Raw genomic sequence first — 109,645 nt, 5'->3', positions numbered from 1 at the left:
TCGTTGTTGGGCAGGATGGGGCCCACGTACGGCAGATGGTCGACGGGCGTGTAGTCCTGCGCCGACCAGAAATGGGTCTGCACCGCACCGGGGTAATGCTTGCGCGCCCACGACGACAGTTCCGCCAGCGACTCCGACGGGCTCTTTTCGCGGCCGACGGTGTGGCCGGCGCCGCCCACGATCAACCGAGTCCCGTCGGAGACCGGCGCGTAGCGCACCGAGCGCGTCGGCGAGTCGCTGGAGATCATCATCGGCCGGGTGATGTTTCCCGGCACCTTGAAGGCCAGGCAGTAGGAGCGGCTCGGCTTCACCCGCGCGAAATAGCCGCCCCGGTCCAGGATCGGGATCCCGGTCGCAAGCACCAGCTGCCCCGCCTCGAGTTCGACGTCCGGCTGCGCGGCGTCGTCGACGTGCACGCGCACCCGGTTGCCGCGGCTGGACACCCGCCGCACGCGGGCGTGCTCGACCAGTCGTCCCCCCCGGTTGAGCAGCTCCGTGGCCAACGAGTCCAGGAACGGCATCGGGTCGAACTGCGCCTGGTCGGGCAGCCGCACCCCGCCGTGGTAGGGAAACGGCACGTCGGCCTCGTCGTCCCACACCGCGGGCAGGCCGACGGCCCGGCAGGCCTTCAGCTCCAGGCGCGCCGACGGCACGCCCCTGGCGGATTGGGCATAGGTGTACGCGTCTTCGCGTTGCACGGCCACACCGTGTGACTCGCAGTATTCGAGCACCCAGTCCCGGCCTTCCCGGTTGCCCTCGACATAGGCACGCGCAACACCCTTGCCGTGCCTGGGCAGCACCTTCGACAGGTGGGTGCCCTGCAGCAGGCTGATTTTCGCGGTGGTGTTTCCGGTGGCGCAGGAGCCGACGGTGTGCGCCTCCACGACCAGCACGTCCTTGCCCGCGCGGGCCAGCAGGACCGCGGTCATCAGCCCGGTGATCCCGGCGCCCACCACGATGACGTCGGCAGATCGCGGACCGTCGGCAAGCCGGCTTGCTGCCCAAGGTTGTTCGGTTCGTTCGGCGAACCACAAAGAAGTCATGGCTGGGCTGGTACCCCGCGGCGGCGTCGGGAAACGGCGGATCGGTTTCAGGGCGCACGCCCCCGGGGTACTTGATGAGCAAACATTTCGACGTAACGCGAGGGCCCACCAACTTTCATGCCGTCCACGAACACCGCTTCGCTCGCCCGCCGATTCCTGCTGGCCGTGTTCGTCGTCGTCGGCGTGGCCGGCGCGGTGCAGCTCGCGTCGTTGCCGCGGTGCGCGGACGGCGGCTGTCCGGGTGTCTCGTCGGAGGCGGCCCGGGTGACCATCACGCCCGGTCCCAGCGCGCGCGACGTCGACCCGCTGGCGCCCGTCATGGTCAAGGCCGACGTCGGGAAGCTGACCGACGTGCGCATGGTCAACGACGCCGGCAAACCGGTCGAGGGGATCATGACGCCGGACAACACCGTCTGGAAGCCCAGCGTTCCGCTCGGCTACGGGCGCACCTACACGCTGACGCTTTCCAGCCGCGGGCCGAATGGCGTTGCGGCGACCCGGGAGTCGACATTCTCGACGCTGCAGCCGTCCAACCAGACCAAGGTGTCGCTGACCACCACGTCGGAGGCCCCGCTGCGCGAGGGCGGCACCTACGGCGTCGGGACGGTGGTGGTCGCCCACTTCGACGAGCAGATCGCCGACCGGGCAGCCGTCGAGCGACAGCTCAGGGTGACCACCAACCCACCGGTGCAGGGCTCGTGGCTGTGGGTCGACAACCAAAACGCGCACTGGCGACCCGAGCATTACTACGCGCCGGGCACCACCGTCACCGCGGAAGCCAAGATCTACGGAATCCCACTGGGCAACGGGCTGTTCGGGCAAGAGGACAGCCGGGTGTCATTCCGCATCGGCGACGCGCACGTGTCTATTGCCGACGACGCCACCAAGATGGTCAGCGTCTTCGACAACGGGGCCCTGGTCCGCACGATGCCGACGTCGATGGGAATGGGCGGCACGGAAACCATTGGCTCGCAGACAATTTCGTTATGGACTCCCCCGGGCATCTACACCGTGCTCGACAAGGGCAATCCCGTCGTGATGGACTCCGCCACCTTTGGGTTGCCCCAGAATTCCCGCCTCGGATACCGCGAGACCATCAACTACGCCACCAAGATCAGCACCGACGGCATTTATCTGCACCAGCTCGACGCGACGGTGTGGGCCCAGGGTCACACCGACACCTCGCACGGATGCTTGAACCTCAACGGCGACAACGCAAAATGGTTCTACGACTTCTCGGTGCCCGGCGACGTGGTCGAGGTCCGCAACAGCGGCGGACCGCCATTGAAGCTGACGCAAAACGGCGACTGGACGCTCAGCTGGGACCAATGGCGCCACGGCAGCGTCCTCGCGCCGCCGTCCTGAGCCACCCGTTTCGCCGGGCCGCCGGGAAAGTCTTGACTGATTCCAGATAAGGGGCCATATTGGCAGGGTGTCCTCATCGGCGGACTACGCGGAACAGCTGCGGATGGCCGATCTGCGTGTGACACGGCCCCGGGTCGCCGTGCTCGAGGCGGTGCACGCCCACCCGCATGCCGACACCGAGACGATCTTCTCGGCGGTGCGGCTGGGGCTGCCGGAAGTTTCCCGACAAGCCGTTTACGACGTTCTCAACGCCTTGACCTCCGCGGGTCTGGTTCGGCGCATCCAGCCGTTGGGGTTGGTCGCCCGTTACGAATCCCGCGTCGGCGACAACCACCACCACGTCGTGTGCCGATCCTGCGGCGTCATCGCCGACATCGACTGCGCGGTCGGCGAGGCGCCGTGCCTGACCCCGTCGGATGCCGACAACATCCTTGATGGCTTCGTTCTCGACGAGGCGGAAGTCATCTATTGGGGCTTGTGCCCCGACTGCTCGAGTGCAAGTCCATAGATCACAGCCGTGATCGCAGCCCGATTCACCCACCCCCGAAAGGAATGCTGTGTCATCCACATCCGATAGCCGTCCACCCCAGCCACAGGTCAAGACGGCCAGCACCAGCGAGAGCGAAAGCCCGGCAATCCCCTCACCAAAGCCGAAAGCGCATGCCCCGCTGACCAACCGGGACTGGTGGCCCGACCAGATCGACGTGTCGTTGCTGCACCCGCACCCGCCGGCGGAAAATCCGCTCGGCGAGGACTTCGACTACGCCGCGGAGTTCGCCAAGCTCGACGTCGACGCGCTCAAGGCGGACGTGATCTCGGTGATGACCACCTCGCAAGACTGGTGGCCCGCCGACTACGGCAACTACGGCGGCCTGTTCATCCGGATGAGCTGGCATGCCGCGGGCACCTACCGCATCCACGACGGCCGCGGCGGCGGCGGCCAGGGCATGCAGCGCTTCGCCCCGATCAACAGCTGGCCGGACAACGTGAGCCTGGACAAGGCCCGCCGGCTGCTGTGGCCGGTCAAGAAGAAGTACGGCAACAAGATCTCCTGGGCCGACCTGATCATCTTCGCCGGCAACTGCGCGCTGGAGTCGATGGGGTTCAAGACGTTTGGCTTCGGCTTCGGCCGCGAAGACGTCTGGGGGCCCGAAGAGATGCTGTGGGGCGAAGAGGACGAATGGCTGGGCACCGACAAGCGCTACTCCGGCGGCGGTGAACGGAACCTCGCCCAGCCCTACGGCGCGACCACCATGGGCCTGATCTATGTGAACCCGGAGGGGCCCGAGGGCAAGCCGGACCCCATCGCCGCGGCGATCGACATCCGCGAGACGTTCGGCCGGATGGCGATGAACGACGAGGAGACCGCCGCCCTGATCGTCGGCGGTCACACCTTCGGCAAGACGCACGGCGCCGGCAGCGGCGACCTGGTCGGCCCCGAGCCGGAGGCCGCCCCGATCGAACAGCAGGGGCTGGGCTGGAAGAGCTCCTACGGCACCGGAGTGGGCAAGGACGCCATCACCAGCGGCCTCGAGGTGGTCTGGACGCCCACGCCGACCAAGTGGGACAACTCCTTCCTGGAGACCCTGTACGGCTACGAGTGGGAGCTGACCAAGAGCCCGGGCGATGCCTGGCAGTTCACGGCCAAGGACGGTGCCGGCGCGGGCACCATCCCCGACCCGTTCGGCGGGCCGGGCCGCGCCCCGACGATGCTGGTGACCGACATCTCGATGCGCGAGTCGCCGATCTACCGCGACATCACCCGGCGCTGGCTGGACCATCCCGAGGAGCTGGCCGAGGCGTTCGCCAAGGCCTGGTACAAGCTGCTGCATCGCGACATGGGGCCCATCACCCGCTACCTCGGGCCGTGGGTCGCCGAGCCCCAGCTGTGGCAGGACCCCGTTCCGGACGTCGACCACGAGCTCGTCGACGACAAGGACGTCGCGGCGCTGAAGAAGAAGGTGCTGGAGTCCGGCCTGACGGTTCAGCAGCTGGTCAAGACGGCATGGTCGGCGGCGTCCAGCTTCCGCCGCACCGACAAGCGCGGCGGTGCCAATGGCGGGCGGCTGCGCCTCGAGCCGCAGCGCAGCTGGGAGTGCAACGAGCCCTCCGAGCTGGACAAGGTGCTGCCGGTGCTGGAGGGCATCCAGCGGGACTTCAACGCGTCGGCGTCCGGCGGCAAGAAGATCTCGCTGGCCGACCTGATCGTGCTGGCCGGTTCCGCGGCGGTCGAGAAGGCGGCCAAGGACGCCGGCTACGAGATCTCGGTGCACTTCGCGCCGGGACGCACCGATGCGTCGCAGGAGAACACGGATGTGGAGTCGTTCGCGGTGCTCGAGCCGCGGGCCGACGGGTTCCGCAACTACATCCGTCCGGGCGAGAAGGCGCCGCTGGAGCAGCTGCTGGTCGAGCGGGCGTACCTGCTGGGCGTGACGGCCCCGGAGCTGACGGTGCTCGTCGGCGGCCTGCGCGCGCTGGGCGCCAATCACGGCGGCAGCAAGCACGGGGTGTTCACCGACCGGCCCGGCGCGTTGACCAACGACTTCTTCGTCAACCTGGTCGACATGGGTAACGAGTGGAAGGCGTCGGAGACGGCCGAGAACGTCTACGAGGTGCGCGACCGCTCCACGGGGCAGCTCAAGTGGACGGCCACCGCCAACGATCTGGTGTTCGGCTCCAATTCGGTGCTGCGCGCGCTGTCCGAGGTCTACGCGCAGGACGACGCCCAGGGGAAGTTCGTGGAGGACTTCGTCGCGGCGTGGGTCAAGGTCATGAACAACGACCGGTTCGACCTCAAGTAATTTCCGGGAACGGCACCTCGCGGGTCCATCGGCCCGCGGGGTGTTGTCGTCTAGGGGTTACAGCGCGCGTCGAGCGTGGGGCCTATGCACCGAGTCGGGTTGGATTTCCTCCATAAGCCCCACGCTCGACGCGAGGCGGAATCAGCGGTCCAGGTCCCACTGCCCGTAGTCGGTCGCGAGGACGTCGTCGACGTCGACGTTGATGCCGCCCAGCAGCGGGCCCGGGCTCGACGGGCTGTTGACCACGGCCTGATAGAGCACCGCCGCGGGCTCTCGCGCGCCGTTCGACCATGACCTCGTCTGCCATGCCCACTTGAACCCCGGCGTGCTCGAGTTCCCTATCACGCCGTCGCGGATCGCCCAGCCACACGCCCGGGCGTGCCCGTAGATGCCGGTGCGGCCCACGCCCAGAACCGAGTTGATTCCCCGAAACCATTGGACGGCAACGCTATTCCAGGTGTTGGGATCGATGTCTTCGTCGACGCTGAAGAAAATCGGCGCCGAATTCGGGCCCCCGGCCGCACCGTGCAGCCGCAAGGCCGTCTGGGCGTCCGCCACCCCGCCGTCGTACCCGCGGGTGTAGTCCGACGGCGTCGGCCAGCCGGGCTTGCCGTACTGGTAGTTGCTGACGATGTGCAGGCCCGCGGCCCGCAGCGCGTCCGCGTATTCGCGGGTGATTGGTTTCGCCTCGAAGTGCGCCCCCGGCCGCTCCTCGGAGACATAGTTGACCACCCCGTCATAGCCCGCCGCTTTGATCTCGGCGGGCGCGATCCGGCGCTCCGCGAAATCGATCAGGGTGAGGTTGGCGGCGGCCGCCTGCTGTGCGCCGGGACTTCCGGCCACTGCGCCGAGCCCGAGCAGCGCCGACGCGAATCTGAGGGCTTCGCGTCGTGAAACGGATCGGGGCGCGCCACGTCCGCCGGGCGCAGCCGAATCGTGCACCGCGCGATGGTAACAAAGCCAGGTCGGGGCGGTCCCGCGTTGCATCAATTAGCTGATCGAACTATAGTCTGGACACATGTCCAGTTTGCCGTCGCGGTGTTTGCGAGCGCGTTGATGGCGGTGGATCGGGGGGTGCCCGTCGGCGATCTTCGGCCAGCGGATAAGAGTTGAGTATGCGAATTGCCCTGCTGTCCTACCGCAGTAAGACCCATTGCGGCGGACAGGGCGTCTACGTGCGCCACCTCAGCCACGGTCTGGTCGAGCTCGGTCACGACGTCGAGGTGTTTTCCGGCCAGCCGTATCCGGAGCTGCTCGACCCGCGCGTGCGATTGACCAAGGTGCCAAGCCTCGACCTGTACCGCGAGCCCGACCCGTTCCGGGTGCCGCGCCCGAGCGAGATTCGCGACTCGATCGACCTGTTGGAGCTCCTCACCGTGTGGACCGCGGGCTTTCCCGAACCGCGCACGTTCTCGCTTCGCGTCGCGCGGCTGCTGGCTCAGCGCGCGGCCGACTTCGACGTCGTCCACGACAACCAGAGCCTGGGAACCGGGCTGCTCACCATCGCGGACGCCGGGTTGCCGGTGGTGGCAACGGTGCACCACCCCATCACCCGGGATCGGGTGCTCGATCTCGCCGCCGCGCGGTGGTGGCGAAAACCGTTGGTGCACAGATGGTATGGGTTTTCCACGATGCAGGAACAGGTGGCGCGCCGGATCCCGGACCTGTTGACGGTGTCGTCGTCGTCGGCGGCCGACATCGTCGCCGACTTCGGTGTCTCGCCCGACCAACTGCACGTGGTGCCCCTGGGCGTGAACACCGACCTCTTCAGGCCGGGGCCGCTGCCGCGGACACCCGGCCGGGTCATCGCCATCGCCAGCGCCGACACCCCGCTCAAGGGCGTGCGGACCCTGCTGCACGCGGTCGCCCGGCTGCGCACCCGCCGGGACCTGGAGCTGCGGCTGGTCGCCAGGGTGGAACCCAACGGCCCCACCCACAAACTCATCGCCGAACTGGGCATCTCCGACATCGTCCACATCACCAGCGGCCTGTCCGACGGCGAGCTGGCCGCATTGTTCGCGTCGGCCGAGGTCGCCTGCATTCCCTCGCTCTACGAAGGCTTTTCGCTGCCGGCGGTGGAGGCCATGGCGAGCGGCACCCCGATCGTCGCGAGCCGGGTGGGCGCGCTGCCCGAGGTCGTGGGCACTGACGGCGCCTGCGCCGAGTTGGTGCCGCCGGCCGATGTCGATGCGCTGACGCGCGCGCTCGGCGAGCTGCTCGACTCCCCGGACAAGCGGCGCAGCCTGGGGAAGGCGGGCAGGGCGCGCGCCGTCAACGTGTTCAGTTGGGAGGCCGTGGCCGCCCAGACGGTGCGGGTCTATGAGCAGGCGATCGCGCGATGCTGACGGTCGATTTCGACCGGCTGGGCATCGGGCCGTCGACCAAGGTCATCGACGTGGGCTGCGGCGCGGGCCGGCATGCGTTCGAGGCGTATCGGCGCGGTGCCGACGTCGTCGCCTTCGACCGCGACGAGTCCGAGCTGCGTTCGGTGGACACGATCCTGCGTGCGATGGCCGAGGCCGGCGAGGCTCCCGCCACCGCGTCGGCGAGCGTGGTCGCCGGTGACGCGCTGAGCCTGCCGTACGCGGACGAGACGTTCGACTGCGTGATCGCGTCCGAAATCCTGGAACACATACCGGAAGACGACGCGGCCATCGCCGAATTGATCAGGGTGCTCAAGGTCGGCGGCACCTTGGTGGTCAGCGTCCCGAGATGGCTGCCCGAGCGGGTCTGCTGGCTCCTTTCCGAGGAATACCACAGCAACGACGGCGGTCACGTGCGCATCTACCGGGCCAGCCGACTGCGGGACAAGATCGCCGGTGGCGGAATGCGATTGACGCACGCGCATCATGCCCACGCGCTGCACTCGCCATTCTGGTGGCTGAAATGCGCTGTGGGCGTGTCGAATACCGACCATGCCGCGGTCGCCGCCTACCACAAACTGCTGGTGTGGGACCTGATGCACCGGCCGAAGATCACGCAGCTGGCGGAGTCGCTGCTCAATCCGCTCGTCGGCAAGAGCGTCGCGATGTATTTCACCAAGGAGCAGGCGGCCGAAAGCCGCGATACCCCGAGGTATTCAGTTGCATCGGTTTGAGCCGCCGGCGATTCCGGGCGTCCTGTCCGCCGGGCAATGCAGGCAGACCGCGCTTTCCATCGCCGCGGCGCAGGAGTCGTCGGGCGCTATCCCGTGGTTCGACGGTGGCCACACGGACCCGTGGGATCACATGGAATGCGCGATGGCGCTCACCGCGGCCGGTCAGCTGGAGCCGGCGCGGGCCGCGTTCGAATGGAGCCGTCGCACCCAGCGTCCGGACGGCTCGTGGCCCATCCAATTCCGCTCGGGGGCCGTCGAGGACGCCAACAGCGACAGCAACTTCTGCGCCTACATCGCCACCGGGGTCTGGCATCACGTGCTGGTGACCGGCGACGAGTCATTCGGTGCGGCGATGTGGCCCACGGTGCGAAAGGCGATCGATTTCGTCATCGACCTGCAGGTCGGCTACGGCGAGATCTGCTGGGCGCGAAGCGAATCCGGACCCCTCCCCGAAGCGCTGATGACCGGCTGCGCCAGCGTGTTCCATAGCATCCGATGCGCCCTGGCGCTCGCCGCGCTGGTCGGGGACCCGCAGCCCGAATGGGAGCTGGCGCTCGGCCGGCTGGGCCATGCGCTCGTCGCGCATCCCGAGGCGTTCACCGAAAAGGACCGCTATTCGATGGACTGGTACTACCCCATCCTCGGCGGCGCGCTGCGGGGCCCGGCGGCGGCCGCGCGAATCAGGCAGCGGTGGGACGACTTTGTGGTCCGCGGCCTCGGCATTCGCTGCGTGGACGACCGGCCCTGGGTCACCGGCGCGGAGACGTGCGAACTGGTGATGGTCCTCGACGCCATCGGCCACCGGTCGTCCGCGCACCAGCAATTCGCCGCGATGCATCACCTGCGCGAGGAGGACGGATCGTACTGGACCGGTTTGGTGTTCGCGGACGGCAAACGCTGGCCCGAGGAGCGCACCACCTGGACCGGTGCGGCGATGATCCTGGCGGCCGACGCGCTGTCCAACACCACGCCGGGCGCGGGCATCTTCCGCGGCGACGAGCTGCCGATGGGCCTGCAGACCGACTTCGACTGCGAATGCGTGGCTACGGGCCGCTGACGCGTTCGAGCACCCGCAGCGATCCGGTGACCGACACCTCGCGGAACTGCCCGGAATCGATTGCGCGGCAATAGATGTAGTATGGCGGCCGCCCGCCGTCCTTTGGATCGGGGAACACGTCATGGATGACCAGCGCGCCGCCCACGGTCACCCACCTCGCCCACCCTTCGAAGTCCTGCGTGGCGGCGGCCTCGGAGTGGCCGCCGTCGATGAAAAGGAACTGCAGCGGCGTGCTCCACGCCCGCGCCACGACCGGTGACCTGCCGACGATGGCCACCACGTGGTCGTCCAGCCCCGCGGCGTCGAGGGTGCGACGAAACGTCGGCAACGTGTCGAACAGTCCGGTGACGTCGTCGACCATCGAGGCGTCGTGGAATTCCCAGCCGGGCTGGTGCTCCTCGGAGCCGTGGTGATGATCGATCGTGCAGAGCACACTGGCGGTTTGTTGCGCCGCCGCGCCGAGCATCAGGGTGGATTTGCCGCAGTAGGTACCGATCTCGACGCCGACGCCGCCGTCGAGGTAGCGCAGCGCGGCCTGGTACAGCGCGCGCCCCTCGTCGGCGGGCATGAAACCCGGCACCTGCTCGGCCAGCGCGAACAGACGCTCGGGCGCGTCGGCGGCCACGTCACTCATGCACCGAACCTATCGTTGTTCGTTTCGGCCGTTTTCGACTACCCAGCGGCCGGGCCGAGATCGCTTTAATATCATGCTGTGCTCGCCTCGCTTGTCCGTAAATTCGTTGGTGCCGGCCTGGTCACGGCCACGATCGCCAGCGCGTTGCCGTTGGCCGCCGGGCCGGCCGCCGCGGCGAACTGTCCCCAGGTGCAAATCGTCTTCGCCCGCGGCCGAAACGAGTCGCCGGGACCCGGCGCGCTCGGCAGCGCGTTCATCAACGCGGTCCAATCCAAGGCCGGCAACAAAACCATCGGCACCTACGCCGTGCGGTACCCCGCCGACACCGAGGTCGACGTCGGCGCCAACGACATGAGCCGCCACATCCAGGACATGGTCAACAGCTGCCCGAACACCCGGCTGGTGCTGGGCGGCTACTCGCTGGGCGCGGCGGTCACCGATGTGGTCCTCGCCGCGCCGATCTCCGCGTTCGGTTTCAACAGCCCCCTGCCGCCGGGGGCCGACCAGCACATCGCGGCGATCGCCTTGTTCGGCAACGGAAGCCAGTGGGTGGGCCCGATCACCAACTTCAATCCGATCTACAACGACCGGACCATCGAGCTGTGCCACGGCGCCGATCCCGTGTGCAACCCCGCGGACCCGAATACCTGGAAGCAGAACTGGCCGGCACATCTCGCGAGTGCCTACATCGACGCGGGCATGGCCAACCAGGCCGCCGACTTCGTCGTGGGCAAGCTCTAGACGGACACGACCTTCCCGGAGCCGAGCGTGACGGGCAGCCGGGCGAATCCGCGGAGGTTGACCAGCCCGCGCCGTTGCGGTGGGCCGCTCAGCTGCAGGTTGGGATACGTCTGGAACAGCGCGCGCAGCGCGGTGGTCGCCTCGACGCGAGCCAGGGCGGCGCCCAGGCAGGCGTGGATCCCCGACGCGAAGGCCAGATGGTCGCGGGTATTCGGCCGAGCGACGTCGAAACGGTCCGGATCGGGGAAGACGGCCGGGTCGCGATTGGCGCCACCGAGCAGCAGGCTGACCATGTCGCCGGCGGCGATGCGCCGGCCCGCCAGGTCGAGGTCGCATAGCGCGGTGCGCGCGGTCATCTGGACCGGGCTGTCGAGCCGGAGGATCTCCTCCACGGCGCTCGGCCACAGCTCGGGGTCGTCGCGCAGCCGGGCCAATTGGTCGGGGTGTTGCAACAGCAGCACGACGCCGTTGCCGATCAGGTTGACGGTCGTCTCGAAGCCCGCGCCGATGAGAAGGGCGGCGTTGGCGGTGAATTCGTGGTCGCTCAGCGCGCCATGGGCAGCCAGCCGACTGAACGGGTTGTCCCCCGGCTCGCCGGAGCGCAGTTCGTGGAAGCGCTCACGCAGCTCGTGATCGGCGCCGCGCAGGCTGTCGATGGCCTGCCGGTAGGTGCGCCAGCCGATCCCGATGTCCAGCAGCGGCGCTCCGCTGTGTCCCCACTGCAGCATCCACGGGTGGGTGTCGGGGGCCAGGTCGAGGATCTCGGCGATGATGGCCACCGGCAGTTGGGACGCGAAGTCGGCGATCAGGTCCGGATGGGGTGTGTCCGCAAGGCGACCGATCAGCCGGTCGGTCAGCTCCACGACGCGGGCGCTGAGCCGGTCGATCGCCCGCGGTGTGAAGCTCTGCGCCACCAGCTGCCGATAGCGGGTGTGCTCGGGAGGGTCGACGACGACCATGGCGGGCGGTTCGACCGGATTGGCCACCCCCTTGTCGTCGGTGCGGGCGATGAGAGTCCGCAGCGGGCGCGGCAGGTCCATGGTGGACGGCGCCGTCACGCCGAAACGCTTGTCGCGCAACACGTCCCGGCAGACGCCGTGGTCCACGCTGATCCAGGTGAACGGAGTCCGCGTCAGCGGTCCGCGCGCCCGGATCTGCTCCATCAGCGGATAGGGATCGACGGCGCGACCGTGGCCGGCGATCAAGCGGGCCAACGGGTCGCCGCGCAGCGCCTGAACCTTCATGAACGCCCGGGCCACGCCGTGCATGGCCGCCCACCGAACCCACATACGAACGCCCATTGCGGCCCCCTACCAGCAGCAACCTCGCTACGCTAGCGGTTGCGAGACAAGCAGACGTAAAATGTCTCGCACGTATCAATCGCTACGATACGGCGACCCGGATGAGCGAGCAAGGAGCAATCACGTGACCGCGAGTCGAACGGCGGAGTTTGTGCGGCGCCTCGCCGCGCCCGAGCCCGCCGTGCTCGCCCAGCTGCGCGACCCCGACGACATCACCACCCGCATCCTGGCCGCCACGCTCGAGCAGGCCGAACTCGTCGGAATGCGGCGCATCACGATGGAGGACGTCGCTCGCCGCAGCGGGGTCGGCCGCGCGACCCTCTACCGCCGGTTCCCCACCAAGGGCGCCCTCATCGACGCCGTCGTCCTCGCCGAGGCCCGCCGCTACTTCGACGGTCACGCGCGGGCCTGCTCGCATGCCACCACGCTGGAAGACCGACTGGTCTACGGGACCGTTTTCACCGTGACGTTCCTGCGGGAGCACGGCCTGCTCAAGAAGTTGCTGCGCACCGAGCCGGAGACCATCCTGCCGAGCCTGACCACCGACGCCGGGCCCATCCTCGACTTCGCCACCGAGCAGTCGGCGGCCGAACTGAGGGCCGAGATCTACGGCGACGCCGCCACCACGCCCGAGCAGGAGCGACACCTGCGCTCGGTCGCCGAGCTGCACACCCGCTTGACGCTGTCCTTCATCGTCACCCAGCACACCGGCATCAACCTGGCCACGATCGACGACACGCGCGCGTTCGTGCGCCAATACCTGCTGCCGATGATCACCGGACCCCGCTGATCCTCACGCTTCGTACTCGACGTGGTACCAGTGGCGAACCGGCCTCTGCCTCCTGTCGGGCTGGCCGGTGTCCGTCGCGCCGACCACGCTGACGCCCGTCACGCCGGGATTGTGGGCCTCGATGTAGCGCTCCAGCTCACGCAGGAGCGCGCCATGGGGCTGCGCCGGGTTCGCAAGCGCCCTCGTTCGGTGCGTTTGCGGCGCGGAGACGATGATGCCGACGTATTCGCTGATGTGCAGCATGCGCTATGGCCCTGTCGTGCAAGGTGATTCGTTGCGTCGCCGCGCCCGCAAGCCCGCGTAGCCCAGCACCAGCCCCGTCCCGATCTCGGCGACGGCCGTGAGCCACGAGAACCATGTGACGTTGATGCGTGGCCCGGAGGTGAAGCTGTCCTGCAAGCCCGGGAGAAACGTGGGCAGCAGATGCGCATACGCAAACAGCGCCGCGCTGCCGAAACCGACGGCGATCGCCGCCTCGGAAGCCCATCGGTGGTGCCGCAGGATCAGCACGACAGCGACAACCACGAAAACTCCCTGGATCATCCCGCCGGCCATGATCGCCGGCGGAGATGCCGCCATTCCCCGCCGAAGGTGGTCCAGTCCGTGGAGCGCGAAAGCCGCGGTGAACACCAGCACCGCCACGGCCAGCGGACTACGGGCTGTCGGTGAATCCGAGTCGTTGGACATCTTTGTCCTCCCAACCATCGACTACTACAGACAGTAGTAGGTCATCGGGCGGATGTAAACGGCCGGTCCGGCCGGGCGAATAGCGCGACGCGGAATTTCACCAATAACGGTGGTAATAATTCGGCTCAGCTATTGCGCATATTACGCTGCGGCACAGCCCAATTCGCGGGGCCCGATTCGCCGGCCGCGGTGCGCGCGCAAGCGTTTTCAGGCCGGTGTGTCGGTGCCGGAGTAGACCTTGAAGTTGCGGACGACAGGGGCGACGTGCTCCCCCGCGGCGGCGCGGCGCCGGGCCAGGGATGACGGGTGGCGGCGCATCGATTCGCTGCGCTGTCGGGCGCGCTGCTGGGCCGCGACCCAAGCCGGATGTGAGTGCAGGAAAATAACCGTCGCGCCTGATGCATTCGCCACGATCGTCAACTCCTCCCAGAGCAACTCGCTGCAAAAGCCGGTGGTTATCGGGTCGTGATCCAAGAATGCCCAGCCAATCCTGAGACCAAACCAACAGCGATCATGAGAATTGGCCGTGAATTCGTGGTAAATCCCGGGCCACCACTGTGCCGTCGTCCCTTTTGGGTCGACGGCGATCCAAAGGGTAGCGACGGCCACCGACAAATTCCTGTTTCGACCCCCGTACCGGCGGGCTGCTATCGTCGCTTGCTTATGCCCGAGATGGATCGCCGCCGCATGATGCTGACGGCAGGGATCGGTGTGCTGGCGGCCGCGCTCCCGATCCCTGAGGCCCGGGCCTTCCCGTCGCGACCGGATGCGCCCAGCGGCCAGACCGGAACCTACGTTTTCCAGGATGAATTCGACGGGCCGGCCGGGTCGGCGCCCGATGCCTCGAAGTGGACGGTCGCGCGGGCCCGCGAGCAGATCAAGGATCCGACGTATTGGGAGCGGCCCGAGAACATCGGACAGTACCGCGACGATCGCCGCAATGTTTTCGTCGACGGCAAGTCCAACCTGGTCCTGCGGGCCGCGAAAGACGGCCCCACCTATTTCAGCGGCAAGGTCCAGAGCAACTGGCGCGGCGGGGTCGGCCATACCTGGGAGGCCCGCATCAAGCTCGACTGCCTGACGCCCGGTGCCTGGCCCGCGTACTGGCTGGGCAATGAGGATCAGGGCGAAATCGACGTCGTCGAGTGGTACGGCAACGGCAACTGGCCCTCGGCCACCACCGTCCATGCGAAGGCGAACGGCGGCGAATGGAAAACCCACAACATCGCCGTCGACAGCGGGTGGCACACCTGGCGATGCCAGTGGGACGCGGCGGGCATCCGCTTCTGGAAGGACTACACCGACGGCGCGCAACCGTACTTCGACGTCCCGGCGAGCTCGCTGCCCGACTGGCCGTTCAACAACCCGGGCTACACCGCTTTTCCGGTGTTCAACCTCGCGGTTGCCGGTTCGGGCGGCGGCGACCCCGGATCCGGTACCTACCCCGCGGACATGCTGATCGACTGGATCCGCGTCTGGTAGACGCTCAGTTTCCGGCGAACCACGCACTGGTCACCGCGCGGGTCCGCGGCGGCGGGAAGTGGGCGGTCGGGGTGCCCAGCTGACCGACTTTGACCGTCCAGGCCGGTCCCGAGCGGTCGACTCCGCTCCCCCCATCCGGAGGCTCCAGGACATACAGGTTCGACCCGGGCTCCCCACACCAGTACGCGCCGACGTATCCGTCGTCGCGCCCGCCCCACGCGCCGCCGTTGCGAAGCAGGCAATGCGTGCCGTCGTCGAGGGCCAGCGCGAAGGGATCAGGTGTGTCGGTGGCCTGAACCGGCGGGAGCGAACCGCGATAGGCCACCCGATGCAGGCTCCTGTCCCACGGGTTGTCGACGCACAGCAGCGATCCGGCCGTCGAGGGCCAGCAGGTGCCCGCGCCGGCCGCGCTGGGCGAGCAGTAGTAGATGTTGTTTGCGACGGCCGACGGTGACGGTGTCGTGCAGTCGTCGACCTCGAAGACGTTGCCCCGCGTGGGCGCCTCCCGGTAACCGTTGACGGCTTGACCACCGGACCCGACGGCCACGGTGGTGATCACCTGGGTGGGCGGGGGGTCGGCGCCCGCCGCTCCGGCCGTCCACAGGACGGCCGCGGCCGTCAAGGTGATCGACACCATGGCGATTCGTAATGCGTCCACTGGGTAATCGTCCAGCACCGCGACACCTGCGTCAGCGCAAATCCGGATGGCGGTGAAAGAATTTTATTGCCTGCGGCACAAGAGGATGGAGCTGAAATGTGTGAATCCCGGTTGATCGGCGGTGTGCGCCGGTCCCTCGTCGTAGCCGGCACAGCGCTCGGCGTGGCGCTGCTGGGAGCGGGTGTGGCGAGCGCCGCCGGCCCGGTCCAGCTGAAGAGCCGGATGGGCAATTGGTGTCTCGACAGCCCGAATGGGAACAACGCCGCGACGGTGATCAACGCCTGCAACGGGTCGAAGTCCCAGCTCTGGAACCTCAACTCCGCCAGTCAGATCGAGAGCGCGGCCTTCCCCGGGAACTGCCTGAGCATCGCCAGCGCGGCGGACACCACCCCGGTGATCCTCTCGACCTGTCAGGCCGATTCAAACAGCCAGCGGTGGAACACCCAACCCAACGGCCAGGTCACGAGCGCCCTCGGCCCCTGCCTCAACATCAACGGCGGCGTGGCCAACCCCGGGACCGCGGTGATCGCCTACCACTGCATCCCCGACGTGACCGACGAGCAGTGGGACAGCGTTTCGTAGATGGCGTTCGTCGGCCGCTCAATGGGTGAGCAGGGCGACCGCGGCCGAGGTCCTGCGTCCCGGACGGCGCAGATCCGTCGGGGGCAGCAAGCGGGCGAGCGGCCGCATCGACATCGGTAAGCGATGCAGCCGGTGGGCGGCCTCGAACAGTGACTGCGCCTCGACGGTGCGCCAGCCCTGCTCTTCGAAGTAGGCGAGCCCATTCTCGGGTGCGAACCTGAAGGGCGCGTTCTGCGACAGGTCGGCCATCTTCTTGTTCATCATCTTCTTCAGGCCCGGAAACGCGAATTCGAGCATCCACCAGGCGACCTCGGGCCGCTTGATCGCATTCGAAAGCGCGGTGACGTCACGGTCTTCGAGATACATCAACAGGCCCTCGGTCAGCACCAGCGCCTTGGTGGCGCCGTCCAGCGCGGCGTCGAAGAAGGCGTCGCGGGCTGGTGGGTCGGCCAGGTCGACGGCGGAGCGGGTCAACCGGCATCGCGGCGTCTGGTCGGCGAGTAGCTGTGTCTTTTCGGCGAGCAGCGCCGGCAGGTCCGCTTCCACCCAGGTCAGATCGGCGGGAAGGTCCAACCGGTAGGGCCGCGTGTCGAGACCGGCGGCCAGATTCAATACCCGGTCACAGCCGTCTTCTATCGCACGGGCAATGGCGTCGTCGATGACCTTGGTGCGCGCGACCAGCCACCACCCGCTGCGGCTCCTCCGCGGGGTCCCGGCGACGATGGCGCGGCCGTGTTCACCGGCGAGCTGTTCGGCGAGCGGGTCGCTGAACAGCGCATCGGGGCGCGCAGATTCGGTGGCCCGGTGCAACGCCGTCCACCGGGCCGTATCGGAAACGTGGGTGATCGTGTGCCCGGTGCCTGACATACGTGCGTTATAGCACTCGCGACTTCGCTCGGACGTGTCGCTACCCGTGCCGAGTCCGGTACCGTGCGCTCATGCCCGATCGCAACCGTCGCTTCCTGCTCCGCGAACGCCCCTCCGGCCGCATCGGCCCGAACACCTTCGAGCTCACCGAGGAGGCGATCCCCGAGATCGGGGACGGCGAGGCGCTGGTGCGCGTCGACTGGATCTCCCTGGACCCGACGAACCGCATGTGGATCAACGACACGCCCACGTATCTGCCGCCGGTCGGCATCGGCGAGGTGATGCGCGGTGCCGGGCTGGGCGAGGTGGTCGCGTCGAAGAACCCGAACTACCAGGTCGGCCAGACCGTGCAGGGCCTGGTGGGCTGGCAGGAGTACGCGGTCGCCTCGGATGCGATGCCACTGTTCCCGGTCGACGTCGCCGAGGGCATCTCGCCGAGCGCCTACATGGGCGCGCTCGGGATGACCGGGCTCACCGCGTGGGTCGGCATCCGCGACATCGGTAAGCCGCAACCGGGCCAGACGGTGGTCGTCTCGGCGGCGGCCGGCGCGGTCGGCTCGGTCGCCGGCCAGCTCGCCAAGGCCGACGGCGCCCGCGTCGTCGGCATCGCCGGCGGGCCGGAGAAGTGCGCGCTGCTGACCGAGCAGCTCGGCTTCGACGCGGCGGTGGACCACCGCGCCGACGATTGGGCCGCCCAGCTCGCCGCCGCCACGCCCGACGGCATCGACGTCGACTTCGAAAACGTCGGCGGCGACATCATGGACGCGATCTTCGCGCGCCTCAACATCGGCGCGCGGGTCGCGCTGTGCGGCCTGATCTCCGGCTACAACTCCACCGATCCGCCGCCCGGCCCGCGTGCGTTCGGCAACCTGCTGATCCAGCGGGCGACGGTGCAGGGCTTCATCGTGCTCGACCACTTCGGCCGCGCGCCCGAGGCGATTCAGGAGATCGCGGGCCTGATGACCCAGGGCAAGCTCACGCCGCTCGAGACCGTCATCGAGGGCTTCGAGCAGCTGCCGACGGCGATCAACATGCTGTTCGACGGGAAGAACGTCGGCAAGCTCGTCGTCAAGACGTCGGGCTAGGCACGCGACGTCGGCTGGCCCAATACCGCTGTGCCGCAACTGCATCGGGGCCTTTCCAACCGTCACATTCAGCTGATCGCGATCGGAGGGGCGATCGGCACCGGGCTGTTCATGGGGTCCGGCCGGACGATCTCGCTCGCCGGCCCGGCGGTGGTGGTGGTGTACGCGATCATCGGGCTCTTCGTGTTCTTCGTGCTTCGCGCGATGGGCGAACTGCTGTTGTCCAACCTCAATTACAAGTCTTTCGTTGACTTCTCGGCCGACCTGTTGGGGCCTGCGGCGGGCTTCTTCGTCGGGTGGTCGTACTGGTTCGCCTGGGTCGCCACCGGCGTCGCGGAAGTCGTCGCGATCGCCGGCTACACAAGGTTCTGGTGGCCCGGCCTGCCCGCGTGGCTGCCGGCGCTGGTAACGAGCGCGCTGATCCTCGCGCTGAACTTGTTCAGCGTCCGCAACTTCGGCGAGGCCGAGTTTTGGTTCGCCCTCATCAAGGTCGTCGCGATCGTGTGCTTCATCGGGGTGGGCGTGATACTGCTGGCGACGAATTTCATTTCGCCACAAGGCCATCACGCCACCATCGCCAATCTGTGGAACGACGGCGGATTCTTCGCCACCGGGTTCATGGGCGCGGTCAGTGGGTTCCAGATCGCGCTGTTCGCGTTCGTCGGGGTGGAACTCGTCGGCACCGCGGCCGCGGAGACGGTGAATCCCCGCCGCACTCTCCCCCGGGCGATCAACGCCGTTCCGCTGCGGGTGGCGATCTTCTACATCGGTGCGCTGCTGGCGATTCTCACCGTCGTCCCGTGGCGGCAGTTCGCCAGCGGCGAGTCGCCGTTCGTGATGATGTTCTCGTTGGCGGGGCTCGGCGCCGCGGCGACGGTCGTCAACTTCGTCGTGATCACCGCCGCGGCCTCCGCCGCGAACTCCGGGGTATTCTCCACCGGCCGTATGCTTTTCGGCCTCGCGGACGAGGGAAGCGCCCCGGCGGCCTTCGGGCGGCTGAACCGCGGCGGCGTGCCGGCGCGGGCGCTGGTTCTCACGGCCGCGTTACTGCTCACCTCCATCCCGCTGCTCTATGTGGGCGGTTCGGTGATGGGCGCCTTCACGATCGTGACGGCCATCGCGTCCCTGTTGTTCATGTTCGTGTGGGCGATGATCGTCGTCAGCTACCTGGTGTACCGGCGCCGACACCCGCAGCGACATGCCGACTCGCCCTACAAGATGCCCGCCGGCGAGCCGATGTGCTGGGCCGTCCTCGTTTTTTTCGCGTTCGTGGTCGTGACGCTGTGCACCGCGCGGGAAACTGCGATCGCCCTGGCCTGGTTCCCGCTCTGGTTCCTGGTGCTCGCGACCGGTTGGGCTGTGGTCCGGCGCCGGCCCGGGCGCGCCGCGAGGTATCGCCAGTTCAGGGCCGAGATGGAGCGAGCGGTCGGCTGACGAGGTTGTTGGGATCGGTAGCCGATTGCACCGGCTGTACTTGCCGCAACGACGCCGCCACCGAGGCGGCGCGTGACGAAAGGAAGTCAGCAAATGAAGATCGTGCCGGCCAGCATCGAAGAGCAGATCAACCGCGTCGATCGCCACCGGAGCCTGTACATCGGGATCAGCGCCGCCTTGATCGCGCTGTGGAGCATCTACCGAGTGGTCTGGACGCTCTACATCGGGATGACCTTCGGTTGGTTCCTGGGGTCGATGGTCTTCCCCTTGGTGCTGTGGGGTGTCATCGGTGCCGTCGCGGCGGTCGCGGCCACCGGATTCCTGACCCGCTACAGCAGGGGATCTTGAACCCGCTCGAGCCGATCGAAAAGTTCCGAACCTGAACAAGGTTCGGAACTTTTCGTTACAGCTGGGCCCACACCGACTTGGTCTTCATGTAGGCGTCGATGCCTTCGCGGCCGAACTCGTGGCCCCAGCCGGACTGCTTGTAACCGCCGAACGGCACATCGTGGTCGAAGACCAACTGGCAGTTCACCTGGACGCTGCCGGCTTGCAGCCGCTTGACGATCCGGTGGGCGCGGCCCAGGTTTTCCGTCCAGGCGGTGGCCGCCAGGCCGTACGTGGTGTCGTTGGCCATCGCGACGGCCTCGTCCTCGTCGTCGAACGGCAGGATGGTGACCACCGGCCCGAAGATCTCCTGCTGGTACAGCCGCATGCCGCGGTCGACGTTGGTGAGCACCGTCGGGTGGACGAAGTAGCCCTTGCGGTCCAGGCGGTAGCCGCCGGTGACCACGTCGACGCCGTCGCCCTTGCCCTCCTCGATGAAGCCCATGACGCGGGTCAGCTGCTTCTGGCTGATCAGCGGGCCGCTGACGCAGCCCTCCTCGCTGGGCGCGCCCAGCTTGAACGTATTCGCCATCCCCGCGACGCCTTCCACCACCCGGTCGTACACGCCGCGCTGCGCGAAAATCCGTGAGCCGCAAACACATCCCTGGCCGGAATGCACGAAGATACCCAGCGACGCCATCAGGATGGCCTTGTCCATGTCGGCGTCGTCGAAGATCAGCACCGGCGACTTCCCGCCGAGCTCGAGCATGACCTTCTTCAGATTGCCGGCCGAGGCCCGCACGATCTCCTTGCCGACCTCGGTCGACCCGGTGAAGGCGACCTTCTCGACGTCGGGATGCGCGGTGATCGCCGCACCCGCGGTGTGGCCGTAGCCGGTCAGCAGGTTGACGACGCCCTCGGGCACGCCGGCCTGGTGGATCAGCCGGTCGAGCAGCAGCGCCGACAGCGGGGTCTCCTCGGCGGGCTTGACGAGCATGCTGCACCCGGCCGCGAGCGCGGGCGCCAGCTTTGCGCTGGCATTGAAGATCGGGCCGTTCCACGGGAAGATCAGCCCCACCACGCCATACGGTTCTTTCAACGTGTAGGCGTGCATGTTGACGAACGCGTCCGTCGCGATGCCGTCGGTTTTCACGTCGTATGCGACGCCGTTGAGCTTCGAACACCAGCCGGCGTAGTAGCGAAAGAACTCCGAGCAGGTGGACATCTGTAACTGCGCCTGCAGCAACGGCATTCCGGTGTTGAGCGAGTCGAGCTGGGCGAACTCCTCGGCATGTTCGTCGATCAAATCGGCGATGCGCCACATGACCTTTGCCCGCTGTCGGCCCGGCAGCTGTGACCAGACGCCCGACTCGAACGACGCCCTTGCCCGCGCGACGGCGTCGTCGACCGCCTCGTTGCCGCAGTCGGTGAATTCGGTGATCTGTTCTTCGGTTGCCGGATTGATGATCGGGATGACGTCGCCCGAGCCGGGGCGGTTGCGGATGTCCTCCAAAACCGTCTGCACCGTCACCGTGAACCCTCCCTGCCGTCGAATGCTGAGCACTTGCTTAGCATTGTCGGCGCGGCGTGGTCAAGGGTGTGGGCATCCGGAGCCGCCGACGCTCGGCGCGACTATGCCACGAATTCCGGGTGGAACCTGGCCGCCATCCGGCGCATCCCGTCGCGCCAGTCGACCGTCGTGCCCCCGATGAGTTCGTGCATCCGCGTCGCGTCGGTGGGATTGCCGCGCAACGCCTGCGCGCTCTCGTCGAACACCGGCTCCTTGCCGACCAGCGAGCCGAGGTAACCGCACCACTCCTGGATGCTGACGACCTGGTCGCCGCACCAGTTGACTGTGGTCGCCGGCACCGACGCCACCGCGAGCAGCTTCGGGATGGTGGCGACGATGTCGTCCTCGTGGATGGGGTTGTAGCGGGCGGGACCGCCGGGCGGCACCGGGATCGGCACGCCGGCCAGGATCATCTCCATGTGGTAGTACGGCCACCCGCCGTTGTCACCGTACGGGACGTTGAGCCGGGCGACGGTGGTGGGCACGCCGAGGGCGCGTGCCATCGTCCGCGCGACGACCTCCCCGGCGATCTTGGAAATGGAATAGGTCGGGAACAGGGACTTGTGGTTGTCACCCAGGGCCGTGCGCTCGGTCCGGGGCTCGTCGTCGGGCGGGTCGTAGACGGCCGCCGACGAACAGTGCAGGAACGCTTTCGCGTTGCGGCAGTGGGCCATGAGGAGGCCGACGGACTCCGCGTTGGCGGCCAGATCCTTGTCCCAGTTGCCGCTCTTGGCCACGGCCAGATTGACGACGTAGTCGAAGTCGGACGGGACTGCGGCGAAGTCCCCGGCGGCCAGGTTGACGGTCTCGCACCGCACCCCCGCCCGCTCGAGCGCCGCGCGGGCCGCGGCGTCGGTGAACCGGGCGATGCCCCAGACCTCGTTGTCGATCGCCAGGGCCCGGGCGACGGGAGTGGCGACCTGCCCGGTGGGGCCGGTGATCAAGATCTTGTAGCCGCGCATGCGCTGATGGTAGGCGACGGCCGGCTGGCCAGCGGCAGGACCGAATGCCTATTATTTGCGTATGCATGCAGATACCTGTATTGCCGACGCGCAACCCCATGACCGTGACCACCGGCATGGTCTGCGCGGGGCGATCAAGGGGATCTTCGCCCCGCATTCACACGGCGACGGCATCGACGCCCTGGAATCCGGCGCCGCGGGAATCCGCGCGGTCAAGATCAGCCTCGTGGTGCTCGGGCTGACGGCCACCGCCCAGCTCGTCGTCGCGCTGGTTTCGGGATCCGTTGCGCTGGGCGCCGATACGGTCCACAACTTCTCCGACGCCCTGACCGCCGTGCCCTTGTGGATCGCGTTCGCGTTGGGCGCCAAGGCCGCGACGCGCCGCTACACCTACGGCTTCGGTCGCGCCGAGGACCTGGCCGGGCTGTTCGTGGTCGCGACGATAACGGCGTCGGCGATCGTCGCCGGCTACCAGGCCGTCGTGCGGCTCACCCATCCCGAACCGGTTGCGCACGTGGGCTGGGTCGCGCTGGCCGGGTTGATCGGATTCGTCGGGAACGAATGGGTGGCCCTGTATCGAATCAGGGCCGGACGGCGGGTCGGTTCGGCCGCGCTGGTCGCGGACGGCCTGCACGCGCGCACCGACGGGTTGACCTCGTTGGCGGTGCTGTTCTCGGCCGGCGGTGTCGCGCTGGGGTTCCCGCTGGCCGACCCGATCGTCGGCCTGGTCATCACCGTGGCGATCCTGGCCGTGCTGGGCACGGCGGCGCGCGACGTGTTCCGCCGCCTGCTCGACGGCGTGGACCCCGAGATGGTCGAGGCCGCCGAACAGGCATTGGCGTCCCGGCCCGGGGTGCGGGCGGTGCGCAGCGTGCGGATGCGCTGGATCGGGCACCGCCTGCACGCCGACGCCGAACTCGACGTCGACCCCGCCCTCAGCCTGGCGCAGGCGCACCGCATCGCCCACGACGCCGAACACGAACTGACGCATGCCGTCCCGAAACTCGCCACGGCGTTGATCCACGCCTACCCCGGCGAGCACTGACCGGCGTAGTGTCCGGAGGCCATGGCCGATGCGATCCATTTCGTCGAGGCGAACGGGCTGAAGTTCGCCTACCTGGAAGAGGGCTCCGGGCCGTTGGTGCTGATGCTGCACGGGTTTCCGGACACGGCGCACACCTGGGACCATCTTCGGCCGCGCGTCGCGGCCAACGGATACCGCGCGGTCAGCCCGTTCCTGCGCGGGTACCACCCCAGCGCGATTCCCGACCGCGACACCGACCAAGAGACGCTGGCGCGCGACCCGCTTGCGCTGATCGAAGCGCTCGGCGCGCCCGACGCCGTCGTCATCGGGCACGACTGGGGCGCCTCGGCCGCATACGGCGCGGCGGCCCTGGCGCCGAACCGGGTGAGAAAGCTTGTCGTCGTTGGTATTCCGCACCCGGCGACGCTCAAGCCGTCGCCGAGGAAGCTCTGGGGTGCTCGCCACTTTGCGGCCTACAAGCTGCCGGGTGCGCCGGGGCGCTTCGCGCGCAACGGCTTTGCCGCGCTGCCCGCCATCTACCGGCGTTGGTCCCCGACGTGGAACCCGGGCCCCGAGGAGTTCGACGCCGTGCGCGCGAGCTTCGCCAACCGGGCGAGCCTGAACGCGGCGTTCGGCTACTACCGGAAGCTCTCCCCCATCCCCAGCGCATCGCTGCGGACGCGGATCACGGTGCCCACGGTCGTCTTCGCGGGGCTAGACGATCCGGTCGTCGCGCCGTCCGACTACCGCGCCGCCGCCCGGATGTTCGAAAACGACTACGTCGTCGAGGAAGTCCCGGGCGGTCATTTCATGCACCGCGAACATCCCGAGGCGTTCGCCGAGCGACTGTTGCCTCACTTATAAATCCGCGTCGAGATCGACACTGGCGCGAACAAGTACGAGTGAGCCGCACGCTAGCGTCGATCTCGAGCTCAAGAAAGGACACTCACAGACCCGGCTGGTCGTCGATGATGCCCAGCCAAATCTGTGCGGCGTCGATGGCGACCTTCTCGCTGATGAAGGCGTGCTGGGTTCCCGTGTACATGTCGCGGAAGGCTCGCTCCAGGCGGCTGCCCTCGCGGATCGAGCTGGTGCCGGCGACCAGGTGGGCCCACTCGGCGCAACCGCGGGCCGTGTCGGTGGCGTAGACGGCGGCCACGCGCATGTCCGCGCGCAGGGCGGGCGTCAGCTCCTCGCCCGCCGCAACCGCGGCCTCGGCCGTCGTGAACGCGTCGAGCACCAAGAGACGCGCGGCGCGCCAGGCCGCCCGATGGTGCGCCAGCCCCTTCTGGAACGTCGGGCGGCTGGCCAACGAAGCCATGTCGCTCATCCGGAACTTCGTCGCGGCCAGTTCCTGGACGTCGTCGAGCATGCTCTTCGAGACGCCGAGCGCCCACGATGCGTGGCCGGCGGCGGTGACGGGCATCAGGCCCATGCGGGTGGCCGGTGAGGTGCCGCGGTAGGGCCGCCGCACGAAGAGTTCGAAGGTGCGGCCGGCGGGCACGAACACGCCCTCGGCGCTGTAGTCGTAGGAGCCGGTTCCCTTGAGCCCCTGCACGAACCAGCCGTCGTTGAAGCTGATCTGGTCCCGCGGAACGACTGCGACGCGCATCTCCGGGAAGCCCTCGCTGATCCAGCGCATCTCGCCGTCGTCCATCGGAAAGAATCCGGCCGCGATGTATTGGGAGTGCCCGATGCCCGAGCCGAAGTTCCACGACCCGTTCAGCAGGTAGCCGCCGTCGGTCGCGGCCCCCTGCCCATTCGGAAAGAATTGGCCCCCCAGGGTGACGCGGTTGTCGTGCGCGGTGAAGACCTCGGCGAAGCCGTCGTCGGGCAGATACGCCGCGGCGGCGAACGAGGACGGCAGGTTGGCGATGCCGATCCAGCCGAATGAGCCGTCCTGCCAAGCCATTTCGATCCACGTCTCGATCATCTCGCCAAACGACGGCTCGAGGCCGCCGGCCGCGACGGGGTTGAACGCGGACATCAGCCCGCTGGCCCACATCTCGTCGACGATCGCGGGGGTCAGCGTGCGCGCCCGCTCGGATTCGGCAGCTTCGGCCCGCACGAGATCGCGCATACCGCGGGCCAGTGAAACGACCCGGTCGCCCGTGTCGGCTATCGACGTCATACCGGTGACCGTACCAACCACGAGGATTGGCCTACGGTGTGTTGGTGCGATGGATCGTCGACGGCATGAACGTGATCGGGAGCCGCCCCGACGGCTGGTGGAAGGACCGCGGCCGTGCGATGGCCACGCTGGTGGAGCGGGTGGACCGCTGGGCGTCGGATCGGGGCGAGACGGTGACGGTGGTCTTCGAGCGGCCGCCGTCGACCGCCATCGCCTCAGCGGTGGTCGAAATAGCGCATGCCCCCAGAGCGGCCGCGAATTCCGCCGACGACGAGATCGTCCGGCTGGTTTCCGCCGACGACCGCCCGCGCGAGATTCGCGTCGTGACGTCGGACCGGGCGCTCAACGACCGGGTCCGAGCGTTGGGTGCGTCCGTCTATCCGGCGGAGCGGTTCCGCGAGCTCGTCGACCCGCGCGGGCCATGAGCGGCCCCGCACCCAACCGGGTCTGCGAACTCGCACGGATCGACATCCCGAGCATCCAGGCGCCGGTGACCTACATCGCCGGCGCGCAGCTCGCCGCGGCGGTATCCAACGTCGGTGCGCTGGGATCGTCGAGACCATGATGCCCGTGATCCGGACCGAAGCCGCCGAAAAGCTTGACCGGGCAGCGTCTTTCGAACAAGGCGGCGCCGCGTTGCAACGGGTTCAGCGGCTCTACTTCGACGGCGACATGAACGCCAGCGTCGCGAACACCGGTCAGGTCGCCGGCCGGATCGACGACCTCCCGCCCGCCACCGAGATCATTAAACAGATGTGGGCCGAGTGCCGCGAGGTGCTGGCCGCCACAGCGGATCGACTGGGGCGGTAACCAACCGGCTCGGTTCGAGGATGTGCAATTGCGCGCTCGCCGCTGAGCGGGTTCAGCTCACCGCGGCCAGCGCCGCGTCGTAGTTCGGCTCCTGGGCGATCTCGGGCACCAGTTCGGTGTACGTGACCTTGCCGTCGGCGCCGACCACGACCACCGCCCGCGCGAGCAGCCCGGCCATCGGGCCGTCGACGATGCCGACGCCGTAATCGTCGCCGAAGCTGCCGCGAAACGCCGATCCCGTCTTGACGTTCTCGATGCCCTCCGCGCCGCAGAATCGCGCCTGCGCGAACGGCAGATCTTTGGACACGCACAACACCGACGCACCGCCGGCGGCCGCCCGCTCGTTGAAGGCGCGCACGCTGTTCGCGCACACCGGTGTGTCGATGGACGGAAAGATGTTCAGCACCACGGGCTTACCGCTGAACTGGTCGTTGCTGACGACGCCCAGATCCGTTCCGGTCAAGGTGAAGCCTGGCGCTTGAGATCCGACGGCCGGTAGGTCGCCGACGGTGTGGATCGGGTTTCCGTGCAAGGTTATCTGTGCCATGGGCACAGTCTGCCAAGCCCGCAACCGGCACCCGGGGCCAGGTCCGCATGTCCTAATCAGTGGGCTACATGGCGTAGACGACATGCCCGTGCCTGGCGAACACTGATTGCATGGCTCGCAAGGTGGTAATCGCCGGCTTTCCCGGCGTTCAGGCACTCGACGTGGTGGGGCCGCACGACGTCTTCACCACCGCATCGCTGCTGACCGGTGGCGGATATGACGTCGTCGTGGCGTCGGTCGAGGGTCGACAGGTCAGCACCGCGACCGGCCTGGGCTTCGTGGCGGCGCCGCTGCCCGATCCCGGCGCCGCAGTGGACACCGTCGTGCTGCCCGGCGGCGGTGGCGTCGACGACGCGCGGGCCAACAGCGAGCTCGTGACCTGGATCAAGGCCGTCGCCGGAACGGCCCGGCGGATAGTGACGGTCTGCACCGGCGCGTTCCTCGCCGCCGAGGCGGGGTTGCTCGACGGCTGCCGGGTGACCACGCACTGGGCGTTCGCCGGGCGGCTGGCCCGCGAGTTTCCGGCCGTCGACGTCGACCCGGATCCCATCTTCGTCCGCAGCTCGGAGACGGTGTGGACGGCCGCGGGTGTGACCGCGGGGATCGACATGGCGCTCTCGCTGGTCGAGGACGACCACGGCACCGAGCTGGCGCAGACGGTCGCCCGCTACCTGGTGCTGTACCTGCGGCGCCCGGGCGGTCAGACGCAGTTCGCGGCGCCCGTGTGGATGCCGCGGGCCAAACGGCCGTCGATCCGCGAGGTCCAGGAGACCATCGAGGCCGAGCCCGGCGGTTCGCACAGCATCGGCGAACTGGCCCGCCGGGCGACGATGAGCCCCCGCCACTTCACCCGCGTGTTCACCGACGAGGTCGGCGAGGCGCCCGGCCAGTACGTCGAACGCATCCGCACCGAAGCCGCGCGCCGGCAGCTGGAAGAGACCGACGACACCGTTGTGGCGATCGCGGCGCGCTGCGGCTTCGGAACCGCGGAAACCATGCGGCGCAACTTCATTCGCCGCGTCGGTGTCTCGCCGGATCAGTACCGCAAGGCCTTCGCGTGATCGTCGGGGCCGCCATCGAGAGAGGACGACAGCCATGACCCAAATCGCATTCGTGGCCTACCCCGGGTTCACCGCGCTGGACATGATCGGGCCCTACGAGGTGCTGCGCAGCCTGCCGGGCGCCGAGGTGCGATTCGTCTGGCACGAGTCCGGACCGATCACCGCCGACTCCGGCGTCCTGGTCATCGGCGCCACGCATTCGCTGGCCGAAACGCCTTCACCCGACGTGATTCTCGTGCCCGGCGGCCCCTCGACACCGGTGCACGCGCGTGACGAGGCGCTGCTGGGGTGGCTGCGCCGCACCCACGAGACCGCGGGCTGGACGACGTCGGTGTGTTCGGGCTCGGTGATCCTGGCGGCCGCGGGCTTGCTCGAGGGCCGGCGCGCGACATCGCACTGGCTGACCGTTCCCACGCTGAAGGCATTCGGCGCCACCCCCGTCGTCGACGAGCGCATCGTGCGGGAGGGCAACATCGTCACCTGTGCCGGCGTGTCCGCCGGGCTGGACCTGGCGCTGTGGCTGGTCGGCCAGATCGGTGGCGAGGGCCGCGCCAAGGCCATCCAGCTCGCCATCGAATACGACCCGCAGCCGCCGTTCGAGTCCGGCCACATCTCCAAGGCGTCGGCCACCACGAAAGCCGCCGCCACCGCGCTGCTGTCCCGCGATGCCGTCAAGCCGGCCAACATGAGGGCCGCGACCCTGCTGGCGTGGGATCAGGCGCTGGCGGCGGTGCGGTCGCGACGGCGAGGCCGCCAGCCGCATCGCTCGTCCGTCGGTTAGGCGTTGGGCTGCAGGATCTCGTCGGATTCGAGCCGGCCGCCGGCCTGCATCCAGGCGGCGACGGCGCGGGGCGCGTCACGGTTCGGGTTGTAGATGTCTTCCTCGCTGGAGAACAGGCCGTCGCCGGCGTAGACCAGCCGGGTCCAGTTCGGGAACCAGAACGGCTCGGCGTCGGGGTCCGTGGGGTGGTCGAGCAGGTTCTTGATCAGGAGCACGACGGCGTCGTTGTCGTCGTCGTAGGCGACCCAGTCGCTGGGAAACCGCATGTGCGGGAACGGCGCCATGACCGCGACGATCCAGTCCCGGACCGCCTCGCGCCCGTGAAAGACGCCGTAGTGGTGCTCGGTGTAGACGACGTCCTCGGTGAATAGGTCGGCAAAGGGTCGCCAGTCACCCGAGGCGCTGCATCCCTCGACCACGGCCGTGTAGTTCGCGAGGGCCCGCTCGATTTCGGCCCTGGTGAATTTGCCCATGACGGACACACTAGAACCTGTTCCGGTTTTGGGTGGCTCGAATGGATGGGGATCGAATGAACGTGCTGGAGTTGTTCAACCTGGACGGCAAGCGGGCAATGGTGACCGGTGCGTCCAGCGGGATCGGCAGAAGGGTGGCCGAGGCCTACCTGCAGGCCGGGGCGGACGTCGCCGTCGCGGCGCGACACGTCGACGCGCTAGACAAGGTCGCGCGGGAGATCGCGGCCGCCGGTCGCGGCAGGGTGGTGCCCGTTCCTTGCGACGTGACCCAGCCCGACCAGGTGAGCGCAATGCTGGACCGGGTGACCGCTGAGTTGGGCGGCATCGATATCGCGGTCTGCAATGCCGGGATCATCAGCGTCACCCCGATGCTGGACATGCCGCTCGAGGAATTCCAGCGCATCCAGGACACCAACGTGACGGGCGTTTTTCTCACCGCCCAGGCCGCGGCCGCGGCGATGGTCCGCCAAGGGCACGGCGGAGTCATCATCAACACCGCGTCGATGTCCGGCCATATCATCAACGTCCCGCAGCAGGTCGGCCACTACTGCGCGTCCAAGGCGGCGGTCATCCACCTGACCAAGGCCATGGCGGTCGAATTCGCGCCGCACAACATCCGGGTCAACAGCGTCAGCCCGGGCTACATCCGTACCGAGCTCGTCGAGCCCATGGCCGACCTCCACGCGCTGTGGGAACCCAAGATACCGATGGGCCGCCTGGGCCGGCCGGAGGAACTCGCCGGCCTGTACCTGTACCTGGCCAGCGAGGCGTCGAGCTACATGACCGGTTCCGACATCGTGATCGACGGCGGATACTCCTGCCCCTGATGATTGCCCCTGATCACGCGACGGCGCAGCGTCGGCCGAAGCGGGCCCGCACGCCCGGCGAAAACAGCGCACGCAACCGACCGCTGGCGGGTCGTACCCCAGCGGCAGCCACCAACTCGTCGCTCAGCTCGACGACCTCCGCCGCGCGCAACGGCCACGGTCCGTGCTCGTTCGGCACCCACCACGTCCGCCCGGCCTTGCGGGTGTGCGCACCCCATCGGGCGGTGAGCCAGACCTCCAGCGCCGTCGGTTCGACCGCCTCACCGACGGCGATCGTCAGCAGGCTGCGCAGCCCGCGCCGCGGCCAGCGGCGCACGCTCTGATAGGTGATCTGGTCGCCGCGGCGCGACATCCGCATCCGCGCCCAGGTGTAAGGGACGCCGAGGCCGATCCGGGTGACGGGCACGACGGCCAGGCGAGCCGTTTCCAGCGACCGGAACACCACGCCGTGCCGTCCGCCGTCATCGATCGAGTAGAGCCGGACGTTGGTCTCCAGAAAGCTGCCGAAGTACGGAAGCGGCAGTGCGGAGCCAACTTTGGTGGTGCTCATGACAAACGGGACCAACCCGACGTAGGTCATGCCGTCGGCGAACACGTCGGGACGGGTGCCGGGCGGGTACATGTGCTCGACGCTCTCGGGTTCCACCGGCCAATGGACGAAGGTCAGCTCACTCCAGCGTTGGTCGAAGGTGACCGGGCCGGGCAGGGGCGGCGGTGTGACCGGGTAGCCGGCGAGCGCTGAACTCTCGCTGGGATCGGTGGCCATCCGCTCATCCTGACACGCCGATTCAGCCCTCTATCTCACCGGAGATCCCGCGCTCGATGCTGGCCTGCGTCGTGGCCGGCAGGACGACGAGGCCGTCGAGTTCTTTGACGGCGAGGTCGTAGGCGTTCTGGCGTTCCCTTGGTGCCGCGGCTGGGTCGGAGGCCACCCGCAACAGGCTCTGGGCGCGGGCGATCCGATGCTGGTCGTCCGGTGAGAAGTCGCTGCGACGTGTGCGTATCGCCTCGGCCTCGGCGACGTTGAACGCGGTCACGTACTCCTCGACGGCCGACAGATACTGCGCGGTGGCCTCCCGGTCGTCGAGGAGGTCCTCGGCCTTGACGGGCCGCAGGAAGTCCGCCCGGAGCTTGGCCTTGTGGAAGGCGATCGTGAGCGGGTTGCGCATGTCGGTCATCAGCGGGAAGTCGAGCAGCTTGGCGAAGTCGAGCTCATAGTCGAGCCAGCGCTTGTCGATGCGGCTGTGCTCTTCCAAAACCCGCTTGAGCGACTGCCACTGGGCCACTTGATTGCCGCCGGTGCGTGCGGCGGGTTCGGACACTTCCCGCCTCGGCGCTCCGTCGGCCGACTCCGCGGCACGCGCGTTGTTGGCGCGAAAGACTCTCAGCGCGCCGACGACGATGGTCACCAGCGGCAGGATCACTATCAAAAGCTCCGCCAACCGGATTAGCAGACCCACATGGCCAGGATGCCACCCGGGCCGGGCTATGCAGTCAGCGGCGGAACCGCCTAGTGCACGCGCAGGGTGCCGCCCAAGTATTGGGCGCGGCACGCCCGGCGGGCCAGCTTCCCGCTGGTGGTGCGTGGGATGGCACCGGCCGGCAGGAAACGCACGTCGGCCACCGCCACACCGTGTCGATGCGACACCGCCGCCCGGATCGCCTCGATCGCAGGCTGCGGATCGTCGCGGCTGGTGCCCGCCGCACGTTCGGCGACGATCACCAGGCGTTGGCTCGCCGCCCCCGGGTCCCCCTCGTCGTGCGGCACCGCAAACGCCGTCACGTAACCGCGCCGCACCATCGGCGAGGCCTCCGCCGCCGTGGCCTCGATGTCCTGTGGGTAATGGGCGCGGCCGTCGACGATCACCAGGTCCGCTATCCGGCCGGTGATGTAGAGCTCGCCGTCCAGGAAGACGCCCAGGTCCCCGGTCCGCAGCCACGACCGCCCGGCCGCTGAGCCCTCGGCGCGGCTGCCCCGCTCGAGCGGCGACCGCAACCGGGCGTGGAACGTCAGCTCGGTTTCGTCCGGACGTCTCCAGTAACCCCGGCCAACGTTGTTGCCCTGCAGCCAGACTTCGCCGACCGCGCCGTCGGGCAGCTCGGCTCCGGTGTCCGGGTCGACGATCACGGCCCACAGGCTGCGCGCGATCCGCCCGCACGACACGTGTGCCACCGCGTTGGGTGCGTCGGCGGCGACACGCACCGCCCGCCCGGCCCCCAGTTGCTCGCGGTCGAGGTAAACGGCGCTCGCCTCGGCGTCGTGGTCGATGGTTGCGACCATCAGCGTCGCCTCGGCGATGCCGTACGACGGCTTGAACGCGGTGCGCGGCAGCCCGTAGGGCGCGAACGCCTTGTTGAACGTGGTGATCGCGTCGATGCTGACCGGTTCGGATCCGATGATCAGCACGACGTTGCTCAGGTCGATGTCGTCGCCCGCTGCGGGCAGGCCGCGCTGTGCGGCCCACTCGTAGGCGAAGTTGGGTGCGGCGGTGACCACGTTGCCCTGCCGCGACCCGGCGGCCAGCGCCTGGATCCACCGCTGCGGCCGGCGCACGAATGCCGTCGGCGACATCAGCGTGGAGTGTCCGCCGTACACCGCGGGGAAGCCGATCATCGACAGCCCCATGTCGTGGTAGAGCGGTAACCAGCTGACGCCGTGGGTGTTTCGGTTCAGCAGGTCGATCGACAGGATCATCTGCACCAGGTTCGTGCCGACGGCCCGATGGGTGATCTCCACGCCGACCGGTGGTCGCGTCGCACCGGAGGTGTACTGCAGGTGGGAAACCCGGTCGATGTCCAGCTCGACAGGAGTGAACCGTTCCCCGGCGGAATCCGGTATCCGATCGATGACGAGCAGTTGCGGCCTTCGCAGCTGCGGGAGCTTGGCCAGGAAGCCCTCGACCGCCTCCTTGGCCGCCGCCGTCGTCAGCACGACGGCGGGTTCCGAATCACGAAGGGCGGTTTCCAGCCGTTCGGCGTGGCCCGGCAGTTCGGGGGCGAACAGCGGCACCGCAATGGTCCCCGCCTTGATCGCGGCGTAGAAGCCCGCGACGTAGTCGATGCCCTGCGGTGCGAGGATCGCGACCCGGTCACCCTGGCCCGCGAACCGTTGTACGTGCGCACCGATGGCTTGTAGCCGCACACCGAATTCGGCCCACGTCATTTCGACTGCGTGCCCGTCGGACCGGGCGTAGTCGAGGTAGCGGTACGCGACGTAGTCGCCGACATTCGCGACGTTGCGCTCGATGAGCGATATCAGGGTGGTGCCCGGTGGCAACGCGACGCCGCCGTCGGCGTCCAGGCAGTCCTCGATCCGCAGCAGGCCTTTTGGAGCCACGGTATGTCGGGAACCGTAATCCATAAGCGCAGTCTAGGTGGCGGCCGAAGAGTCGTTGTGCGCCAGCTTGAGTCGGCTACATCCAGGCTTTGCCGAGCGCGTCGGCGAGTGCCTCGGGGTCTTGCTTGTCGGTGTTGCAGCTGACGGCCAGCGACGTTGCCCGGTCCTTGCTGACGCGAAACGCCGTGACGAACCCGCCCCAGGCGCCGTCGTGATCGAGCGTGCCGTTGGCCAGGGCGTAAATTCCGGCGCCGTACCGGTCCCCGCCCCCCGGCTCGGTGGGTACCGCCCCCGCCAGTTGCGCCTCCCTGAGTTTGGGTCCGCCCAGCCGGCCGGTTCGGTAGTTGTCGGCCCAACGGACCAGCTGGCTGGGCGTGGTCTGGATGCCGCCGTCGCCGACCTGTTCCCAGCCCGACCGGGTGGCGCGGAACCCGTCGCTGCCCTTCTCGTACGCGACGGCCTTGCCGGGAACCTGCCCGGTCGGATCCACGACCATGGCCAGACCCAGCGGATCGAAGATCTTCTCGGTTAGGTACTGCGCCAACGGTTCCCGCGAGATCCGGTGGATGATCTCGCCCAGCAGCAGGTAATTGGAGTTCGAGTAGTCGAACCGGGACCCGGGCGCGAACTCCAGCTTCGGCACGCCGGCCAGGGCCTGCAGGGCCTGGTCCTCGGTGGTACGGTCGCCCAGCTGGAAGCCCTGCGCCTCGAGCAGCCCGACGTACTCGGGGACTCCGCTGGTCTGGTGCATCAGCTGCTCGACGGTGACCGCGCCGGACCACGGTAGTTCGGGAACGTATCGAGACAACGGGTCGTCGAGCGCCATCTCGCCCGCATCAACCAGCAGCAGCAGCGCGGTGGCGGTGAATTGCTTGGATACCGAGGCGATGTCGAACACGGTTTGCGGGGTGATCGCGTCGCCGGTTGAGATGTCCGCGACCCCGCGAACTCCCGTCCAGACGACCTTCCCCTCGACGCCGACCGCGGCCGAGCACCCCGGCGCACCGACGTCGATGGCGTCGTCGAGCGCATGCTGGCTGCGGGCCGCGGCCGCGTCGTGGTTTGTCGGGCCGGCAGGAGCGGCGGTTCGGCCACCGCCGCAACCGCTCAGCGACAGCACCGCCGCGAGAAGTAGCACCGCTGGTCGCGTTATCATGTTGGATTACAAGGTGTTTCGCTCATGCGGAGGGGGCGCCGCGACCGGGCCGGCCTTGGTGGGTGCGGGTGGGGCCGAAACGGCATCGGCTGGCTCACAGGGTGAGTATGCGCCTGGCCTCGTCGCTGCGCGGCTCGAACGGTAAGGTACGCCCAATCCATTCAAGGTCATTCAGCTTTATCACCGGGGAGTCGGGCATGGCGGGTCGGAAGTTTTCCTTCGAGGTCAACAAGACCAGTAGCGCGCCGCCGGCGACGCTGTTCCGGCTCGTGGCGGATGGGGCCAATTGGTCGAGCTGGGCCAAGCCGATCGTGCTGCATTCGAGCTGGGCGCGCCAAGGCGATCCCCCGCCCGGCGGTGTCGGAGCCATCCGCAAGGTCGGGATGTGGCCGATGCTGGTACAGGAAGAGACGGTCGAGTACGAGCAGGATCGCCGGCACGCGTACAAACTGGTCGGGCCTCCCTCCCCGGCCAAGGACTACTTCGGCGAGGTGGTGTTCACGCCGACGGCGTCCGGCAGCACCGAGATTCGGTGGACGGGCTCGTTTGTCGAGGGCGTTCGCGGGACGGGTCCGTTGATGCGCGCCGCGATGGGCGGGGCCGTCCGGTTTTTTGCGGGCCGCTTGGTGAAGGCGGCCGAGCGCGAGTCGAGCGGCGGGCGGTAGCGTTTGTCGTGGCCGCTCAGGGCGTTTCGCTCTGGTGGATGCAGCGCACCGGTGAGGCGGACCCATAGATCAATCGTGAGGTCCCAGCCAAATTTGCGACCCAACCCAATCTTTGTAGCTGCCCGGCGAGTTCGGCGGGTTCATAGAACACCTTGACGACTCGATGCTCGGATCCATCAATCCGCAACATTGAAGTAGCTGTGCGGCAGCAGAGACCGACGCCACGGAGTGAGCTTTATTCGCCGCCGCTACTTCGAATTGACCTCGTCTTGATACTTCTTCGCCATGTGCTCGACGGCCTGCAGCTGCGACTGCGCGAGGCCCTCGCGCACCTGGCCAGCGCGCGCCGCGGCATCCAGCGTCGGCTGCGCCTGACCCTGGAAGTGCGGCATGACTTCGGCGGCGAACAATTCGGCGGAGCGTTTGGTTGCCGCCGGGTTGGCCCACTCGTGGCCCATCTGCAGCATGCAGCCGAAGCCGCCGGACTGGTCCCACAGCCGCTGCACCTGCTCCCGCGCCCGCTCGGGCGTGCCGATGACGCCCGCGCCGTTGTCGTTGATGATGTCGATCATCTCGTCGAGCTGCTCCCCCGGCATCGTCATCTGCGGGAAGGCGGCAACCTTCTGGAAGTAGTTGAACCACGACTCGATGCCGAATTTCACGTCGGCGCGGGCCTGTTCGTCGGTCTCGGCGATGTGCATCGGCCCGACCAGGCTCCAGTTCCTCCGGTCGACCTGCGTGCCGAAGGCCGCGGCGCGCTCCTCGACGATGCCCCAGTGATACGAAAGCGCGTTGAAGCCCTCGATTGTCAGCGTCGCCCCGATGGAGAGCAGCCCGATGCCGTGCTTGCCGGCCAGCCTCGCCCCCGTCGGTGACGCGACCGCGGCCACCGCCAGCGGGATCCCGCCGTCGGAGTACGGCGCCAGCTGCAACTTGGCGTCGAAAAGCTGATGGGTGGCGGTTTTGGCGCTCACCGTCTCGCCCGCCAGCAACCGGACGACGATGTCGAGGTTGGTTTCGAGAAGCTCGCGGGTGTCGGTGGGGTTCAGCCCGATCATCGCGGAGTCGGTGGGCAGCGAGCCCGGTCCCATCCCGCCGATCACGCGGCCGTGGGTGAGGTGATCGAGCAGCATCAGGCGGTCGGCGACCCAAAGCGGGTTGTGGTACGCGAGCGAAATGACCCCGGTGCCAAACCGAATCCGCTTGGCGCGCTCGGCGGCGGCGGCGATGAAGATCTCCGGTGAGCTGATGATCTCGCTGCCGGCCGAATGGTGCTCGCCCAACCACACCTCGTCGAAGCCGAGGGCGTCGAGATGCTCGATGAACTCGAGGTCACGCTGCAACGCGAGCGTCGGGTTTGTGCCCGCACGATGGAATGGGGCGATGAAATAACCGAACCTGAGCTTGGCCATCGAAATCCCTTTGCATTCGAGTTGCTCGAACAATAACCCGAACGCCGCGATCGTCCCTAGGCCACCGCTGCCGGTGCGTTACCGCGCGCTCAAAAGCGGCAGCCGATCACGGATATCCGCCGCAGACGTTGCCGACGCAACCGCCGCCACCGCCGGGTCCGCCGCCGCCACCGCCGACGCCGGGAATGGTGCCGCCGCCGCCGCCGGGCCCGCCGCCACCCGTGGGGCCGCCCGGGATGTTGCCGCCTCCGCCACCCGGCCCACCGCCACCCGTGGGACCGCCCGGGATGTTGCCGCCTCCGCCGCCGGGGCCGCCACTACCGGTGGGGCCACCGGGAACGGTGCCGCCTCCGCCACCGGGACCGCCGGTGCCCGGTGTGGTGGATGGTGTGGGCGCCACGCTGGACGACGGGGTCGTCGTCGGCGTCGTGCTACTGCTCGGCCCCTTGTTGCCGCCGCCCCCGCAGCCGACCGCGAGGACGAGCGCGGCGGCACCGCCGAAAAGCGCGACAGCAGTCCTGGCCTCGGATCTCATCAGATTCCCCACTCTCCGCTCGCGCCACATGTATCCACCTCTCAGTACCCCGGATGCCGGAGTGCAAACAGGCGCAAACAGGATTGGAGGACCGAGGGGGCTGGGCGGGCACCGGTGAGTTTTCGTCGAGATCGACGCTGGCGCGGAAAAGTGCGAGTGACATGCACGCTAGCGTCGATCTCGACCCTCAGGGATAAGGTCGCGGCGCACATGCAGCCGGTGAACAGCCCGGAAGTCGATGGGCGCCGGCGCGCGAGGCCCGCCTAGCCTTCCTTGGTGATCAGCTTCCGCAGCGCGACGCGGTCGGGGGTGAGCAGCTCCTCGATGCGCGGGCGGTTGACCTCGGCGACGATGATCTCGCCGACCTCCTGGTTGACCTCGCTGAAGATGCCGTGGGACTTCATCTTCGAGGTCTGATACTGGTTGTCCTCGGTGGGCGTGACGTAGTACACCGCGTCGGCCTTGAAGCGGTGGACCAGCCACAGGTGGATCAAAGTCATCAGCCGCTTCTTGCGGAGCTTCTCGGCGAAGGTGTTCTGGTCGCGCACGGTCAGGATGCTGCGGCCGTGGCGGTCCTTGATGGGATCGAACACGACGTTGGCGAGCTGCTCGTCCCCCTCGCCGTAGATCCCGAGCACTAGTACATCCGAGCCGGCGCGCCGGGGTCGCAGCTGCACGCGCAGCTTCTCGCCGAGCTGGTAGTGGTCGCTCCACAGCGCCAGCCACTCCTCCAGCAGCTTCTTCGGCACCTCGGTCTGCACCAGGTGCTGGTGCTGGGTCGACCCCTTGCCCATGGCCTTGGTGGTCGCCGTGCGGCCCGAGGACGCGGCCAGCGCGGCGTCGCTGCGCGGACCACCGACCAGGGTCTGCGGCGTGCGGTAGGGAGACTCGACCAGACGCATCTTGCGCTGCAGACGAGCCAGCGCCAGCATGCCGTCCTGCCGCAGCGCGGTGGCGAACTCCTCGGCGGCGACGCCGTCGATCTGGTGCCCGCCGTAGGTGATGAAGTTGAAGACGAAGCCCATCTTGCCGAGCTCTTCGGGGAAGCGCTTCATCTCCTCGTCGGTCATGCCGGTGGTGTCCCAGTTGAACGACGGCGAGAGGTTGTAGGCCAGCATCTGGTCGGGGAATTCGGCGTGGATGGCGTCGGCGAATTGCTTGGCGTCGGCCAGATCCGCGGTCTTGGTCTCCATCCAGAGGATGTCGGCGAACGGCGCCGCGGCCAGCGACTTGGCGATCGCGTACGGTATGCCGCCGCGGATCTGGTAGTAACCCTCGGGTGTCTTGGCCAGCTCGCAGTCCCAGGGCGAGTCGACGCCGAGCTCCTTCGCCTTCTCCTTGGCCTCGTAGAGCGAGGCGCGCTGGGCGAACCGGCGCCACTCGTCGGGGCTCATGCCGGCCGGCTCGTCCTCGCTCTCGCCGAATTCGAGCACCTCGGCCACGGCCTCGCCGTAGGTCATCAGCCCGGCGTCGTCCTCCCAGGCGGCCACGAACCGCGACTCGACCTGGTCGAAGAGATCGTCGATCGAGTGTTGCCCGTCCTCCCGCCAGGCGTTGATGGCGTCGGAGATCAGCCCCTGGATGCCCTGGCGCTCGAGCCAGGCCGTGGCGCCCGCGTACTCGGAGTCGGACATCGCGTAGAGCAGGTGGCCGTTGAGTTCCTTGACGCCCAGCTCGTAGAAGCGCCGCATCAGCGCCAGGAAGCAGGACTTGTACGACGGGATGTTGAGGTTGGTGGCACCGAGCAGGAACGGTTGGTCGCGCTCGTCGGCGCGGCTGTCGATCAGGTTGGCCGCCTCCGCGTCGGTGCGGGCGACGATGATCCCCGGCACCCGCATGACGTCGAGCTGGAAACGGGCGGCGTTGAGGCGCTTGATCTGTTCGTCCGACGGAACCAGCACCTTGCCGCCCTGGTGGCCGCACTTCTTGGTGCCCGGCCGCTGGTCCTCGATGTGATACCCCGGCACACCGACCTCGACGAAGCGGCGGATCAGGTTGCGCACGTGCGGGTCGCCGCCGTGTCCGGTGTCGGCGTCCGCGATGATGAATGGCCGGAAGTCGTATTCCTTGGCCGCGGCGCGCTGCTGCTCGCTCATCTGCAGGCGTTGGTACTGCTGGTTGCGGTCGGCGGTCAGAAGCGCGCGCACCAGGACCGCGGCGTCGTCGGGAACCTGGCTCAGGGGGTAGCTGGCAAGATCCGGACCCGGGTCCTCGGTGGTCGAACCCTTGGCGGAGGTCGCCCAGCCACCGAGGTAGATCCCCTCGATGCCCATCCGCTTCATGCTCACCGCCTGCCCGGGCGAGTAGGGCCCGAACGTCGTGATGCTCTTCTTGGCGGCGAACAGCTCGCGAAGGCGCTTGTAGAAGGCCGCCGCCGCCTCGCGCGCCACGGTGTAGTCGGTGGGTATCGTGCCGCGCTGCTCCACCACCTGGCGTGCCGTGTAGAGGCGGATGATCCCGGCGAAGCGGGGGTCGTCGAAGTATCGCTGGGTCGCGGCGACCTCTTGTTCGAACGGTGCGGGAACCTCGGTGTCCGCGTCGATGATGGCCATGAAGTCACGCTCCTCTTCAGCACGATTCCGCTGCACGTGAGTCTATCCCCGGATGACGGGGTTCAATCACCGGTTGACATCGCGCTCTATGGGCGGGCCCACGGGTATTCGTGCAATGTCGATGTGACACCCGGCTCAGGCCTGAAACAGCGTGGCGCCGAACATGATCGACATCGCGGCGGCCATCGTCGCTTGAGCCGGCGCAGTGAGTGAACGCCACCGACCATCCGCCGTCGGCCGTTCCGCCCGGAAACGGGACGTCCAGAAGACGGCGGCGGCCACGAACCCGACGAACCAGAACCCGTTGACCGCCGCGACCCAGCCCGGTGACCCCGCGCCCGTCGGCACGACCGGCTCAGCCATGTCCATCTCCACGTGCGGGTGCGCCGACGAGTGGCTCGGCAACAGCAGCCCATGGACGAACGCATACATCCAGGCCATCGCCAGCATCATCAGGGCGTGATAGCCATACACCGTCCGTAGTGGGGCCGTTTCGGCCGACACCAGGGCCGACGCCACGAACCACAGCGCCGCCAGCGCGAAGAACACCGAGGGTCCCGTCGCCGGCAGCTGTGCGCCCCACGGCCAGACCATCACCGCCATCGCGACCGCCATGGCGAGATGCAACCCGCATCGGACCACCTCGTCGACCGATCGATGCCGGACGACGACCACGAACCCCCATGCTGCGGCGCTCAGCGCGGACAGGCCGGTGACGATCCAGCGAAGCACCAGGTCGTCGATCATGGGTCGTCGATCATGGGTGGTCCCGAGCCCGCTCTCCCTTATCTTTCAGCCAATCCCGCTGGCGACGAATGAACTCCGCGCCGACGGTCTTCCCGTGACCGGGGACGTAGATCGCATCGGGTCCGCCGAGCGCGAGCAGCCGGTCGAGGGTTGCCGGCCACGCCGCCACATCGGAATCGGCGTCGATCGCGGGATCGGCGGACTCCTCCACGAGGTCACCGGTGAACACTACGGCCCCGCCGCAGACACCTGCGGGCGCGATCACCACCAAGTCCGCCGTCGTGTGGCCGCGGCCCGGGTGGGCGATCGTCACGCGGCAGTCCCCGAGGTCGATGACGGCGTCGTGGACCCCGTGGCCTGGAGTTCGCAACGCCGCGATCGCGCGCTCGATTTCGGCCGCGTCGGCACCGTGGCGCAGGGCGTCGGCGCGAATCTCGTCGGTGGCCGACGACAGGTGTTCGACAACCTCTGGCGCGCAGAAGATCTCGGCCCCGGCGAACATCGAGGAACCCAAGACGTGATCGAAGTGCTTGTGGGTCAACACAATATGCGTGACCGGGCCTCCGGCGAGCCGCCGAACGTCGGCGTCGATGGCGGCGGCTTCGGTGAGCGTGCTGCCGGTGTCGACCAGCAGCGCCCCCGAACGGCCACACACCAGCCCGACCGTGACATCGCAGAACGGGAGCCGGCAGCGGTAGGCGTTGTCGGCCGGCTGTTCCCAGGCGAAATGCACGGACGCTCAGCCCGGCTGCAGCACGTCCGCGCCGTACCACCGGCAGGCAAGCAGCGCGAGTTCGACATCGACCCGGTCGTCCATCGGTCGCCCGCGCCTGGCGACCGCCCGCTCGACGGCGGGCGTCACGACCCCGGAACGCAGGAATCCCCGCAGCGTGTGCCGCAGGCGAGCGTCGTCGTCGGTGTCGGACGCCAACGGGCCCAGGGTGTCGGCCACCCACCCGCGGATCTCCTCGACACCCGCGGCCAGCAACGCCGCCGCGAGGATGCCGGGATCGGTCGCGGCGACCAGCACCCTCTCGCGGCCGCTGCGGGCAAGCCCGGCCGTCCGCGCGCGTAGCGCCTGGCGATGCGATCGCCGGAATCCGTTGACGCCGCGGCCTATAGCGCCGATCGCGATGTTGGGCGCGTCCGGTTGCGAGCCGACATAGTCGCGGATCTTGGTGACGACGTCGCCCGGCGGTGCGCGGTACGGCAACCACGCCCACGCGCCGGCTTCGGCAGCGGTCAACAGTGCGCTCGCCGAAGCCTCGACAGTCTTCGCCAGGTCGCCGACGAACCGCTGCAGGCGGGCGTCCTGATCGCCGGCCGACTGGCCGTCGGGATACCACACCACGAGCGCCAGGTGCTGCCAGCCCAGTGGATAGCCGATCGCCGTGGAGGCCGCGTCGACGTCGACCGAAGTGTCATCGTCCAGCAGGTCCCGGACGTGCATCTCACGGGCCGCGCTTCGGGTCTCCCGCACCAGCTTGCGCTCGCCCTGGTAGGCCGCAAGGGCCTGCAGCTCCACCGCGTCGACGTACCGCAGCAACGCCGTGGTGATCGCCTCGATGGCCGCGACCCTGGCCGTTCGCTCCAGCCCGAACGCCTGCAGCTCGGCGACCACCAGTTCCGTCATCCGGCGTTGTCCCAGCCGGTGAGCCCGCAGCAACTCGTTGATCGGAACGTTGTGCCGGGCGAGGCGTATTGCGTAGTCGATCGACGCGGCCGGCGCGGTGATCTGCTCCGCGGGTGTGTCGTGCAGCAGCGCACCCATGACCGTCCGGATGTGATCCTGGACCGCGCCGTGCAGCAACCGGACCATGGGGTCGTCGGAGGGAAGCTCGGCGATGTTGTCTTCGAGCGCGGCGCATATGGCGGCGGCGATGTCGGGGGCCCGCTCGCTGAGTCGGGTGGCGACTGCGGCGATTTGGCTATCCACGTCCAGCCTTGCCGTCGGGGTGCGCTTGGGTCACCCCATGACGGTAATGCCGGCGCGCCCGCCGAGTAGCGATACCGCCGGTTCGGCCCGGACGTCATCTGTAGGTTTCGGCAGGCGTGGCCGCGGCTATCTGCTTGGCATGGCTGTCTCCGACTCCCGCGAAGTCGTCATCGAGGCGACACCCGACGAGATCATGGACGTCTTGTTCGACCTCGAATCGTTGCCCGAGTGGTCCTCGACCCATCAAAAGGTCGAGGTCCTCGAGCGCGACGACCAGGGCCGGCCGACCAAATCGCGTCAGGTCGTCAAGGTGGTGGGGGTCAGCGACGAGCAGGTGCTGGCCTACACGGTTCACGACGACGGGGTGAGCTGGACGCTGGTCAGCGCGAAACAGCAACGCGCGCAGGAGGGCCGCTACACGTTGACGCCTGAGGGCGACTCCACCCGGCTCCGCTTCGACCTGACGGTCGACCCGACCGTGCCGCTTCCCGGGTTCTTGATCAAGAGGGGGGCGAAGGGCTTGATGGAAACCGCCACCGAGGGCCTGCGGAAGCGAGTGCTCGAGGTCAAGAAGCGCGGCGCGTAACCGGTGGCTATCTTCTCGGGCCGCGGTTAGCGACACTGTCTGGTATGGAATCGACGGCTCGCACCCTGCGCCGAATCGCATTGGCCATCCCGGGCCTGGCACTTCTGGTGATGCTGGTCGGCTGCGGCGGGCACGGTGACACTCCGACGACGACGCCGCAGGCGCCGCACCCGACGACGGTGGGCCGGTCCGTGCCCCAGGCGCTGCCCGCCGGCGCGCTGACGATCACGAGTCCCGCGTTCGCCGACGGCGCGCCGATCCCGGTGCAATACACCTGCAAGGGCGCCGACACGGCGCCGCCGTTGGCGTGGTCGGCGCCGTCGGGGGGCGCCCTGGTCGTCGACGATCCCGACGCGCCGCACGGACCCTACGTGCACTGGATCGTGACCGGCATCCCCTCCGGCTCGGGCAGCACCGCCGATGGTCAAACCCCCGCCGGCGCAAGCGCTGTGCCCAACTCGGGCGGTCAGCCCGCCTACATGGGACCGTGCCCGCCGGCGGGCACCGGGACACACCACTACCGGTTCACCCTCTACCAGCTTCCGGCCACGTTCCAGCTCGCGCCGGGGCTGGCCGGCGTGCAGGCGGCACAGGCGATAGCGCAGGCCGCGACCGCACGGACCGTGCTCACCGGGACGTTCAGGGCCTGACCATGCCGACGCCGCCGGCGTTAGATGTAACCAGGGCAATACAATTCGGCCAGCTGGTGAACGCGACCTACGCGACGCCGCCCGGCGACCTGACGAATGCCGCCGGTCAATCGCTGAGTGCCGGCGGGATCGACTACGTCGTGGTCACGACGATCTATGCCAACGATTTGGCAACCGACATGGACCCCGGCGCAGCAGACGTCGAGGTCTCCATCGGGCTGATCTGTCAGGTGAGCAAGGCGGGCGACGTGGTGATCGCGATTCGGGGCACCGAGGGAATCTTGGAGTGGATCCACGACGCCGCGTTCGACCTGGTGCCTTGCCCGTTCCTGGCCGGCGCCGGCCACACCGAAGACGGCTTCACCGCCATGTACGAATCCCTGCGGACCGGGACGCAGCCGGATTCGCCGACCGTGGTCGCCGCGCTCGCGAAACTCGCGTTCCCCCACCCGATCAGCTCAGTCACGATCTGCGGGCACAGCCTGGGCGGGGCCCTCGCCACGCTGCTTGCCCTCGACGTCGCGGCGAACACGGCTTTCAGCCAGCCGGCCGTCTACTCCTACGGCAGTCCGCGCACCGGGGATTCGCTGTTCGCCGAAACCTTCGACCAGGTGGTGACCAACTCGTATCGGATCGCCAATCGCCTGGACATCGTGACCGGCCTGCCCCCGCCGATCGACTACGAGCACGTGCTCAATCCCGTTGAGCTGATTCCGATCCGGCTGACGCCGCTGCCGCCGAAGGTCTTGGTCAAGTCCAACGTGGCGTGCGAGCATTCACTCGCGACGTACCTGTATCTGTTGTCCCTGCAATCCGGCGGCCCTGTCCTGCCCCTCGAGCCCGCCTGCAAGCCCTGATTCAAGACGCGTCGTCGAGCACCTGATAGCCGGCGTTGTAGCCCGGTGTGAAGGTAATGCCCGGGCCGCCATGGCATCCCGCGCCGCCGAGGTAGAGGCCGTCGATCGGGATCGGGAAGTCGAGGAACCCCCTGGGCCCGGGGCGATTGGGTCCCATCAGGTCGGGGTGCAGCAGGCCGTGGCAGAAGTCGCCGGCGGGCGCGCCGAACATGGTGTTCATGTGGTACGGCGCAAACGTGATGTGGCGGATGACGATGTCCTTGAAGTTCGGGGCCAGCCGGCTGATCTTGTCGATAACGCGTTGTGCCATCTCGTTTTTGAGGTGCCCGTGCCGCTCTCGGTCGACTTCGACGGGAAATGCGTAGGCGAACGCGCTGGCGGCGTGCTTGCCGGGCGGCGCCATGCCGGGATCGTGCACCGACGGGATCTGCATTCCCATCGACGGATTGTCGGGCACAATGCCCCGCCGGCAGTTCTCCCAGTGCAGCTGTTGCTCTTCCGGGGCGCCGAAGATGCCGACAGACTGCTGCATGCCCGCCTCGTTCAAGAAATCGTAGGGCGGGGCGAATTGGGGCAGCCCGTCCAGCGCGAAGTGGATCTGCACGAAGGAGGCGCGGTGATCGCGGCCGGACAGGCGCGAAACGAGCTCCGCCGGAACGTGTTCGGGCCCGACGAGCTCGGTGAGGGTGACATCCGGCGACAGGTTCGACACGACGATCGGAGCCGACAGCGTCGACCCGTCACGCAGCCGCACACCCGTCACCGCGCCGCGGTCGACGAAAATCTGTTCCACCTTGGTGCGGAACCGGATCTCGCCGCCGTGGGCGATGAAGAGCTCGCGCAGGTGCTCGGTGAGCGCGCCGATCCCGCCCTTGAGCTTGGTCATCATCGCGGCGCCCTCGTCGGGCACGGCCAGTGCGAACGCCAGGCAGGTGGCGCTGCCCGGCGTGTACGGGCCGCGGTAGGTCGAATTGACGGCCAGGAACGCGAGCATCCCGCGCATGACCGCGTGCCTCTCCCTGTCGGGCAGGTATCGGTCGATGACGTCCATCGCCGAGCCGAACAGCATCTCGTGGATCGCCCGGCGTTCGGCCTCGTTGGCCGCGCAGGCATACATCTCGTCGAGCGTCTTGGGGAGTGTGCGAACGTCGAAGCGGCCCAAGGCCTTTGCGGGACCCTGGCTCCAGCCGATCAGCTCGGCCATGCCGGTGACGGCCTCGAGCCCGTGCTTCTCGCTCAGGTGCGTCATCAGCTTCATCGGGTCGCGGTAGAAGATCATCGGCTCCTCGCCGTGGTCGCCGATGTTGGTCGACATCACCTCGGGCTCCACGGTGGGCAGGGTGTCCAGCCCGAGGTCCTTGCTGATTTGGCTGGCCGTCGGGAATTGCACCGAGCCCGCGATCTCATAGCGGAACCCATCGATCAACTCGACCGTCGCCGCCATGCCCCCGGCGTAGGTGTTGGCCTCCAGGCACACCGTCCGCAGGCCCGCCCGCTGCAGGATCGCCGCGGCCGTCAGCCCGTTGTGGCCCGCGCCCACCACGATCGCGTCATAGTCCGTCATCGCTTCCTCCCTGGGTCGTGACAAGAATATGTCAGTACTGACATAATTGGAAGATGTCAGTTCTGATTCGCGCGGGCTGGGCTACCATCGGTCCACCATGACCGCGCCGACCAACCGTCACGAGCTGCGCCGCCGGTCGACGCATGAGGCGCTTCGTCAGGCCGCCCTTAAGTGCTTCGCGCGCAAGGGATTTGCGAACGTCACGGTGACGGAGCTGGCGCGGGAGGCCGGCGTCACCGAGCGCACCTTCTTCCGGCATTTCCCGACCAAGGAAGCGGTGCTGTTCCAGGACTACGAGACACAGCTGGAATGGCTGGCCGAGGCCCTGGCCCAGCGCCCGCGATCCGAGTCGCTGTTCGACGCCGTCCTGGCGAGCGTGGCCGCCTTTCCGCACGACCTCGAGGTGGTGCGCCAGGCCGCGACCGCCCGCACGGAGCTGATCGGCGCGGAGCGCATCGAGGGCCACCTGCGGGTGGTGCAGTCGTCGTTCGCCCGCGTGCTGACCGAGTTCGTCAGGAACCGGAACCCGGGGGTGGCCGACATCGATCTCTACGCCGAGGTCGCGGGCTCGGTGTTGGCCGCGGCGCTTGTTGTGGCGGTTGAGAATTGGGGCCGCAACGGCTGTGTGGGCGATCTGGGTGAGCTGGTGGCCGCGAGCCTCGGCCTGGTCAGGTCCGGCCTGGCTCAGTACAGCGGCGACCAGGCCGACGTCCGCAGCAGCCGGCTCTCCCACTGATCCCGATACCTCAGGGCCTGGTGCATGTAGCTGCCGGGCGCCCGATGCTCGGGCGGCGTCTCGGTGGTCAGCAGGTGCACCAGCGCCGCGTAGTTGTTGGCGTCTTCGACCTTCTGCCACAGCATCGCCTCCCGGCGCCGATAGCAGCCGTGTGCGATCTGGAAGCACGCCTGGATGTCCAGGATCCGCATGCCGCGCGGGGCTTTGGAAAGCACCCGGTAGTAGATCTCGTCCCAGGAGCGGATGTAGTCGTCCAGGGGCGCATAGGGCCAGCCGGTGTCCTCCATGAACAGGCTCAACGGGTGGGTCGCGCCGTCGGTGGGCACGGTCGCCAGGTCCACCGTCTGCAGCGGCGACCAGGCGACCGGCAGCAGCAGCTTGCCCGTCACCTCGTGGCGCAGGTTGTCCAGCTCGCGCATCCAGGGCCGAAGGTCCCCGGCCTGGGCGCGCCGCGCAAGGCGCTCCCACGCGGCGCCGTCGGTGATGCCCGTGATCGTGATCACGTTGTAGGACAAGCCGGTTCCGTGTGCGTGGTTGGTGTACCAGAGCAGCCGGGCGTCGTCTTCTTCGGCCAGTGTCGGCATCCAGCCCTCGCGGTAGGCGGCCTCGAATTCCTGCTCTCGTGCGCCGACCACTTTGTGGGTTTCGTGCATGAACAACATCTGGGCCCCCTGGTTTCAGCCATCCGCGATGAGCGCGGCGAGCTGGCGGCGGTTGACCTTGCCGGTCGAGTTGTAGGGAATGTGGTCGACGATCGCCAGTCGCTCGGGCAGCTTGAAGTAGGCGATCCGCTCGCGGCAGTGCGATCGCAGTTCCTCGAGTGTCACTGCGGCACAAGCGACTACCGCGGCACCCACCCGCTGGCCGAGCTCGTCGTCGCTGATCCCGGCGACCGCGACGTCGCTGACCGCGGGATGGGATCGCAACGCCTCTTCGACTTCGACCGGCCCGAATTTCTCTCCCCCGCGGTTGATGGTGTCGCTGAGCCGCCCGCTTGGGAAGATGTAGCCGTCGGCGTCCAGGCGGGCGAGATCGCCGGTGCGCAACCAGCCTTCGGTGACGTTCTGGGTGGTGTTCACCCACAACTCGCCGACCGCTCCCGCCTCGACGTCGCTGCCCGTGTCCGGGTCCACCACTCGCACTTCGACCCCGGGCAGCGGGCGGCCGACCGATCCCGCGCGGGCCGGGTCGCGGTGGTCGTCGGGCAGCAGGGTCGTGTACGCGCCCAGGGTCTCGGTCTGGCCGAACACGTTGGCAAACGCCACATGGGGCAGCGCGGCCATTGCCCTGCGCACCAAGCTGATTGGCGCCGCGGCGGCCCCGTAGGCGATGGCGACCAGGGACGTCAGATCGGTGGTCGCGAAGTCCGGATGGTCGAGGATCCGCTGCAGCATGGCCGGCACCATGAACGTGGCGGCGACCCGGTGTCGCGACACCAGGCGAAGCCACTCGCCGGCGTCGAAGCGCCGTTGCACCACGGAGGTGTTGCCCGAATACAGGCTGCCGAGCGTGCCGAGCGCGCCGCCGACGTGAAAGAAGGGGACGCACATCATCCCCACCGCCGGTTCGGCGTCCGCGCGGAACGGTGCGGCGATCCCCGTGATGCGCCGGGTGAGCTGCCCGCTGGTGATGCCGACGGCCTTGGGCAGTCCCGTCGTCCCGCTGGTGAACAGGACCAACGCTTCCCGGTCGTCGAGGTCGTCGACGGCGACGGTGTGATCGGCCGACGGCGGCCGCCCGACGAGGTCGGCGTCCGTCAACACCGTGGGCGCGCCCGCCTCGCGGACCCGGCCGGCGTACTGCTCCCCCGCGACCGCCACATCGGCGCAGCCGGCGTTGTTCAGCAGCCCCCGCAGCTCCGGCGGCGTCAGCGCCGGGTTCATCAGCGCGGCCGCCGCGCCGAGGCGCGGCGCCGCCAGCAACGTCGCGATGGACAGCAGGCTTCCGCCGTCGACGACGGCCACCCGCTGCCCCGCCACTACGCCGCGGGCGGCCAGACCCGCCGCGCACCGCCGCACCGCCGCCGCCAGCACGCCGTAGCCGATGGTGCGGCCGTCGATGATGAGCGCTGCCCGGGCGGGATCGCCTTCGGCGGCGGCGTCGAGGATCGTGCCGATGTTCATGCCCGGCTCAATACAGGGGTGACCACTCGGAGGTGCGCAACAGCCGACTGGTCCACTGGTCGCGCAGGTCCAGCGCGTCGTACATCCAGGTGCCCGGGGCGCGGTACTCGGCGGGGATGTGGCTGCGGAGCAGGTCGAGGAGCGCGTCGGGCCGGCTGATGCGCTGCATCAGGATCACCTCGCGGCGCACGTGGCTGCCGAGGGCGGGCTGAAATGCGGCATGCATCTTCAGCATCGAGTCGGGCTGCTCGAGGCTTCGGGCGTACACCTCACCGCAGCGGACGATGTATTCCTCGAACTTGTCCTCGTAGGGCCACATGGTGTCTTCCATGTAGAGGCTCATCTCGTGTTCGCGGCCGTCGGCGGGCACCGCGTCGAAGTCGACCTCCCGCAGCGGCGACCACGGGACCGGCACCAGCAGCTTGGCGTCGACCTCGTGGCGGAGCTCGTCGAGGTTGCGCATCCACCCCTGCAGGTCGCCCTTCTGGACCCGCAGGGTCAGCCGCTCCCACGCCGCGCCGTCGCGGACGGCGGTCACCGTGACGACGGTGTAGGCGGGTCCGCTGCCGTGCGCCTGGTTGGCGTACCACAGCAACCGGGCATCGTCGCCGGCGGCGAGTATGCGCATCCAGCCGTCGCGGAATGCCGCCTCGAAGTCGTCCTCGGCGCGGCCGCGCACCTTGTGCAATTCGTGCATGAAAAGCATGCACAGACCTCCCGTTCGCGGCTGGCCCCCGGATTCGACATCTGCATAATTGCACGACGCGAGCGACCTGGACAGTTCAGCTGAGAATCTGGTTTGCTCAACTCGGTACCGTCCTTACCGGGCAGGAGTTTGCGCATGGCCCGACTCAACGTGCCGGATGGCCCCGGCGGCGAGGCCGCGATGATCTGGACGCTGCGGCCGCAGCTCGGTGACATGGTCGAGCGGATGATCCGCGGGGCATACCAGCAGAGCATCCTGCCGGCTGCCGAGCGCGAGCTGGCCCGGATGCGAATCGCGCAGATCAACGATTGCGTCGCCTGCTCGGATTTCCGCGCGCAGTCGGTGCTGGACGCCGGTGTCGCCCCGGAGCTCTACGACAACGTCGCCGCCTACGCCACATACCCCGGCTACACCCCGCGCCAGCGGCTCGCCATCGAATACGCCGAGCGCTTCGCCAACGAGCACGCGTCGATGGACGACGCCTTCTTCGGGCGGCTGCGGGAAGCGTTCTCCGACGAGGAGATCCTCGATCTCACGCTGTGCGTCGCGGTGTTTCTCGGGCTGGGACGTTCGTTGACGGTGCTCGGCGTGGATCAGTCGTGCGCGATCGACCTCTGAGTGCCTCTGAGTGAGCGACGGGAAGGAACCATGGACATCGCCACCGTCGACGAGTTGCTGAGCACCACGCGTTCGGTGCGCAAGCGACTCGACCTGACCCGCCCGGTCGGTCGCGAGGTGATCCTCGAGTGCATCCGGCTGGCGATGCAGGCGCCCACCGGCAGCAACGCGCAGGACTGGCGCTGGCTGGTGGTCACCGACGCCGCCAAACGCGCCGCCATCGCCGACATCTACCGCAGCGTCGGCGCGGAATACCTGGCGCACGCCGCGAATAACACGGCCGACCCGCAGACCCGGCGCGTGTACGCCAGCGCGATGAGCCTGACCGAGACGCTGGCGCGGGTGCCGGTGCACGTAATCCCCTGCCTGGACCGCCGCTTCGACGGCGCGCCCCTGCTGATCGCCGCGACGGCCTGGGCGTCGATCATCCCGGCGGGCTGGAGCTTCCTGCTCGCCCTGCGCTCGCGGGGCCTGGGCTCGGTGTGGACGACGATGCACCTGGCCAAGGAGCAGGAGGTGGCCGAGGTGCTCGGGATTCCGCCGACGGTGACGCAGGCCGCGCTGTTCCCGGTGGCGTACACGATCGGCACCGACTTCCGGCCGGCCGCGCGCCCGCCCGCGGAGAGCGTCACCTATTGGGACAGCTGGGGAGCAGGCTGATGCAGTCCTACACCGTGCGATTCCATGTCGACGCGCCGCCGCGGAAGGTCTGGCGGGTGCTGCACCCGCCCGCGCCGCCCGACGCGCCACGCCCGCGGGTCCTCACCTGGCCGACCGGCAGCATGGAGATACTGAACGAAGGCAACGAAGCCGGTGAGGGCCTGGTCCGCACCTGCGTTTTCCCGGTGCCCAAATACCTGTTGTCCGGCGGCAAGGGGCGGTCGTGGGAGACCGTGACCGAGGCCGAGATCAACAAGCTGTCGCGATACGTCGCGGTCGGTGCGCCGCTGTGGTCGCGCGCCGAGGGCTATCACCAACTCGAGGAGCAGCCCGACGGCACCACCGTGCTGACCTTCCACGAGACCTATCACGCCTACAACCCGGTGCTGCGCTTCTTCCTCGAACGCCCCGTGCACGCGAGGATCTCCCGCGACAACCTCGACACCTACGAGCACGCGCTCGGCCACGCCGGCAAGGTGCGCCGGCTGACGTAACCCCGGTAGGCTGCTGTGTCATGGGGTTCAACGCGTCAGCATCGGTAGTGGCACGGTGCGCCGCCGCGGCGCTGGTCATCGGGGGTTGGGCGGCGTCCGCGGGCGTCGCCTCCGGCGATCCCGAGCCGACGCCGCCGCCCGCGCCGTCCTCGGAAGCGCCGGCCGGACCGGCACCGGCGGCGTCGCCCGGACCGTCGCCCGCACCGGGTCCGAAGACGAGCATCGACCACGACGGCACGTTCGCGGTGGGGACCGACATCGCGCCGGGCACCTACAGCACGGCGGGACCCCTGCCGAACGGTACCTGCTACTGGAAGCGGATGGGCAACCCCGACGGGAACCTCATCGACAACTCGATGAGCAAAAAGCCGCAGGTAGTCCGCATCGAGCCGACGGACAAGGCGTTCAAGACCGACGGCTGCCAGCCCTGGCAGCAGACCGACGCCGCCCCGCCGCCCGACGCCTCCGGGCCGGCGGCGGGAGCCCAACTGCAGGGCACCCTCGGCATCCTCAACGGGCTGCTCGGCGGGAACGGCCAGCAAGCGCCTCATCCCTGATTCGTTCAATCGACTGACGGCCGCCCGGCCGCGGTCCCATGGCCGATCACTCTTGGCTACCGTGGCGCCGTGGCCAGTTCGCAGCAGATCGTCGTGATCGGTGCCGGTGTCAGCGGGCTGACTTCGGCGATATGCCTTGCCGAAGCGGGATTCCCGGTGCGGGTGTGGGCGGCGGAGCCGCCGCGGCGGACGACCTCGATCGTGGCCGGCGCGGTGTGGGCCCCGCCGCGCCCGGCCGAACGGGCCAGCAAGTCCCTGGCCTGGACCCAGCACTCCCTCGGGGTCTTCCGGGAATTGGCTGGCGACCCCGGCACCGGGGTGCGCATGGCGCCGGCGATCGCCGTCGGCGAATTGACCCGGGCCGAGGCGATGTCGTCGGCCGCCGAGCTGATCCCCGACCTGCGCCCGGCCGATCCGGCCGAGCTTCCCGACGGCTTCGGCACCGGGTTTCGCGCCACCCTGCCGATGATCGACATGCCGCAATACCTCGACTACCTGACCGGCCGGCTCGCCGCGGCCGGCAGCCAAATCGAGACGCGCGGGGTGCGGTCGCTGGCCGAGGCCGCCGACGCCGCACCGATCGTCGTCAACTGCGCCGGTCTCGGCGCCGCGGCGCTGACGGGCGACGACACGATGCGCCCGCTGTTCGGCCAGCATGTCGTGCTCGCGAATCCTGGTCTGCGGCAACTGTTTCTGGAAATCAACGCCGACCCGGAATGGACCTGCTACTTCCCCCACCCGCAACGCGTGGTGTGCGGCGGCGTCAGCATTGCCGGCCGATGGGACACCACCCCCGACCCCGAGATCAGCGAACGGATCCTGCAGCGCTGCCGCCGGATCGAGCCGCGGCTCGCCGACGCCGACGTCATCGAGACCATCACCGGCCTGCGCCCCGACCGCCCGTCGGTGCGGCTGGAGGCCGAGCCGCTGGGCGCGGCCCGGTGCATCCACAACTACGGCCACGGCAGCAACGGCGTGACCCTGTCGTGGGGCTGTGCGCGCGACGTGGTCCGCCTGGTCGAGGGGGTCGCGCGGTGAGCATCGACTACGCGCTGGACGACCACATCGCCACCATCACGATCAACCGTCCCGAGACGCGCAACTCGCTGGACATGGAGCATTTCCGCGACTTGGCCCGGGCGTGGTCGGCGTTTCGCGATGACGCGGGCGCGTGGGTCGCGGTGGTCACCGGCGTCGGCCGGGACTTCTGCACCGGCGCCGACCTGAAGAAATTCATCCCGGAGCTCACCGGCGACCTGCCCAGGCCGGAGGGCTGGAACAAGGACGACGCCATCCACGCCGTCCTGCACCGGTTCCCGCTTTTCAAGCCGATCATCGCGGCCGTGAACGGCACCTGCGTGGCGGGCGGTTTCGAGATGCTGACCTCCACCGACATCCGCGTGGCCGTACCGGAGGCCCGCTTCGCGGTGATCGAGCCGAAGCGGGGTCTCTTCGCCGGCGGTGGAACCACCGTCCGGCTGCCCCGCCAGATGCCCTACCCGTTGGCGATGGAGCTGCTGCTGACCGCCGACATGGTGGACGCGGGGCAGGCCCTGGCCATGGGGCTGATCAACCGCGTCGTCCCCGCGGAGCGGCTGATGGACACCGCCTACGACTACGCCGGGCGGATCGCGGCCAACGCGCCGCTCGCGGTGTCCGCGACGAAGCAGTCGGCCGTCGAAGGCTTGGCGCTCGACCTCGCGTCGGCCTACGACAACGAAACCCGGCACAGCGACCGCGTTTTCGAGACCGAGGACGCCAAGGAGGGGCCGCGCGCGTTCGCCGAGAAGCGACCGCCGCGGTGGCAGGGCCGGTAACCGTCAGGCGCTCGTGCGGCGCCCGACGTCCTGAATCGCCAGCGACAGCACCCAGCTCACGATCGACAGCACGATGGCGGCCCAGATCGCCGTCCACCAGAAGTGGTCGAAGCGCAGTCCCCAGTGAGTGGTGTGTTCCGTGATCCACGCGGTGATCCACAACATCGACGCGTTGATGACGACGTGAATCAGTCCGAGGGTCAGGACATAGAGCGGGATCGCCAAAATCTGGACGACGGGCTTGATGAACGCGTTGACCAGACCGAAGATCAAGGCGACGACGAAGATGATGCCGGCACGCTGCAGCCGCGTGTCGCCGCCCACGAAGCTCATGCCGTGCACGAAGAGGGTGACGATCCACAGTGCAAGTCCGGTCAGCGCGGCGCGCAGCAGTAAATGGCCCATGCGGGAGATCCTGCCACTAATTGAGGTTGACTAAGAGTTGACCCGTAGTGGCGCGGGTGCTTTGAGGTTCTATAGTCCGGTGATGATTTGGAGGCTATGGTTGATGGCCTCGGCGCGGCGGCGGCATTGCCGCAGCATTTGCCGGTCTTCAATCACGCGATGACGTGTTCGACGCGGGCTCTGATCCGGCAGTGTGCGCGGTTGTGGTTATCGCGGATGGATCAGTACCAGGAGCACCCGCACGGGCAGCGGCAGGACCCAGGGCCGCCCGGGTGCGGGCTGTAGTCGGCGGTGCGCCAGGGCACAGACGGTGCGGGTCTGGCGGATGGTTAACCCCGTGAGCGGCAGTAGGTTTCGCCATCGGTGTGGCAGAAGATCGATGTCGGTGGTCTGTGGTTGCATGCGCCGCATGGCATCGGTGGGCACTGACACCGTGACCGCTACCAGCGGTGATGTCGTCGTGCCGCGGCGCCGGGGTAAGTCGAAGGCCCCGAACTTCAAATATGACGGCCCGGTGTCGGTGATCCGACTCGAGCTCGACGTCAGCGACCCCGTTGTGCTGCGGCGGCTGTATCGGCAGTGGGAGGCGGTATTTCGGCTGCGCCGGGCACTGCAGCGTGACGCCGCCGATCGCTGCCGTGCGTACTGGGCGGCCCATGATGAGCGCAGGCGTGATCCGAAGGCGCTGGCCGAGCGGCTGGGGTTGACTCGCAAGGGAATCGAGGCAGCAGGAAAAGCCCATATTGAGGCCAGCGGATGGATGCGTGATCATCTGACCAAAGCCATCGGCCTGCACGTGGCCGATGAAGTGTGGGAAACAGTTGACCGCCACCTGTTCGCCGACGCGTCGGGACGTCGGCACGGTCCACCCAGGGTCGGGTCGTGGTGGGAGTTCACCCGCATCCCCGGGCGGGCCCGCTCGCACACCAAAGCCACACCCACCTGGGAGACCTACCGCCTGGTCGGCACCTTGGACGGGCACCTCGAGGCCTATCGACATCTGCAGTTGCCCGCCGAGATCGTCACCGCCGCGGCCGCCGCCCAGCCGGCGGGCACCTCGATCCTGGCCCAACCCGCGCGGCTGCCGGCTTTGGCGCGGCCGGCGAGCGGGTCGTGGTGGGACGACACCGGCGCGTTGGTGGTGGTGTTCACCGGCCTGCCCGCCGGGGATCTCGTACTTCCGCTGCGGCTACCTCAGGGTGGCGGGCAGTGGGCGCACCTAAACCATTTCCTCGCCGATCCAGCAGCGTGGCACAAGATCGACCTGGTGCGTGTGCGTGATCGCAAGGCGCCCGGCGGCTGGCGTTACTACGCGCATCTATTGGTCCATCGGGCCGGGTATCAGTCGCCGGCCACCCGGGTTCGTCGCGGCGAGATTCCCGCCGCTCGGCGCGCCGGGGTGGATGCCAATGTGTCCAACCTGTCGGTGGCGTCGTTCCCCGGCGATGAGCCCGGGCAGCTGGTGGCCGAGCGGATCGGCTGCACCGCGCAGCAGCACGCCGCCGCGGATCGGGCAGCCAAGAAAGCCCGTGCCCGGCACAAGGCGTTGGATCGCTCCCGGCGCAACACCAACGCTGACCAGTACGGTCTCTCGGTGCGCCAGCACAAGCGCGCACAACGCCGCACCGACAAAGGGCTGGCGGCCAAACAAGTGCTCAACCCTCGCGGGCCGCGGCATGCCCGCGCAGATGGGGTGCCGCTGCGCGCCTACCGCCACGACACGCTCTCGAGCGCCTATAAGCGCACCCGCTGTGATCACGCCGCCCAGGCGCGGGTCGCCAGTCAGGCCAAACAGGCCCGCGCCGACGCGGTAGCCGCCCGTCTCGTGGCCGCCCACGGCAACACGATCACCGTCGAAGACAACAACATCTCCGCGTGGGCGCGGTTGTGGGGCAAAAGGATTGCCCTGTTCAGCCCCGGCATGCTGGTCACCGCACTAAAGCGCGAATGCCGAGCCACCGGCGGCACACTCTATCGGGCGGGTACCCGATCCACTGCGCTGTCGCAGCACTGCCTGTGCGGGGCACGGGTTGCCAAGACCCTGGCCCAGCGCACCCATGATTGCCCGCACTGCGGACTGCGCGGTGACCGTGACGTTGTCTCGGCCGCATTGGCGGCCTGCGTGACGCTGGCCGACCACGACGATCCGCGCACTGCGCGGGTCGACTACCGACTTGCCCACGCCCTGCGGGCGGGGCTGGCCTCCCAGCAAGAGTGGGAGGGTTCAGTCAACCGGCACCAGCCACCGCCATCACCCGATGCTGGATCGGCCAGGACCGGCAGCCACCACCCGGTGGCCTCTGCTGGACAAGCAGCACTCGGCCCACCCCCGAACAGACCAGGCCCAAAGCCTGGACGTCGCGGGACTAGCCGAAAACAACCAGGCCCCAAGCTGATTGGCGCTGCATGACCCCTATTACGGGTCAACTCTTAGTTGAGGTTGTAGAAGCGCTGCGCGTTGCGGCCGCCGATCTTTTCGCGCGCCTCCTCGCAGATGTCCGCGCGGGTCCGCAGATGCTTGGTGCTCTCCGGCCATTCGCCGTCCCAGTGCGGGTAGTCGCTGGCGAACATGATGAAGTCGTCGCCGAGCACGTCGATGACGCCGGGCAGGATCGGCTCCTCGGGCTCACAGGTCACGAAGATGTTGCCCGCCTTGAGGTATTCGTGCGGATCGCGGCGCCAGCCGCGCTCGACCCAGTCCCCCCGCTTCTCGTAATGCTCGTGCAGGCGGTCGATGAAGAACGGGACCCAGCCCGCTCCGGCCTCGAGAAACGCGACCCGCAACTTCGGGTGCCGCTCGAACACGCCGCCGGAGACCATCGCGGTCATCGCCGTCATCTGGTCGAACGGGAAGCTGATGCAGTGCACCTGAATGTAATTGGTGAAGCGGTCCACGCCGATCTTGGGCAGGTGAATGCCGGGCGCGCCGTGAATGCCCAGCGGCATCTCGAGATCCACGGCGGCGGCGTAGAACGGATCCAGGTCGGGGTGGTCGAGGTTGCGGGTCTTGAGCGCGGGCGGGACCAGCGTCGCCACCAGGCCCAGCTCCTTGGCTTCGGTCATGACGTCGATGGCCGCCTGGCCGTGCTCGATCGGGGTCACCGCGACGCCGCGCAACCGGCCGCCCGACGAGGCGCAGTAGTCCGCGATCCACTGGTTGTACAGCCGCGAGAAGCCGGCGGCGAAATCGGGATCCTCCAGGCTGGGCGCGCACAGCCCCATGCTCGGATACAGCACCATCGTGTCGATGTGATCGCGGTCGGCGTCGCCCAGCACGCCCTCCGGTGAGCGGCAGTTGATGTCGGGCGCCTTGCTGATGCCGTGCTCGGGCGGGCAACCGGCCCCGGGTCCGGTGTCCTCGGGGTAGTTGCGGCCCTCCAGGGTCAACCGCAGCCGCCCGTCGGTGCTGGCCTTGACGTGGTCGGGCCAGCGCTTGATCGCTTCGATCGCCAGCGAGGAGTTCTCGGCTACGTGCCCATCGGCGTCGATGATTCGCATGTATCCGGAACTTACCCTCGCGAACTGCCGCCCGGTACTGCACGATGCTCAAGTGACGACGCAACGCCTGACGGCCGATCAGCGAAATTCGTTCGTCGCGGCGTTGCTGGGCTGGACGATGGACGCCTTCGACTACTTCATCGTGGTGCTCGTCTATGCCGACATCGCTAAGACGTTCCATCACAGCAAGGCCGAGGTCGCGTTCGTCACCACGGCCACCCTGATCATGCGGCCCGTCGGCGCGCTGCTGTTCGGGCTGTGGGCCGACCGCGTCGGGCGGCGGCTGCCCCTGATGGTCGACGTGATGTTCTACTCCCTGGTGGGGTTCCTGTGCGCGTTCGCGCCCAACTTCACGGTCCTGGTGATCCTGCGGCTGCTGTACGGGATCGGCATGGGCGGCGAATGGGGGCTGGGCGCGGCGCTCGCCATGGAGAAGGTTCCCGTCGAGCGGCGCGGGTTCTTCTCCGGGCTGCTGCAGGAGGGTTACGCGTTCGGCTATCTGCTGGCGAGTGTCGCGTCGCTGGTGGTGATGGATTGGCTGGGGCTGTCGTGGCGCTGGCTGTTCGCGCTGAGCATCGTCCCGGCGCTGATCAGCCTGATCATCCGGTACCGGGTGGAGGAGTCCGAGGTGTGGGAGGCCGCGCAGGATCGGATGCGGCTGACCAGCACCAGGATCCGCGACGTGCTGCGCGACGCCGCGATCGTCCGCCGATTCGTGTACCTGGTGCTGCTGATGACCGCGTTCAACTGGATGAGCCACGGCACCCAGGACGTCTACCCGACCTTCCTGGGAGCGACGGCCAACCAGGGTGCCGGCCTGCCCAGCGCGACGGTGAAGTGGATCGTCGTGGTCTACAACGTCGGCGCCATCATCGGCGGGCTGGTCTTCGGCACGCTGTCGCAACGGTTCAGCCGCCGCTACACGGTCGTGTTCTGCGCGGTGCTGGCGCTGCCGATCGTGCCGTTGTTCGCCTACTCGCGCACCGCGGCGATGTTGTGCCTCGGCTCGTTTCTGATGCAGCTCTGCGTGCAGGGCGCGTGGGGCGTGATCCCGGCTCACCTGACCGAGCTGTCACCCGACGCCATCCGCGGCCTCTACCCCGGCGTGACCTACCAGCTGGGAAACCTGCTGGCCGCGTTCAACCTGCCCATTCAGGAACGCCTGGCCGAGTCGCACGGCTATCCCTTCGCGCTGGCGGCGACGATCGTGCCGGTGCTGATCGCCGTGACCTTCCTGACGCTGATCGGCAAGGATGCCACCGGCATTCGCTTCGGCACCGCCGAAAGCGCTTTCCTGCCAACCGAAATGGCGTGATCGCGGCTTTCAGTCGCTGAGCAGGCGCCGCAGCAGGTGCATGGCCACCGTCGTGGAGCGCTCCCGGATGTCCGAGCGGTTGCCCGGCAGTCGCAGCGTTCGGGTGTCGGTGCGGCCGTCGGCCAGCATCACGCTGAAACAGACTGTGCCGACGGGCTTTTCCGGTGTACCCCCGTCGGGGCCGGCGATTCCGGTGATCGCGACGGCGGTGTCGGCGCCGAAACGGCGCAGCGCACCGGCGGCCATCGCCTCGGCCACCGGCTCGGACACCGCGCCGTGCGCCTCGATCAGCGCAGGGTCGACGCCGAGCAGCTCCACCTTCGCCTCGTTCGAATAGGCCACCACACCGCCGGCCACGTAGTCCGACGATCCGGGCCGGTCGGTCAGGCGCGCCGCCACCAACCCGGCCGTGCAGGATTCCGCCGTCGCAATCCGGCGACCGGCCAGCAACCGGGCGACCAGATCGTCCACCCTCGAGCCGTCTTCGGAGAAAAGCTGGTGCCCGTGCCGGTCGCGCAGCAGCTGCGTCAGCTTCGCGTAGGTGGCGGCGGCGTCCGGTTCGTAGCGGGTGACCATCTCGATCTCGCCGCGCCGCAGGCAGGTGGTGATCTCGAGCGCGTCGAAGCCGGGGATGGATTGCTCTGCGCCGCGCAGGGTTTCGGCAAGCCCGGACTCGGGCAGCCCGAACATCCTGATGGTTTCCTGCCGGTACACCGTTCGTCCGGCGATGGCCTCCCGCGCCGCGGGTGTCTCGATTGCCTTCTGCCACATCGGCTGCAGCTCGCGCGGCGGCCCGGGAAGCACGATCACCGCCGGCTTGCCCGGCACGACGACGCCCGGGGCGGTGCCCACCGGGTCGAGCACCTGCGCACCGGCCGGGATCATCGCCTGCTTGCGGTTGGCGGCCCTGATCGACTCGAAGGTGCCGGGGTCGTAGGCCGTGTTGCGCTGCATCAGGCGCCGAAGGATGTCGGCGATCTTGTTCTCGACTTCGTCGTCGAGCACCAGCTCGCGGCCACAGAAGCGCGCCACCACCTCCACGGTCATGTCGTCGGCCGTCGGTCCCAGGCCGCCGCTGGTGACGATCAGGTCCACGCCCTGCTCGGCCATGAAGCGCAGCTGCGCCTCGATGTCGGCCGGGCGGTCGCCGCAGATCGTGATGTGCGCCAGCTCGACGCCCAGCTCCAGCAGGCGGTCGGCGATCCAGGGCCCGTTGGCGTCCTGGACGCGCCCGGTGAGGACCTCGGTTCCGGTGACGACGATGCCCGCGCGTGCGCTCACCGGCATGAGCCTACTGGCGTGCCTGCGGGACAATGGACCGATGATCGAGTTAGAGGTATTGCAGGCGGACGTGACCAAGCTGGAACTCGACGCGATCACCAATGCCGCCAACACGGAGCTGCGGCACGGCGGCGGCGTCGCCGGGGCGATCGCCCGCGCCGGTGGGCCCGAGGTGCAACGCGAATCGCGCGAGAAGGCGCCGATCGGCCTCGGGGACGCGGTCGAGACCACCGCGGGCGACATGCCGGCCCGCTACGTGATCCACGCGGCGACGATGGAGCTGGGCGGTCCGACCTCGGCCGACATCATCGCGCGGGCCACCAGTTCGACGCTGCGCAAGGCCGACGAGCTGGGCTGCCGGTCGCTGGCGCTGGTGGCGTTCGGCACGGGTGTGGGCGGCTTCCCGCTCGAGGACGCCGCGCGGCTGATGGTCGACGCCGTGCGGCAACACCGGCCGAGCTCGCTGGAGCGCGTCGTGTTCGCGGTCCACGGCGAGCCGGCGGAGCGGGCGTTCCGGGAAGCCGTGCAAAGCTAGCGTCCCGATCTTCGGCTCGCCGAACGTGGGGGCTGTGGACGAGAACCGGTCGGTTTGTGTGCATATCCCCCACGCTCGACGCGGTTTCGACTCGCGAAAGCTAGCGCGCTACGGGTTGTGCGGCCGCGACAGGTGACGCTCGACGGTCGCGACCTTCTGCGTCATCGCGTCGGTGGCGCCCTTTCGCCAGTCCGCCTTGATCACCGTGCTGACCCGCGGGGCGCGGGCGGCGACGGCCTCCACCGCGCGCTGCACGACGAGCATCACTTCTTCCCAGGTCTCGCCCTCGATCACGGTGAACATCGAGCCCGTCTCGTTGGGCAGGCCGGACTCGCGGACCACCCGCACCGCCTCGGCGACGATCTCGCCGACGCCCTCGCCCACCCCGAGCGGGGTGACCGAAAACGCGACGAGCACCGACACCCGACGAGCGTACCCAACATTTCCGCGGCCGCGCCCGGCCTGGCAGCATCGAGGCCCATGCGGGTTCTGGTGCAAAGGGTCTCATCGGCGGCCGTGTCGGTGGACGGCCGCGTCGTGGGGGCCATTCGGCCGGACGGCCAGGGGCTGCTCGCGTTCGTCGGCGTCACCCACAGCGACGACGCGGACACCGCGCGGCGGCTCGCCGAAAAGCTATGGAACTTACGGATTCTCGCCGACGAACGGTCCGCGGCCGACGTCGGCGCGCCGATCCTGGTGATCAGCCAATTCACCCTCTATGCCGACACCGCCAAGGGGCGCCGCCCGTCGTGGAACGCGGCCGCCCCCGGGCCGGTCGCCGAGCCGCTCGTCACGGCGCTCGCCGAGGCGTTGCGAGCGTTGGGAGCCGACGTGGAGATGGGCGTCTTCGGCGCGAACATGCAGGTCGAATTGGTCAACGACGGCCCGGTGACGGTGATGCTCGAGCTGTGATCGGCGTCGGTGCGAGTAGGTTGGGCTGACATGACGACGCCTGAATTCGGGTCGCTCCGTTCCGACGACGACCAATGGGACATCGTCAGCGGCGTCGGCTACACCGCGCTGCTGGTGGCGGGCTGGCGCGCGCTGCACGCCGTGAGCCCGCAGCCGTTGGTCCGCGACGATTACGCGAAGCTTTTCATCGCGGCCTCGCGCGATCCGTATCTCGCCGGCGTGCTCGCCAACCCGGGCATCACCGAGGACGAGACCGCCTTTCCCCGCCTCTACGGCGTGCAGACCCGGTTCTTCGACGACTTCTTCACCGCCGCCGGCGATGCCGGCATACGCCAGGCGGTGATCGTCGCCGCCGGTCTGGACTCACGGGCCTATCGCCTGGAGTGGCCCGAGGGCACAACGGTTTTCGAGGTCGATCTGCCGAAGGTGCTGGAATTCAAGGCGCGCGTGCTCGACGGGCACGGCGCCGTGGCCAAGGCCCGCCGAACCGAGGTCGGGGCCGATCTGCGCACCGACTGGCCCGCGCCGCTGAAGGCGGCCGGGTTCGACCCGCAACGACCCAGCGCCTGGTCGGTGGAGGGAGTGCTGCCCTACCTGACCGACGAAGCGCAGCACGCCCTCTTCACCCGGATCACCGCGCTGTGCGCACCGGGCAGCCGAATCGCCATCGGCGCGTTGGGATCACGGTTGGACCGCGCCCAGCTGCAGGCTCTCGAGTCGACCCACCCCGGGGTCAACATGTCCGGTGACGTGGACTTCTCCGCGCTCACCTACGAGACCAGGACGGACCCCGCGGAATGGCTGGCCGCGCACGGTTGGGCCGTCGCACCGGTGCGCAACAACCTCGAGTTGCAGGCCGGTTACGGCATGACCCCGCCCGCCGTGGACGCCAAGATCGACGGCTTCATGCGCTCGCAGTACATCACGGCGAGCCGGTGAGCTACGGGGTCAGCAGGACCTTCACGTCCTCACCAGTCCGCGACTCCGCGGTCGCGTAGCCCTTGGCCGCCTCGGCCAAAGGCAGTGTCGTGGTGAAGATGCCGTCGACGTCGAGCCGGCCGGACTGCAGCAGCGGGATCAACTCGGGCCAGGTCTGCTGCACCGGCGCGGTGGTCATCCGCAGCGTGATGCTGCGAATCAGGCAGCCCAGCGCGTTGAGTGGAAACGGATTCATATCGTGCACGCCGACAACCGAGACGGTGCCTCCCGGCCGCACCGCGTTGAGCGCGTCGGTCAGGGACGCGTCGGTGGCGACGGCGTCGATCACCGCGTCGGCCCCGTGGCCCCCGGTTGCGGCGAGGATGGCCTCGACGGCCGGCGCCCCGATCGGCGTCGCTCCCCACCGGGCGGCGCGTTCCAGGCGGCCGTCGACCCGATCGACGGCGAAAACCGTTGCCGCGCCCTGGAAGAGCGCGCTGCGCAGCGAGCACAGGCCGACCGCGCCCAGCCCGATGACCGCCACGGTGCCGCCGTAAGGAATGTCGGCGCGCCGCGCCGCCGCCCAGCCGGTGGCGAGGTTGTCGGTGAGCAGCAACGCCTGTTCCGTGCTGATCGCCTCGGGGATCTTGAGCAGCTGGAAGTCGGCGGCGGGCACGGCGAGAAGGTCCGCCTGCGCGCCGGCGAGCACGCCCCCGCCGAAGATCTGAAACCCGTTGTGGCACATGACCGGGTCGCGAGTCGCGCAGCCGGGGCACGCGCCGCAGCCCGTCACCGACGACACCATGACCCGATCGCCAACCTTGACGGTGCGCACGTCGGGCCCGGTTTCGACGACGGCGCCCACCGCCTCGTGGCCCAGCGTAATCGGCTCGGCGAGCGGGAAATCGGCCTCGTAGAAGTGCAGGTCGGATCCGCAGATGCCCGCGGCGGTGACCTCGACGATCGCCCCGTCGGGTCCGGACAGCGTCGGGTCGGGGCGGGTGTCGACCCGGATGCTGCGGGGCCCATCGACGACTACGGTGCGCATGTTGACGTGCTCACTTTCTTTGTCGCACAACGAATTGTGACCAGTCGGGCTCGCGGACCGCGGCCCAGTACTCGTTGAGGCGCCACGGACTGACGGTGTGGATCTCCCCGTCGGCGTTCTTGAAGTAGGAGTGTTTGACGGCCGGATGCGACCACACCATCTTCTTGATCTGGGTCTGCGTGCGCTGATGCCAATCGGTGGCCGCCTCGGCGCGCGGTTCCATGGAATGCACGCCCGGCTCCGCCAGCCGCTGCAGGCACTGGTCGATGTAGCGCATCTGCAGCTCGGACTGAAAGATCAGGCTGCCGCCGTGGGCGAGATGTGTTCCGGGACCGTAGACGATGAAGAGGTTGGGGAAACCCGGAACGGTGATGCCCAGGTGGGCGTACGGCCGGCTCCCCCACATGTCGTGCAGGTCGATCCCGTCGCGGCCGGTGATCTTCAACGGCCACAGCACGTCGGTGTGCCGGAAGCCGGTGGCGTAGACGATGACGTCGGCGTCGTGGGTGGCGCCGTCCTCGGTGACCACGCCGCGCGGCACGATCCGGCGGATCGGGGTGCGCACCAAATCGACGTTGTCCCGCTGCAGCGTTCGCAGCCAGCTGCCGTTGTCCTGCAATGTCCGCTTGCCGGTGGCGGGATAGTCGGGCATGACCTTGGCCAGCAGGTCGTCGTTTTCGCCGACCTGGCTGGTGATCCATTGGCTGAACATCATCCGGGCGGCGGCGTTGATGTCGCTGACGGCGTAATCCTGATCGGCGTAATTCGGGTCGCCCTCCGCCGCGTCGAGGCCCTTGTCGGAGCCGGGCCACAGCACGAGAAACCGGTACCACCTGCCGTAGAACGGCAGATGCCGCATCGCCCAGCGCACACCGTCGCCGACCTCGTCGTGGTACATCGGATTCGGGAACATCCACTGCGCGGTGCGCTGGAAGACGGTGAGGCGCTCCACATCCCCGGCGATCGCCGGCGCGATCTGGAATCCGCTGGCGCCGGCCCCGATGAGCGCGACCCGCTTGCCGGTCAGGTCGACCGAGTGATCCCAGGCCGCGGAGTGAAACGACGGACCCTCGAAGGTGTCGGCGCCGTCGAATTCGGGGATATACGGGCGATTCAGCTGACCGACGGCGGTGATGAGGGCCCGCGCGCTCAGCGTGCTGGTCCGCCCGTCGGCGGCGCGCAGCCTGACGTTCCAAACGCCGTCGTCATCGCGCCACTCGGCCGCGAGGACCTCGGTGTTCCATTGCACGTGCCCGGTCAGGTCGTGCTTGTCCATCACCTTGGTGAAATAGTCCTGCAGCTCGTACTGCTCGGCGAAGAAATGCGTCCAGTCGTTGTTGGGTTCGAAGCTGTAGCAATAGAAATGGTTCGCCACGTCGACGCGGGCGCCGGGATAGCTGTTCTCCCACCATGTTCCGCCGGGGCCGGCGTTCTTCTCCACGATGGTGAAGGGGATGCCGGCCTGTTTGAGGCGCACGCCGGCCAGGATGCCGGATTCGCCGCAGCCGACGACGACCACCGGAATCGCGGCCGCGCGCTCGGCCGGCAGGGGCGCCGGACGGCGCGGGTCGGCCCCGTCGAGGTCCAGCTCCTCGGAGACCAGGGCAAGGTAGTCGTCGGGAACGTGCTCGCAAGCCGCCCAGTCCAGCATTTCCCTGATCAGTTCGGGGGGCAGCGGTTTGGGTTCGGGGCAGCCGCGGTCTCGATACTCCGTGATCACCTGCAGCGCGGTTGCGCGCGCCCGCGCCTTGTCCTCCTCCGACATGAACCCCTGGACCTCGTTGAGGAAGACGCCCATCTGCTTGAACTCGCGGATGAATCGCGGGTCGCCGGTGATGTGGACGAGCGAAAGCAGCAGCGTCGGAATGCTGACGTCCTCCAGCGCGGCCGCGATCTCGGCCGTGGGCGTGGTGAACGGATCGCCCGCGTAACGGCTGCGCATCAAGCCGATCCTTCCGGTCGACGGGGCACCAATTACGCTACGCATCGTTTCGTAATTGGCAGCATCACGCTACCCTTTTGGGCCGCGGCGGATCAAGGGCGATGCGAACCCGGCCGCGGCCCTGTGCCGATCTCGCGCGGTGGGAAACAATCGAGACGACCCGTCATGCGGGAGGTGGATGACCGGTGGCCCCGTTACTCACGGCCTGCAGTGGATTCCTGTTGGCCGTCCTCTGGATGGATCTGATCTTCGACACCCAGGTGCTCGGGCACCGAGGCGCCGGTGACGAACTGCCCGAGTCCGTGCTCGCCTCCATTGCCGGGTATTACCACCGCGCGACGACCACGTCGCGACCGATGGGCCGGCTGATCGTCGTGGTGATGCTGATCATGTTGGGCGCGTTGGGGTTTCAGGCCACCCGGGGACCCGAGCCCGCCTGGCTGCTGGTGATGTCGGCGTTGCTCGCGGGCCTGCCCATCATGCTGGCGTTGACGCAAACCGTTCCCGACGCCGTTCGCCTGGGGCGCCGCACCGACGGCCCGCCCGAGCAGACCCGGCTGGCCCGCTCCATCTGCCGCGACCACCTCGTCTGCGTCGGCTGCATGCTCGCATTCCTGGTCCTGTGGGTGGCCCACGCCCTGACGGTCTGACGCGAAGCCTGCGACACGTCGTAGTTCGTCGGCGCCGGTCAGGCCCGGCTGGCCTCGTCAACGGGGTGCGTACTAAACTAGAACACGTTTCAATTCGGCGAGCGTCCACCAGGAGTTGGTATGCACACCCCTATTTGCGACGAACTCGGCATCGAGTTCCCGATCTTCGCCTTCACCCACTGCCGCGACGTGGTGGTGGCCGTCAGCAAGGCAGGGGGGTTCGGCGTGCTGGGGGCCGTCGGCTTCACGCCCGAGCAGCTCGAGATCGAGCTGAAGTGGATCGACGAGAACATCGGCGACCACCCCTACGGCGTCGACATCGTCATCCCGAACAAGTACGAGGGCATGGACTCGCACCTGTCCGCGGAAGAGCTGGCCGAAACGCTGCGCAAGATGGTGCCGCAGGAGCACCTGGACTTCGCCAAGAAGATTCTCGCCGACCATGGTGTCCCGGTGGAAAACGCCGACGAGGACACCCTGCAGTTACTGGGCTGGACGGAGGCGACCGCCACCCCGCAGGTCGAAGTGGCGCTCAAGCACCCGAAGGTGAAGATGATCGCCAACGCGCTCGGCACCCCCCCGGCCGACATGATCAAGCACATCCATGACGCGGGCCTCAAGGTGGCCGCGCTGTGCGGCTCACCGTCGCAGGCCCGCAAGCACGCCGACGCGGGCGTCGACATCATCATCGCCCAGGGCGGTGAGGCCGGTGGACACTGCGGCGAGGTGGGCTCGATTGTGTTGTGGCCGCAGGTGATCAAGGAGGTGGCCCCGGTACCGGTGCTCGCGGCCGGCGGCATCGGCAGCGGCCAGCAGATCGCGGCGGCGCTGGCGTTGGGCGCCCAGGGCGCGTGGACCGGTTCGCAGTGGCTGATGGTCGAGGAGGCCTCCAACACCCCGGTTCAGCAGGCGGCATACGCCAAGGCCACCAGCCGCGACACCGTGCGCAGCCGATCGTTCACCGGCAAGCCGGCCCGGATGCTGCGCAACGACTGGACCGAGGCGTGGGAGCAGCCCGAGAACCCGAAGCCCCTCGGCATGCCGCTGCAGTACATGGTTTCCGGCATGGCGGTGCGGGCCACGAACAAATACCCGAACGAGACCGTCGACGTCGCGTTCAATCCCGTCGGTCAGGTCGTCGGCCAGTTCAACAAGGTGGAAAAGACCTCGACGGTCATCGAGCGCTGGGTGCAGGAGTACCTGGAGGCGACGAACAGGCTGGACGAGCTCAACGCCGCCGCCAGCGTCTGACGGCGCTACTCGTCGTCGACGTCGACTTCACCCTTGCCGGTGAAGACCTCCTTCGCCCGGTCCACCGCATACGTGCCGATCTCGATCGAGTTCTGAACGATGCCGCTGGCACCGCCGGCGATGTCGCCGCGGATGATGTCGCTGGCGTGTTCGACGATGTCGGAACTCTTCTCGACGGCGTTGGTCGCGATGTCCTTGGCGGCGTCGACCACATCTTTCGGAGTGATAGCCATCGGAGTCTCCTTCGGTTGCAGGACCTTCGGTACGACTCTAAACGCGGCGCTTGGTGGCCTCGCGGTCAGTAGTTCACCAGGCTGCGCCAATAGTCTTCCGGGATCTCGGCGCCGGACCGCAATACGCGCGCCAGCCCGACGGCCATTGCCACCCCGAGCAGCCCCAGCCATAACCCCGCCAGCCCGATGATCGCCCACAGCACGGCGGTGACCACGGGCCACGGCGACAGCACGGCGAGCACCGGCGCGAAGAAGAACCCGGTCCCGACGTACCAGGCCGAGCCGGCGCGATCGGACGCCAGGACAAAGCGCAGCCATCGTGGGATGGGTGCCCGGACGGGCTGATCCTGACGCATCGCTGCTCACCTCTTCCCTCCTTGATACCGCAGACAGCGTCGCCCGGAGGAGAAGTGTCAGCCGGTCACCCGGCGGGCGGGAAGAACCCTGCCCCGGTGAACCATCCCTCTTGCCAGCCCTGATCGCCCAGGCAAAGCATGGGCAGGCCCGCCGGGGACTGTGCCGCCGCTTGCGGGCCCGGGCACTTCGCGCCGGCCTGCTGCACCCCGTACAGCGGATAGGAGATGACCCAGTAGCCGGTGGTGGCCGCGGGGAACTGATTCGGCGGCGGGAAATGACAGGCCTCGGCCTGGCCGCTGGGGCCGCGGCCGAAGATGAAGCGCTCGTAGTTGTCGCACGGCGCCCCCAGCGAGGCCTCATAGTTCATGCCCGGCACGTCGCCGTCGTAACCGGCGGCCGCGCACGGCGCCACGCTGATGGCACCCCCCGTCATCGCAGCGACGGCAAGTATTTCGCGGATCATGCGCGCCTACCCTTCCGTTACCCTCGCCCGGCCTGCGCCGGTGACCTGGACCAAAGCATATCCATTGCGCCGCGGGCCACAAGGTTCGTTGCGCGAGCCGACGGAAACCCCGCCCCGGTCCCGACGGCCGGGCCCACTGAACACGTTGCAATTCGGGGGTGCCGATCTTGCGTCAGTGCTTCCCAACCGGGGTGTGGCAATGGTTTATTGGCACTAGAACACGTCGTATCGAGGAGTGGTTCATGCCAACCCCCAATCTCCCTCCCGGGTTCGATTTCACCGACCCGGACATCCACGCCGAGCGGTTGCCGGTCGAAGAACTGGCCGAGTTGCGTCGAACCGCGCCGATCTGGTGGAACGAGCAGCCCTACGGCGCCGGCGGGTTCGACGACGGCGGCTTCTGGGTGGTGACCAAGCACAAGGACGTGAAAGAGGTCTCGTTGCGCAGCGACGTCTTCTCCAGCCTGGCGAAGACCGCGCTGCCGCGCTACAAGGACGGCACGGTCGGCGAGCAGATCGAGCGTGGCAAGTTCGTCCTGCTCAACATGGACGCGCCGCAGCACACCCGGCTGCGCAAGATCATCTCGCGGGCCTTCACTCCCCGAGCCATCGAGCGCCTGCGCGGGGACCTCGCCGAGCGCGCCCGCCGCATCGTCGAGGAGGCCGCCGCCCAGGGCCGGGGTGACTTCGTCGAACAGGTGTCGTGCGAGCTGCCGCTGCAGGCCATCGCCGGGCTGATGGGGGTGCCGCAGGAGGATCGCAAGAAACTCTTCCACTGGTCCAACGAGATGGTCGGCGACCAGGACCCCGAATTCGCCGGCAACGACGCCATCACCGCCTCGGTCGAGCTGATCATGTACGGCATGCAGATGGCCGCCGAGCGCACGAAGAACCCGGGGGAAGACCTCGTCACCAAGCTGGTCCAGGCCGACATCGACGGCCACAAGCTCTCCGACGACGAATTCGGCTTCTTCGTGATCCTGCTGGCGGTGGCCGGCAACGAGACCACCCGCAACTCCATCACCCAGGGCATGATGGCCTTCACCGACTTTCCCGACCAGTGGGAGCTGTTCAAGAGGGAGCGCCCCGCGACCGCGGCCGACGAGATCGTCCGGTGGGCCACCCCGGTCACGTCGTTTCAGCGCACCGCGCTGGAGGACTACGAGCTGTCCGGCGTGCAGATCAAGAAGGGCCAGCGGGTCGTAATGGTCTATCGCTCAGCCAATTTCGACGAGGAGGTGTTCGACGACCCGTTCACCTTCAACATCCTGCGTGATCCCAACCCGCACGTCGGGTTCGGTGGCACCGGCGCGCACTACTGCATCGGCGCAAACCTGGCGCGGATGACGATCGACCTGATGTTCAACGCGATCGCCGACGGCATCCCGGACCTGGAATCGATCGGCAAACCCGAGCGGCTGCGGTCGGGCTGGCTCAACGGGATCAAGCACTGGCAGGTGGACTACCACACCAACGGCGCGGCGAAATCCCCTGTGTGACACAGTCGGTCTGTGACCGACCTATGGACGATCTCCGCATCCGACGGTGAGCTGTTGGTTCGCACCGGCGTGGAGGGCAGGGCCGCGCGAATGGGCCATCGGCTCACCATCGCGATGACGCGCTGGGAGGCGACGGTGGCCTGGGCCGACACCGAACCGGCCACCGCTGAGCTGACCGTCGAGGTCGATTCGCTCGAGGTGCTGCGCGGCGAGGGCGGGGTCAAAGGATTGTCCGGTCCCGAGAAAACCCTGGTGCGCTCGAATGCGTTGAAGTCGTTGGACGCCGGCCGTCACCCGGAGATCCGCTTCGCCGCCGACGCGATCGACAAGACCGACGACGGGTACCGCCTCGCCGGAAAACTGCACATCAACGGGAAGTCGCGAAGCCACGTAGTCGGTTTGCGCACAGAGGATCTCGGTGACTCGTGGCGAATGTCGGCCGAATCCGCGGTTCGCCAGTCCGACTACGGCGTCAAACCCTTTTCGCTGCTGATGGGTTCGGTGAAGGTCGCCGACGAGGTGACGGTGTCGTTCACCGCGGTGCACCCCAAGGGCGATTGACCCGGGGCGCTGCCGCGACTCAGGGCGCGGTGCCGGAATCGCCGGCGTCGCCGGGTATGTGCTCGAGCACCCGGGTCAGGTACGGTTGCCGGCCGTTCGGGTCCGGTTGCGGTTCGGCGGCGGCGGCATGCTGCTCGTCGGGCGCGGCCGGCGGCACTTCCGGCTCGCCGATGGGCGCCTTGGGGTGCGGGGCCGCCTGCTCGGTCTCCCGGGGCGGTGCGACGGCGGGCGCGACGGCCTCGGCGACTTGGGGTGTCGGCGGGTGCACCGCGTGCCTCGGCGCACCGGGCTGGGCGGCCGGCGCCAGCTGGATACCCACCGCGAGCGATACGGACGCGACGAAAGTGACCGCGCCGGCGGCCAACGCGGTCACCGCCCCCGCATAGGACAACTGCCGGGGCCGCGCGGGCGCGGCGTCGGGTTCGTGGGCGCGGGCGACAAGTTGCTCGTCGGTGAACTCGGTGCTGGACGCCGCCGCCAGCGCCGCGCCCCGGGCCACCGTCACCTGTGCCATGGTTTGCGCGAAAACCGGTACGGGCAAAGCCTTTTCGAGTTGCCAGGAAAGCCCGTCGATGTCGTCGTCCGCGCCGACGACGACGACCCCGCCCGGGCGCCATCCGTCGCGTTCGAACATCCCGGTCAGCCAGTGGGTCAGCCCGTCGAAGCCGTCGCGCACATGCTTGACGGCGGTTTGGGTCTCGCCGTCATGGGTGTCGACCATGACGACCGTCGCCCACTCGTGCTCGAGGATGCAGACCGCCGTCTGGTCGTAACCGATCACGGGCGTGATGGCGCGCGCCAGGGTCTCGACGGCATCGAGCCTCCGCACCGGCACGACGTTGTCGAAACCCGCGTCGGTCAGCGCCTCCTGCAGCAGCGCGGCCTGGGCGGCCGCGTCGTCGTTCCAGGTGACCCCGATGACCCGCAGGTGGTGATCGCTCGCGGCCGCGCGCGCGTCCACCCGCAACACCTCGTGGGCCACCTGCTCCGCGGTGCCCACGGCGCGCACTCCGCGGCCGGCATGCAGCGCCAGCTCCCGATGGTCCACGATGGTGCCGTCGGCACCGTGCCCTTCGGCGAGAACCCACCCGACGGTGGCCGGCGTGACTGATAGCCCTAGTACCGCGTCCAAATTTGCACCTCGATCGTTCCCGGACCTCCGACGCCCTCGGCCAAACCGACGCGCACCATGAAGTCCGCCGGTGCGGTGATTCGTGAGGGCCGGAACGGACCAGGATTGCGTTGGTCTCCGTCGGCTTGCTTCGGGAGAGCCTACGCGGTCGATCCGGGCCCGGCCGCGCCGGTGCGGAGCCCGAACCAAAGCCGCAGATGACAACCGCGGCGCGGGACGAAAACTTGAATCGATCCAGTGGCCGAAGCGTTCCGGGATCCCGGCCGCCAATACGGGCAAACGTTCGACGGGGTGCCTGGGGCGCGGTAGATCTCCGCGAGATCGGGTCGGGCATTTTGATCAGACGACCTTTATGTATTGCGCGTTGTGCTGTTCGCCGCGCCGGCCCGGGGTGCTCGGTGCGGGTCTCGCTGCCTGGCGCTTCCGGCCGCGCGCGCCGCGCAGGGCCCGCGCGTCGTCGGCGCAATTTCGGTGGCCGCTAACCGATACCAAACCGAGATTGCTTCGCGTCCTAATCGACATTTGGCCTATTGCCACGGTAAATTCTGCCGAGGGCACCCCACGACAAAGGACAAGGGAGCAGGTATGACAGACGTGAGCGAGAAGATCCGGGCCTGGGGGCGCCGGCTATTGGTCGGCGCGGCGGCGGCTGCCACCATGCCGGGCCTGATCGGTCTTGCGGGGGGTTCGGCGACTGCGGGGGCGTTCTCGCGCCCGGGTCTGCCCGTCGAGTACCTGCAAGTTCCGTCCGCGGCGATGGGCCGTGACATCAAGGTCCAGTTCCAGAGCGGCGGAAGCGGCTCGCCGGCCGTGTACCTGCTCGACGGCCTGCGTGCCCAGGACGACTACAACGGTTGGGACATCAACACCCCGGCGTTCGAGTGGTACTACAAGTCGGGCCTGTCGATCGTCATGCCGGTCGGTGGGCAGTCCAGCTTCTACACCGACTGGTACCGCCCGGCGTGCGGTAAGGCCGGCTGTTCGACCTACAAGTGGGAGACATTCCTGACCAGCGAGCTGCCGGGCTACCTGTCGTCGCAGCGGAGCGTCAAGCCGAACGGCAGCGCCGCGGTGGGTATCTCGATGGCGGGTGCATCGGCGATGAATCTGGCGAACTATCACCCGGGCCAGTTCGTCTACGCCGGTTCGCTGTCCGGCTACCTCAGCCCGTCCACCGGGCAGGGCTGGATAGGCCTGGCGATGGGCGATGCGGGCGGCTACAAGAAGGAAGACATGTGGGGGCCGGACAACGACCCCGCGTGGCAACGCAACGACCCGTTGGTCAACGTCAACCTGCTCGTCGAACACAACACCCGGCTCTGGGTGTACTGCGGTAACGGGACCCCGAACGAACTGGGCGGCGCCAACTTGCCGGCCACGTTCCTGGAGAGCAACTTCATGATCGGTGTCAACAAGAAGTTCCAGGACGCCTACAACGCCGCGGGCGGCCACAACGCCGTGTTCAACTTCCCGGCCTACGGAACGCACAGCTGGGAGTACTGGGGCGCGCAGCTCAACGCCATGAAGGGCGACCTGCAGAGCAGCCTGGGCGCCACCCCCGGCGGCGGCGGATAACCCCGCCCGGTCCGAACATCGCTACTGCGCTTGACGACAACGTCAGGCGCAGTAGCGCGTTCGGGGCCGTTGCGGTCGCGGCGCTGGCGGTGCTGGCCGCGGTGCCTGCGCCATCCGCACGAGCCGACGACACCAGTCCCCTGACCGAATTGGTCGACGCCGCCGCGCAGCGGTTGCAGGTCGCCGAGCCCGTCGCCGCCGCGAAATGGAGGACGCACGGCGCCGTCGAGGACCCCGGCCGCGTGCAGCAGGAGCTCGCCGAGATCGCGGCCGAGGCCACCGCCCGGCACGTCGACCCCGACTACGTCACCCGCGTCTTCGCCGACCAGATCGACGCGACCGAGGCCATCGAGTACCGCCGCTTCGCGGACTGGAAGCTCGACCCGGCCGGCGCGCCCGCCGGTTCGCCGGACCTGTCGGCGTCGCGCTCGGCGATCGACGCCCTCAACGAGACGATGCTGACCCAGATCGTCGCCAATTGGGATCTGCTGCACGCGTCGGCGTGCGCCCCGCAGCTCGACGCCGCCAGCAACGGTGTCGTCCGGGCCCGCGGGCTCGACGCCCTTTATCAACAGGCGCTGACATCGGCGACCCGGTCATATTGCCAGGGCTGATTTACTGATTTCTCATTGATCTCTAAAGCTTTGCCTTTCGGCTGCCGGTAACCCGATTTCGGCTGATAGACGCCCTGTCTGAGCCAATCTCACCCAATTTTCGAATTGGTAACGCTTCGGACACAGCCGCCGAATTGTTGGACATGAGTAAACTCTGCAAGCCTCTCGTCAAGTCCATCATGGTCGGCGGGTTCGTTGCAGCGTCGCTGTCTTTCCCCACCGCCGTGGCCGGCGCCGCGCCCGTCGCCCCCAACTGGGACGCGGTCGCCCAATGCGAGTCCGGCGGCAACTGGCACGCCAACACCGGAAACGGCGAATACGGTGGGCTGCAGTTCAAGCCGAGCACCTGGGCCCGCTACGGCGGCGTCGGCAACCCGGCGGCCGCGTCGCGGGAGGAGCAGATCGCGGTGGCCAACCGGGTCTTCGCCGAAGAGGGCGTGGAGCCGTGGCCGAAGTGCGGCACCGCCTCGGGCCTGCCGATCGGGCTGTATTCGCATCCCGCACAGGGCATCAAGCAAATCATCAACGGGATCATTCAGGCGAGCATCCCCCATTGATGACGACCCGCGGTGGCCGTCTCCGGTCTATGACCCGGCACGAAGCTGTGTTTGGATCAGGCCATGGAAGGTTCGGCGACGGTTCATATGAAGGCGCCCGCGGACAAGATCTGGGAGCTCATCGCGGACGTCCGCAACACGGGACGGTTCTCCCCGGAAGTCATCGAGGCGGAATGGCTGGGCGACGCCACCGGCCCGGCGCTGGGCGCCAAATTCCGTGGCCACGTCCGGCGAAACGAGATCGGCCCGGTGTACTGGACGACGTGCAAGGTGACCGCGTGCGAACCCGGCCGTGAGTTCGGCTTCGCGGTCATGCTCGGCGACCGCCCGGTCAACAATTGGCATTACCGGTTGGCACCCTCCGGCGACGGCACGGACGTCACCGAATCTTTTCGCCTCAACCCCGCGCCGTGGCTCGGCGTGTACTGGTTGCTGGGCGGCTTCCTGCGCAAGCGCCGCAACATCCGCGACATGACCAAAACGCTGAACCGCATCAAAGATGTGGTCGAGGCGGGCTCGACGGGCTCGAGATGAAATCGATCTTCATCACCGGGGCCGGCAGCGGCATGGGCCGCGAGGGCGCCAAGCTCTTCCATGCCAACGGCTGGCGGGTCGGCGCGGTGGACCGCAACGGCGACGGGCTCGCGTCGCTCGGCCGGGAGCTCGGGGCCGAGCGGCTGTGGACCCGTGTCGTCGACGTGACGGACAAGGCCGCCCTGGACGGGGCGCTGGCCGACTTCTGCGCCGGAAACACCGACGGTGGGCTCGACATGATGTGGAACAACGCCGGGATCGGCGAGTCCGGCTGGTTCGAGGACGTGCCACACGAGGCCGCCATGCGCGTGGTCGAGGTGAACTTCAAGGCGGTGCTGACCGGCGCCTACGCCGCGCTGCCCTACCTGAAGAAGACCCCCGGCAGCCTGATGTTCTCGACGTCGTCGTCGTCGGGCACCTACGGGATGCCGCGCATCGCGGTGTATTCGGCAACCAAGCACGCGGTCAAGGGGCTGACCGAGGCGCTGAGCGTCGAATGGCAGCGGCACGGCGTGCGCGTCGCCGACGTGCTCCCCGGCCTGATCGACACCGCCATCCTGACCACCACGACCAACCACTCCGACGATGCCGCGGCGACGATGTCCGCCGAGGAGCTCCGCGCCACCGCGCCCAGGAAGGGCTTGTTCCGGCTGATGCCCGCGACCAGCGTGGCCGAGGCGGCGTGGCAGGCCTACCACCACCCGAGGCGGTTGCACTGGTACGTGCCCAAGAGCATTCGAGTGATCGATCTGCTCAAGGGTCTGAGCCCGGAGTTCGTGCGGGGCCGCATCGTCAAATCCCTACCCGGGCTGATGCCGAAATCGGCCAGTGAATCCGCAGTGAAGGAGTGACCCCGTGCAGAAACGGATGATCGCGACCGCTTTCGTCATCGTCGCCTGCGTCGCCGTCGTAGCCGGGTGCGGGCAGGCGCAGACCACGCCGCTTCGGGCGGCCCGTTTGACCATCGACGGGGCCACCCACTCCGCGCGTCCCCCCGCCTGCAGCCAGATGCAGTCGTACCGGACCATCGACATCCGCGACCGCGACGGCCAGGTGGAGGCCGTGGTGCTGTTCAGCGGCGATCGGGCCATCCCGCAGTGGGTGAAGATCCGCAACATCGACGGGTTCACCGGCAGCTTCTGGGAGGGCGGGGTCGGAAGCGCCCACGTCGAGCTCACCAACCGCGCGTACACCATCACCGGCAGCGCCTACGGCATCAACAGCAGCAACCCCAACAAGGTCGTCACGACGGACTTCAAGATCAGCGCCGAGTGCTGACGCCCGCCTAGGCTTGGACCCGTGAAGGACAGATTGCACTGGCTTGCGATGCACGGCTTCATCCGGGGCGTCGCGCGAATCGGAGTCCGGCGGGGCGACATGCAGGCCAGGCTGGTCGCCGACCCGAAGGTGGCCGCCGACCCGGTGCCGTTCTACGACGAGGTGCGCGCGCTGGGCCCGCTGGTGAAGAGCCGCGTCAGCTACCTCGCCGTCGACCACGCGCTCTGCCATGAGCTGCTGCGGTCCGACGACTTCCGGGTGCTCGAGATCGGCGCGAACCTGCCGGCGCCGCTGCGGTGGCTGGAGCGCCAGGCCCGCGACGACCTCCTGCATCCGCTGCGCGCGCCCTCGCTGCTGGCCGTCGAGCCGCCCGACCACACCCGCTACCGCAAGACGGTGTCGGCGGTGTTCACCTCCCGGGCCGTCGCCGCGCTGCGCGAGCGGGTCGAGCGGACCGCCACCGATCTGCTGGATCGGCTCGCCGACGAGTCCGGCGTCGTCGACATCGTCGCGCGGTACTGCTCGCAGCTTCCGGTCGCGATCATCAGCGACATCCTCGGGGTGCCCGAGCAGGACCGCCCGCGCATCCTGGAGTTCGGCGAGCTGGGCGCGCCGAGCCTGGACTTCGGCTTGCCGTGGCGGCAGTACCGCAGCGTGCAGCAGGGGATCGCCGGATTCAACTTCTGGCTCGCCGACCACCTGCAGCAACTGCGGCGCGCCCCGAGCGACAACCTGATGAGCCAGTTGATCCAGGCGGCCGAAAGTGGCTCTGCCGAAACGCATCTCGACGAAACCGAACTCCAGGCGATCGCGGGGCTGGTGCTCGCCGCCGGGTTCGAAACCACGGTGAACCTGCTGGGAAACGGGATTCGCATGCTGCTCGACGCGCCCGAGCACCTGGAGACGCTGCGCCGGCGCCCCGAGTTGTGGCCCAACGCGGTCGAAGAGATCCTGCGGCTGGAATCGCCGGTGCAGCTCACCGCGCGCATCGCCATCAACGACGCCGAGCTCGCGGGCACCCGGATCGGGCGCGGGGACCTGGTGGTGGTGTACCTGGCCGCCGCCAACCGGGACCCGTCGGTGTTTCCCGATCCGCACCGCTTCGACATCGAACGCCCCAATGCGGGAAAGCATCTCGCGTTCTCCGGGGGCAGGCACTTCTGCCTGGGGGCCGCTCTCGCACGCGCCGAGGGCGAAGTCGGGCTGCGCACGTTCTTCGAGCGCTTCCCCGACGTGCGGGCGGCGGGGGCCGGGAGCCGGCGCGACACCCGGGTGCTGCGGGGTTGGTCGAGCCTGCCGGTGGACCTGGGCCCGGCACGATCACTGGCGCCGGTCGACGTGTAGGCCGATCGCCGGCGCCGTGTGGGTGCGCCGAGTGTGGGCCCTGAGTACGGGCACCGCCTCGGATTCGTCCATAGGCCCCACGCTGGTTGACACCCGTGCGGCAACCGGGTTTATTTGGCCGCTATGACTGAGGTTTCTACGACAGCGGCCGTGACCGGGCTGTGGGATGCGCTTTCGCGACGGGATTGGGACGCGGTCAAGACGTTCCTTTCAGACGACTGCCTCTATGCCGACATGCCGGTCCCCGCGTTGTCGGCGCGGGGCCCGGAGAACATCGTGAAGCGGCTCAAGATGGGGCTGGAGCCGCTGGCGGGCTACGAGAACCACGAGGGCCTGTTGGTGTGCAACGGCCCCGACGCCATCTACGAGCATTCCGAGACTTGGACTTTCGCGACGGGCGAGCGGGGCGTCCTGAGGTTCGTCACGGTGCACAAGGTGGTCGACGGCAAAATCGCTGTCTGGAAAGACTATTGGGACATGAACAGCCTCGTCAGCTTCGCGCCGCCCAATCATTTCGAGGGCCTGGCCACCGGGGACACCAGCTGGGTGTTCGACGCGACCGGTCTGGTCTGACGGTTCGGCTTCTTTACCACCCGGCAACGGGCACCTGACCGGCTGATGGCCGGTGCGTGAATTCTTTCGATCGCCGGTGTGGGCGGCGGCACCAGGGGCTACCAGCCGTCCTGGCGAGCGATTCTCCGGAAAGTCGTTGGGCTGCAGCTACTGCCGGCGGCGCCGGCACCGCCCGCCGGATCAAGTGCACATCGATTCGATGGAAGGGTGAACCCGAAATGGCTATCCGCCTGCTAGTAGCTGTCATGGTCGTGTTGCTTGGCCCATGGGGAGCGGTCTCGGTCGCTCACGCCGAGACCAACGACGACAAGTTCCTGAAAGCGTTGAAGTCCGAGGGCATCACCGACCACGTGTCCACCGGTCACGCGATCGAGGCCGGTCACACGGTTTGTTCGAAACTGGACCAGGGCATGACGCCCAGCCAGGTGGCGGCCGACGTGATCAACAGCAGCAACATGCCCGCCTACCACGCGGGCTACTTCGTCGGCGTGAGCATCAAGGAATACTGCCCGCAGTACATGCCCAAGGACGGCAGCAGCTGACGGCACGCGCTCTCAGCGGCTCCCCGCGTCGAGGTCGTAGACGCGGGCGGAGTTTTCGTAGGCGATAAGGTCGACCACCCGCTTCGCGTCGCTTTCGCACCAGTCGCCGTCGTCGACGAATCGGCGCAGCACGCGATGAATGCCGTTGCGCCACAACCTGGCACCGAGGAAGTGCAATTCGGCGGGCCCGAACCCGTCCGACGAGTACACGATCCTGGGGAAGGGCGCCAATTCCAGCAGCCGGGCGATGAACGCGGGCGCGCGGGAACCGAGCTGGTTCACGCTCAGCCCGCCGTCGAGGTAGACGTTGTTGAAGGCCTGGGCCAGGTAGCCGGCCTCGCGCTCGTAGGGGTAGCAGTGCAGCAGCACGATCGGGGTGTCGCCGGACTGCCGCATGAAGTCGACCAGATACAGCGGGTTGGCCCTGTGCAGGTCGCAGTCCCGGTCGCCGAGGCCGACGTGGAATTGCAGCGGCTTGCCCAGCCGCAGCGCCTGATGCAGGCCGAAACGCAGCAGGACGCGATCCTGCAGCCGGGTCCCGCCGCGGTCGCGCCACCGCGCGGCGGCCTCGGCGACCTGCGGCGGGGACGGCTCGGTCAGGTCGCCGTCGAACCCGCCCCGGTACGCCAGGATCGACTTGGCGCCGACGGCCGTGGCCATCCGCCGGTGCAGGATCTCCTCGAACGCCGACGCGTAGTCGCCGGGCGCCCGCGCGGCCTGCTCGGCGACCTGCTCGAGCCGGACGACCTCGTGGGCGCGGCCGCCGGACAGCTCGCTCAGCTGCCCGGGATCGGCGACCCCGGCGCCGATCCCGGTGTCCACCAGCCAGTCGCTGACCCCGGCGGCCGGCAGAAACAGGCGGGCCAGCCCATCCTCGGTGAATTCGCTGCGCCGCTCCCAATAGGACTGCGGGTCAACGTGTTTGGGCAACCCCAGCAGAGGGGCGCAATGGGCGCGCACCGCGAAGCCGAGCTGTGAGTCGAAACCCGGGTACGCCACCGGTTCGGTGTTGGCCTCGTTGAGCGCGTTCTCGAACCGGCGCCGGTCCCCCGGCGCCAGCCAGCAGCCGTGCACGTGCTGATCGATCAGCGGCACTTCGCCGATGTGCCGGGCCAGATCGCCGTCGGGGACCGTCACAGGCTCCAGGCCATCCGGAACTTGTCCGCCAGCCGCTCGGGGTCCAGGGCGCCGTAGCGGTCGTGCTCCAGGCGGCGGACCGCGACGACCGTGTCGACCACGGGATCCCCCAGGATGCCCCGCAGCAACTCCGAATTATCCAGCGCGGCAATCGCTTCCGCCTGCGCCTCGGGAAATTGCAGCACGCCGTTGCGCTCGCGCTCCGAACCGGAGAGCTTCGCCGGGTCGATCGTCGTCTCCGGCGGCAGCGTCGCGTGCCCCCGGATCCCGTCGAGCGCCAGCCCGAGGATCGCCGCCGACGCCAGGTACGGATTCGCCGAGGGGTCGACGATCTTCACCTCGACGTTGCCGCCGTGCGCGCTGCCCGGGCCGCCCTGGACGAATCGCACTGCGGCCTCGCGGTTCTCGGTGCCCCAGCACGCATAGGCGCCGGCCCAGTTGCCGGGCCGCAGCCGCAGGCCGGACACGATCGATCCGCACAGCACGCCCTGCGCCTCGGGCAGCCCGCGAATCACCCCCGCCACCGCGCTCTCCCCCGCCGGTGTCATGCCCGCGGCCCCGGTCCCGCCGGAGAACAGCGGACCCTCGGGCGCGACCAGCGAGAAGTGCTGGTGTGCACCGGATCCGACGCTGCCGGCGAACGGGGCCGGTGACAGGCTGATGCGCAGCCCGTGACGGCGGGCGGCCCGGCCGACGATGATCCGGGTCAGCACCAGCTGGTCGGCCGCGGCCACCGGCGGCAGCGGCGACAACGATATCTCGAACTGGTTGGGGCCGTACTCGGGATGAAACTGCTCGATTCCGACGCCGGCGGTGGTGGCCGTCGCGAGGACGTCCCGGATGAAGGCCTCGTGTTCGAGCACGCCGGCCAGGCCGTACTGCGCCCACAGCACCGACGGCAGTGCCGCGCCGTCCGGGTCGACCAGCAGGAATTCGATCTCGTGGCCGACCGTTGCCTCGATGCCGGCGTCGGCGAGCGCGGCCTCGACCCGCCCCAGCGTGCCGCGGGCACACGCGACGACGGGCGTGCCGTCCTGCTCGAAGAACGCGGCCGGCGCCCACGCCAGCCCGTCGCCGATGATGCGCAGCGCGGACAGGTCGATGCGCAGCCGCTGATCCCCGACCACGCCGACGTCGTCGGTGAAGGCGATGCCGGTCTGGTCGATGGCGAACACGTGCCACGACGGGCTGGCACCCAGCCCGGGATCGGCGAACGTGTTGCTCCGGCGGATCGGCACCGTCTTGGCCAGGGTGAGCCCGGCCGGGTTCACCACGGTGCCGATGACGGTGTCGACGCCCTCGGACTCCAGCTGGGCGATCGCCGCGGCGGCAAGCGGTGTGGCCGTCATGGCAGCCCGACGGGTCGCGTGGCTAGGCGCGGCTGGGCAGGGTCAGCTTGCAGGCCTGGCCGATGTCCAGGGTTCGCAGCATGCGTCCCATGCCGACCCACAGCGCGCAGGACATGGCCAGGTCGGCGAGCAGCTCCTCGGAGAAGTGCTCCTTGCACCGGCTCCAGAAGTCTTCGTCGTCGCGCAACTTGGTGTGCTCGGTGCCGAAGCGGTGGGCGAACTCGGCCGCCAGGCGCTCCTGCTCGCTGTAGCCCGGCCAGGTGCGCCACTCGAGCGCGTGCTCGTAGAGCTCCTCGTCGACGCCCGCGGCCGGGCCGTCCGCGTCGCGGGTGTTCATGCACACCGTGCATTCGTTGTCGTGGGCGATGACCGCACGGGCCAGCTCGCGGGTGCGCATCGGCAACCGGTTCTTGGTGTAGACCGCCTGGCTGAAGTTGGCGATCGCGCCGCCGAGGTCCGGGGATTTCGAGGCCCAGCTGTAGATGTCGTCGTCGGCGAACGTTCCGATTCGGCTCATGGCGTGATGGTACGCCCATCCCCCGGGCCTACCGTCTGGACGGCCGCCGTCGGGCGTTCCTCGTGCCAATCGCGTTGGGCCACAACGCGATGCGCGACGCGTTCGAGCGCGGCCTGCACCTGCCGGTGATCCGGCCGGCCCGCGTAGCCGGGCGAGCGGGCCAGCTTGTCGGTGAGCCACGCCACCAGCAGCGAGTGCACGTAGGCGACCTGTTGGGCCCCGGCCGGGGTCAGCCACATGTCGTCGCCGTCGCGCTGCGCGTAGCCGGAGGCGACCAGGCGGGCGAAGGTGGGCTCCAGCACCTCGAACGGGACGCGCAGGTAGTCGGCCATGTCGGTGAGCCGGGCCGCCCCGTACACCTGGTGGTAGCGGTTGATCCGCAGCAGGCCCCACAACCCGGCGACGTCGAGCCGCGAATCGGGTCGCATCGCGATGCTGCGCAGCCGCATGCCCGGTTCGCCGCGCAGCATCCGCGCGATGGCGTTCTCCAGCATCTGATCGGGCGTCTCGCTGGTGGGCATCCCGAACGCGTCGCCGAGATCGACTGTGCTGTCGTGGATGTCGCGCAGCGGGACCTCGCGCAGGAACAGCGCCAACACGAACCCGACCACCGCGACCGGCACCGCGCAGAGGAAGACCTGGGTGAGCGAGGTGGCGTAGGCCGCCACGATCGGGGCCGCCTCCGCGTGCGGCAGCCGGTGCAACGCCCCGGGTGACGCCGCCGCGGCGGCGGGCGCGTGGCCGGCCGCCAGGGCCGGGCCGATCCGGCTGTGCAGGAAGTTGGTGAACAGCGAACCGAATATCGCCGCGCCGAACGAGCCGCCGATCGTGCGGAAGAAGGTGACCCCCGAGGTGGCGACGCCGAGGTCGTCGAAGCTCGAGGTGTTCTGGACGATGAGGATGAGCGTCTGCATGCACATCCCGATCCCGGCGCCCAGGATCACCAGGAACAGCGACTGCAGGAGCGCCGATGTCGACGCGTCCATTCGCGACATCAGCAGGAACGCCACCGCCATCACCGCGGTGCCCGCGACCGGAAAGACCTTGTATCTGCCCGTGCGGCCGACCAGCGCGCCGCTACCCATCGAGGTGGTCAGCATCCCCACCACCATCGGAAGGGTGCGCAGGCCCGACGTGGTCGCCGAGACGCCGTCGACGAACTGCATGTAGGTGGGCAGGAACGTCAGCGCGCCCAGCATCGCGAACCCGACCACGAACGACAGCACGCAACACACCGTGAACACCGGGCTGCCGAACAGCCGGGTCGGCAGGATCGGCTCGGCGACACGGCTTTCCACCCCGACGAAGATCCCGAGGGCCACCGCGGAACCGGCGAACAGCCCGACGATGGTCGCCGAGCCCCACGGGTAGGTGGTCCCGCCCCAGCTGGTGGCCAGCGTCAGCCCCGTGGCGCCCAGGCCGACCAACAGGATCCCGACGTAGTCGATGACCGGCCTGGTCCGCTGGCTGAGCGCCGGGATGGCAGCCGCGGCCACGAAGAAGACCACGACCGACACCGGCACGTTGATCCAGAACGCCCAGCGCCACGTCAGATGATCGGTGAAGTACCCGCCGAGCAGCGGCCCGATCACCGTGGTGACGCCGAACACCGCGCCCATCGCGCCCTGGTATCGGCGGCGATCCCGCAGCGGGATCACCTCGCCGATCAGCGCCATGGCGGTCACCATGAGCCCGCCGCCGCCGATGCCCTGCAGCGCGCGCGACGCCACCAGCATGCCCATCGACTGCGAAAGCCCGCACAGCACCGACCCGGCGACGAAGAACACGACGGCGGCCTGGAACACCCTCTTGCGGCCGAAGAGGTCACCGAACTTGCCGACCAGGGCGGTGATGACGGTCGACGCCAGCAGGTAGCTGGTGACCACCCACGACTGATGGCCGGCCCCGCCGAGGTCGGCGACGATGGTCGGCAGCGCGGTCGCCACGATCGTCTGGTCCAGCGCGGCCATCAGCATGCCGAGCAAGACCGCCACGAAGATGAAATTCCGTCGCTGCGGCTCTACGGCGACGCTCTCGGGAGCGGACTCGGCGGCCGGGCTGGCCGGGATCGCTGCCGGTGTCGCGCTCGTCATGCCTGCCCTCCCGTCGGCGTCCGATGCTTACGGGTGCCCACGGCCAGGCGGCGGCAATCCGCCGACGATCAGCTAGGCGGGCGCGAGACGCATTGGGCCGAGTACAGCTCCTCGCCCAGCTTCTCCATCAACTCCAGCTGCGTCTCCAGGTAGTCGATGTGCTTTTCCTCGTCGGCCACGATCTTCTCCAGCAGGATGGCGCTGGTGCTGTCCTGCTTCTCCCGGCACATGATGATGCCCGGCTTGAGCCGGTCCATCACCTCGTATTCGATGGCCAGGTCGGCCTCGAACTGCTCGCGCAGCGTCTGGCCGATGCGCAGCGAGAAGAGGCGCTGGTAGTTCGGCAACCCGTCGAGCAACAGGATGCGATCGGTGATCTCCTCGGCGTGGCGCATCTCGTCGAAGGACTCGGCGCGGGTGTGCTCGGCGAGCTCGGTGAAGCCCCAGTTGTCCTGCATCTTGGAATGCAGGAAGTACTGGTTGATGGCGGTGAGCTCGCTGGTCAGCTGCTCGTTGAGCAGGCGCAAAACATCCGGGTCGCCTTGCATGATCGCTCCTACGGTCGAAGGGGGCTGTCACGTCGGGCCGCCGGGAGGTGGGCCGGGCCGGGGCACATCCTGCCGGGGGTTACCAGCAGCACTTTGCCACGCCGATTTCGAATCTTCCAGCAAGGTTTGGCTGCGCTCAGTGGGTCGCTGGGTGGGTGCCGGGCATGACTTAGGTCACCCATGGTTAGGTTAGACTCCACTAATCTTCTTAGGTTAGACTCCACTAATATGAGGCTTGTTCGTTCGGCTTTCGCCCGCGTGGGGAGGGTGCGCTGATGTACGTATGCCTCTGTGTCGGGGCCACCAATCACATGGTGTCCGACGCGGTAGCGCGGGGCGCGTGCACGTCGAAGGAGGTCGCCGCCGCGTGCGGGGCCGGCGCCGACTGCGGGCGCTGCAGGCAGACGCTGCGCGCGATCATCGCCGCGGCGCGCCAATTGGAGCCCGCGCCGTAGCGAGCTGCCGCTCAGCCTCTTTTGTTGAAATCGGCCAGCGCCGCCGCGTTGGCTTGCGCGCCCATCAGCTCGGCGAAGTGAGCGTTTTCCCGCGCGCTGGCCGCCGCGATGTCCGGGCGGACGGGTTCGACCATCGTGTGCTTGACGGCCATCAGGCTCGAAATCGGCTTGGCGGCAAGGATTTCGGCGTGCCGACGGGCCTCGGGCAGCAGGTCGTCCGGCTCGCACACCCGCCAGACCAGGCCCATCCGCAACGCCTCGTCGGCGTCGACCCATTCCGACGACATCAGCAGCCAGGCGGCGTTCTGCCGGCCCACCAGCTGCGGCAGCAGGTATGACGAAGCCGCCTCGGGGGCGACGCCCAGGCTGGTGAACGGGCATTTCAGCCGGGCGGTGGAGGACATGAACGCCAGGTCGGCGTAGCCGAGGACCGTGGCGCCGATCCCCACCCCGACGCCGTTCACCGCGCAGATCAGTGGCTTCGGAAACGCGCTGAGCGCGTCGATCAACCCGGTGAAGCCGTGCTTTCCCGGGGTGAAGCCGGGGTCGCTGATCCGCGCCTGCATCTCGGCGAGGTCGGTGCCGGCGCTGAAGCCGCGCCCGGCACCGGTCAACAACACGACGGCGACGTCGGGATCGTTGGCGGCGGCCAACAGAGCCTCGGCCGTCGCGTCGTAGAGGGCTTCGTTGAACGCGTTGAGCGCCTCGGGCCGGTTCAGGGTCAGGGTGCGCACCCGTTTGTCGTCGTCGATCCGCAGAATCACGGGTGCAGCCTAACGGGTGGTGGATTACCCGTTGCTGTAGACGCGGGTCGGTTCGATCAGCACCACGGCGCGCCGCTCGTCGGCCATCACCCGGTCGTACTCGTCCCAGTTGTCGTGCGTGCCGCCCGCCGCGGTGAAGACCTCGCGCAGCAGCAACCGCAACCGGTCGGCGTCCGTCAGCCAGGGCTGCGCGTCGTCGGGCCCGGCCAACTCGGCGCGGCCCTCGACGGTGGCCCACTGCCAACCGTTGCGAAACGTGACCGCCAGCTGCGGCCGGGCCCGGAGGTTGGCGAGTTTGACCTTGCCGTACGTGGTGAAGCCGAGCGACGGCCGGCTGGTGGCCGGGTGCGGCAACAGGCCGACGTTGACCAACGAAGCCTGCACGGTGCCGTCGGCACGAACGGTGGACACCACCGCCAGGCCGCTTTCGGCCGCCGCCAGCGCCACCGCGTCGTCGAGTGTCGTCATGCGCTGTCCTGTCCTGTGAAGGGCGACCGGAACACGTACCGGCTGGTCGGCACGGTGTCGATGTTCTCGTTGGCGCCAAATGCGGTTGTGCTGGCGACCATCCGGCTCAGGCGGTCCTGCAGGTCGGCGTCGTCGGCGGCGCCGAAGAACGCCTTCAGGTCGGTGATTGCCTCCGCGGGGAACAACTCCTCGACGATGCCGGCGATTCCCGGGGCCCCTTCGGTGAGCGTGCGTACCACCCAGTTCTGGGTGTAGCCGAACGTCGACGGGGTCTCGATGGCCACCGACGTGTGGTCGCGCTGCCAGCGGGTCAGCCAGGTCTCCTGGTCGAGGGCGGCCGGCCGGCGCAGCAGCGCGATGTTGGCCAAACCCGGTGTGCGAGCGCCGGATTGGACGGCCGGCCCGGGCAGCGGGACCGACTCCGTCACCAGGTAGGCGCCCAGCAGCTCACATTCCCTGCCGAGCAGGTCCAGCGCGGCCGCCGTCTGCTTCCCGTAGCACTGCTGGGTCCACAGGCTGACGACCGCGGCGACCGGCGGGTCCAGCGTCGTCAGCGTCATCAACGAGTGCCGGACCGAGCCGTCACGGACGTTGACGGCCAGCCCCGGCACGCCCAGCCCCAGCAGCGCATCGGCGACCGGGCCCCGCTGCCGGGCGCACCACTCGTCGTCGGCGTCGGCGCGCATGAGTACCGCGATGACCTTCTCCATGGGCTGAACCTACAGGGCCGCTGGGCGATCAGGCCGCCGCCTACTAATTGAGTGTGAAGCTAGGGCTTTCGGCGTGAAGCTACGGCTTTGAGAGTGAGCCCACGGCGGGGATTTCGCGATTTCGACGCCCTCAGCTCACACCCAAAGCCAACGATTCACACCCCAACCTGCACACCGCCGCTAGGTGATCAACCCCTACGTGACCAGCCGGACCTTGTGCTCGCCGCCGACCGACTCGCCGATGATGCCGGCGAGCCGCCGATAGGATTCGTCGCGCCCGCTCGAGGAGCGGAACACCAGGCCGATCCGCCGGCCGGGGCGGGGAGTCGCGAACCGCGCAAGCCCGAGCCCGCCGCGCGCGGCCTCCACCGCCACCGCGCTCTGCGGGATCAGGGTCACGCCCAACCCGCCGGTCACGCACTGCACGGCGGTCGCCAGCGATGCGGCCCGGGTGTCGGCGAGCTCGGCGGGCACGCCCGCCTTCTTGCAGACGTCGAGGGCCTGATCGCGCAGGCAGTGCCCCTCGTCCAGCAGGAGCAACGGCAGCCGCGCCAACGCCGCGGCCGGCACCCGGTGCCGGCCGGAAAGCGGATGCCCCGGCGGGACCGCGAGCAGGAAATCCTCTTCGTAGATCGGTATCTCGGTGACCCCGGGGGCATCGGCGGGCAGCGCGATCAGCGCTGCGTCCAGTGCCCCGTCGCGCAGCGCCGCCAGCAGTCGTTCGGTCTGGTCCTCCACCACCCGCAGCGTGAGCGCGGGCAGGCGACGCGCCAGGCCGGCCAGCACCGCCGGCAGCACGTAGGGCGCCACGGTGGGGATCATCCCCAGTCGCATGGTGCCGTGCAGCGGGTCCGATGCCCCCGCCGCGGCGCCGGCGAAGGCCTCCACCGCCTCGGCGACGGCTTGGGCGAACGGTAGGAGTTGCATGCCCTCGGTCGTGACGCGGACCCGCCGCGTCGATCGCTCGATGAGGCGGGTGCCGACGCCGGCCTCCAGCGCCGCCAACGCCTGCGACAGCGTCGACTGGCTCACGCCGAGAGTCGTTGCGGCGCTGCCGAAGTGCCGCTTCTCGGCGACCGCGACGAAGGCGCGCAGCCCGGCAATGGTGGGCTGATAACTCTTATCGGGCATGCCAATAAGTATAGTGCGAAATATCACTTTTACTTCTGACTGGATTCCCGGCATCATGGGTGCAGAAGGCTAATCTTGAGTAGATCCAGATAAGGAACGGACATGGCACTGCTGACAATCGGCGACCAATTCCCCGCGTACCGGCTCACCGCGCTGATCGGCGGCGACCTGTCGAAGGTGGACGCCAAGCAACCGGGCGACTACTTCACCACGATCACCAGCGACGACCACCCCGGCAAGTGGCGCGTGGTCTTCTTCTGGCCCAAGGACTTCACCTTCGTGTGCCCCACCGAGATCGCCGCATTCGGCAAGCTGAACGACGAGTTCGAGGATCGCGACGCGCAAATCCTGGGCGTCTCGATCGACAGCGAGTTCGTGCACTTCCAGTGGCGCGCACAGCACGAGGACCTCAAGCAGCTGCCCTTCCCGATGCTCTCCGACATCAAGCGGGAACTGGTCCAGGCCACGGGTGTGCTCAACGACGAGGGCGTCGCGGACCGGGTGACCTTCCTCGTCGACCCGAACAACGAGATCCAATTCGTATCGGCGACCGCGGGATCCGTGGGGCGTAACGTGGACGAGGTGCTGCGGGTCCTGGACGCCCTGCAGTCCGACGAGCTGTGCGCCTGCAACTGGCGCAAGGGTGACCCGACGCTGGACGCCGGTGAGTTGCTCAAGGCTTCTGCTTAGGCCCGATCGCGACCCGACTGAAAGAAGCGAGATGACTGTAGAGACTCTCAAGGCCGCGCTGCCGGAGTACGCGAAGGATCTCAGGCTCAACCTCTCCTCGATCACCCGCAGCACCGTCCTGGACGCCGAGCAGCTCTGGGGCACCCTGCTGGCCAGCGCGGCGGCGACGCGAAACACCCAGGTGCTGAACGAGATTGGCACCGACGCCGCCGAGAGCCTGTCCGCCGAGGCGTACCAGGCGGCGCTGGCGGCCGCGTCGATCATGGGCATGAACAACGTCTTCTACCGCGGTCGCGGCTTCCTCGACGGCGCCTACGACGACCTGCGCGCCGGGCTGCGGATGAACGTCATCGCCAATCCGGGTGTGGACAAGGCGAATTTCGAACTCTGGTGCTTTGCGGTGTCATCGATCAACGGGTGCTCGCACTGCGTGGTCGCCCACGAGCACACGCTGCGGGAGGCCGGGGTGAGCCGGGAGACCATCCTGGAGGCGTTGAAGGCCGCGGCGATCGTCGCCGGTGTGGCACAAGCGATTACCGCCTCGCAGACGCTGGCCGCGGTCGGCTGACCGCCGCGACGTGACTCGTTCATGACCCCGGCTTGGGTCGCACACGCGATCTGGTGGCAGGTCTATCCCCTGGGTTTCGTCGGCGCGTTCCCGGCGCCTGTGGGATCGGGGCCGCCGGGCCCCGGCGAGCACCGGCTGCGCCGTCTCGTCGATTGGTTCGACCACGCCATCGCGCTGGGGGCATCGGGGATCGCGCTGGGCCCCATCTTCGCCTCGCGCACACACGGTTACGACACCACCGATCACTACCGCATCGACCCGCGCCTCGGCGACGATTCCGACTTCGACCATCTCGTCACCGAGGCGCGCCGCCGCGGGTTGCGGATCCTGCTCGACGGCGTGTTCAACCACGTCGGGGTGGACTTCCCCCGCTACCGGGAGGCCGCACCCGGTTGGTTCAGCGGGGATACCTTCGAGGGCCACTCCGAGCTCGTCACCCTCAACCACGCCAACCCCGAGGTCGTCGCCTACACCGCGGACGTCATGGCGCACTGGCTGCGGCGCGGCGCCGACGGCTGGCGACTGGACGCCGCTTACGTTGTGCCGCAGGAATTTTGGGCCGCGGTATTGCCGAGGGTCCGCGAACAGCATCCGGACGCCTGGTTCGTCGGCGAGCTCATCCATGGCGACTACGCGGCGGTGGTCGACGCGGCCGGGTTCGATTCGGCCACCCAGTACGAGCTGTGGAAGGCGATCTGGAGCAGCCTCAACGACGCCAACTTCTTCGAGCTGGACTGGGCGTTGCAGCGGCACAACACCTTTCTCGCCGGCTTCGCCCCGCTGACCTTCATCGGCAATCACGACGTCACCCGGATCGCCAGCCGGCTGGAAAACCCCGCCCACCTGGCCCACGCGCTGGTGCTGCTGCTGACGGTCGGCGGCGTGCCGAGCATCTACGCCGGCGACGAGTTCGGCCTTCGCGGTGTCAAGGAAGAGCGATACGGCGGGGACGACGCGGTGCGCCCCGAGTTCGGCTCTCCCCCAGCGCCATTGGACGCATTCGGGGCCGAAGTGTGGGAGCTGCACCGCTACCTCGTCGGGCTGCGGCGCCGGCACCCGTGGCTGCATTCGGCGGCGACCACCGCGCTGCGGCTGGAAAACCGGTGCTACGTCTACGCGACCCGCAGCGGCAACGACGCGCTGCTGGTCGCGCTCAACATCGACGACGACCCGCTGCGGCTGACCCTGTCCGAGCTGGGCCCGGCGCGGGCAGAGGTGGTCGCCGGCTCGGCGGCCCCGCCCCAGGACGTCGTCGAGACGGTGGTCGTCGAGCCCAACGGCTGGCGCATCCTGCGCCCCGCCTAACGGGTCAGCCGCGCCACGGTCAGCGGATCCTGCTCGCCGTCGTAGTACTTCTCGAGCAGCGCGACGAAGTCCCCGTTGTCGTCGGTGGCGCGGACGAACAGCGTCATCGACGAACGCAGCTTGAGGTCGTCGGGCGAGCCGAAGATCTCCCCGATCGAACGGCCCCGCACCCCGTTGACCAGTTGGGTGCACTCGTGCAGTCGCGGCCCGAGCACCTCGTGGCGCAGGTAGGCGCGGGCCTCCTCGAGGGAGCCGATGCCGTAGTGGGCCGCCATCGGGCTGCTGCCCAGCCCGCGCAGTTGCGGGAACACGAACCACATCCAATGACCGCGCTTGCGGCCGTCGCGCAACTCGTCGACGACGCCGCGGTAGACCGGGGCCTGCGCGTCGACGAAACGCTTCAAGTCGAAGGGGTCGGCCGCCGACGTCATTCCACTACGGTTGCACACATGGCGGTCAAGCGGCGAGTGCCCAAAGTGCGCGATCTGGCACCGCTGCTCAAATTCAAGCGACCCCGGCTCGATTCGACCGAGCGCCGCCTCGACGCCGCGTTCACCGTCGAGGACCTGCGACGGATCGCCAAGCGGCGCACCCCCAGGGCGGCGTTCGACTACGCCGACGGCGCCGCCGAGGACGAGCTGTCGCTGCGGCGTGCCCGACAAGCGTTCCGCGACATCGAGTTTCACCCGACCATCCTGCGCGACGTCAGCAACGTGACCGCCGGCTGGAACGTGCTGGGCCAGCCCGTCGTCCTGCCGTTCGGGATCGCGCCGACCGGATTCACCCGCCTGATGCACACCGAGGGCGAGATCGCCGGGGCGCGGGCGGCGGCCCGGGCCGGGATCCCGTTCTCGCTGTCCACGCTGGGCACCTGCGCGATCGAGGACCTGGTGACCGCGGTTCCCCAGGGGCGGAAATGGTTTCAGCTGTACATGTGGCGCGACCGCGAGCGCTCGATGGCGCTGGTGCAGCGCGCGGCCGACGCGGGCTTCGACACCCTGCTGGTCACCGTCGACGTGCCGGTCTCCGGGGCGCGGTTGCGCGACAACCGCAACGGGATGACGATCCCGCCGACGCTGACCCTGCGAACCGTGCTCGACGCGGTGCCGCACCCGAAGTGGTGGTTCGACCTGCTGACCACCGAGCCGCTGGCGTTCGCGTCGCTGGACCGCTGGTCCGGCACCGTCGGCGAGTATCTCAGCACGATGTTCGACCCCAGCCTCACCTTCGACGACCTGGACTGGATCAAGGCCCGGTGGCCCGGAAAGCTCGTCGTGAAGGGCATCCAGACCCTCGACGACGCCCGCGCCGCCGTCGAGCGTGGCGTCGACGGCATCGTGTTGTCCAATCACGGTGGCCGCCAACTGGATCGGGCCCCGGTGCCGTTCCACCTGCTGCCCACGGTCGCGCGCGAGCTCGGCAAGGACGCCGAGATCCTGCTGGACACCGGCATCATGTCGGGCGCCGACATCGTCGCGGCGATCGCGCTGGGGGCGCGCTGCACGCTGGTCGGGCGGGCCTACCTGTACGGGCTGATGGCCGGCGGCGAGGCCGGCGTGGCCCGCGCCATCGATATCCTGCAGACCGGGCTGATCCGGACGATGCAGCTGCTGGGCGTCACCTGCCTGGAAGAGCTTTCGCCCGCGCACGTCACGCAGCTGCGGCGGCTGGGCCCCGTCGAGCTGCCGGACTGACGCCGGGAAAGCCGGCCCGCAGTCCCCGGCGGGAACAAACCACGTCCCCCAAAGGTTGAGCGCAACAGACTAAATCTTTGGAGGATGAGTGTCCCAAGCCAAATCGGTGCCGGTGCTGTTCGTCACCGACACCATCGTTTTACCCGGCATGGTCGTGCCGATCGCCCTGGACGACGCCGCGCGGGCTGCCATCGACGCCGCCCGGGCCAGCGAGTCGGGGCAGCTGCTGATCGCCCCCCGGCTCGAGGACCGGTACCCGTCGCACGGCGTGATCGCCAAGATCCTGCAGGTGGGACGCATCGCCGGCGGCGGCACCGCCGCGGTGGTGCGGGGTGAGCGCAGGGCGCAGATCGGGGCCGGGGCAAGCGGACCGGGCCCGGCGCTGTGGGTCGAGGTGACCGAGGTCACCGAGGGCGAGCCGACCGACGAGGTCAGGGCGCTGGCCGCCGAGTACAAGAAGTTGCTGCTGGCCATGCTGCAACGGCGCGAGGCCTGGCAGATCGTCGACTATGTCAACAGCCTGACCGACCCGTCGGCGCTGGCGGACACGTCCGGCTACGCGTCGTATTTGACCGAGGTGCAGAAGCGGCAACTGCTGGAGACGGTGGATGTCGCCGAGCGGCTGCGCGTCCTGATCGACTGGACCGGCGACCACCTGGCCGAGGTCGAGGTCAACGACAAGATCGCCGAGGACGTGCGCGAGGGCATGGAGAAGACGCAGAAGGAGTTCCTGCTGCGTCAGCAGCTGGCGGCGATCCGCAAGGAGCTCGGTGAGGGCGAGCCGGACGGGTCCGACGACTACCGGGCCCGCGTCGAGGCCGCCGACCTGCCCGAGAAGGTGCGCGAGGCCGCGCTGCGCGAGGTCGGCAAGCTGGAACGCGCCAGCGACCAGAGCCCGGAAAGCGGCTGGATCCGCACCTGGCTGGACACCGTGCTGGATTTGCCCTGGAACGTCAGGACCGAGGACTCGACGGACCTGAGGGCGGCGCGGGACATCCTGGACGCCGACCACCACGGGCTGGACGACGTCAAGGACCGCATCGTCGAATACCTGGCCGTGCGGACCCGCCGCGCGCAGCGCGGGCTGCAGGTCGTCGGGGGCCGCGGCTCCGGCGCGGTGATGGTGCTGGCCGGTCCACCCGGCGTCGGCAAGACGTCGCTGGGCGAGAGCGTGGCCCGGGCGCTGGGCCGCAAGTTCGTGCGCGTCGCGCTGGGCGGCGTGCGCGACGAGGCCGAGATCCGCGGGCACCGGCGCACCTACGTCGGGGCGCTGCCCGGCCGGATCGTGCGCGCGATCGGCGAGGCGGGATCGATGAATCCCGTTGTGCTGCTTGACGAAATCGACAAGGTCGGCTCCGACTACCGCGGCGACCCGAGCGCGGCGCTGCTGGAGGTGCTCGACCCGGCGCAAAACCACACGTTCCGCGACCACTACCTGGATCTGGACCTGGACCTGTCCGATGTGGTGTTCCTGGCCACCGCCAACGTGATCGAGAACATCCCGTCGGCGCTGCTGGACCGGATGGAGCTGGTGGAGCTGGACGGCTACACCGAGGACGACAAGGTCGCCATCGCCCGCGACTACCTGCTGCCCCGGCAGCGCGAGCGGGCCGCGCTGGGCGACGACGAGGTCACGGTCACCGACGCCGCGCTGCGCAGGATCGCCGCCGACTACACCCGCGAGCCCGGGGTGCGGCAGTTCGAGCGGCTGCTGGCCAAGGCGCTGCGCAAGGTGGCGACCAAGCTCGCCGGGGACGGCGAGCCGAGGGCCGGCATCGTTGTCGACGAGCCCGACCTGGTCGGCTACCTGGGCCGGCCGCGGTTCACGCCGGAGTCGGCCGAGCGCACCGCGGTGCCCGGCGTGGCCACCGGCCTGGCCGTCACCGGCCTGGGTGGCGACGTGCTCTACATCGAAGCGGGCGCGACCGACGGTGAGCCGGGCCTCCAGCTCACCGGTCAGCTGGGTGACGTGATGAAGGAGTCGGCGCAGATCGCGCTGTCCTACGTGCGCTCGCACGCGTCTGAGCTGGGCGTCGACCCCAAGGCGCTGGACCGGCGCATCCACGTGCACGTGCCGGCCGGAGCGGTGCCCAAGGACGGCCCGTCGGCCGGTGTGACCATGGTCACCGCGCTGGTGTCGATGGCCACCGGGCGCCACGTCCGCTCCGACGTCGGCATGACCGGGGAGGTCACGCTCAATGGGCGGGTGCTGCCGATCGGCGGGGTGAAGCAGAAGCTGCTGGCCGCCCAAAGGGCCGGCCTGTCAACGGTTTTCATCCCGGCGCGCAACGAGCCCGACCTGGACGACGTGCCCGCCGAGGTGCTCGAGGCGCTGACCGTGAAGCCGATGACCGACGTCGGTGAGATCGTCGCGCAGGCGCTGGAGCCCGCGGCCGAGGCGGCGACCGTCGCGGCCTGACGCCGCCCGGCTCACAGCGAACATGTTTCAGCTTCCCCCGGGCCCGGGTACGCCCCGGTGCAGAGGGAGGACCGGCCGGGGGGTTTCACCTCTGCCCGTGTCAGCAAAGACGCGGGTGACGAACCACAAATCAGCGCCGTGAGGCCGCCGGACGGCGGCCGAACGGCTCGATAAGGAGTTCATTCATGAGGTTGAACAGAATTGCTGCTAGTGCCGCCATTGCAGGGTCTCTGGGGTCTGCGGCGCTCGGAATCGGTGCCGGGCTGGCGCAGGCCGACCCGAATGGCCCGAACGTGCCGGGGCCGGTGCCGGGCCCGAACGTGCCCGGCCCGAATGTGCCGGGGCAGGGCCCGAATGTGCCGGGCCCGAATTTCCCGGGGCAGCCGATTTGTAACGGTGGACCGGGCGTGAACTGCAACAATCCGGGCACTCCCCTTCCGCCGGGTCAGCGCCCCGCGCCACCGCCGGGACACTACAACGACCCGGTCGGCTATGGGCTTCCGGCGACCTGGACGTACAACGGTCAGAACAACCTTCCGGTCGTGTACAATCCCGCGGTAAACGCGTGGGGTGTCTTCACGACCGACGGTCAATTCCACGTGTACACGGGCCCCGAGGGAGCCGGGGCCGGGTTCGGAACCGGGGCAGGGGCCGGAACAGGTACCGGAGCAGGACCGGGCAGCTAAAGGCTGACGTTGACGGCCACCCCCAAGCCATGGGGGTGGCCGTTCTCGTCTGCGGCAGAATCGGCAGGCATGGCTGACATTCGGGATCTGAAACGGCAGATAGTGCATCGCGTGCAGCGGCTGGTGGTCAATCCGATCGGCCGGCAATTGCCGGTCACCATGCTCGAGACCACCGGCCGCAAGTCCGGACAACCACGGCGCACCGCGGTCGGCGGAAGCGTGGTGGACAACCAATTCTGGATGGTCTCCGAGCACGGTGAGCATTCGGACTACGTCTACAACATCAAGGCCAACCCCGCGGTGCGGGTGCGCATCGACGGCCAGTGGCGAACCGGAACCGCGCACCTGCTGCCCGACGACGACCCACGGCAGCGGCTGCGCAGCCTGCCGCGGCTCAACGGCGTCGGGGTGCGGACGATGGGCACCGACCTGCTCACCATCCGCGTCGACCTGGACTGACGCGGATCATGGCCTACGACGAGGACCTGGCCAACCGGATCCGCGAACTGCTCGGCTCCGAGCGGGGCGTCGAGGAAAAACGCATGTTCGGTGGCCTCGCCTTCCTGATCAACGGCAACATGTCGGTGGCCGCCAGCGGGCAGGGCGGCCTGCTGGTGCGGGTGCCGCCGGACGACGGCGACAAGCTGGCCGACCGCGCCCACGTCAGCCCGATGGTGATGGCGGGCCGACCGGCCCGCGGCTGGTTGCGCGTCGACAGCGAAGGCGTGAAAACCAAGCGCCAGCTTCAGGGTTGGGTGGCCCGCGGAGTCGGCTACGCGCGCGGCCTGCCCCCCAAATAGCCGCGGCGGGCAGCCCGGTTTGCCCGGGAACGGCGCGGGTACGCGGGCCGGTATGGACAAGTGGCTGGCGCGGCGGCTTCTCGACGTCGCCGGGACGACGTACGCCGCCGAGGCCGGCATCCGGGTCAAAGACAAACCGATGCCCCTGTTCCAGTTGCTGGTGCTGTGCATGCTTGCCAGCAAGCCGATCGACGCCACCACCGCCATGCGCGCGGCCCGCGAGCTTTTCAAGGCCGGCCTGCGGACCCCGAAGGCCGTCCTGGCCTCCGACCGGCGCACCATGATCAGCGCGTTCGGCCGCGCCCACTACGTGCGCTACGACGAGAGCTCGGCCACCCGGCTCACCGGCATGGCGGAGCGGGTGCGCGACGAGTACGGCGGGGATCTGCGCGAACTCGCCGCCCGCAGCGGGCACGACGTCGCCGAGGCGAAGCGAATGCTCAAGAAGTTCAAGGGAATCGGCGACACCGGCGCCGACATCTACCTGCGCGAGGTGCAGGACGCCTGGACCTGGGTGCGCCCGTACTTCGACGACCGCGCAACCGCCGCGGCGAGGCAACTGGGCTTGCCGGCCGACGCCGCGAAGCTGGCAGCGCTGGCGCCGCGCGCCAACGCGCGCCTGGCCGCCGCGCTGGTGCGGGTGGGCCTGGACGACGACCTGCGCCGGCGGGTGACCGGTTGAGCGGCCGGTGACGGTGCGGATCGGCACGTCGGGCTGGTCCTATCAGCACTGGACCGACGTCCTCTACCCAAAGGGGCTGGCGCCCGCCAAGCGGCTGGCCCGCTACGCCGAGGTGTTCGACACCGTCGAGCTCAACGGCAGCTTCTACCGCTGGCCCAGGGATTCGACGTTCGCGGCGTGGCGCGAGCAGCTGCCGGCCGGCTTCACCATGTCGGTCAAGGCCCATCGCGGGCTGACCCACTACCGCCGGCTGGCCTCCCCCGAGCCCTGGATCGAACGGTTCGTCCGCTGCTGGGACCTGCTCGGCGATCGGCACGGCGTGCTGCTTGTCCAGCTGCACCCCGAGCAGCAGCGCGACGACGAGCGGCTCGGCTCGTTCCTGCGGCAGGTGCCGACGTCGATCCGGGTGGCCATGGAGTTGCGGCATCCGTCGTGGAACGATCCGGCCGTGTACCAACTGCTGGAACGCCGCCGGGCGGCCTACGTCGTGATGAGCGGCGCCGGATTGGCGTGTGTTCCGCGCGCCACCACCGATCTGGTGTACGTCCGGCTGCACGGCCCGGATCGGCACGCGATCTACGCCGGCAGCTATTCCGACGATGAGCTGCGGCGCTGGGCCGAGAGGATCGCCGGGTGGGACCGCGACGACAGGGACGTGTGGGTGTATTTCAACAACGACCTGGGTGGGCACGCGGTGCGCAATGCCCTGACGCTGCAAGAACATTTGCGGTGAGCCGGCGCGAGTAGGCTGGGAACAGCGACAAAAGAATGACGAAAGAATGGAGCAGCAATCATGGCCAGCTCGACCGTATTCGTCATCGTCGGGGGCGGCCTCGCCGGAGTCAAGGCGGCAGAAGCGTTGCGCGACAACGGCTTTGACGGCCAGATCGTCTTGTTCGCGGAAGAGGAACACCTGCCCTACGAGCGACCGCCCCTGTCCAAGGAGTTCCTGGCCGGCAAGAAGTCGCTGACCGACTTCACCGTCCAGAACTCCGACTGGTACCGCGAGCACGACGTCGATCTGCGGCTCGGTTCGCGGGTGTCCGCCCTCAACGCGGGCGAACACAGCGTCGCCCTGCCCGACGGCACCACGGTGCGGTACGCGAAGCTGCTGCTGGCGACGGGATCGGCGTCCCGGCGCCCGCCGATCCCCGGATCCGACGCCGAGGGCGTCCACTATCTGCGCACCTACGACGATGCCGTGGCGCTGAATTCCGTTCTCACCGAAGGGTCTTCGCTGGCCGTCGTGGGCGCCGGCTGGATCGGCCTGGAGGTGGCCGCCGGCGCGCGCCAACGCGGCGTCGACGTGACCGTCGTCGAGACCGCCAAGCAACCGCTGGCGGCCGCGCTCGGCGAAACCGTGGGCGAGGTGTTCGCCCGGCTGCATCGCGATCACGGGGTCGACCTGCGGCTCGAGGCGCAGGTCGACGAGATCACCATGGTCGACGGCAGGGCCACCGGGCTGAAAATGCGCGACGGATCGACCGTTGCCGCCGACGCGGTGCTGGTGGCCGTCGGCGCCAAGCCGAACGTCGAGCTCGCCGAAACGGCCGGGCTGTCGATGGGTGACGGCGGCGTGCTGGTCGACGCGTCGCTGCGCACCAGCGACCCCGACATCTACGCCGTCGGCGACATCGCCGCCGCGCAACACCCGCTGTTCGGCTGCCGGATCCGCACCGAGCACTGGGCCAACGCCCTCAAGCAACCCGCCGTGGCCGCGGCCGGGATGCTGGGCAAGCCAGGAGAATATGCTGAGCTGCCCTACTTCTTCACCGACCAGTACGACCTCGGAATGGAATACGCCGGGCACTCCCCCAGCTTCCAGCGGGTGGTGTTCCGCGGCGACGTCGCCGGACGCGAATTCGTCGCGTTCTGGCTCGACGGCGACAACCGGGTGCTGGCCGGGATGAACGTCAACATCTGGGACGTGCTCGACGACGTCAAGGCCCTGATCCGGTCCGGCGCTTCCGTCGACCCCGACCGGCTGGCCGATGCGGGTTCGCCGCTGGCCGAGCTATCGAGCTGACGCCTCGACGGGCGTCCACGCCCCGTCGATGACGTCGGGCGGGCGTTGCGCCTGCAGGCGCTCCCGCTCGGCGCGCCGGCGCTTGATCCGCAGCCGGGCGTCGGCCGGCATGGTGACCAGCTCGTCACACGTCAGGTAGTACACGTCGGCGGCGATGTCGATCAGCTCCGCGGCGGCCCGCCGAGACCCCAACTCGCGCAACGTCATTCGCAGCTCATGCGTGAACCGGATGGTGGTGTCGTGGGCCAGCTCGCGCGAGACGCGGGCGCCGGATGCCAGCCGCCGGGGCAGCGTCGCGGGCGGGGCCGGCTCGGCGGGTGCGGCGGCGGCTTCGGCGGCCGCCGCCAGCAGCATCGCCGGATCGTCGGCGAACACCGTGCCGGCCAGCTCCGCCTCCCCCGGCCCGCGGTGCCCGATCCGGGCGATCGCGGCGTCGAGCGCGGCGGCGGTGCGGGGCGACAGCGCGCGGATGCTGTCCAGGTTGCCCTCCCGGGCCATGGCGCGCAGCGGGGGGTCGTCGCGCAAAACCGCTGCCAGGTCGGCGATCTCGGTCGAGATGGCGCTGCCTTCCATGATCATGTCCAGCCCCGGCACCCTGGTTCCCGCCCCGGTGGGCTCCAGCGCGGCCGCGGTGAGGCCGGTGTCGATCAACGACAGCGCCGTCAGGATCCAGCCCTGGTGAATACGGTCCCGCAGCAGCCGCGCCCGCACCCCGAGGCCCGCGTCGGGCAGCAGGCTCAGCTGCCCGGGATCGAGGTGTTCCGCGGCGGCGGCCGCAGCGTAGGCCCGCGTGTTGGTCCTGAGGTGGCGCAGCACGGCCAGCGAGCGTGCCGTGGCGACCGCTTTGGCGACCGACCCGACCGCACCGCCGGCCAGCAGGGGCGAACCGAGCGGCAGCAGGTCACCGACCTGCGGCTGGCCGACCAGCGCGCGCCGGACGACGGCGTCGGAGTCCCAGCCGGGCAGCTGGGCGGCGGCCACGACATTGGAGGACACCCCGAGGTAGGGGCGGTGACCGAAAACCGCGATCGCCCTGCTGCCCCATTCGTCGGCCACCACGCCGCCGAGCGCGAGCACCCGACCCAGCACCCGGCCGGCGGTGCGCAGCCCGCTCAGCTGGACGTCCAGCGTGATCGGGGTGAGCGGCCCGGGCAGCGCCTCGGCGAGGCCGGTCGCGCTGAAAACCGGGAACCGCGGATCGATCAGGTCGTCGAACTCGCCCTCCACGCCCTCCGGCGCGGCGTTGCGCAGCTCGCCGGGCGGCACGTGCCGCGGCAGCACCTCCACCGGCAGCGCCAGCTCCCCGCCGTGGCTGACGGCACCCGCGGGCCCCAGCCGGCGGCCGACGAGTCCACGCGCGGTGTCGGCCACCGCCTCGATCGCCTGCCAGCCGAACTCGAAGCCCCAATCCTCTTGCGCCGCAGTGATATCCAACTCCGGGATCAGCTGCGACCAGCTGGGGGTCCGATGCGTCCTGGAACGCGGGTCGGCGGAGCGCAGCACCCGCCAGGCCGTGATCACGTTGGTGGCGTCCGGGGTGGCGAGATCCACCACGCCGGTGCGGTCGGTGTCCAGCGCCGACACCAGGAACCGGACCAGGTCGTCGAGGTGCAGCACCCGCATCGTCTGCGCGGAGACCTTGCTGCGCAGCAGCGTGGCCACGGTGCGGCACACCATCCAGTCCAGCTGACGGCCGACCGGCGGCGCGGCCCGGACGACGACGCTCGGCGCCCAACCGGTGGACACCAGCTCCTCGGCCGGCCGGTACAGGTCGGGCCGGCCCGCGGCCTGGGACACGAACAGCAGCCGCGCGCCGGCGCGGGCGGCCGCGTGGGTCACCCGGGCGACCCCGTCGATGTCCGCGCCGCCGGGGGCGGTCGGGTCGACCGGGGCGAGGTGGATGACCGCGTCGGCCTCGTCGGCCAGCTCCTGCAGGACCGGGTGGCTCAGCGGCGCGCAAACAAATTCGACGTCGGGATCGAGGCCGCCGTGCGGGCGCCCAGCAATGCCGCTGACCGTGTGGCCGGCGGCAATGAGCTGCCGTGCGACCAGCCGGCCGACGGTGCCGGTGGCGTCGGTAACCAGGATCTGCACCTGCGCTCACCTCTCCCAACGTCACCCTCGACAATAGGCAAGTCGCATTCGGTTCCGCGACCGTTACCCCGCAAACGGCGCCCTGGCCTGGCGGTATGGCCGGGCGGTGGGTCACTGCAAAGCGGCGCTGCCGTCCGCGGCGACGACGACCTTGGCGCCACCGATGTCTTCACGCACCGTCTCCTGCGCCGCGGCGCGGTCGGTGATCACCGCCAGCGTTCGCGACCCGTCCGGCGTGCGCACGGCGACGAACGCCTTCTCCGGCTGCCCGTCCCGGTCGAACGGCGTCGTCCACGCCTCGACGGTGCCGACGCCCTCCCACTCGACCAGCCCGGTCCGGGTGGGCTCCTCGTCCACCGCCGATTGCACGTCCTCCCAACGGAATTCGGCGGGAGGCTCGGTGCCGTAGACCCCGAAGCTGTGCTTGGTCAGGTAGCCGCCGTTGGCGGTGATCAGGGCGCGCCGCCCGGGGTTGGCGACCAGCAGCCCGGCCACGGTGGCGATCGAATGCGTGACGTAGTTGCTCCACGGGCCGCCCGCGAACGTCAGCCCGCCGGTGACGGTCAGCGGGCGGGCGGGGTCGTCGAGGCTCAACCCCAATTCGGCGGCGGCGACCTGCACCGCCGACGGAAAGCACGAGTACAGGTCGACGTAGTCGACGTCGTCGATGCCCAGCCCGGCGAGCCGCAGCGCCCGGGCCCCGGCGATCCGGATGGCCGTCGACCGGTGCAGCTCGTCGCGCTCGGCGATGGCGGGGGTGTCGTGGGCGTCGGTGCCCGCCTGCGGGTAGACCCAGCGCTCGGCCGGGACCCGCAGCCGCTGCGCCCGCTCGACCGACGTCAGGACCAGCGCGGCGCCCTGGTCGACCATGTTGTTGGAGTTCATCAGCTTGGTGTACGGCCAGCTGATCATCCGGTTCTGCGGGCCGGGCCGCCGGATTTCCTCGGCGGTCACCGGCTTGCGGATCCACGCGTTTGGGTTGCCGACCGCCACGGCGTTGAACCGCGCCCACAACCGTGCGACGCGCGCGAGGTGGTCCCCGACCGACTCGCCATTGGCGACGCGAAGCGCCTGCTCGAAGAGCGGGTAGACGTAGGCCGGGCGGTCCATCTGGATCCTGAGCTCCGCGTCACCGGCCATCGGGACGTCGTCGCCGCTGACCTCGGCCGCCGGCACGGACTCGTCCTGAACCGTCCACTCCAGCCTGCCGCCCCTGGCCCGCAACCCCCGCCGGGTCCGCCAGGTTTCGGCGCCGGCGAGCAGCACCACGCCGGCCCGGCCCGCCTGGATGTCCAGGCAGGCCTGATTGACCAGCGACTGCGGCACGTTGCCGCCGACGGGGCTGTACAGGGTGCGGAAGTTGGCGGCGCCGATCCGCTGGCCCAGCAGCAGCCCGGGGTCCCGATACTGCGCCGACAGCACGTTGACCACCCGGATGGAGTCGACGGCCTCGATCACCCGCGGGCTCGCGGCCTGCCGGGCCGCGGCGGCCATCAGGTCGACCGGCTCGACGGACCGCTTGTCCGGGTCGATCTCGTCGCGGTGGTTGACCTGGCCGCAGCCGATCAGCACCGGTGTCCTGGGGTCGACGGTCACCGGACGAACCTATCGCGGCGTCGGCGCCGGCCCGCCGCGGGCACCGAAGCGTTGGCTATCGTCACAGGCCGACCCACGATCCGGACGGAGACAGCCAACCGATGACCGCGCACCTGAGCTATGTCGAGGCCGTGATCGTCGGCGCCGCCCAGGGCATCACCGAGCTGTTCCCGGTCTCCAGCCTCGGGCACTCGGTGCTGGTGCCCGCGCTGGTCGGCGGGCAATGGGCCCAGGACCTCAACGTGTCCGCGCCGCAATCGCCCTACCTGGCGTTCATCGTCGGCCTGCACGTCGCCACCGCCGCGGCGCTGCTGGTGTTCTTCTGGCGCGACTGGGTGCGCATCGTGGCCGGGTTCTTCTCCTCCGTGCGGCACCGGCGGGTCCGCACGCCCGACGAGCGGCTGGCCTGGCTGATCGTGCTGGCCACCATCCCGGTGGGCCTGGCCGGGCTGGCCCTCGAACAGCTGTTCCGCACCACGCTGGGCAAACCCGTTCCGGCGGCGGCGTTCCTGCTCCTCAACGGCATCGCCCTGTGGGCGGGCGAGGTGTTGCGCCGCCGGGTGGCGCCCGCTTCGGCCGACGCGATACCGGACGAGCGGCGCGAGCACAGCGGCGAGGCCGTCGACAATCGGCTGGCCCAGCTGCCGATGCGCCGGGGCGTGGTGATCGGCTCCGCCCAGATCCTGGCCCTGCTGCCCGGCATCAGCCGCTCGGGCATCGCGATCGTGGCCGGCCTATGGCGCGGCCTGTCGCACGAGGACGCCGCCCGGTTCTCCTTCCTGCTGGCGACGCCGATCATCCTGGCGGCCGGGGTGTACAAGATCCCGGAGCTGTTCGGGCCGCTGGGAGCCGGCATCGGCGGCCCGGTCCTGGCCGGCAGCGTCGCGTCGTTCGTCTGCGCCTACCTTTCGGTGCGCTACCTCACGCGGTATTTCCAAACCCGCACCCTGACGCCGTTCGCCGTCTACTGCGCCCTGGTCGGGGCCGCCAGCCTGGCCTGGCTCACGCTGCGCTGACTGCGTTTGTTGCGCCGCCCCGACGTCGAGTGCTGTGCTTACCGGATGGCAGACACCGAATCCATCGCCCTGAAGGTCCGCGACAAGGTCATCGTGATCACCGGCGGCGCAAGGGGAATCGGCCTGGCTACCGCGACCGCGCTGCACAACCTGGGCGCCAAGGTCGCGATCGGCGACATCGACGAGGTGCGGGTCAAGGAGTCGGGCGCCGCGCTGGGGCTCGACGTCTACGGCAAGCTCGACGTCACCGACCCGCACTCGTTCGCGGACTTCCTCGACGACGTCGAGCGCCAGCTCGGCCCGATCGACGTGCTGGTCAACAACGCCGGCATCATGCCGGTGGGCCGCATCATCGACGAGCCCGACTCGGTCACCCGGCGCATCCTGGACATCAACGTCTACGGCGTGATGCTGGGCAGCAAGCTGGCGGTGCAGCGCATGGTGCCCCGCGGCTCCGGGCACGTCATCAACGTCGCCTCGCTGGCCGGGGAGATCTACGCCGTCGGGCTGGCCACCTACTGCGCCAGCAAGCACGCGGTGGTCGCGTTCACCGACTCGGCGCGGCTCGAGTACCGCGACGCCGGCGTGAAGTTCTCGATGGTGTTGCCGTCGTTCGTCAACACCGAACTGACCTCGGGCACCAAGGGGGCCCGGGGATTCCGGAACGCCGAGCCGTCGGAGATCGCCGACGCGATCGTCGGGCTGGTGGTGCGCCCGCGGCCGCGGGTGCGGGTCACCAAGGCGGCCGGCGCGATGGTCGTCTCGCAGCGGTTCATGCCGCGGGTCCTCGGCGAGGGCCTCAACCGCCTGCTCGGCGGCGAGCACGTCTTCACCGACGACGTCGACGTCGAGCAGCGCCGGGCCTACGAGGCCCGGGCCCGCGGCGAAGAATGAGCGCCGGGTAGAGCGCGGTTCACCGGAGGCGGGGACAATCGGTCCGGTGAGCCTACGAACCCCGACAACCGCGACGTCCGTTCCTCCAGCCCTCTCCGACGACGAGCTGGCCCTCATCGACAAGTACTGGCGCGCCGCCAACTACCTGTCGGTCGGGCAGATCTACCTGCTGGACAACCCGCTGCTCACCGAACCGCTGTCGGCCGAACACGTGAAACCCCGGCTGCTGGGTCACTGGGGCACCACCCCGGGGCTCAACCTCGTCTACGCGCACCTGAACCGCATCATCCGCAACCGCGACGCCAACGTCATCTACGTCACCGGTCCCGGTCACGGCGGGCCCGGGCTGGTGGCCAACGCCTACCTCGAGGGCACCTACAGCGAGGTGTACAGCGGCATCGGGGAGAACACCGACGGGCTGCGAAAGCTGTTCCGCCAGTTCTCTTTTCCCGGCGGCATCCCCAGCCATGTCGCCGCCCAGACCCCGGGGTCCATCCACGAGGGCGGTGAGCTCGGCTACGCGCTGGTGCACGCGTTCGGCGCGGCGTTCGACAACCCCGACCTGGTGGTGGCCTGCGTGGTCGGCGACGGTGAGGCCGAGACCGGACCGCTGGCCACCAGCTGGCACTCGAACAAGTTCCTCAACCCCGCCGTCGACGGCGCCGTGCTGCCGATCCTGCATCTCAACGGGTACAAGATCGCCAACCCGACCGTGCTGGCCCGCATCCCGCACGCCGAGCTCGAGTCGCTGCTGAGCGGCTACGGCTATCGCCCGATCACGGTCGCCGGGGACGAGCCGGCCGACGTGCACCAGCAGCTCGCCGCGGCCCTCGACGACGCGTTCGACGACATCGCGGCCATTCAGCAGGCCGCCCGCGCCGGCGCCACCACCGCGCGGCCGGTGTGGCCGATGATCGTGCTGCGCACCCCCAAGGGCTGGACCGGACCCAAGAGCGTGGACGGCAAGCGGGTGGAGGGCACCTGGCGCGCGCACCAGGTGCCGCTGGCCGCCACCCACGAAAACCCCACGCACCGCGCGCAACTCGAGGAGTGGCTGCGCAGCTACCGTCCCGAGGAACTGTTCGGCGAGAGCGGCGCGCTGCGCCCCGAGCTGCGGGCGATCGCCCCGCGGGGCGACCGGCGGATGAGCGCCAACCCGCACGCCAACGGCGGGCTGTTGCTGCGCGAACTGGACCTGCCGGACTTCCGCGACTACGCGGTGCCGGTCGCGGCGCCGGCCGCCACCATGCACGAGGCCACCCGCGTGCTGGGCGCGTTCCTGCGCGACGTCATCGCCCGCAACCCGGACCGGTTCCGCCTGATGGGTCCCGACGAGACGGCCTCCAACCGGCTGGACGCCGTGTACGAGTCCACCGACAAGGTGTGGCTGTCGCGGACCGAGCCCGACGACGAAAACCTGGCGCCGGACGGCCGCGTGATGGAGGTGCTGTCCGAGCACCTGTGCCAGGGCTGGCTGGAGGGTTACCTGCTGACCGGCCGGCACGGGCTGTTCAACTGCTACGAGGCGTTCGTGCACATCGTCGACTCGATGCTGAACCAGCACGCGAAGTGGCTTGCCACCAGCCGCGAGCTGCCGTGGCGAATGCCGATCGCGTCGCTGAACTACCTGCTGAGCTCGCACGTGTGGCGCCAGGACCACAACGGCGCGTCCCATCAGGATCCCGGGTTCATCGACCTGGTCGCGAACAAGCGGGCCGAGCTGACCCGGGTGTACCTGCCGCCGGACACCAACACGCTGCTGTCGGTGGCCGACCACTGCCTGCGCAGCCGCAACTACGTCAACGTCATCGTCGCCGGCAAGCAGCCGGCGCTGACCTACCTGGACATGGACGCCGCGATCGCGCACTGCACCCGCGGCCTTGGCATCTGGCAGTGGGCGAGCACCGCCGGATCTGCAGTCGCCGAACCCGACGTGGTGCTGGCCTGCGCCGGGGACATCCCGACGCAGGAGACGCTGGCCGCCGCCGACATCCTGCGCCGCGCGCTGCCCGAGCTGGCGGTGCGGGTGGTCAACGTCGTCGACCTGATGCGGCTGCAGCCGGAATCCGAGCACCCACATGGCTTGCCGGACAAGGAGTTTGACGCGCTGTTCACCCGGGACAAGCCGGTCATCTTCGCCTACCACGGCTATCCGTGGCTGATCCACCGGCTCACCTATCGCCGCACCAACCACCACCAGATTCACGTGCGCGGGTTCAAGGAGCGGGGCACGACGACGACGCCGTTCGACATGGTGATGCTCAACGACCTCGACCGCTTCCACCTGGTGATGGACGTCATCGACCGGGTTGAGGGGCTGGCCAGCCGGGCCGCGGTGCTGCGGCAGAGCATGGTGGACGCCCGCCTGGCCGCCCGCCGCTACACCCGCGAGCGCGGCGAGGACGACCCGCAGATCTCCGGCTGGACCTGGGACAACGACTGGACGTGAGCCGGCCGGGCGGGGTCGCCCGGTAAGCTTGCCGGATGCCCGACGCGACGATCGACGCCACTGTGGTGTCGAGCCCCTCGGCGCTGCACCGGTTCCGGGTGCAGCTCGACGTCGCCGTCGTCGTCGTGGTGCTGGTGCTGACCAACCTGATCGCGCACTTCACCACCCCCTGGGCCAGCGTCGCCACCGTCCCCGCCGCGGCGGTGGGGCTGGTGGCGTTGATGCGGGCGCGCGGCCTGGACTGGTCCGACCTGGGCCTGGGCCGCAGGCATTGGAAGTCCGGGCTCGGTTATGCGCTGGCCGCGGTGGGCGTGGTCGCGTCGGTCATCGGGGTCGGGGTGCTGCTGCCGACGACCCGGCCGATGTTCATGAACCATCACTACGCGACGATCTCCGGGGCGCTGATCGCCTCGATGATCATCATTCCGCTGCAGACGGTGATCCCCGAGGAGCTGGCGTTCCGCGGGGTGCTGCACGGTGCGTTGAGCCGGGCCTGGGGATTTCGCGGGGTCGCGCTGGTGGGTTCGCTGCTGTTCGGCCTGTGGCACGTCGCCACGTCGCTGGGGCTGACGAGCAGCAACGTCGGCTTCACCCGGGTGTTCGGCGGGGGTTTCGCCGGGATGGTGGCCGGGGTGACGCTGGCGGTGTTGGCCACCGCCACGGCCGGGTTCGTCTTCAGCTGGTTACGCCGGCGCAGCGGCAGCCTGCTCGCGCCGATCGCCCTGCACTGGTCGCTGAACGGGCTTGGCGCCCTGGCCGCCGCGCTGGTCTGGCACCTGTCGACCTGAGTCCTCAGACGAGCAACACCGCCGCGCCGGCGATGCGCCCGGCGGCCAGATCGCCCAACGCCCGATCCGCTTGGTCCAGCGGGTATTCCGGCGTGGTCACCTCGATGTGATGCTGCGCGGCGAAGTCGAGGAACGCCCGCGCGTCCGCGCGGGTGTTGGACGTGACCGACCGCATTTGGCGCTCCTGGAACAGGTGCCGTTGGTAGTTCAGGGTCGGGATGTCGGACAGGTGGATCCCGGCGATCGACAGGGTGCCGCCGCGGTCCAGCGCCGCCATCGCGGGCAGCACCAGATCACCGACCGGAGCGAACAGGATCGCGGCGTCCAGCGGCACCGGCGGCGGATCGGCGGCGCCCTGCGCCGACGCGGCGCCGAGCTTGACCGCCAGCTCCTGCGCCTCGACCCCACGGGTCATCACGTGCACCTCGGCGCCTTGGGCCAACGCGACCTGCGCGGTGATGTGGGCGCTGCCGCCGAAGCCGTAGATCCCCAGCCGGCCGCCCGGCGGCAGCTCGGCGCGCAGCAGTGACCGGTAGCCGATGATGCCGGCGCACAACAGCGGGGCGAGCTCGGTGTCGCTGTAGCCGCTCGGCAGGTGGTGCGCGAAAGCCGCTGGCACGGTGGCGAATTCGGCGTATCCGCCGTCGGCGTCCCAGCCGGTGTAGCGGGAGTCCGGACACAGGTTCTCGGCGCCCCGGCGGCAGTACTTGCAGGCCCCGCAGGTGTGGCGCAGCCAGGCGATGCCCACCCGGTCGCCCGGTTTGAACTCGTCGCCCGCGTCGGAGCCGACCTCTATGACCTCCCCCACCACCTCGTGGCCCGGGGTCACGTGCTCGCGGTGCACGGGAAGGTCGCCCTCGGCGACGTGCAGATCGGTGCGGCACACGCCGCACGCGCGCACCGCCACCAGCAGCTCGGACGGCTCGGGGCGCGGCACTTCGGCGGTGACCCGCTCGAGCGGACCGGTGTCCATGGGGCCGGGCCGACGCACTCGCCAGGCGCGCATGGTCGTTGTCGCGACGGGGGCCATCAGTCCATCTTGCCGCTATCCGCCACGGCCGCAACGGTTTCGCCGGGTCAGGTCCTTCGGACCATGCCGACGATCCAGAGCAGGATCACCGAGCCGAGTATCGCCGTGAACAGGGTGAACCAAAAGCCGCCGGCGGCGGTGTCGACGAAGAAGCTCAGCAGAAATCCGCCGATCAATGCGCCGATGATGCCGATGACGATGTTCATCAGGATGCCGGACCCGCCGCCCTTGACGATCTTGCCGGCGATCCAGCCCGCGATGCCGCCGATGATGATGTAGCCGATCCAGCCGACACTGGTCAGCGTTGTCGAGCGGGCAAGATATTCGGTTGCTGCCGTCACGTCCATCCGGGCCTCCCTGCATTCGCTGGCAAAGCCCGGTTCGTTTGCCGGGCCGTGCTCTTGGTATACCCCGTTTACGTCACGAATTGCGGGCCGAACCGGCGACGGTACGGCAAACCGATCGGCGGGTCAGGCCGGTTGGGTCTGCTGTGGCGCCGGCGCGGGCGTCGGAGTGACCTCGCCGGCGGGTGCTTGGGCCGGCGGCGCGGCCGGCGGCGGCGCGCCCGGTGCCGGCGGCGCGGGTGCGGCGGGAGCCGGGGCGGGCGGCGCAGGAGCCGGCGCCTCCGGCGCGGGCGCCCCGGGCGCTCCCGGCGCGGCGGCGGGTGGCGGCGGGGCTGTCCAGGGCTGGATCGACTGGGCGAGTGCCGTGGCCGCGTTCGTGTCCACCGGGTCGTTCGCGGTGCCGAGCCACACGACGAACCAGCGCTGCGGCGGGCTAGCCGTGGATGACCCGACGACGCCCGTCCAGATCTGGCCGTTCGGCTTGCTCGGGTCGCTGAACTTGACCTCGTAGTACGACGCGCTTCCGGTGA

At 68.9% G+C, this 109,645-nt stretch carries 118 protein-coding genes (2 of these 118 only partly in view); 65 read left to right on the top strand and 53 right to left on the bottom strand.

Going from position 1 to position 109,645, the window contains the following annotated elements; all coding sequences use genetic code 11:
• Positions 1 to 1,043: the 5' portion of an FAD-dependent oxidoreductase gene (locus AC5Y6X_RS17840; protein ID WP_499988007.1), read on the bottom strand. It extends 469 nt beyond the left edge of the window; only the first 1,043 of its 1,512 coding nucleotides appear in the window; it begins with the start codon at positions 1,041 to 1,043; the stop codon falls past the left edge of the window.
• Positions 1,044 to 1,160: 117 nt separating this feature from the next.
• Between AC5Y6X_RS17840 and AC5Y6X_RS17835 the strand changes: the two genes are divergently transcribed.
• From AC5Y6X_RS17835 to katG, 3 genes are all read left to right on the top strand, one after another.
• Entirely contained in the window at positions 1,161 to 2,408 is a 1,248-nt protein-coding gene (locus AC5Y6X_RS17835; RefSeq protein WP_499988004.1) for a L,D-transpeptidase, read from the top strand.
• Between the two features lie 67 nt (positions 2,409 to 2,475).
• Positions 2,476 to 2,916, top strand: a complete 441-nt coding sequence (locus AC5Y6X_RS17830; RefSeq protein ID WP_324676996.1) for a Fur family transcriptional regulator — start codon at positions 2,476 to 2,478, stop codon at positions 2,914 to 2,916.
• A gap of 49 nt (positions 2,917 to 2,965) precedes the next feature.
• Positions 2,966 to 5,209 (top strand): catalase/peroxidase HPI, encoded by a 2,244-nt coding sequence (gene katG / locus AC5Y6X_RS17825; RefSeq protein WP_499988002.1) that lies wholly within the window; start codon positions 2,966 to 2,968, stop codon positions 5,207 to 5,209.
• Positions 5,210 to 5,350: 141 nt separating this feature from the next.
• Here katG and AC5Y6X_RS17820 read toward each other — a convergent pair whose 3' ends face one another.
• Positions 5,351 to 6,151 carry a DUF1906 domain-containing protein gene (locus AC5Y6X_RS17820; protein ID WP_499988000.1) on the bottom strand — a complete coding sequence of 267 codons (801 nt, stop codon included), beginning with the start codon at positions 6,149 to 6,151 and terminating at the stop codon, positions 5,351 to 5,353.
• A gap of 173 nt (positions 6,152 to 6,324) precedes the next feature.
• On the opposite strand from AC5Y6X_RS17820, the gene manT reads away from it, so the two are divergent.
• Genes manT through mmpH form a run of 3 tightly spaced genes read left to right on the top strand, consistent with a single transcriptional unit; the run spans position 6,325 to position 9,363 of the window.
• Positions 6,325 to 7,554: an MMP alpha-(1->4)-mannosyltransferase gene (manT, locus tag AC5Y6X_RS17815; RefSeq protein WP_499987998.1), complete on the top strand. Its 1,230-nt coding sequence runs from the start codon at positions 6,325 to 6,327 to the stop codon at positions 7,552 to 7,554.
• A complete protein-coding gene (locus AC5Y6X_RS17810) occupies positions 7,548 to 8,306 on the top strand; it encodes a class I SAM-dependent methyltransferase (protein WP_499987995.1) in 759 nt (252 codons plus the stop codon). The genes manT and AC5Y6X_RS17810 overlap by 7 nt, the downstream gene beginning before the upstream one ends.
• Positions 8,293 to 9,363: an MMP endo-(1,4)-3-O-methyl-alpha-D-mannosidase gene (gene mmpH, locus AC5Y6X_RS17805; RefSeq protein ID WP_499987993.1), complete on the top strand. Its 1,071-nt coding sequence runs from the start codon at positions 8,293 to 8,295 to the stop codon at positions 9,361 to 9,363. Before AC5Y6X_RS17810 ends, mmpH begins: the two co-directional genes overlap by 14 nt.
• On the opposite strand, the gene AC5Y6X_RS17800 is transcribed toward mmpH, so the two are convergent.
• Entirely contained in the window at positions 9,350 to 9,997 is a 648-nt protein-coding gene (locus tag AC5Y6X_RS17800; RefSeq protein ID WP_499987991.1) for a class I SAM-dependent methyltransferase, read from the bottom strand. The genes mmpH and AC5Y6X_RS17800 overlap by 14 nt on opposite strands.
• A gap of 117 nt (positions 9,998 to 10,114) precedes the next feature.
• Here AC5Y6X_RS17800 and AC5Y6X_RS17795 point away from each other — a divergent pair, with 117 nt between their 5' ends.
• Positions 10,115 to 10,738: a cutinase family protein gene (locus AC5Y6X_RS17795; RefSeq protein WP_499988389.1), complete on the top strand. Its 624-nt coding sequence runs from the start codon at positions 10,115 to 10,117 to the stop codon at positions 10,736 to 10,738.
• Here the strand turns inward: AC5Y6X_RS17795 and AC5Y6X_RS17790 are convergent.
• Positions 10,735 to 12,039 (bottom strand): cytochrome P450, encoded by a 1,305-nt coding sequence (locus AC5Y6X_RS17790; RefSeq protein ID WP_499987989.1) that lies wholly within the window; start codon positions 12,037 to 12,039, stop codon positions 10,735 to 10,737. The two genes, AC5Y6X_RS17795 and AC5Y6X_RS17790, sit on opposite strands and share 4 nt — an antisense overlap.
• A gap of 124 nt (positions 12,040 to 12,163) precedes the next feature.
• Between AC5Y6X_RS17790 and AC5Y6X_RS17785 the strand changes: the two genes are divergently transcribed.
• Positions 12,164 to 12,829: a TetR/AcrR family transcriptional regulator gene (locus AC5Y6X_RS17785; RefSeq protein WP_499987987.1), complete on the top strand. Its 666-nt coding sequence runs from the start codon at positions 12,164 to 12,166 to the stop codon at positions 12,827 to 12,829.
• Positions 12,830 to 12,832: 3 nt separating this feature from the next.
• Here AC5Y6X_RS17785 and AC5Y6X_RS17780 read toward each other — a convergent pair whose 3' ends face one another.
• The 3 genes from AC5Y6X_RS17780 to AC5Y6X_RS17770 form a co-directional block, all read right to left on the bottom strand.
• Positions 12,833 to 13,072 carry a hypothetical protein gene (locus AC5Y6X_RS17780; protein WP_499987985.1) on the bottom strand — a complete coding sequence of 80 codons (240 nt, stop codon included), beginning with the start codon at positions 13,070 to 13,072 and terminating at the stop codon, positions 12,833 to 12,835.
• 3 nt (positions 13,073 to 13,075) lie between these two features.
• Positions 13,076 to 13,471, bottom strand: coding sequence for a hypothetical protein (locus AC5Y6X_RS17775; protein ID WP_499987983.1), 396 nt, complete (start codon positions 13,469 to 13,471; stop codon positions 13,076 to 13,078).
• 252 nt (positions 13,472 to 13,723) lie between these two features.
• On the bottom strand, positions 13,724 to 14,125 hold the full coding sequence (locus AC5Y6X_RS17770) for a hypothetical protein (RefSeq protein ID WP_499987982.1): 402 nt from the start codon (positions 14,123 to 14,125) through the stop codon (positions 13,724 to 13,726).
• 54 nt (positions 14,126 to 14,179) lie between these two features.
• Here AC5Y6X_RS17770 and AC5Y6X_RS17765 point away from each other — a divergent pair, with 54 nt between their 5' ends.
• Positions 14,180 to 14,998, top strand: coding sequence for a glycoside hydrolase family 16 protein (locus AC5Y6X_RS17765; protein WP_499987980.1), 819 nt, complete (start codon positions 14,180 to 14,182; stop codon positions 14,996 to 14,998).
• A 4-nt stretch (positions 14,999 to 15,002) separates the two neighbouring features.
• Here the strand turns inward: AC5Y6X_RS17765 and AC5Y6X_RS17760 are convergent, their stop codons facing one another.
• Positions 15,003 to 15,656 (bottom strand): hypothetical protein, encoded by a 654-nt coding sequence (locus AC5Y6X_RS17760; protein WP_499987978.1) that lies wholly within the window; start codon positions 15,654 to 15,656, stop codon positions 15,003 to 15,005.
• Between the two features lie 96 nt (positions 15,657 to 15,752).
• On the opposite strand from AC5Y6X_RS17760, the gene AC5Y6X_RS17755 reads away from it, so the two are divergent.
• Complete coding sequence (locus tag AC5Y6X_RS17755; RefSeq protein ID WP_499987976.1) at positions 15,753 to 16,238, top strand: Rv1419 family lectin; 486 nt, start codon at positions 15,753 to 15,755, stop codon at positions 16,236 to 16,238.
• 18 nt (positions 16,239 to 16,256) lie between these two features.
• Here AC5Y6X_RS17755 and AC5Y6X_RS17750 read toward each other — a convergent pair whose 3' ends face one another.
• Entirely contained in the window at positions 16,257 to 17,105 is an 849-nt protein-coding gene (locus AC5Y6X_RS17750) for a class I SAM-dependent methyltransferase (RefSeq protein WP_499987975.1), read from the bottom strand.
• Between the two features lie 71 nt (positions 17,106 to 17,176).
• On the opposite strand from AC5Y6X_RS17750, the gene AC5Y6X_RS17745 reads away from it, so the two are divergent.
• From AC5Y6X_RS17745 to AC5Y6X_RS17735, 3 genes are all read left to right on the top strand, one after another.
• Positions 17,177 to 18,190 carry an NADP-dependent oxidoreductase gene (locus tag AC5Y6X_RS17745; protein ID WP_499987972.1) on the top strand — a complete coding sequence of 338 codons (1,014 nt, stop codon included), beginning with the start codon at positions 17,177 to 17,179 and terminating at the stop codon, positions 18,188 to 18,190.
• Positions 18,191 to 18,220: 30 nt separating this feature from the next.
• Complete coding sequence (locus AC5Y6X_RS17740; RefSeq protein WP_499987970.1) at positions 18,221 to 19,624, top strand: amino acid permease; 1,404 nt, start codon at positions 18,221 to 18,223, stop codon at positions 19,622 to 19,624.
• Positions 19,625 to 19,717: 93 nt separating this feature from the next.
• A complete protein-coding gene (locus AC5Y6X_RS17735; RefSeq protein WP_499987968.1) occupies positions 19,718 to 19,972 on the top strand; it encodes a hypothetical protein in 255 nt (84 codons plus the stop codon).
• A 55-nt stretch (positions 19,973 to 20,027) separates the two neighbouring features.
• Here AC5Y6X_RS17735 and AC5Y6X_RS17730 read toward each other — a convergent pair whose 3' ends face one another.
• Entirely contained in the window at positions 20,028 to 21,482 is a 1,455-nt protein-coding gene (locus AC5Y6X_RS17730; RefSeq protein WP_499987966.1) for an aldehyde dehydrogenase family protein, read from the bottom strand.
• A gap of 101 nt (positions 21,483 to 21,583) precedes the next feature.
• Positions 21,584 to 22,483: an NAD-dependent epimerase/dehydratase family protein gene (locus tag AC5Y6X_RS17725; protein ID WP_499987964.1), complete on the bottom strand. Its 900-nt coding sequence runs from the start codon at positions 22,481 to 22,483 to the stop codon at positions 21,584 to 21,586.
• A 61-nt stretch (positions 22,484 to 22,544) separates the two neighbouring features.
• On the opposite strand from AC5Y6X_RS17725, the gene AC5Y6X_RS17720 reads away from it, so the two are divergent.
• Together AC5Y6X_RS17720 and AC5Y6X_RS17715 are read left to right on the top strand one after the other, a co-directional pair.
• Positions 22,545 to 23,528: a cation diffusion facilitator family transporter gene (locus AC5Y6X_RS17720; protein ID WP_499987962.1), complete on the top strand. Its 984-nt coding sequence runs from the start codon at positions 22,545 to 22,547 to the stop codon at positions 23,526 to 23,528.
• A gap of 21 nt (positions 23,529 to 23,549) precedes the next feature.
• A complete protein-coding gene (locus AC5Y6X_RS17715; RefSeq protein ID WP_499987960.1) occupies positions 23,550 to 24,371 on the top strand; it encodes an alpha/beta fold hydrolase in 822 nt (273 codons plus the stop codon).
• Positions 24,372 to 24,453: 82 nt separating this feature from the next.
• Here AC5Y6X_RS17715 and AC5Y6X_RS17710 read toward each other — a convergent pair whose 3' ends face one another.
• Positions 24,454 to 25,638, bottom strand: a complete 1,185-nt coding sequence (locus AC5Y6X_RS17710) for an acyl-CoA dehydrogenase family protein (protein ID WP_499987958.1) — start codon at positions 25,636 to 25,638, stop codon at positions 24,454 to 24,456.
• Between the two features lie 44 nt (positions 25,639 to 25,682).
• Between AC5Y6X_RS17710 and AC5Y6X_RS17705 the strand changes: the two genes are divergently transcribed.
• Genes AC5Y6X_RS17705 through AC5Y6X_RS17695 form a run of 3 tightly spaced genes read left to right on the top strand, consistent with a single transcriptional unit; the run spans position 25,683 to position 26,448 of the window.
• Positions 25,683 to 26,063 (top strand): NYN domain-containing protein, encoded by a 381-nt coding sequence (locus tag AC5Y6X_RS17705; protein ID WP_499987956.1) that lies wholly within the window; start codon positions 25,683 to 25,685, stop codon positions 26,061 to 26,063.
• A complete protein-coding gene (locus AC5Y6X_RS17700) occupies positions 26,060 to 26,203 on the top strand; it encodes a hypothetical protein (protein ID WP_499987955.1) in 144 nt (47 codons plus the stop codon). The genes AC5Y6X_RS17705 and AC5Y6X_RS17700 overlap by 4 nt, the downstream gene beginning before the upstream one ends.
• Entirely contained in the window at positions 26,200 to 26,448 is a 249-nt protein-coding gene (locus AC5Y6X_RS17695; protein WP_499987953.1) for a hypothetical protein, read from the top strand. Before AC5Y6X_RS17700 ends, AC5Y6X_RS17695 begins: the two co-directional genes overlap by 4 nt.
• A 52-nt stretch (positions 26,449 to 26,500) precedes the next feature.
• Here the strand turns inward: AC5Y6X_RS17695 and tpx are convergent, their stop codons facing one another.
• Positions 26,501 to 26,995 carry a thiol peroxidase gene (tpx, locus tag AC5Y6X_RS17690; RefSeq protein ID WP_499987951.1) on the bottom strand — a complete coding sequence of 165 codons (495 nt, stop codon included), beginning with the start codon at positions 26,993 to 26,995 and terminating at the stop codon, positions 26,501 to 26,503.
• Positions 26,996 to 27,105: 110 nt separating this feature from the next.
• On the opposite strand from tpx, the gene AC5Y6X_RS17685 reads away from it, so the two are divergent.
• Together AC5Y6X_RS17685 and AC5Y6X_RS17680 are read left to right on the top strand one after the other, a co-directional pair.
• A complete protein-coding gene (locus AC5Y6X_RS17685; protein WP_499987949.1) occupies positions 27,106 to 28,056 on the top strand; it encodes a GlxA family transcriptional regulator in 951 nt (316 codons plus the stop codon).
• 34 nt (positions 28,057 to 28,090) lie between these two features.
• A complete protein-coding gene (locus AC5Y6X_RS17680) occupies positions 28,091 to 28,837 on the top strand; it encodes a DJ-1/PfpI family protein (RefSeq protein WP_499987947.1) in 747 nt (248 codons plus the stop codon).
• Here AC5Y6X_RS17680 and AC5Y6X_RS17675 read toward each other — a convergent pair.
• A complete protein-coding gene (locus tag AC5Y6X_RS17675) occupies positions 28,834 to 29,310 on the bottom strand; it encodes a nuclear transport factor 2 family protein (protein ID WP_324676938.1) in 477 nt (158 codons plus the stop codon). The genes AC5Y6X_RS17680 and AC5Y6X_RS17675 overlap by 4 nt on opposite strands.
• 56 nt (positions 29,311 to 29,366) lie before the next feature.
• Here AC5Y6X_RS17675 and AC5Y6X_RS17670 point away from each other — a divergent pair, with 56 nt between their 5' ends.
• Positions 29,367 to 30,137 carry an SDR family oxidoreductase gene (locus AC5Y6X_RS17670; RefSeq protein WP_499988386.1) on the top strand — a complete coding sequence of 257 codons (771 nt, stop codon included), beginning with the start codon at positions 29,367 to 29,369 and terminating at the stop codon, positions 30,135 to 30,137.
• A gap of 13 nt (positions 30,138 to 30,150) precedes the next feature.
• On the opposite strand, the gene AC5Y6X_RS17665 is transcribed toward AC5Y6X_RS17670, so the two are convergent.
• From AC5Y6X_RS17665 to AC5Y6X_RS17650, 4 genes are read right to left on the bottom strand one after another with little or no spacing between them, the layout of a single operon-like run.
• Positions 30,151 to 30,903, bottom strand: a complete 753-nt coding sequence (locus tag AC5Y6X_RS17665) for a YqjF family protein (protein WP_499987945.1) — start codon at positions 30,901 to 30,903, stop codon at positions 30,151 to 30,153.
• Positions 30,904 to 30,925: 22 nt separating this feature from the next.
• Positions 30,926 to 31,597 carry a hypothetical protein gene (locus AC5Y6X_RS17660; protein ID WP_499987943.1) on the bottom strand — a complete coding sequence of 224 codons (672 nt, stop codon included), beginning with the start codon at positions 31,595 to 31,597 and terminating at the stop codon, positions 30,926 to 30,928.
• 50 nt (positions 31,598 to 31,647) lie between these two features.
• Positions 31,648 to 33,498, bottom strand: coding sequence for a fatty acyl-AMP ligase (locus tag AC5Y6X_RS17655; RefSeq protein WP_499987941.1), 1,851 nt, complete (start codon positions 33,496 to 33,498; stop codon positions 31,648 to 31,650).
• Positions 33,499 to 33,550: 52 nt separating this feature from the next.
• Entirely contained in the window at positions 33,551 to 34,630 is a 1,080-nt protein-coding gene (locus AC5Y6X_RS17650) for a serine hydrolase domain-containing protein (RefSeq protein ID WP_499987939.1), read from the bottom strand.
• 197 nt (positions 34,631 to 34,827) lie between these two features.
• Between AC5Y6X_RS17650 and AC5Y6X_RS17645 the strand changes: the two genes are divergently transcribed.
• Positions 34,828 to 35,295 carry an SRPBCC family protein gene (locus AC5Y6X_RS17645; RefSeq protein WP_499987937.1) on the top strand — a complete coding sequence of 156 codons (468 nt, stop codon included), beginning with the start codon at positions 34,828 to 34,830 and terminating at the stop codon, positions 35,293 to 35,295.
• Between the two features lie 248 nt (positions 35,296 to 35,543).
• On the opposite strand, the gene AC5Y6X_RS17640 is transcribed toward AC5Y6X_RS17645, so the two are convergent.
• From AC5Y6X_RS17640 to AC5Y6X_RS17615, 6 genes are all read right to left on the bottom strand, one after another.
• The gene (locus AC5Y6X_RS17640; protein ID WP_499987936.1) at positions 35,544 to 36,707 is read right to left on the bottom strand and encodes an LLM class flavin-dependent oxidoreductase; all 1,164 of its coding nucleotides are present in this window, start codon (positions 36,705 to 36,707) and stop codon (positions 35,544 to 35,546) included.
• Positions 36,708 to 36,813: 106 nt separating this feature from the next.
• Positions 36,814 to 37,242 (bottom strand): hypothetical protein, encoded by a 429-nt coding sequence (locus tag AC5Y6X_RS17635; RefSeq protein WP_499987934.1) that lies wholly within the window; start codon positions 37,240 to 37,242, stop codon positions 36,814 to 36,816.
• Positions 37,243 to 37,505: 263 nt separating this feature from the next.
• Positions 37,506 to 39,794: an isocitrate lyase ICL2 gene (aceA, locus tag AC5Y6X_RS17630; RefSeq protein WP_499987933.1), complete on the bottom strand. Its 2,289-nt coding sequence runs from the start codon at positions 39,792 to 39,794 to the stop codon at positions 37,506 to 37,508.
• A gap of 135 nt (positions 39,795 to 39,929) precedes the next feature.
• Positions 39,930 to 40,541, bottom strand: coding sequence for a DUF5134 domain-containing protein (locus tag AC5Y6X_RS17625; RefSeq protein ID WP_499987931.1), 612 nt, complete (start codon positions 40,539 to 40,541; stop codon positions 39,930 to 39,932).
• 10 nt (positions 40,542 to 40,551) lie between these two features.
• Entirely contained in the window at positions 40,552 to 41,274 is a 723-nt protein-coding gene (locus AC5Y6X_RS17620) for an MBL fold metallo-hydrolase (RefSeq protein WP_499987929.1), read from the bottom strand.
• Positions 41,275 to 41,280: 6 nt separating this feature from the next.
• Positions 41,281 to 42,477, bottom strand: a complete 1,197-nt coding sequence (locus tag AC5Y6X_RS17615) for an RsbRD N-terminal domain-containing protein (RefSeq protein WP_499987927.1) — start codon at positions 42,475 to 42,477, stop codon at positions 41,281 to 41,283.
• A gap of 139 nt (positions 42,478 to 42,616) precedes the next feature.
• Here AC5Y6X_RS17615 and AC5Y6X_RS17610 point away from each other — a divergent pair, with 139 nt between their 5' ends.
• From AC5Y6X_RS17610 to AC5Y6X_RS17600, 3 genes are read left to right on the top strand one after another with little or no spacing between them, the layout of a single operon-like run.
• Positions 42,617 to 43,063: an SRPBCC family protein gene (locus tag AC5Y6X_RS17610; RefSeq protein ID WP_499987925.1), complete on the top strand. Its 447-nt coding sequence runs from the start codon at positions 42,617 to 42,619 to the stop codon at positions 43,061 to 43,063.
• A gap of 44 nt (positions 43,064 to 43,107) precedes the next feature.
• Positions 43,108 to 43,713: a YbhB/YbcL family Raf kinase inhibitor-like protein gene (locus AC5Y6X_RS17605; RefSeq protein WP_499987922.1), complete on the top strand. Its 606-nt coding sequence runs from the start codon at positions 43,108 to 43,110 to the stop codon at positions 43,711 to 43,713.
• Between the two features lie 56 nt (positions 43,714 to 43,769).
• Entirely contained in the window at positions 43,770 to 44,570 is an 801-nt protein-coding gene (locus AC5Y6X_RS17600; RefSeq protein WP_499987921.1) for a lipase family protein, read from the top strand.
• Position 44,571: 1 nt separating this feature from the next.
• On the opposite strand, the gene AC5Y6X_RS17595 is transcribed toward AC5Y6X_RS17600, so the two are convergent.
• Positions 44,572 to 46,134 (bottom strand): phytoene desaturase family protein, encoded by a 1,563-nt coding sequence (locus AC5Y6X_RS17595; RefSeq protein ID WP_499987920.1) that lies wholly within the window; start codon positions 46,132 to 46,134, stop codon positions 44,572 to 44,574.
• 97 nt (positions 46,135 to 46,231) lie between these two features.
• Here AC5Y6X_RS17595 and AC5Y6X_RS17590 point away from each other — a divergent pair, with 97 nt between their 5' ends.
• Entirely contained in the window at positions 46,232 to 46,870 is a 639-nt protein-coding gene (locus tag AC5Y6X_RS17590) for a TetR/AcrR family transcriptional regulator (RefSeq protein ID WP_499987919.1), read from the top strand.
• On the opposite strand, the gene AC5Y6X_RS17585 is transcribed toward AC5Y6X_RS17590, so the two are convergent.
• The 3 genes from AC5Y6X_RS17585 to AC5Y6X_RS17575 are packed head-to-tail and all read right to left on the bottom strand — an operon-like array spanning position 46,819 to position 49,699.
• Positions 46,819 to 47,532 carry a hypothetical protein gene (locus tag AC5Y6X_RS17585; protein ID WP_499987917.1) on the bottom strand — a complete coding sequence of 238 codons (714 nt, stop codon included), beginning with the start codon at positions 47,530 to 47,532 and terminating at the stop codon, positions 46,819 to 46,821. The genes AC5Y6X_RS17590 and AC5Y6X_RS17585 overlap by 52 nt on opposite strands.
• Positions 47,533 to 47,547: 15 nt before the next feature.
• Complete coding sequence (locus AC5Y6X_RS17580) at positions 47,548 to 48,993, bottom strand: class I adenylate-forming enzyme family protein (RefSeq protein WP_499987916.1); 1,446 nt, start codon at positions 48,991 to 48,993, stop codon at positions 47,548 to 47,550.
• Positions 48,994 to 49,000: 7 nt separating this feature from the next.
• On the bottom strand, positions 49,001 to 49,699 hold the full coding sequence (locus tag AC5Y6X_RS17575; RefSeq protein WP_499987915.1) for a hypothetical protein: 699 nt from the start codon (positions 49,697 to 49,699) through the stop codon (positions 49,001 to 49,003).
• A 135-nt stretch (positions 49,700 to 49,834) separates the two neighbouring features.
• Here AC5Y6X_RS17575 and AC5Y6X_RS17570 point away from each other — a divergent pair, with 135 nt between their 5' ends.
• The 6 genes from AC5Y6X_RS17570 (at position 49,835) to AC5Y6X_RS17545 (ending at position 53,845) form a co-directional block, all read left to right on the top strand.
• Positions 49,835 to 50,317, top strand: a complete 483-nt coding sequence (locus AC5Y6X_RS17570) for a carboxymuconolactone decarboxylase family protein (RefSeq protein WP_499987914.1) — start codon at positions 49,835 to 49,837, stop codon at positions 50,315 to 50,317.
• 30 nt (positions 50,318 to 50,347) lie between these two features.
• Entirely contained in the window at positions 50,348 to 50,977 is a 630-nt protein-coding gene (locus AC5Y6X_RS17565) for a nitroreductase family protein (protein WP_499987912.1), read from the top strand.
• A complete protein-coding gene (locus tag AC5Y6X_RS17560; RefSeq protein ID WP_499987910.1) occupies positions 50,977 to 51,471 on the top strand; it encodes an SRPBCC family protein in 495 nt (164 codons plus the stop codon). The genes AC5Y6X_RS17565 and AC5Y6X_RS17560 overlap by 1 nt, the downstream gene beginning before the upstream one ends.
• 20 nt (positions 51,472 to 51,491) lie before the next feature.
• Positions 51,492 to 52,028, top strand: coding sequence for an Rv1352/Rv1906c domain-containing protein (locus tag AC5Y6X_RS17555; protein ID WP_499987908.1), 537 nt, complete (start codon positions 51,492 to 51,494; stop codon positions 52,026 to 52,028).
• Between the two features lie 69 nt (positions 52,029 to 52,097).
• Positions 52,098 to 53,066: an FAD-dependent oxidoreductase gene (locus AC5Y6X_RS17550; protein ID WP_499987904.1), complete on the top strand. Its 969-nt coding sequence runs from the start codon at positions 52,098 to 52,100 to the stop codon at positions 53,064 to 53,066.
• Positions 53,063 to 53,845 (top strand): enoyl-CoA hydratase/isomerase family protein, encoded by a 783-nt coding sequence (locus tag AC5Y6X_RS17545; RefSeq protein ID WP_499987902.1) that lies wholly within the window; start codon positions 53,063 to 53,065, stop codon positions 53,843 to 53,845. The genes AC5Y6X_RS17550 and AC5Y6X_RS17545 overlap by 4 nt, the downstream gene beginning before the upstream one ends.
• 3 nt (positions 53,846 to 53,848) lie before the next feature.
• Here AC5Y6X_RS17545 and AC5Y6X_RS17540 read toward each other — a convergent pair whose 3' ends face one another.
• Entirely contained in the window at positions 53,849 to 54,250 is a 402-nt protein-coding gene (locus AC5Y6X_RS17540; RefSeq protein WP_499987900.1) for a phage holin family protein, read from the bottom strand.
• A 409-nt stretch (positions 54,251 to 54,659) separates the two neighbouring features.
• Here AC5Y6X_RS17540 and AC5Y6X_RS17535 point away from each other — a divergent pair, with 409 nt between their 5' ends.
• Positions 54,660 to 56,660, top strand: a complete 2,001-nt coding sequence (locus tag AC5Y6X_RS17535; protein ID WP_499987899.1) for a zinc ribbon domain-containing protein — start codon at positions 54,660 to 54,662, stop codon at positions 56,658 to 56,660.
• Positions 56,661 to 56,680: 20 nt separating this feature from the next.
• Here the strand turns inward: AC5Y6X_RS17535 and AC5Y6X_RS17530 are convergent, their stop codons facing one another.
• Positions 56,681 to 57,748, bottom strand: a complete 1,068-nt coding sequence (locus AC5Y6X_RS17530; RefSeq protein WP_499987898.1) for an amidohydrolase family protein — start codon at positions 57,746 to 57,748, stop codon at positions 56,681 to 56,683.
• Positions 57,749 to 57,800: 52 nt separating this feature from the next.
• Between AC5Y6X_RS17530 and AC5Y6X_RS17525 the strand changes: the two genes are divergently transcribed.
• Positions 57,801 to 59,063 carry a sialate:H+ symport family MFS transporter gene (locus AC5Y6X_RS17525; RefSeq protein ID WP_499987896.1) on the top strand — a complete coding sequence of 421 codons (1,263 nt, stop codon included), beginning with the start codon at positions 57,801 to 57,803 and terminating at the stop codon, positions 59,061 to 59,063.
• A gap of 9 nt (positions 59,064 to 59,072) precedes the next feature.
• Here AC5Y6X_RS17525 and AC5Y6X_RS17520 read toward each other — a convergent pair whose 3' ends face one another.
• Positions 59,073 to 60,344: a competence/damage-inducible protein A gene (locus AC5Y6X_RS17520; protein ID WP_499987894.1), complete on the bottom strand. Its 1,272-nt coding sequence runs from the start codon at positions 60,342 to 60,344 to the stop codon at positions 59,073 to 59,075.
• A gap of 40 nt (positions 60,345 to 60,384) precedes the next feature.
• On the opposite strand from AC5Y6X_RS17520, the gene AC5Y6X_RS17515 reads away from it, so the two are divergent.
• On the top strand, positions 60,385 to 60,879 hold the full coding sequence (locus AC5Y6X_RS17515) for a macro domain-containing protein (RefSeq protein WP_499987893.1): 495 nt from the start codon (positions 60,385 to 60,387) through the stop codon (positions 60,877 to 60,879).
• Positions 60,880 to 60,987: 108 nt separating this feature from the next.
• Here the strand turns inward: AC5Y6X_RS17515 and AC5Y6X_RS17510 are convergent, their stop codons facing one another.
• Complete coding sequence (locus AC5Y6X_RS17510; protein ID WP_324676875.1) at positions 60,988 to 61,302, bottom strand: MTH1187 family thiamine-binding protein; 315 nt, start codon at positions 61,300 to 61,302, stop codon at positions 60,988 to 60,990.
• A 57-nt stretch (positions 61,303 to 61,359) separates the two neighbouring features.
• On the opposite strand from AC5Y6X_RS17510, the gene dtd reads away from it, so the two are divergent.
• Both dtd and AC5Y6X_RS17500 read left to right on the top strand, forming a co-directional pair.
• A complete protein-coding gene (gene dtd / locus AC5Y6X_RS17505; protein WP_499987891.1) occupies positions 61,360 to 61,791 on the top strand; it encodes a D-aminoacyl-tRNA deacylase in 432 nt (143 codons plus the stop codon).
• A 30-nt stretch (positions 61,792 to 61,821) separates the two neighbouring features.
• Positions 61,822 to 62,730, top strand: coding sequence for a class I SAM-dependent methyltransferase (locus AC5Y6X_RS17500; protein ID WP_499987890.1), 909 nt, complete (start codon positions 61,822 to 61,824; stop codon positions 62,728 to 62,730).
• Between the two features lies 1 nt (position 62,731).
• Here the strand turns inward: AC5Y6X_RS17500 and AC5Y6X_RS17495 are convergent, their stop codons facing one another.
• Both AC5Y6X_RS17495 and AC5Y6X_RS17490 read right to left on the bottom strand, forming a co-directional pair.
• Positions 62,732 to 63,757, bottom strand: coding sequence for an alcohol dehydrogenase family protein (locus tag AC5Y6X_RS17495; RefSeq protein WP_499987889.1), 1,026 nt, complete (start codon positions 63,755 to 63,757; stop codon positions 62,732 to 62,734).
• A gap of 10 nt (positions 63,758 to 63,767) precedes the next feature.
• Positions 63,768 to 65,699 carry a flavin-containing monooxygenase gene (locus AC5Y6X_RS17490; protein WP_499987887.1) on the bottom strand — a complete coding sequence of 644 codons (1,932 nt, stop codon included), beginning with the start codon at positions 65,697 to 65,699 and terminating at the stop codon, positions 63,768 to 63,770.
• A 185-nt stretch (positions 65,700 to 65,884) separates the two neighbouring features.
• Here AC5Y6X_RS17490 and AC5Y6X_RS17485 point away from each other — a divergent pair, with 185 nt between their 5' ends.
• Both AC5Y6X_RS17485 and AC5Y6X_RS17480 read left to right on the top strand, forming a co-directional pair.
• Positions 65,885 to 66,349 (top strand): hypothetical protein, encoded by a 465-nt coding sequence (locus AC5Y6X_RS17485; protein WP_499987885.1) that lies wholly within the window; start codon positions 65,885 to 65,887, stop codon positions 66,347 to 66,349.
• A gap of 120 nt (positions 66,350 to 66,469) precedes the next feature.
• Positions 66,470 to 67,600: a nitronate monooxygenase gene (locus AC5Y6X_RS17480; protein WP_499987884.1), complete on the top strand. Its 1,131-nt coding sequence runs from the start codon at positions 66,470 to 66,472 to the stop codon at positions 67,598 to 67,600.
• A gap of 5 nt (positions 67,601 to 67,605) precedes the next feature.
• Here AC5Y6X_RS17480 and AC5Y6X_RS17475 read toward each other — a convergent pair whose 3' ends face one another.
• The 3 genes from AC5Y6X_RS17475 to AC5Y6X_RS17465 form a co-directional block, all read right to left on the bottom strand.
• Positions 67,606 to 67,833: an Rv1893 family protein gene (locus AC5Y6X_RS17475; RefSeq protein ID WP_324676861.1), complete on the bottom strand. Its 228-nt coding sequence runs from the start codon at positions 67,831 to 67,833 to the stop codon at positions 67,606 to 67,608.
• A 65-nt stretch (positions 67,834 to 67,898) separates the two neighbouring features.
• Positions 67,899 to 68,189: a hypothetical protein gene (locus AC5Y6X_RS17470; RefSeq protein ID WP_499987881.1), complete on the bottom strand. Its 291-nt coding sequence runs from the start codon at positions 68,187 to 68,189 to the stop codon at positions 67,899 to 67,901.
• A 65-nt stretch (positions 68,190 to 68,254) separates the two neighbouring features.
• Positions 68,255 to 68,653: a hypothetical protein gene (locus AC5Y6X_RS17465; RefSeq protein ID WP_324676858.1), complete on the bottom strand. Its 399-nt coding sequence runs from the start codon at positions 68,651 to 68,653 to the stop codon at positions 68,255 to 68,257.
• A gap of 242 nt (positions 68,654 to 68,895) precedes the next feature.
• Between AC5Y6X_RS17465 and AC5Y6X_RS17460 the strand changes: the two genes are divergently transcribed.
• Positions 68,896 to 70,152 carry a cytochrome P450 gene (locus AC5Y6X_RS17460; protein ID WP_499987879.1) on the top strand — a complete coding sequence of 419 codons (1,257 nt, stop codon included), beginning with the start codon at positions 68,896 to 68,898 and terminating at the stop codon, positions 70,150 to 70,152.
• Positions 70,153 to 70,164: 12 nt separating this feature from the next.
• Entirely contained in the window at positions 70,165 to 70,713 is a 549-nt protein-coding gene (locus tag AC5Y6X_RS17455) for a YceI family protein (protein ID WP_499987878.1), read from the top strand.
• A gap of 19 nt (positions 70,714 to 70,732) precedes the next feature.
• On the opposite strand, the gene AC5Y6X_RS17450 is transcribed toward AC5Y6X_RS17455, so the two are convergent.
• On the bottom strand, positions 70,733 to 71,845 hold the full coding sequence (locus tag AC5Y6X_RS17450) for a DUF7159 family protein (protein ID WP_499987876.1): 1,113 nt from the start codon (positions 71,843 to 71,845) through the stop codon (positions 70,733 to 70,735).
• 585 nt (positions 71,846 to 72,430) lie between these two features.
• On the opposite strand from AC5Y6X_RS17450, the gene ag85B reads away from it, so the two are divergent.
• The 9 genes from ag85B (at position 72,431) to AC5Y6X_RS17405 (ending at position 78,862) form a co-directional block, all read left to right on the top strand.
• Positions 72,431 to 73,420, top strand: a complete 990-nt coding sequence (gene ag85B, locus AC5Y6X_RS17445; RefSeq protein ID WP_499987875.1) for a diacylglycerol acyltransferase/mycolyltransferase Ag85B — start codon at positions 72,431 to 72,433, stop codon at positions 73,418 to 73,420.
• A 17-nt stretch (positions 73,421 to 73,437) separates the two neighbouring features.
• Entirely contained in the window at positions 73,438 to 74,034 is a 597-nt protein-coding gene (locus AC5Y6X_RS17440; RefSeq protein ID WP_499988384.1) for a chorismate mutase, read from the top strand.
• Between the two features lie 143 nt (positions 74,035 to 74,177).
• Positions 74,178 to 74,591 carry a resuscitation-promoting factor RpfC gene (rpfC, locus tag AC5Y6X_RS17435; protein ID WP_499987874.1) on the top strand — a complete coding sequence of 138 codons (414 nt, stop codon included), beginning with the start codon at positions 74,178 to 74,180 and terminating at the stop codon, positions 74,589 to 74,591.
• Between the two features lie 45 nt (positions 74,592 to 74,636).
• A complete protein-coding gene (locus AC5Y6X_RS17430; protein ID WP_499988382.1) occupies positions 74,637 to 75,125 on the top strand; it encodes an SRPBCC family protein in 489 nt (162 codons plus the stop codon).
• Positions 75,122 to 75,976, top strand: coding sequence for an SDR family oxidoreductase (locus tag AC5Y6X_RS17425; RefSeq protein ID WP_499987872.1), 855 nt, complete (start codon positions 75,122 to 75,124; stop codon positions 75,974 to 75,976). The genes AC5Y6X_RS17430 and AC5Y6X_RS17425 overlap by 4 nt, the downstream gene beginning before the upstream one ends.
• A 16-nt stretch (positions 75,977 to 75,992) precedes the next feature.
• Positions 75,993 to 76,403 (top strand): lipoprotein LpqH, encoded by a 411-nt coding sequence (locus AC5Y6X_RS17420; protein ID WP_420715875.1) that lies wholly within the window; start codon positions 75,993 to 75,995, stop codon positions 76,401 to 76,403.
• A gap of 21 nt (positions 76,404 to 76,424) precedes the next feature.
• The gene (locus AC5Y6X_RS17415) at positions 76,425 to 77,747 is read left to right on the top strand and encodes a cytochrome P450 (protein ID WP_499987870.1); all 1,323 of its coding nucleotides are present in this window, start codon (positions 76,425 to 76,427) and stop codon (positions 77,745 to 77,747) included.
• A gap of 123 nt (positions 77,748 to 77,870) precedes the next feature.
• Complete coding sequence (locus AC5Y6X_RS17410; protein WP_499987868.1) at positions 77,871 to 78,320, top strand: nuclear transport factor 2 family protein; 450 nt, start codon at positions 77,871 to 77,873, stop codon at positions 78,318 to 78,320.
• A 245-nt stretch (positions 78,321 to 78,565) separates the two neighbouring features.
• A complete protein-coding gene (locus AC5Y6X_RS17405; RefSeq protein WP_324676838.1) occupies positions 78,566 to 78,862 on the top strand; it encodes a DUF732 domain-containing protein in 297 nt (98 codons plus the stop codon).
• A 12-nt stretch (positions 78,863 to 78,874) separates the two neighbouring features.
• Here the strand turns inward: AC5Y6X_RS17405 and AC5Y6X_RS17400 are convergent, their stop codons facing one another.
• The 5 genes from AC5Y6X_RS17400 to bfr form a co-directional block, all read right to left on the bottom strand.
• On the bottom strand, positions 78,875 to 79,999 hold the full coding sequence (locus AC5Y6X_RS17400) for an amidohydrolase family protein (protein WP_499987866.1): 1,125 nt from the start codon (positions 79,997 to 79,999) through the stop codon (positions 78,875 to 78,877).
• The gene (locus AC5Y6X_RS17395) at positions 79,996 to 81,348 is read right to left on the bottom strand and encodes a type I glutamate--ammonia ligase (RefSeq protein ID WP_499987864.1); all 1,353 of its coding nucleotides are present in this window, start codon (positions 81,346 to 81,348) and stop codon (positions 79,996 to 79,998) included. Before AC5Y6X_RS17395 ends, AC5Y6X_RS17400 begins: the two co-directional genes overlap by 4 nt.
• A 22-nt stretch (positions 81,349 to 81,370) precedes the next feature.
• Complete coding sequence (locus AC5Y6X_RS17390) at positions 81,371 to 81,865, bottom strand: carboxymuconolactone decarboxylase family protein (RefSeq protein WP_499987862.1); 495 nt, start codon at positions 81,863 to 81,865, stop codon at positions 81,371 to 81,373.
• The gene (locus AC5Y6X_RS17385; RefSeq protein ID WP_499987860.1) at positions 81,862 to 83,958 is read right to left on the bottom strand and encodes an MDR family MFS transporter; all 2,097 of its coding nucleotides are present in this window, start codon (positions 83,956 to 83,958) and stop codon (positions 81,862 to 81,864) included. The genes AC5Y6X_RS17390 and AC5Y6X_RS17385 overlap by 4 nt, the downstream gene beginning before the upstream one ends.
• A 68-nt stretch (positions 83,959 to 84,026) precedes the next feature.
• On the bottom strand, positions 84,027 to 84,506 hold the full coding sequence (gene bfr, locus AC5Y6X_RS17380; RefSeq protein ID WP_324676828.1) for a bacterioferritin: 480 nt from the start codon (positions 84,504 to 84,506) through the stop codon (positions 84,027 to 84,029).
• Between the two features lie 275 nt (positions 84,507 to 84,781).
• Here bfr and AC5Y6X_RS17375 point away from each other — a divergent pair, with 275 nt between their 5' ends.
• Positions 84,782 to 84,961, top strand: coding sequence for a (2Fe-2S)-binding protein (locus AC5Y6X_RS17375; RefSeq protein ID WP_324676826.1), 180 nt, complete (start codon positions 84,782 to 84,784; stop codon positions 84,959 to 84,961).
• Between the two features lie 11 nt (positions 84,962 to 84,972).
• Here the strand turns inward: AC5Y6X_RS17375 and AC5Y6X_RS17370 are convergent, their stop codons facing one another.
• The 4 genes from AC5Y6X_RS17370 to AC5Y6X_RS17355 all read right to left on the bottom strand — a co-directional run bounded on the left by AC5Y6X_RS17370 (position 84,973) and on the right by AC5Y6X_RS17355 (position 88,034).
• Entirely contained in the window at positions 84,973 to 85,725 is a 753-nt protein-coding gene (locus AC5Y6X_RS17370; RefSeq protein WP_499987857.1) for an enoyl-CoA hydratase/isomerase family protein, read from the bottom strand.
• 24 nt (positions 85,726 to 85,749) lie between these two features.
• Entirely contained in the window at positions 85,750 to 86,193 is a 444-nt protein-coding gene (locus AC5Y6X_RS17365) for a PPOX class F420-dependent oxidoreductase (protein WP_499987855.1), read from the bottom strand.
• Entirely contained in the window at positions 86,190 to 86,903 is a 714-nt protein-coding gene (locus tag AC5Y6X_RS17360; protein ID WP_499987853.1) for an EthD domain-containing protein, read from the bottom strand. The genes AC5Y6X_RS17365 and AC5Y6X_RS17360 overlap by 4 nt, the downstream gene beginning before the upstream one ends.
• Before the next feature lie 195 nt (positions 86,904 to 87,098).
• Positions 87,099 to 88,034 (bottom strand): hydrogen peroxide-inducible genes activator, encoded by a 936-nt coding sequence (locus tag AC5Y6X_RS17355; RefSeq protein WP_499987851.1) that lies wholly within the window; start codon positions 88,032 to 88,034, stop codon positions 87,099 to 87,101.
• 102 nt (positions 88,035 to 88,136) lie between these two features.
• Between AC5Y6X_RS17355 and AC5Y6X_RS17350 the strand changes: the two genes are divergently transcribed.
• Genes AC5Y6X_RS17350 through AC5Y6X_RS17340 form a run of 3 tightly spaced genes read left to right on the top strand, consistent with a single transcriptional unit; the run spans position 88,137 to position 90,597 of the window.
• Positions 88,137 to 88,724 carry a peroxiredoxin gene (locus AC5Y6X_RS17350; protein WP_499987850.1) on the top strand — a complete coding sequence of 196 codons (588 nt, stop codon included), beginning with the start codon at positions 88,137 to 88,139 and terminating at the stop codon, positions 88,722 to 88,724.
• Between the two features lie 31 nt (positions 88,725 to 88,755).
• Complete coding sequence (ahpD, locus tag AC5Y6X_RS17345) at positions 88,756 to 89,292, top strand: alkylhydroperoxidase, AhpD family (RefSeq protein ID WP_499987849.1); 537 nt, start codon at positions 88,756 to 88,758, stop codon at positions 89,290 to 89,292.
• A 21-nt stretch (positions 89,293 to 89,313) separates the two neighbouring features.
• On the top strand, positions 89,314 to 90,597 hold the full coding sequence (locus tag AC5Y6X_RS17340) for an alpha-amylase family glycosyl hydrolase (RefSeq protein WP_499987848.1): 1,284 nt from the start codon (positions 89,314 to 89,316) through the stop codon (positions 90,595 to 90,597).
• Here AC5Y6X_RS17340 and AC5Y6X_RS17335 read toward each other — a convergent pair.
• The gene (locus tag AC5Y6X_RS17335; protein ID WP_499987846.1) at positions 90,594 to 91,028 is read right to left on the bottom strand and encodes a DUF1810 domain-containing protein; all 435 of its coding nucleotides are present in this window, start codon (positions 91,026 to 91,028) and stop codon (positions 90,594 to 90,596) included. The two genes, AC5Y6X_RS17340 and AC5Y6X_RS17335, sit on opposite strands and share 4 nt — an antisense overlap.
• An 18-nt stretch (positions 91,029 to 91,046) precedes the next feature.
• On the opposite strand from AC5Y6X_RS17335, the gene AC5Y6X_RS17330 reads away from it, so the two are divergent.
• The 7 genes from AC5Y6X_RS17330 to AC5Y6X_RS17300 all read left to right on the top strand — a co-directional run bounded on the left by AC5Y6X_RS17330 (position 91,047) and on the right by AC5Y6X_RS17300 (position 98,904).
• Positions 91,047 to 92,291 carry an alpha-hydroxy acid oxidase gene (locus AC5Y6X_RS17330; RefSeq protein ID WP_499987845.1) on the top strand — a complete coding sequence of 415 codons (1,245 nt, stop codon included), beginning with the start codon at positions 91,047 to 91,049 and terminating at the stop codon, positions 92,289 to 92,291.
• Between the two features lie 88 nt (positions 92,292 to 92,379).
• Positions 92,380 to 94,710: an endopeptidase La gene (lon, locus tag AC5Y6X_RS17325; RefSeq protein WP_499987844.1), complete on the top strand. Its 2,331-nt coding sequence runs from the start codon at positions 92,380 to 92,382 to the stop codon at positions 94,708 to 94,710.
• A gap of 755 nt (positions 94,711 to 95,465) precedes the next feature.
• Entirely contained in the window at positions 95,466 to 95,855 is a 390-nt protein-coding gene (locus AC5Y6X_RS17320) for a nitroreductase family deazaflavin-dependent oxidoreductase (RefSeq protein WP_499987842.1), read from the top strand.
• 8 nt (positions 95,856 to 95,863) lie between these two features.
• Positions 95,864 to 96,196, top strand: coding sequence for a TfoX/Sxy family protein (locus tag AC5Y6X_RS17315; RefSeq protein WP_324676802.1), 333 nt, complete (start codon positions 95,864 to 95,866; stop codon positions 96,194 to 96,196).
• 52 nt (positions 96,197 to 96,248) lie between these two features.
• Positions 96,249 to 96,878: an HhH-GDP family DNA glycosylase gene (locus AC5Y6X_RS17310; RefSeq protein WP_499987840.1), complete on the top strand. Its 630-nt coding sequence runs from the start codon at positions 96,249 to 96,251 to the stop codon at positions 96,876 to 96,878.
• 7 nt (positions 96,879 to 96,885) lie between these two features.
• Complete coding sequence (locus tag AC5Y6X_RS17305) at positions 96,886 to 97,611, top strand: DUF72 domain-containing protein (protein ID WP_499987838.1); 726 nt, start codon at positions 96,886 to 96,888, stop codon at positions 97,609 to 97,611.
• A gap of 60 nt (positions 97,612 to 97,671) precedes the next feature.
• Positions 97,672 to 98,904, top strand: coding sequence for an NAD(P)/FAD-dependent oxidoreductase (locus AC5Y6X_RS17300; RefSeq protein ID WP_499987836.1), 1,233 nt, complete (start codon positions 97,672 to 97,674; stop codon positions 98,902 to 98,904).
• Here AC5Y6X_RS17300 and AC5Y6X_RS17295 read toward each other — a convergent pair.
• Both AC5Y6X_RS17295 and AC5Y6X_RS17290 read right to left on the bottom strand, forming a co-directional pair.
• The gene (locus tag AC5Y6X_RS17295; RefSeq protein WP_499987834.1) at positions 98,893 to 100,998 is read right to left on the bottom strand and encodes an NAD-dependent epimerase/dehydratase family protein; all 2,106 of its coding nucleotides are present in this window, start codon (positions 100,996 to 100,998) and stop codon (positions 98,893 to 98,895) included. The two genes, AC5Y6X_RS17300 and AC5Y6X_RS17295, sit on opposite strands and share 12 nt — an antisense overlap.
• A gap of 111 nt (positions 100,999 to 101,109) precedes the next feature.
• Complete coding sequence (locus AC5Y6X_RS17290) at positions 101,110 to 102,594, bottom strand: acetyl-CoA acetyltransferase (protein WP_499987832.1); 1,485 nt, start codon at positions 102,592 to 102,594, stop codon at positions 101,110 to 101,112.
• Between the two features lie 101 nt (positions 102,595 to 102,695).
• Here AC5Y6X_RS17290 and AC5Y6X_RS17285 point away from each other — a divergent pair, with 101 nt between their 5' ends.
• Genes AC5Y6X_RS17285 through AC5Y6X_RS17270 form a run of 4 tightly spaced genes read left to right on the top strand, consistent with a single transcriptional unit; the run spans position 102,696 to position 107,741 of the window.
• Complete coding sequence (locus AC5Y6X_RS17285) at positions 102,696 to 103,610, top strand: undecaprenyl-diphosphate phosphatase (RefSeq protein WP_499987830.1); 915 nt, start codon at positions 102,696 to 102,698, stop codon at positions 103,608 to 103,610.
• Between the two features lie 45 nt (positions 103,611 to 103,655).
• Entirely contained in the window at positions 103,656 to 104,504 is an 849-nt protein-coding gene (locus tag AC5Y6X_RS17280) for an SDR family oxidoreductase (protein WP_324676788.1), read from the top strand.
• A 46-nt stretch (positions 104,505 to 104,550) separates the two neighbouring features.
• Positions 104,551 to 106,953: a phosphoketolase family protein gene (locus tag AC5Y6X_RS17275; RefSeq protein WP_499987829.1), complete on the top strand. Its 2,403-nt coding sequence runs from the start codon at positions 104,551 to 104,553 to the stop codon at positions 106,951 to 106,953.
• A gap of 35 nt (positions 106,954 to 106,988) precedes the next feature.
• Positions 106,989 to 107,741 carry a CPBP family intramembrane glutamic endopeptidase gene (locus AC5Y6X_RS17270; RefSeq protein WP_499987827.1) on the top strand — a complete coding sequence of 251 codons (753 nt, stop codon included), beginning with the start codon at positions 106,989 to 106,991 and terminating at the stop codon, positions 107,739 to 107,741.
• 4 nt (positions 107,742 to 107,745) lie between these two features.
• Here the strand turns inward: AC5Y6X_RS17270 and AC5Y6X_RS17265 are convergent, their stop codons facing one another.
• The 3 genes from AC5Y6X_RS17265 to AC5Y6X_RS17255 all read right to left on the bottom strand — a co-directional run.
• Positions 107,746 to 108,771, bottom strand: a complete 1,026-nt coding sequence (locus AC5Y6X_RS17265; protein ID WP_499987825.1) for a zinc-binding alcohol dehydrogenase family protein — start codon at positions 108,769 to 108,771, stop codon at positions 107,746 to 107,748.
• Between the two features lie 47 nt (positions 108,772 to 108,818).
• Positions 108,819 to 109,118, bottom strand: a complete 300-nt coding sequence (locus AC5Y6X_RS17260; protein ID WP_499987823.1) for a GlsB/YeaQ/YmgE family stress response membrane protein — start codon at positions 109,116 to 109,118, stop codon at positions 108,819 to 108,821.
• A 123-nt stretch (positions 109,119 to 109,241) separates the two neighbouring features.
• Positions 109,242 to 109,645, bottom strand: the 3' end of a protein-coding gene (locus tag AC5Y6X_RS17255; RefSeq protein ID WP_499987821.1) for an alanine and proline-rich secreted protein Apa. Its footprint extends 616 nt past the window's final position; the window shows 404 of its 1,020 coding nt (coding positions 617-1,020); the start codon falls outside the window, past its right edge — the gene reads right to left on this strand; the stop codon is at positions 109,242 to 109,244.

Source organism: Mycobacterium sp. NGS26 (genome assembly GCF_059813025.1).
This window is presented reverse-complemented; position numbering and strand designations above follow the sequence as displayed.

Coding starts and splice junctions, on each gene's coding strand:
- AC5Y6X_RS17835 (WP_499988004.1), top strand. CDS start 1,161: ATGCCGTCCACGAACACCGCTTCGCTCGCCCGCCGATTCCTGCTGGCC.
- manT (WP_499987998.1), top strand. CDS start 6,325: ATGCGAATTGCCCTGCTGTCCTACCGCAGTAAGACCCATTGCGGCGGA.
- AC5Y6X_RS17810 (WP_499987995.1), top strand. CDS start 7,548: ATGCTGACGGTCGATTTCGACCGGCTGGGCATCGGGCCGTCGACCAAG.
- AC5Y6X_RS17800 (WP_499987991.1), bottom strand. CDS start 9,997: ATGAGTGACGTGGCCGCCGACGCGCCCGAGCGTCTGTTCGCGCTGGCC.
- AC5Y6X_RS17790 (WP_499987989.1), bottom strand. CDS start 12,039: ATGGGCGTTCGTATGTGGGTTCGGTGGGCGGCCATGCACGGCGTGGCC.
- AC5Y6X_RS17780 (WP_499987985.1), bottom strand. CDS start 13,072: ATGCTGCACATCAGCGAATACGTCGGCATCATCGTCTCCGCGCCGCAA.
- AC5Y6X_RS17765 (WP_499987980.1), top strand. CDS start 14,180: ATGCCCGAGATGGATCGCCGCCGCATGATGCTGACGGCAGGGATCGGT.
- AC5Y6X_RS17755 (WP_499987976.1), top strand. CDS start 15,753: ATGTGTGAATCCCGGTTGATCGGCGGTGTGCGCCGGTCCCTCGTCGTA.
- AC5Y6X_RS17750 (WP_499987975.1), bottom strand. CDS start 17,105: ATGTCAGGCACCGGGCACACGATCACCCACGTTTCCGATACGGCCCGG.
- AC5Y6X_RS17745 (WP_499987972.1), top strand. CDS start 17,177: ATGCCCGATCGCAACCGTCGCTTCCTGCTCCGCGAACGCCCCTCCGGC.
- AC5Y6X_RS17735 (WP_499987968.1), top strand. CDS start 19,718: ATGAAGATCGTGCCGGCCAGCATCGAAGAGCAGATCAACCGCGTCGAT.
- AC5Y6X_RS17725 (WP_499987964.1), bottom strand. CDS start 22,483: ATGCGCGGCTACAAGATCTTGATCACCGGCCCCACCGGGCAGGTCGCC.
- AC5Y6X_RS17720 (WP_499987962.1), top strand. CDS start 22,545: ATGCATGCAGATACCTGTATTGCCGACGCGCAACCCCATGACCGTGAC.
- AC5Y6X_RS17715 (WP_499987960.1), top strand. CDS start 23,550: ATGGCCGATGCGATCCATTTCGTCGAGGCGAACGGGCTGAAGTTCGCC.
- AC5Y6X_RS17710 (WP_499987958.1), bottom strand. CDS start 25,638: ATGACGTCGATAGCCGACACGGGCGACCGGGTCGTTTCACTGGCCCGC.
- AC5Y6X_RS17700 (WP_499987955.1), top strand. CDS start 26,060: ATGAGCGGCCCCGCACCCAACCGGGTCTGCGAACTCGCACGGATCGAC.
- AC5Y6X_RS17695 (WP_499987953.1), top strand. CDS start 26,200: ATGATGCCCGTGATCCGGACCGAAGCCGCCGAAAAGCTTGACCGGGCA.
- tpx (WP_499987951.1), bottom strand. CDS start 26,995: ATGGCACAGATAACCTTGCACGGAAACCCGATCCACACCGTCGGCGAC.
- AC5Y6X_RS17685 (WP_499987949.1), top strand. CDS start 27,106: ATGGCTCGCAAGGTGGTAATCGCCGGCTTTCCCGGCGTTCAGGCACTC.
- AC5Y6X_RS17680 (WP_499987947.1), top strand. CDS start 28,091: ATGACCCAAATCGCATTCGTGGCCTACCCCGGGTTCACCGCGCTGGAC.
- AC5Y6X_RS17675 (WP_324676938.1), bottom strand. CDS start 29,310: ATGGGCAAATTCACCAGGGCCGAAATCGAGCGGGCCCTCGCGAACTAC.
- AC5Y6X_RS17670 (WP_499988386.1), top strand. CDS start 29,367: ATGAACGTGCTGGAGTTGTTCAACCTGGACGGCAAGCGGGCAATGGTG.
- AC5Y6X_RS17665 (WP_499987945.1), bottom strand. CDS start 30,903: ATGGCCACCGATCCCAGCGAGAGTTCAGCGCTCGCCGGCTACCCGGTC.
- AC5Y6X_RS17655 (WP_499987941.1), bottom strand. CDS start 33,498: ATGGATTACGGTTCCCGACATACCGTGGCTCCAAAAGGCCTGCTGCGG.
- AC5Y6X_RS17650 (WP_499987939.1), bottom strand. CDS start 34,630: ATGATAACGCGACCAGCGGTGCTACTTCTCGCGGCGGTGCTGTCGCTG.
- AC5Y6X_RS17645 (WP_499987937.1), top strand. CDS start 34,828: ATGGCGGGTCGGAAGTTTTCCTTCGAGGTCAACAAGACCAGTAGCGCG.
- AC5Y6X_RS17640 (WP_499987936.1), bottom strand. CDS start 36,707: ATGGCCAAGCTCAGGTTCGGTTATTTCATCGCCCCATTCCATCGTGCG.
- AC5Y6X_RS17635 (WP_499987934.1), bottom strand. CDS start 37,242: ATGAGATCCGAGGCCAGGACTGCTGTCGCGCTTTTCGGCGGTGCCGCC.
- aceA (WP_499987933.1), bottom strand. CDS start 39,794: ATGGCCATCATCGACGCGGACACCGAGGTTCCCGCACCGTTCGAACAA.
- AC5Y6X_RS17625 (WP_499987931.1), bottom strand. CDS start 40,541: ATGATCGACGACCTGGTGCTTCGCTGGATCGTCACCGGCCTGTCCGCG.
- AC5Y6X_RS17610 (WP_499987925.1), top strand. CDS start 42,617: ATGGCTGTCTCCGACTCCCGCGAAGTCGTCATCGAGGCGACACCCGAC.
- AC5Y6X_RS17605 (WP_499987922.1), top strand. CDS start 43,108: ATGGAATCGACGGCTCGCACCCTGCGCCGAATCGCATTGGCCATCCCG.
- AC5Y6X_RS17595 (WP_499987920.1), bottom strand. CDS start 46,134: ATGACGGACTATGACGCGATCGTGGTGGGCGCGGGCCACAACGGGCTG.
- AC5Y6X_RS17590 (WP_499987919.1), top strand. CDS start 46,232: ATGACCGCGCCGACCAACCGTCACGAGCTGCGCCGCCGGTCGACGCAT.
- AC5Y6X_RS17585 (WP_499987917.1), bottom strand. CDS start 47,532: ATGTTGTTCATGCACGAAACCCACAAAGTGGTCGGCGCACGAGAGCAG.
- AC5Y6X_RS17580 (WP_499987916.1), bottom strand. CDS start 48,993: ATGAACATCGGCACGATCCTCGACGCCGCCGCCGAAGGCGATCCCGCC.
- AC5Y6X_RS17575 (WP_499987915.1), bottom strand. CDS start 49,699: ATGCTTTTCATGCACGAATTGCACAAGGTGCGCGGCCGCGCCGAGGAC.
- AC5Y6X_RS17570 (WP_499987914.1), top strand. CDS start 49,835: ATGGCCCGACTCAACGTGCCGGATGGCCCCGGCGGCGAGGCCGCGATG.
- AC5Y6X_RS17565 (WP_499987912.1), top strand. CDS start 50,348: ATGGACATCGCCACCGTCGACGAGTTGCTGAGCACCACGCGTTCGGTG.
- AC5Y6X_RS17560 (WP_499987910.1), top strand. CDS start 50,977: ATGCAGTCCTACACCGTGCGATTCCATGTCGACGCGCCGCCGCGGAAG.
- AC5Y6X_RS17555 (WP_499987908.1), top strand. CDS start 51,492: ATGGGGTTCAACGCGTCAGCATCGGTAGTGGCACGGTGCGCCGCCGCG.
- AC5Y6X_RS17540 (WP_499987900.1), bottom strand. CDS start 54,250: ATGGGCCATTTACTGCTGCGCGCCGCGCTGACCGGACTTGCACTGTGG.
- AC5Y6X_RS17535 (WP_499987899.1), top strand. CDS start 54,660: ATGGCATCGGTGGGCACTGACACCGTGACCGCTACCAGCGGTGATGTC.
- AC5Y6X_RS17530 (WP_499987898.1), bottom strand. CDS start 57,748: ATGCGAATCATCGACGCCGATGGGCACGTAGCCGAGAACTCCTCGCTG.
- AC5Y6X_RS17515 (WP_499987893.1), top strand. CDS start 60,385: ATGATCGAGTTAGAGGTATTGCAGGCGGACGTGACCAAGCTGGAACTC.
- dtd (WP_499987891.1), top strand. CDS start 61,360: ATGCGGGTTCTGGTGCAAAGGGTCTCATCGGCGGCCGTGTCGGTGGAC.
- AC5Y6X_RS17500 (WP_499987890.1), top strand. CDS start 61,822: ATGACGACGCCTGAATTCGGGTCGCTCCGTTCCGACGACGACCAATGG.
- AC5Y6X_RS17495 (WP_499987889.1), bottom strand. CDS start 63,757: ATGCGCACCGTAGTCGTCGATGGGCCCCGCAGCATCCGGGTCGACACC.
- AC5Y6X_RS17490 (WP_499987887.1), bottom strand. CDS start 65,699: ATGCGCAGCCGTTACGCGGGCGATCCGTTCACCACGCCCACGGCCGAG.
- AC5Y6X_RS17480 (WP_499987884.1), top strand. CDS start 66,470: ATGCACACCCCTATTTGCGACGAACTCGGCATCGAGTTCCCGATCTTC.
- AC5Y6X_RS17475 (WP_324676861.1), bottom strand. CDS start 67,833: ATGGCTATCACTCCGAAAGATGTGGTCGACGCCGCCAAGGACATCGCG.
- AC5Y6X_RS17470 (WP_499987881.1), bottom strand. CDS start 68,189: ATGCGTCAGGATCAGCCCGTCCGGGCACCCATCCCACGATGGCTGCGC.
- AC5Y6X_RS17465 (WP_324676858.1), bottom strand. CDS start 68,653: ATGATCCGCGAAATACTTGCCGTCGCTGCGATGACGGGGGGTGCCATC.
- AC5Y6X_RS17460 (WP_499987879.1), top strand. CDS start 68,896: ATGCCAACCCCCAATCTCCCTCCCGGGTTCGATTTCACCGACCCGGAC.
- ag85B (WP_499987875.1), top strand. CDS start 72,431: ATGACAGACGTGAGCGAGAAGATCCGGGCCTGGGGGCGCCGGCTATTG.
- rpfC (WP_499987874.1), top strand. CDS start 74,178: ATGAGTAAACTCTGCAAGCCTCTCGTCAAGTCCATCATGGTCGGCGGG.
- AC5Y6X_RS17425 (WP_499987872.1), top strand. CDS start 75,122: ATGAAATCGATCTTCATCACCGGGGCCGGCAGCGGCATGGGCCGCGAG.
- AC5Y6X_RS17420 (WP_420715875.1), top strand. CDS start 75,993: ATGATCGCGACCGCTTTCGTCATCGTCGCCTGCGTCGCCGTCGTAGCC.
- AC5Y6X_RS17410 (WP_499987868.1), top strand. CDS start 77,871: ATGACTGAGGTTTCTACGACAGCGGCCGTGACCGGGCTGTGGGATGCG.
- AC5Y6X_RS17405 (WP_324676838.1), top strand. CDS start 78,566: ATGGTCGTGTTGCTTGGCCCATGGGGAGCGGTCTCGGTCGCTCACGCC.
- AC5Y6X_RS17395 (WP_499987864.1), bottom strand. CDS start 81,348: ATGACGGCCACACCGCTTGCCGCCGCGGCGATCGCCCAGCTGGAGTCC.
- AC5Y6X_RS17390 (WP_499987862.1), bottom strand. CDS start 81,865: ATGAGCCGAATCGGAACGTTCGCCGACGACGACATCTACAGCTGGGCC.
- AC5Y6X_RS17385 (WP_499987860.1), bottom strand. CDS start 83,958: ATGACGAGCGCGACACCGGCAGCGATCCCGGCCAGCCCGGCCGCCGAG.
- bfr (WP_324676828.1), bottom strand. CDS start 84,506: ATGCAAGGCGACCCGGATGTTTTGCGCCTGCTCAACGAGCAGCTGACC.
- AC5Y6X_RS17375 (WP_324676826.1), top strand. CDS start 84,782: ATGTACGTATGCCTCTGTGTCGGGGCCACCAATCACATGGTGTCCGAC.
- AC5Y6X_RS17365 (WP_499987855.1), bottom strand. CDS start 86,193: ATGACGACACTCGACGACGCGGTGGCGCTGGCGGCGGCCGAAAGCGGC.
- AC5Y6X_RS17360 (WP_499987853.1), bottom strand. CDS start 86,903: ATGGAGAAGGTCATCGCGGTACTCATGCGCGCCGACGCCGACGACGAG.
- AC5Y6X_RS17355 (WP_499987851.1), bottom strand. CDS start 88,034: ATGCCCGATAAGAGTTATCAGCCCACCATTGCCGGGCTGCGCGCCTTC.
- AC5Y6X_RS17350 (WP_499987850.1), top strand. CDS start 88,137: ATGGCACTGCTGACAATCGGCGACCAATTCCCCGCGTACCGGCTCACC.
- ahpD (WP_499987849.1), top strand. CDS start 88,756: ATGACTGTAGAGACTCTCAAGGCCGCGCTGCCGGAGTACGCGAAGGAT.
- AC5Y6X_RS17340 (WP_499987848.1), top strand. CDS start 89,314: ATGACCCCGGCTTGGGTCGCACACGCGATCTGGTGGCAGGTCTATCCC.
- AC5Y6X_RS17335 (WP_499987846.1), bottom strand. CDS start 91,028: ATGACGTCGGCGGCCGACCCCTTCGACTTGAAGCGTTTCGTCGACGCG.
- AC5Y6X_RS17330 (WP_499987845.1), top strand. CDS start 91,047: ATGGCGGTCAAGCGGCGAGTGCCCAAAGTGCGCGATCTGGCACCGCTG.
- AC5Y6X_RS17320 (WP_499987842.1), top strand. CDS start 95,466: ATGGCTGACATTCGGGATCTGAAACGGCAGATAGTGCATCGCGTGCAG.
- AC5Y6X_RS17315 (WP_324676802.1), top strand. CDS start 95,864: ATGGCCTACGACGAGGACCTGGCCAACCGGATCCGCGAACTGCTCGGC.
- AC5Y6X_RS17310 (WP_499987840.1), top strand. CDS start 96,249: ATGGACAAGTGGCTGGCGCGGCGGCTTCTCGACGTCGCCGGGACGACG.
- AC5Y6X_RS17300 (WP_499987836.1), top strand. CDS start 97,672: ATGGCCAGCTCGACCGTATTCGTCATCGTCGGGGGCGGCCTCGCCGGA.
- AC5Y6X_RS17285 (WP_499987830.1), top strand. CDS start 102,696: ATGACCGCGCACCTGAGCTATGTCGAGGCCGTGATCGTCGGCGCCGCC.
- AC5Y6X_RS17280 (WP_324676788.1), top strand. CDS start 103,656: ATGGCAGACACCGAATCCATCGCCCTGAAGGTCCGCGACAAGGTCATC.
- AC5Y6X_RS17270 (WP_499987827.1), top strand. CDS start 106,989: ATGCCCGACGCGACGATCGACGCCACTGTGGTGTCGAGCCCCTCGGCG.
- AC5Y6X_RS17265 (WP_499987825.1), bottom strand. CDS start 108,771: ATGGCCCCCGTCGCGACAACGACCATGCGCGCCTGGCGAGTGCGTCGG.
- AC5Y6X_RS17260 (WP_499987823.1), bottom strand. CDS start 109,118: ATGGACGTGACGGCAGCAACCGAATATCTTGCCCGCTCGACAACGCTG.